114 protein-coding genes and 1 pseudogene are annotated in these 110,816 nt (G+C 71.6%); 74 read left to right on the top strand and 41 right to left on the bottom strand.

The window, feature by feature from the left end; all coding sequences use genetic code 11:
- Positions 1–195: 195 nt before the first annotated feature.
- Positions 196–930 carry a class I SAM-dependent methyltransferase gene (locus tag QRN30_RS02355; protein WP_284760329.1) on the bottom strand — a complete coding sequence of 245 codons (735 nt, stop codon included), beginning with the start codon at positions 928–930 and terminating at the stop codon, positions 196–198.
- A gap of 38 nt (positions 931–968) precedes the next feature.
- On the opposite strand from QRN30_RS02355, the gene QRN30_RS02350 reads away from it, so the two are divergent.
- Positions 969–1,172, top strand: a complete 204-nt coding sequence (locus QRN30_RS02350) for a hypothetical protein (protein WP_017887883.1) — start codon at positions 969–971, stop codon at positions 1,170–1,172.
- Positions 1,173–1,217: 45 nt separating this feature from the next.
- Here the strand turns inward: QRN30_RS02350 and QRN30_RS02345 are convergent, their stop codons facing one another.
- From QRN30_RS02345 to QRN30_RS02335, 3 genes are all read right to left on the bottom strand, one after another.
- Positions 1,218–2,123, bottom strand: coding sequence for a helix-turn-helix transcriptional regulator (locus QRN30_RS02345; protein WP_259576636.1), 906 nt, complete (start codon positions 2,121–2,123; stop codon positions 1,218–1,220).
- A 226-nt stretch (positions 2,124–2,349) separates the two neighbouring features.
- Positions 2,350–3,624, bottom strand: coding sequence for a hemolysin family protein (locus tag QRN30_RS02340; RefSeq protein WP_194589945.1), 1,275 nt, complete (start codon positions 3,622–3,624; stop codon positions 2,350–2,352).
- A gap of 146 nt (positions 3,625–3,770) precedes the next feature.
- On the bottom strand, positions 3,771–4,823 hold the full coding sequence (locus QRN30_RS02335) for a M23 family metallopeptidase (protein WP_017887886.1): 1,053 nt from the start codon (positions 4,821–4,823) through the stop codon (positions 3,771–3,773).
- A 162-nt stretch (positions 4,824–4,985) separates the two neighbouring features.
- Here QRN30_RS02335 and QRN30_RS02330 point away from each other — a divergent pair, with 162 nt between their 5' ends.
- Positions 4,986–5,480, top strand: coding sequence for a hypothetical protein (locus QRN30_RS02330; RefSeq protein WP_071250024.1), 495 nt, complete (start codon positions 4,986–4,988; stop codon positions 5,478–5,480).
- Positions 5,481–5,586: 106 nt separating this feature from the next.
- Positions 5,587–7,797, top strand: a complete 2,211-nt coding sequence (locus tag QRN30_RS02325; protein WP_140448590.1) for an NADP-dependent isocitrate dehydrogenase — start codon at positions 5,587–5,589, stop codon at positions 7,795–7,797.
- Between the two features lie 287 nt (positions 7,798–8,084).
- Here the strand turns inward: QRN30_RS02325 and QRN30_RS02320 are convergent, their stop codons facing one another.
- Both QRN30_RS02320 and QRN30_RS02315 read right to left on the bottom strand, forming a co-directional pair.
- Positions 8,085–8,540, bottom strand: coding sequence for a DUF3817 domain-containing protein (locus QRN30_RS02320; protein ID WP_017887889.1), 456 nt, complete (start codon positions 8,538–8,540; stop codon positions 8,085–8,087).
- A 79-nt stretch (positions 8,541–8,619) separates the two neighbouring features.
- Positions 8,620–10,059: a DUF4832 domain-containing protein gene (locus QRN30_RS02315; protein WP_259494661.1), complete on the bottom strand. Its 1,440-nt coding sequence runs from the start codon at positions 10,057–10,059 to the stop codon at positions 8,620–8,622.
- Positions 10,060–10,199: 140 nt separating this feature from the next.
- Here QRN30_RS02315 and QRN30_RS02310 point away from each other — a divergent pair, with 140 nt between their 5' ends.
- On the top strand, positions 10,200–10,976 hold the full coding sequence (locus QRN30_RS02310) for a ThuA domain-containing protein (RefSeq protein WP_235517678.1): 777 nt from the start codon (positions 10,200–10,202) through the stop codon (positions 10,974–10,976).
- Positions 10,973–12,130: a PP2C family protein-serine/threonine phosphatase gene (locus QRN30_RS02305; protein ID WP_214518535.1), complete on the top strand. Its 1,158-nt coding sequence runs from the start codon at positions 10,973–10,975 to the stop codon at positions 12,128–12,130. The genes QRN30_RS02310 and QRN30_RS02305 overlap by 4 nt, the downstream gene beginning before the upstream one ends.
- Positions 12,131–12,172: 42 nt before the next feature.
- On the opposite strand, the gene QRN30_RS02300 is transcribed toward QRN30_RS02305, so the two are convergent.
- Positions 12,173–12,616: a hypothetical protein gene (locus QRN30_RS02300; RefSeq protein ID WP_214518536.1), complete on the bottom strand. Its 444-nt coding sequence runs from the start codon at positions 12,614–12,616 to the stop codon at positions 12,173–12,175.
- A gap of 90 nt (positions 12,617–12,706) precedes the next feature.
- On the opposite strand from QRN30_RS02300, the gene QRN30_RS02295 reads away from it, so the two are divergent.
- The 8 genes from QRN30_RS02295 to QRN30_RS02260 all read left to right on the top strand — a co-directional run bounded on the left by QRN30_RS02295 (position 12,707) and on the right by QRN30_RS02260 (position 19,612).
- Entirely contained in the window at positions 12,707–13,357 is a 651-nt protein-coding gene (locus QRN30_RS02295) for a ScbR family autoregulator-binding transcription factor (RefSeq protein ID WP_017887894.1), read from the top strand.
- A 117-nt stretch (positions 13,358–13,474) separates the two neighbouring features.
- Positions 13,475–14,353 (top strand): aminoglycoside phosphotransferase family protein, encoded by an 879-nt coding sequence (locus tag QRN30_RS02290; protein ID WP_042537601.1) that lies wholly within the window; start codon positions 13,475–13,477, stop codon positions 14,351–14,353.
- Positions 14,354–14,411: 58 nt separating this feature from the next.
- Positions 14,412–15,014 (top strand): DUF6197 family protein, encoded by a 603-nt coding sequence (locus QRN30_RS02285; RefSeq protein ID WP_017887896.1) that lies wholly within the window; start codon positions 14,412–14,414, stop codon positions 15,012–15,014.
- A complete protein-coding gene (locus tag QRN30_RS02280; protein WP_017887897.1) occupies positions 15,011–15,715 on the top strand; it encodes a DinB family protein in 705 nt (234 codons plus the stop codon). Before QRN30_RS02285 ends, QRN30_RS02280 begins: the two co-directional genes overlap by 4 nt.
- Positions 15,716–15,923: 208 nt before the next feature.
- Positions 15,924–16,571 (top strand): ABC transporter permease, encoded by a 648-nt coding sequence (locus QRN30_RS02275; protein WP_017887898.1) that lies wholly within the window; start codon positions 15,924–15,926, stop codon positions 16,569–16,571.
- Positions 16,558–17,829 carry an ABC transporter ATP-binding protein gene (locus QRN30_RS02270; protein WP_042537597.1) on the top strand — a complete coding sequence of 424 codons (1,272 nt, stop codon included), beginning with the start codon at positions 16,558–16,560 and terminating at the stop codon, positions 17,827–17,829. Before QRN30_RS02275 ends, QRN30_RS02270 begins: the two co-directional genes overlap by 14 nt.
- Positions 17,826–18,590, top strand: a complete 765-nt coding sequence (locus QRN30_RS02265; RefSeq protein ID WP_042537595.1) for an ABC transporter permease — start codon at positions 17,826–17,828, stop codon at positions 18,588–18,590. The genes QRN30_RS02270 and QRN30_RS02265 overlap by 4 nt, the downstream gene beginning before the upstream one ends.
- Positions 18,587–19,612: a glycine betaine ABC transporter substrate-binding protein gene (locus tag QRN30_RS02260; protein ID WP_042537593.1), complete on the top strand. Its 1,026-nt coding sequence runs from the start codon at positions 18,587–18,589 to the stop codon at positions 19,610–19,612. Before QRN30_RS02265 ends, QRN30_RS02260 begins: the two co-directional genes overlap by 4 nt.
- Positions 19,613–19,693: 81 nt before the next feature.
- Here QRN30_RS02260 and QRN30_RS02255 read toward each other — a convergent pair whose 3' ends face one another.
- Positions 19,694–20,323 carry a TetR/AcrR family transcriptional regulator gene (locus tag QRN30_RS02255; protein WP_052481655.1) on the bottom strand — a complete coding sequence of 210 codons (630 nt, stop codon included), beginning with the start codon at positions 20,321–20,323 and terminating at the stop codon, positions 19,694–19,696.
- Positions 20,324–20,403: 80 nt separating this feature from the next.
- On the opposite strand from QRN30_RS02255, the gene QRN30_RS02250 reads away from it, so the two are divergent.
- Genes QRN30_RS02250 through QRN30_RS02225 form a run of 6 tightly spaced genes read left to right on the top strand, consistent with a single transcriptional unit; the run spans position 20,404 to position 25,618 of the window.
- A complete protein-coding gene (locus QRN30_RS02250; protein ID WP_031260145.1) occupies positions 20,404–21,132 on the top strand; it encodes an ABC transporter ATP-binding protein in 729 nt (242 codons plus the stop codon).
- Complete coding sequence (locus QRN30_RS02245) at positions 21,129–22,406, top strand: ABC transporter permease (RefSeq protein WP_159556153.1); 1,278 nt, start codon at positions 21,129–21,131, stop codon at positions 22,404–22,406. The genes QRN30_RS02250 and QRN30_RS02245 overlap by 4 nt, the downstream gene beginning before the upstream one ends.
- A gap of 27 nt (positions 22,407–22,433) precedes the next feature.
- Complete coding sequence (locus QRN30_RS02240; protein ID WP_284760313.1) at positions 22,434–22,961, top strand: GNAT family N-acetyltransferase; 528 nt, start codon at positions 22,434–22,436, stop codon at positions 22,959–22,961.
- A gap of 54 nt (positions 22,962–23,015) precedes the next feature.
- Positions 23,016–23,684, top strand: a complete 669-nt coding sequence (locus QRN30_RS02235) for a hypothetical protein (RefSeq protein ID WP_017887906.1) — start codon at positions 23,016–23,018, stop codon at positions 23,682–23,684.
- Positions 23,685–23,723: 39 nt separating this feature from the next.
- Positions 23,724–25,169, top strand: a complete 1,446-nt coding sequence (locus QRN30_RS02230; RefSeq protein WP_159556152.1) for a phytoene desaturase family protein — start codon at positions 23,724–23,726, stop codon at positions 25,167–25,169.
- Between the two features lie 5 nt (positions 25,170–25,174).
- On the top strand, positions 25,175–25,618 hold the full coding sequence (locus QRN30_RS02225) for an SRPBCC family protein (RefSeq protein WP_159556151.1): 444 nt from the start codon (positions 25,175–25,177) through the stop codon (positions 25,616–25,618).
- A 135-nt stretch (positions 25,619–25,753) separates the two neighbouring features.
- Here QRN30_RS02225 and QRN30_RS02220 read toward each other — a convergent pair whose 3' ends face one another.
- Positions 25,754–26,572: a shikimate 5-dehydrogenase gene (locus QRN30_RS02220; RefSeq protein ID WP_042537588.1), complete on the bottom strand. Its 819-nt coding sequence runs from the start codon at positions 26,570–26,572 to the stop codon at positions 25,754–25,756.
- A 103-nt stretch (positions 26,573–26,675) separates the two neighbouring features.
- On the opposite strand from QRN30_RS02220, the gene QRN30_RS02215 reads away from it, so the two are divergent.
- From QRN30_RS02215 to QRN30_RS02205, 3 genes are all read left to right on the top strand, one after another.
- Positions 26,676–27,602, top strand: coding sequence for an NADP-dependent oxidoreductase (locus QRN30_RS02215; protein WP_042537586.1), 927 nt, complete (start codon positions 26,676–26,678; stop codon positions 27,600–27,602).
- 93 nt (positions 27,603–27,695) lie between these two features.
- A complete protein-coding gene (locus tag QRN30_RS02210) occupies positions 27,696–27,890 on the top strand; it encodes a PspC domain-containing protein (protein ID WP_017887911.1) in 195 nt (64 codons plus the stop codon).
- A gap of 34 nt (positions 27,891–27,924) precedes the next feature.
- On the top strand, positions 27,925–29,331 hold the full coding sequence (locus QRN30_RS02205; RefSeq protein WP_284760308.1) for an L-serine ammonia-lyase: 1,407 nt from the start codon (positions 27,925–27,927) through the stop codon (positions 29,329–29,331).
- A gap of 39 nt (positions 29,332–29,370) precedes the next feature.
- On the opposite strand, the gene QRN30_RS02200 is transcribed toward QRN30_RS02205, so the two are convergent.
- Genes QRN30_RS02200 through QRN30_RS02180 form a run of 5 tightly spaced genes read right to left on the bottom strand, consistent with a single transcriptional unit; the run spans position 29,371 to position 34,124 of the window.
- Complete coding sequence (locus QRN30_RS02200) at positions 29,371–30,207, bottom strand: class II fructose-bisphosphate aldolase (protein ID WP_017887913.1); 837 nt, start codon at positions 30,205–30,207, stop codon at positions 29,371–29,373.
- Positions 30,204–31,223: a 1-phosphofructokinase family hexose kinase gene (locus QRN30_RS02195; protein ID WP_284760307.1), complete on the bottom strand. Its 1,020-nt coding sequence runs from the start codon at positions 31,221–31,223 to the stop codon at positions 30,204–30,206. The genes QRN30_RS02200 and QRN30_RS02195 overlap by 4 nt, the downstream gene beginning before the upstream one ends.
- On the bottom strand, positions 31,220–32,338 hold the full coding sequence (nagA, locus tag QRN30_RS02190) for an N-acetylglucosamine-6-phosphate deacetylase (RefSeq protein WP_284760305.1): 1,119 nt from the start codon (positions 32,336–32,338) through the stop codon (positions 31,220–31,222). Before nagA ends, QRN30_RS02195 begins: the two co-directional genes overlap by 4 nt.
- Positions 32,335–33,246 (bottom strand): ROK family protein, encoded by a 912-nt coding sequence (locus QRN30_RS02185; RefSeq protein ID WP_284760303.1) that lies wholly within the window; start codon positions 33,244–33,246, stop codon positions 32,335–32,337. Before QRN30_RS02185 ends, nagA begins: the two co-directional genes overlap by 4 nt.
- Positions 33,246–34,124 (bottom strand): SIS domain-containing protein, encoded by an 879-nt coding sequence (locus QRN30_RS02180; RefSeq protein ID WP_284760302.1) that lies wholly within the window; start codon positions 34,122–34,124, stop codon positions 33,246–33,248. Before QRN30_RS02180 ends, QRN30_RS02185 begins: the two co-directional genes overlap by 1 nt.
- A 133-nt stretch (positions 34,125–34,257) precedes the next feature.
- Between QRN30_RS02180 and QRN30_RS02175 the strand changes: the two genes are divergently transcribed.
- The 17 genes from QRN30_RS02175 to QRN30_RS02095 all read left to right on the top strand — a co-directional run bounded on the left by QRN30_RS02175 (position 34,258) and on the right by QRN30_RS02095 (position 51,432).
- Positions 34,258–35,046 carry a DeoR/GlpR family DNA-binding transcription regulator gene (locus QRN30_RS02175; RefSeq protein WP_031260150.1) on the top strand — a complete coding sequence of 263 codons (789 nt, stop codon included), beginning with the start codon at positions 34,258–34,260 and terminating at the stop codon, positions 35,044–35,046.
- A gap of 147 nt (positions 35,047–35,193) precedes the next feature.
- Positions 35,194–36,435, top strand: a complete 1,242-nt coding sequence (locus QRN30_RS02170) for a Gfo/Idh/MocA family protein (protein WP_284760299.1) — start codon at positions 35,194–35,196, stop codon at positions 36,433–36,435.
- 23 nt (positions 36,436–36,458) lie between these two features.
- A complete protein-coding gene (locus QRN30_RS02165; RefSeq protein ID WP_052481654.1) occupies positions 36,459–37,784 on the top strand; it encodes an ABC transporter substrate-binding protein in 1,326 nt (441 codons plus the stop codon).
- A gap of 9 nt (positions 37,785–37,793) precedes the next feature.
- Positions 37,794–38,771, top strand: coding sequence for a carbohydrate ABC transporter permease (locus QRN30_RS02160; RefSeq protein WP_071250059.1), 978 nt, complete (start codon positions 37,794–37,796; stop codon positions 38,769–38,771).
- Positions 38,768–39,628 (top strand): carbohydrate ABC transporter permease, encoded by an 861-nt coding sequence (locus QRN30_RS02155; protein ID WP_031260151.1) that lies wholly within the window; start codon positions 38,768–38,770, stop codon positions 39,626–39,628. Before QRN30_RS02160 ends, QRN30_RS02155 begins: the two co-directional genes overlap by 4 nt.
- The gene (locus QRN30_RS02150; protein WP_284760296.1) at positions 39,625–40,398 is read left to right on the top strand and encodes a hypothetical protein; all 774 of its coding nucleotides are present in this window, start codon (positions 39,625–39,627) and stop codon (positions 40,396–40,398) included. The genes QRN30_RS02155 and QRN30_RS02150 overlap by 4 nt, the downstream gene beginning before the upstream one ends.
- A gap of 34 nt (positions 40,399–40,432) precedes the next feature.
- On the top strand, positions 40,433–40,627 hold the full coding sequence (locus QRN30_RS02145) for a hypothetical protein (RefSeq protein ID WP_017887924.1): 195 nt from the start codon (positions 40,433–40,435) through the stop codon (positions 40,625–40,627).
- 54 nt (positions 40,628–40,681) lie between these two features.
- The gene (locus tag QRN30_RS02140; protein WP_284760295.1) at positions 40,682–42,367 is read left to right on the top strand and encodes a bifunctional 3'-5' exonuclease/DNA polymerase; all 1,686 of its coding nucleotides are present in this window, start codon (positions 40,682–40,684) and stop codon (positions 42,365–42,367) included.
- Between the two features lie 51 nt (positions 42,368–42,418).
- Positions 42,419–43,093, top strand: a complete 675-nt coding sequence (locus tag QRN30_RS02135) for a sporulation delaying protein family toxin (RefSeq protein ID WP_214532129.1) — start codon at positions 42,419–42,421, stop codon at positions 43,091–43,093.
- A gap of 6 nt (positions 43,094–43,099) precedes the next feature.
- Positions 43,100–43,630: an SdpA family antimicrobial peptide system protein gene (locus QRN30_RS02130; protein ID WP_140448577.1), complete on the top strand. Its 531-nt coding sequence runs from the start codon at positions 43,100–43,102 to the stop codon at positions 43,628–43,630.
- Complete coding sequence (locus QRN30_RS02125; protein WP_161598104.1) at positions 43,627–44,565, top strand: sporulation-delaying protein SdpB family protein; 939 nt, start codon at positions 43,627–43,629, stop codon at positions 44,563–44,565. Before QRN30_RS02130 ends, QRN30_RS02125 begins: the two co-directional genes overlap by 4 nt.
- Positions 44,565–45,026, top strand: coding sequence for a hypothetical protein (locus QRN30_RS02120; protein ID WP_140448575.1), 462 nt, complete (start codon positions 44,565–44,567; stop codon positions 45,024–45,026). The genes QRN30_RS02125 and QRN30_RS02120 overlap by 1 nt, the downstream gene beginning before the upstream one ends.
- Before the next feature lie 46 nt (positions 45,027–45,072).
- On the top strand, positions 45,073–45,891 hold the full coding sequence (locus QRN30_RS02115) for a phosphatase PAP2 family protein (RefSeq protein ID WP_284760289.1): 819 nt from the start codon (positions 45,073–45,075) through the stop codon (positions 45,889–45,891).
- Between the two features lie 147 nt (positions 45,892–46,038).
- On the top strand, positions 46,039–47,625 hold the full coding sequence (locus QRN30_RS02110) for a serine/threonine-protein kinase (protein WP_071250065.1): 1,587 nt from the start codon (positions 46,039–46,041) through the stop codon (positions 47,623–47,625).
- Between the two features lie 46 nt (positions 47,626–47,671).
- Entirely contained in the window at positions 47,672–50,884 is a 3,213-nt protein-coding gene (locus QRN30_RS02105; protein ID WP_284760286.1) for a GH92 family glycosyl hydrolase, read from the top strand.
- Positions 50,885–50,918: 34 nt separating this feature from the next.
- The gene (locus tag QRN30_RS02100; protein WP_111032194.1) at positions 50,919–51,155 is read left to right on the top strand and encodes a hypothetical protein; all 237 of its coding nucleotides are present in this window, start codon (positions 50,919–50,921) and stop codon (positions 51,153–51,155) included.
- 64 nt (positions 51,156–51,219) lie between these two features.
- A complete protein-coding gene (locus QRN30_RS02095) occupies positions 51,220–51,432 on the top strand; it encodes a hypothetical protein (protein WP_139179591.1) in 213 nt (70 codons plus the stop codon).
- Positions 51,433–51,580: 148 nt separating this feature from the next.
- Here the strand turns inward: QRN30_RS02095 and QRN30_RS02090 are convergent, their stop codons facing one another.
- The 3 genes from QRN30_RS02090 to QRN30_RS02080 are packed head-to-tail and all read right to left on the bottom strand — an operon-like array spanning position 51,581 to position 53,756.
- Positions 51,581–52,108 (bottom strand): GNAT family N-acetyltransferase, encoded by a 528-nt coding sequence (locus QRN30_RS02090; RefSeq protein ID WP_284760284.1) that lies wholly within the window; start codon positions 52,106–52,108, stop codon positions 51,581–51,583.
- Positions 52,109–52,145: 37 nt separating this feature from the next.
- Positions 52,146–53,084 carry an aldo/keto reductase gene (locus QRN30_RS02085; protein ID WP_284760283.1) on the bottom strand — a complete coding sequence of 313 codons (939 nt, stop codon included), beginning with the start codon at positions 53,082–53,084 and terminating at the stop codon, positions 52,146–52,148.
- A gap of 51 nt (positions 53,085–53,135) precedes the next feature.
- Positions 53,136–53,756 carry a CG0192-related protein gene (locus QRN30_RS02080; protein ID WP_017887934.1) on the bottom strand — a complete coding sequence of 207 codons (621 nt, stop codon included), beginning with the start codon at positions 53,754–53,756 and terminating at the stop codon, positions 53,136–53,138.
- A gap of 67 nt (positions 53,757–53,823) precedes the next feature.
- Here QRN30_RS02080 and QRN30_RS02075 point away from each other — a divergent pair, with 67 nt between their 5' ends.
- Positions 53,824–54,636, top strand: a complete 813-nt coding sequence (locus QRN30_RS02075) for a putative RNA methyltransferase (RefSeq protein ID WP_017887935.1) — start codon at positions 53,824–53,826, stop codon at positions 54,634–54,636.
- Between the two features lie 13 nt (positions 54,637–54,649).
- On the opposite strand, the gene QRN30_RS02070 is transcribed toward QRN30_RS02075, so the two are convergent.
- A complete protein-coding gene (locus tag QRN30_RS02070) occupies positions 54,650–55,183 on the bottom strand; it encodes a hypothetical protein (protein WP_017887936.1) in 534 nt (177 codons plus the stop codon).
- 96 nt (positions 55,184–55,279) lie between these two features.
- The gene (locus QRN30_RS02065) at positions 55,280–55,699 is read right to left on the bottom strand and encodes a VOC family protein (RefSeq protein ID WP_017887937.1); all 420 of its coding nucleotides are present in this window, start codon (positions 55,697–55,699) and stop codon (positions 55,280–55,282) included.
- A 62-nt stretch (positions 55,700–55,761) separates the two neighbouring features.
- Here QRN30_RS02065 and QRN30_RS02060 point away from each other — a divergent pair, with 62 nt between their 5' ends.
- Complete coding sequence (locus tag QRN30_RS02060; RefSeq protein WP_284760280.1) at positions 55,762–56,718, top strand: helix-turn-helix transcriptional regulator; 957 nt, start codon at positions 55,762–55,764, stop codon at positions 56,716–56,718.
- On the opposite strand, the gene QRN30_RS02055 is transcribed toward QRN30_RS02060, so the two are convergent.
- Positions 56,719–57,261: an Abi family protein gene (locus QRN30_RS02055; protein ID WP_284760524.1), complete on the bottom strand. Its 543-nt coding sequence runs from the start codon at positions 57,259–57,261 to the stop codon at positions 56,719–56,721.
- Positions 57,224–57,577, bottom strand: coding sequence for an Abi family protein (locus QRN30_RS02050; RefSeq protein ID WP_284760527.1), 354 nt, complete (start codon positions 57,575–57,577; stop codon positions 57,224–57,226). The genes QRN30_RS02055 and QRN30_RS02050 overlap by 38 nt, the downstream gene beginning before the upstream one ends.
- A gap of 344 nt (positions 57,578–57,921) precedes the next feature.
- Here QRN30_RS02050 and QRN30_RS02045 point away from each other — a divergent pair, with 344 nt between their 5' ends.
- The 6 genes from QRN30_RS02045 to QRN30_RS02020 all read left to right on the top strand — a co-directional run bounded on the left by QRN30_RS02045 (position 57,922) and on the right by QRN30_RS02020 (position 65,682).
- Positions 57,922–58,011, top strand: coding sequence for a potassium-transporting ATPase subunit F (locus QRN30_RS02045; protein ID WP_017887940.1), 90 nt, complete (start codon positions 57,922–57,924; stop codon positions 58,009–58,011).
- Complete coding sequence (kdpA, locus tag QRN30_RS02040; RefSeq protein ID WP_159556145.1) at positions 58,011–59,693, top strand: potassium-transporting ATPase subunit KdpA; 1,683 nt, start codon at positions 58,011–58,013, stop codon at positions 59,691–59,693. The genes QRN30_RS02045 and kdpA overlap by 1 nt, the downstream gene beginning before the upstream one ends.
- Positions 59,690–61,786, top strand: a complete 2,097-nt coding sequence (kdpB, locus tag QRN30_RS02035; protein ID WP_071250081.1) for a potassium-transporting ATPase subunit KdpB — start codon at positions 59,690–59,692, stop codon at positions 61,784–61,786. The genes kdpA and kdpB overlap by 4 nt, the downstream gene beginning before the upstream one ends.
- A 2-nt stretch (positions 61,787–61,788) precedes the next feature.
- On the top strand, positions 61,789–62,388 hold the full coding sequence (kdpC, locus tag QRN30_RS02030) for a K(+)-transporting ATPase subunit C (protein ID WP_284760274.1): 600 nt from the start codon (positions 61,789–61,791) through the stop codon (positions 62,386–62,388).
- A 121-nt stretch (positions 62,389–62,509) separates the two neighbouring features.
- Positions 62,510–65,002 carry an ATP-binding protein gene (locus QRN30_RS02025; protein ID WP_284760272.1) on the top strand — a complete coding sequence of 831 codons (2,493 nt, stop codon included), beginning with the start codon at positions 62,510–62,512 and terminating at the stop codon, positions 65,000–65,002.
- Positions 64,999–65,682, top strand: coding sequence for a response regulator (locus QRN30_RS02020; protein WP_017887945.1), 684 nt, complete (start codon positions 64,999–65,001; stop codon positions 65,680–65,682). Before QRN30_RS02025 ends, QRN30_RS02020 begins: the two co-directional genes overlap by 4 nt.
- Positions 65,683–65,712: 30 nt before the next feature.
- Here the strand turns inward: QRN30_RS02020 and QRN30_RS02015 are convergent, their stop codons facing one another.
- A complete protein-coding gene (locus tag QRN30_RS02015) occupies positions 65,713–66,558 on the bottom strand; it encodes a helix-turn-helix transcriptional regulator (protein ID WP_017887946.1) in 846 nt (281 codons plus the stop codon).
- Between the two features lie 110 nt (positions 66,559–66,668).
- Between QRN30_RS02015 and hxlB the strand changes: the two genes are divergently transcribed.
- The 4 genes from hxlB (at position 66,669) to QRN30_RS01995 (ending at position 69,244) form a co-directional block, all read left to right on the top strand.
- Complete coding sequence (hxlB, locus tag QRN30_RS02010; protein ID WP_194589968.1) at positions 66,669–67,232, top strand: 6-phospho-3-hexuloisomerase; 564 nt, start codon at positions 66,669–66,671, stop codon at positions 67,230–67,232.
- A gap of 11 nt (positions 67,233–67,243) precedes the next feature.
- Positions 67,244–67,870: a 3-hexulose-6-phosphate synthase gene (hxlA, locus tag QRN30_RS02005; protein WP_017887948.1), complete on the top strand. Its 627-nt coding sequence runs from the start codon at positions 67,244–67,246 to the stop codon at positions 67,868–67,870.
- Positions 67,871–68,018: 148 nt separating this feature from the next.
- Positions 68,019–68,525 (top strand): GNAT family N-acetyltransferase, encoded by a 507-nt coding sequence (locus tag QRN30_RS02000; protein ID WP_259553134.1) that lies wholly within the window; start codon positions 68,019–68,021, stop codon positions 68,523–68,525.
- Positions 68,522–69,244, top strand: coding sequence for an alpha/beta hydrolase (locus QRN30_RS01995; protein ID WP_017887950.1), 723 nt, complete (start codon positions 68,522–68,524; stop codon positions 69,242–69,244). Before QRN30_RS02000 ends, QRN30_RS01995 begins: the two co-directional genes overlap by 4 nt.
- Before the next feature lie 71 nt (positions 69,245–69,315).
- On the opposite strand, the gene QRN30_RS01990 is transcribed toward QRN30_RS01995, so the two are convergent.
- A complete protein-coding gene (locus QRN30_RS01990) occupies positions 69,316–70,671 on the bottom strand; it encodes an APC family permease (RefSeq protein ID WP_017887951.1) in 1,356 nt (451 codons plus the stop codon).
- Positions 70,672–70,872: 201 nt separating this feature from the next.
- On the opposite strand from QRN30_RS01990, the gene QRN30_RS01985 reads away from it, so the two are divergent.
- From QRN30_RS01985 to budC, 3 genes are all read left to right on the top strand, one after another.
- Positions 70,873–71,646: an HAD family hydrolase gene (locus QRN30_RS01985; RefSeq protein ID WP_017887952.1), complete on the top strand. Its 774-nt coding sequence runs from the start codon at positions 70,873–70,875 to the stop codon at positions 71,644–71,646.
- A 73-nt stretch (positions 71,647–71,719) separates the two neighbouring features.
- The gene (locus QRN30_RS01980; RefSeq protein ID WP_284760264.1) at positions 71,720–74,230 is read left to right on the top strand and encodes a glycoside hydrolase family 65 protein; all 2,511 of its coding nucleotides are present in this window, start codon (positions 71,720–71,722) and stop codon (positions 74,228–74,230) included.
- A gap of 187 nt (positions 74,231–74,417) precedes the next feature.
- Entirely contained in the window at positions 74,418–75,185 is a 768-nt protein-coding gene (gene budC, locus QRN30_RS01975; RefSeq protein WP_017887954.1) for a meso-2,3-butanediol dehydrogenase, read from the top strand.
- A gap of 24 nt (positions 75,186–75,209) precedes the next feature.
- Here the strand turns inward: budC and QRN30_RS01970 are convergent, their stop codons facing one another.
- From QRN30_RS01970 to QRN30_RS01960, 3 genes are read right to left on the bottom strand one after another with little or no spacing between them, the layout of a single operon-like run.
- Positions 75,210–75,572 carry a VOC family protein gene (locus QRN30_RS01970; protein ID WP_231564037.1) on the bottom strand — a complete coding sequence of 121 codons (363 nt, stop codon included), beginning with the start codon at positions 75,570–75,572 and terminating at the stop codon, positions 75,210–75,212.
- A 20-nt stretch (positions 75,573–75,592) separates the two neighbouring features.
- The gene (locus QRN30_RS01965; RefSeq protein ID WP_194589972.1) at positions 75,593–76,108 is read right to left on the bottom strand and encodes a DUF1697 domain-containing protein; all 516 of its coding nucleotides are present in this window, start codon (positions 76,106–76,108) and stop codon (positions 75,593–75,595) included.
- A gap of 26 nt (positions 76,109–76,134) precedes the next feature.
- Positions 76,135–76,401: a hypothetical protein gene (locus tag QRN30_RS01960; RefSeq protein WP_017887956.1), complete on the bottom strand. Its 267-nt coding sequence runs from the start codon at positions 76,399–76,401 to the stop codon at positions 76,135–76,137.
- 133 nt (positions 76,402–76,534) lie between these two features.
- On the opposite strand from QRN30_RS01960, the gene QRN30_RS01955 reads away from it, so the two are divergent.
- On the top strand, positions 76,535–76,987 hold the full coding sequence (locus QRN30_RS01955) for a hypothetical protein (RefSeq protein WP_284760258.1): 453 nt from the start codon (positions 76,535–76,537) through the stop codon (positions 76,985–76,987).
- 195 nt (positions 76,988–77,182) lie between these two features.
- Here QRN30_RS01955 and QRN30_RS01950 read toward each other — a convergent pair whose 3' ends face one another.
- Positions 77,183–78,658, bottom strand: a complete 1,476-nt coding sequence (locus QRN30_RS01950; RefSeq protein WP_042537544.1) for an NCS2 family permease — start codon at positions 78,656–78,658, stop codon at positions 77,183–77,185.
- Between the two features lie 157 nt (positions 78,659–78,815).
- Between QRN30_RS01950 and folE the strand changes: the two genes are divergently transcribed.
- From folE to QRN30_RS01925, 5 genes are all read left to right on the top strand, one after another.
- Positions 78,816–79,427, top strand: coding sequence for a GTP cyclohydrolase I (folE, locus tag QRN30_RS01945; RefSeq protein WP_042537542.1), 612 nt, complete (start codon positions 78,816–78,818; stop codon positions 79,425–79,427).
- Positions 79,424–80,374: a dihydropteroate synthase gene (gene folP, locus QRN30_RS01940; protein ID WP_017887960.1), complete on the top strand. Its 951-nt coding sequence runs from the start codon at positions 79,424–79,426 to the stop codon at positions 80,372–80,374. Before folE ends, folP begins: the two co-directional genes overlap by 4 nt.
- Positions 80,371–81,120 carry a pyrimidine reductase family protein gene (locus tag QRN30_RS01935; protein WP_231564036.1) on the top strand — a complete coding sequence of 250 codons (750 nt, stop codon included), beginning with the start codon at positions 80,371–80,373 and terminating at the stop codon, positions 81,118–81,120. Before folP ends, QRN30_RS01935 begins: the two co-directional genes overlap by 4 nt.
- A 24-nt stretch (positions 81,121–81,144) precedes the next feature.
- Complete coding sequence (locus QRN30_RS01930) at positions 81,145–81,798, top strand: HAD-IA family hydrolase (protein ID WP_071250096.1); 654 nt, start codon at positions 81,145–81,147, stop codon at positions 81,796–81,798.
- 450 nt (positions 81,799–82,248) lie between these two features.
- Positions 82,249–82,791, top strand: a complete 543-nt coding sequence (locus QRN30_RS01925) for a type 1 glutamine amidotransferase domain-containing protein (protein WP_159556139.1) — start codon at positions 82,249–82,251, stop codon at positions 82,789–82,791.
- A gap of 115 nt (positions 82,792–82,906) precedes the next feature.
- Here the strand turns inward: QRN30_RS01925 and QRN30_RS01920 are convergent, their stop codons facing one another.
- Positions 82,907–83,506, bottom strand: coding sequence for a molybdenum cofactor biosysynthesis protein (locus tag QRN30_RS01920; RefSeq protein WP_284760252.1), 600 nt, complete (start codon positions 83,504–83,506; stop codon positions 82,907–82,909).
- Positions 83,507–83,755: 249 nt separating this feature from the next.
- Between QRN30_RS01920 and QRN30_RS01915 the strand changes: the two genes are divergently transcribed.
- From QRN30_RS01915 to QRN30_RS01900, 4 genes are read left to right on the top strand one after another with little or no spacing between them, the layout of a single operon-like run.
- Positions 83,756–85,348, top strand: coding sequence for an AlkA N-terminal domain-containing protein (locus QRN30_RS01915; protein ID WP_194589974.1), 1,593 nt, complete (start codon positions 83,756–83,758; stop codon positions 85,346–85,348).
- Complete coding sequence (locus tag QRN30_RS01910) at positions 85,345–85,857, top strand: methylated-DNA--[protein]-cysteine S-methyltransferase (RefSeq protein WP_194589975.1); 513 nt, start codon at positions 85,345–85,347, stop codon at positions 85,855–85,857. Before QRN30_RS01915 ends, QRN30_RS01910 begins: the two co-directional genes overlap by 4 nt.
- Positions 85,858–85,885: 28 nt before the next feature.
- Positions 85,886–86,146, top strand: coding sequence for a type II toxin-antitoxin system Phd/YefM family antitoxin (locus tag QRN30_RS01905; RefSeq protein WP_284760249.1), 261 nt, complete (start codon positions 85,886–85,888; stop codon positions 86,144–86,146).
- Positions 86,143–86,403, top strand: a complete 261-nt coding sequence (locus QRN30_RS01900) for a type II toxin-antitoxin system RelE family toxin (protein WP_071250103.1) — start codon at positions 86,143–86,145, stop codon at positions 86,401–86,403. The genes QRN30_RS01905 and QRN30_RS01900 overlap by 4 nt, the downstream gene beginning before the upstream one ends.
- A gap of 4 nt (positions 86,404–86,407) precedes the next feature.
- On the opposite strand, the gene QRN30_RS01895 is transcribed toward QRN30_RS01900, so the two are convergent.
- Together QRN30_RS01895 and QRN30_RS01890 are read right to left on the bottom strand one after the other, a co-directional pair.
- The gene (locus QRN30_RS01895) at positions 86,408–87,001 is read right to left on the bottom strand and encodes a TetR/AcrR family transcriptional regulator (RefSeq protein ID WP_194589976.1); all 594 of its coding nucleotides are present in this window, start codon (positions 86,999–87,001) and stop codon (positions 86,408–86,410) included.
- A gap of 9 nt (positions 87,002–87,010) precedes the next feature.
- Entirely contained in the window at positions 87,011–87,577 is a 567-nt protein-coding gene (locus QRN30_RS01890) for a hypothetical protein (protein WP_284760246.1), read from the bottom strand.
- A gap of 211 nt (positions 87,578–87,788) precedes the next feature.
- Here QRN30_RS01890 and QRN30_RS01885 point away from each other — a divergent pair, with 211 nt between their 5' ends.
- The 3 genes from QRN30_RS01885 to QRN30_RS01875 all read left to right on the top strand — a co-directional run bounded on the left by QRN30_RS01885 (position 87,789) and on the right by QRN30_RS01875 (position 91,152).
- Positions 87,789–88,610 carry an alpha/beta fold hydrolase gene (locus QRN30_RS01885; protein WP_017885837.1) on the top strand — a complete coding sequence of 274 codons (822 nt, stop codon included), beginning with the start codon at positions 87,789–87,791 and terminating at the stop codon, positions 88,608–88,610.
- 18 nt (positions 88,611–88,628) lie between these two features.
- Positions 88,629–89,501: an HAD family hydrolase gene (locus QRN30_RS01880; RefSeq protein WP_284760245.1), complete on the top strand. Its 873-nt coding sequence runs from the start codon at positions 88,629–88,631 to the stop codon at positions 89,499–89,501.
- Between the two features lie 175 nt (positions 89,502–89,676).
- Complete coding sequence (locus QRN30_RS01875) at positions 89,677–91,152, top strand: APC family permease (RefSeq protein ID WP_017885839.1); 1,476 nt, start codon at positions 89,677–89,679, stop codon at positions 91,150–91,152.
- 104 nt (positions 91,153–91,256) lie between these two features.
- On the opposite strand, the gene QRN30_RS01870 is transcribed toward QRN30_RS01875, so the two are convergent.
- On the bottom strand, positions 91,257–92,018 hold the full coding sequence (locus QRN30_RS01870) for a LysE/ArgO family amino acid transporter (RefSeq protein ID WP_214563054.1): 762 nt from the start codon (positions 92,016–92,018) through the stop codon (positions 91,257–91,259).
- A 70-nt stretch (positions 92,019–92,088) separates the two neighbouring features.
- Here QRN30_RS01870 and QRN30_RS01865 point away from each other — a divergent pair, with 70 nt between their 5' ends.
- A complete protein-coding gene (locus tag QRN30_RS01865) occupies positions 92,089–93,003 on the top strand; it encodes a LysR family transcriptional regulator ArgP (protein ID WP_017885841.1) in 915 nt (304 codons plus the stop codon).
- Here QRN30_RS01865 and QRN30_RS01860 read toward each other — a convergent pair.
- Both QRN30_RS01860 and QRN30_RS01855 read right to left on the bottom strand, forming a co-directional pair.
- Positions 92,994–93,773 carry an Fpg/Nei family DNA glycosylase gene (locus QRN30_RS01860; RefSeq protein ID WP_017885842.1) on the bottom strand — a complete coding sequence of 260 codons (780 nt, stop codon included), beginning with the start codon at positions 93,771–93,773 and terminating at the stop codon, positions 92,994–92,996. The genes QRN30_RS01865 and QRN30_RS01860 overlap by 10 nt on opposite strands.
- A gap of 50 nt (positions 93,774–93,823) precedes the next feature.
- A complete protein-coding gene (locus QRN30_RS01855) occupies positions 93,824–98,602 on the bottom strand; it encodes an Lhr family ATP-dependent helicase (RefSeq protein ID WP_284760244.1) in 4,779 nt (1,592 codons plus the stop codon).
- A 160-nt stretch (positions 98,603–98,762) separates the two neighbouring features.
- Between QRN30_RS01855 and QRN30_RS01850 the strand changes: the two genes are divergently transcribed.
- Positions 98,763–99,437, top strand: a complete 675-nt coding sequence (locus QRN30_RS01850; protein WP_017885844.1) for a PadR family transcriptional regulator — start codon at positions 98,763–98,765, stop codon at positions 99,435–99,437.
- Positions 99,438–99,574: 137 nt separating this feature from the next.
- On the opposite strand, the gene QRN30_RS01845 is transcribed toward QRN30_RS01850, so the two are convergent.
- Entirely contained in the window at positions 99,575–100,195 is a 621-nt protein-coding gene (locus tag QRN30_RS01845; protein WP_140448565.1) for an alpha/beta hydrolase, read from the bottom strand.
- A 73-nt stretch (positions 100,196–100,268) separates the two neighbouring features.
- On the opposite strand from QRN30_RS01845, the gene QRN30_RS01840 reads away from it, so the two are divergent.
- Together QRN30_RS01840 and QRN30_RS01835 are read left to right on the top strand one after the other, a co-directional pair.
- Positions 100,269–100,811: an NUDIX hydrolase family protein gene (locus QRN30_RS01840; RefSeq protein WP_017885846.1), complete on the top strand. Its 543-nt coding sequence runs from the start codon at positions 100,269–100,271 to the stop codon at positions 100,809–100,811.
- 6 nt (positions 100,812–100,817) lie between these two features.
- Positions 100,818–102,119, top strand: a complete 1,302-nt coding sequence (locus tag QRN30_RS01835; protein ID WP_284760243.1) for a hypothetical protein — start codon at positions 100,818–100,820, stop codon at positions 102,117–102,119.
- A gap of 327 nt (positions 102,120–102,446) precedes the next feature.
- Here the strand turns inward: QRN30_RS01835 and QRN30_RS01830 are convergent, their stop codons facing one another.
- Together QRN30_RS01830 and QRN30_RS01825 are read right to left on the bottom strand one after the other, a co-directional pair.
- Positions 102,447–102,650 (bottom strand): CsbD family protein, encoded by a 204-nt coding sequence (locus tag QRN30_RS01830; protein ID WP_017885847.1) that lies wholly within the window; start codon positions 102,648–102,650, stop codon positions 102,447–102,449.
- A 251-nt stretch (positions 102,651–102,901) separates the two neighbouring features.
- Complete coding sequence (locus QRN30_RS01825) at positions 102,902–104,512, bottom strand: DEAD/DEAH box helicase (protein ID WP_017885848.1); 1,611 nt, start codon at positions 104,510–104,512, stop codon at positions 102,902–102,904.
- Positions 104,513–104,806: 294 nt separating this feature from the next.
- Here QRN30_RS01825 and QRN30_RS01820 point away from each other — a divergent pair, with 294 nt between their 5' ends.
- Positions 104,807–105,634, top strand: coding sequence for an endo alpha-1,4 polygalactosaminidase (locus tag QRN30_RS01820; RefSeq protein WP_236559495.1), 828 nt, complete (start codon positions 104,807–104,809; stop codon positions 105,632–105,634).
- A 139-nt stretch (positions 105,635–105,773) separates the two neighbouring features.
- Here the strand turns inward: QRN30_RS01820 and QRN30_RS01815 are convergent, their stop codons facing one another.
- The 4 genes from QRN30_RS01815 to QRN30_RS01800 all read right to left on the bottom strand — a co-directional run bounded on the left by QRN30_RS01815 (position 105,774) and on the right by QRN30_RS01800 (position 108,050).
- Positions 105,774–106,133 (bottom strand): GntR family transcriptional regulator, encoded by a 360-nt coding sequence (locus tag QRN30_RS01815; protein ID WP_031259158.1) that lies wholly within the window; start codon positions 106,131–106,133, stop codon positions 105,774–105,776.
- Positions 106,134–106,143: 10 nt separating this feature from the next.
- Positions 106,144–106,716 carry a DUF1684 domain-containing protein gene (locus QRN30_RS01810; protein ID WP_284760523.1) on the bottom strand — a complete coding sequence of 191 codons (573 nt, stop codon included), beginning with the start codon at positions 106,714–106,716 and terminating at the stop codon, positions 106,144–106,146.
- Between the two features lie 132 nt (positions 106,717–106,848).
- Positions 106,849–107,331: a hypothetical protein gene (locus QRN30_RS01805; RefSeq protein WP_159556132.1), complete on the bottom strand. Its 483-nt coding sequence runs from the start codon at positions 107,329–107,331 to the stop codon at positions 106,849–106,851.
- 80 nt (positions 107,332–107,411) lie between these two features.
- On the bottom strand, positions 107,412–108,050 hold the full coding sequence (locus tag QRN30_RS01800) for a GNAT family N-acetyltransferase (RefSeq protein ID WP_017885853.1): 639 nt from the start codon (positions 108,048–108,050) through the stop codon (positions 107,412–107,414).
- 91 nt (positions 108,051–108,141) lie between these two features.
- Here QRN30_RS01800 and QRN30_RS01795 point away from each other — a divergent pair, with 91 nt between their 5' ends.
- Both QRN30_RS01795 and QRN30_RS01790 read left to right on the top strand, forming a co-directional pair.
- Entirely contained in the window at positions 108,142–108,747 is a 606-nt protein-coding gene (locus tag QRN30_RS01795; protein WP_031259161.1) for a type 1 periplasmic-binding domain-containing protein, read from the top strand.
- 36 nt (positions 108,748–108,783) lie between these two features.
- Positions 108,784–109,092: pseudogene (locus QRN30_RS01790) on the top strand (DUF427 domain-containing protein); the annotation flags it as partial.
- Between the two features lie 27 nt (positions 109,093–109,119).
- Here the strand turns inward: QRN30_RS01790 and QRN30_RS01785 are convergent.
- Positions 109,120–110,379: an Nramp family divalent metal transporter gene (locus QRN30_RS01785; RefSeq protein ID WP_017885856.1), complete on the bottom strand. Its 1,260-nt coding sequence runs from the start codon at positions 110,377–110,379 to the stop codon at positions 109,120–109,122.
- Positions 110,380–110,816 lie beyond the last annotated feature (437 nt).

Below are 110,816 nucleotides of genomic sequence, written 5' to 3'. Positions count from 1 at the left end.
TGCGGGAGCACACCGCACCGGGCGGAGGAGGTCAGGGTTCGACGAGGACGGCCACGCCCGAGGGCACGACCGGGGGCCTCACGCCCTGATGCCGGCGATACGGGCGCCGACCACCTCCTGGAAGCTCACCCGACCAGCCTACGACCGGGTGTCAAGCCCGGGCCGGGCCGGTGCCGCCGCGTTGATCGTCCGCGGTCAGTTCGGCGTCGCCGTGACCAGGACGACGGAGCCCTCGTACGTCGGGCGGATCCGGAGCGACCCGTGCCGTCGGTCCCACTCCCCCGACTCCAGCGCGGTCCGGAGCGCAGCCACCGACCGCCGGACGGTGAACTCGTCGACCAGGTCCCATGCCGGGTCCGCGCGGCGCACGGCTGGGTCGAGCAGGCGTTCCGGGCGGGCGTAGTACGCCTCGGCGAACCCGTCGACGCACGTGAACGGGATCGGCAGCGGGGTGCTCGTCACGGTGTCGTTGCCGAGCGCGTCGGCGATCCGTGGCAGTGCCGGGTGGCGACGGGCCTCGGCCGCCAGCACCTCGGGGGCGTACTCGGCGAGCCAGGAGCGCTCGATGCGGTCGGGGTTGAACGTCACGATCACGATCGGCCCTCGGGTCACCCGACGCACCTCGGCGAGCCCGCGCTCGAGGTCGGCCCACCCATGCAGCGAGAAGGTCGACACCGCGGCGTCGAAGGTGTCGTCGGCGAAGGGAAGGTCCTCGGCGGCCTGCACCGCGGTCACGTCGCGGTCGGTCGGCGCGTAGGACCCGGCGGCACCGGCACCGGCACCGGCACCGGCACCGGCACCGGCACCGACGTCGAGCACGGTCCGGGCGTCGCCGATGGCCTTCGCGACCGCACGGGCGAACGCGGGCTCGGGCCGGCGGTGCTGCCGACGGTCCGCATCCCCTGCTGAGCCGTCCGTCGTCCTGGTCACGTCCCCACCCTACGAACCCGAGCTGCTATCTTCGGCAGATGCTCGCAGACAGTGGTCTCGGATTCGTCGTCGTCCTGTACGCCCTGTTCGTGCTGGCGCTCGCCGTGCTGGCCGTCGCCCTCATCGTGCTCGTGTTCGCCGCGATCCGCGTGCTGCGGTTGTCGGCGACGGAGCGTCAGCTGCGCATCGAGCGGATGCGCTCACCGGAGCTGTTCGACGGCGACGTCCCGCCCCAGGCCTGACGGTCCGATCGCGGCGCTGACGCACCTGCCCGTCGGCGGGCCGGGTCAGTCGACGGACTCGGACTCCGACTCGCGGACGGCCGCGTACTGCTCGGCCCGTTCCGTCGCGGCCCAGCTGCCGAGCAGCGCGAGCGACCGCTCGGAGTCGCTGCCCGGTTCGGCCGAGTACGAGAACAGCGTCAGACCGGGGTCGGCGACCAGGTCGAGCGCCTCGTAGGACAGTCGGAGCTCCCCCACGATCGGGTGGTCGATGCGCTTCTTGCCGGTCCGCTGCATCCGGACGTCGTGTGCGGCCCACCAGCCGCGGAACTCCTCGCTCCGGGTGGAGAGCTCACCGACGAGCGTGATGAGCCCCGGCTCGCAGGGGTTCGACACCGCGGCGGTCCGGAGCACGGCCACGGCGTCCTTCGCGGTCTGTGCCCAGTCCGGGAAGAAGTCGCGGGCCGCCGGGTCGAGGAACGTGAAGCGTGCGGTGTTGACCGGGCGCCCGGGGCCGGCGAAGAGCGGCGCGTACAGGGCACGGCCGAGTTCGTTCGTCGCGACGACGTCCCCGCGCTCGTTCCGCACCCAGGCCGGGGCGCCGGTGATCGCGTCGAGCAGGCGCTGGACGCCGGGGCGGACGCGGGTCGGCACGTTCCGGTGCATGACCTTCGCGCCGGAGTTCGCCAGGCGCGTCAGGTCCCACAGGTGCGCACGCTCGTCCTCGTCGAGCTGCAGGGCGCTCGCCAGACCCTCGAGCACACTGTCCGAGACGCCCTTGAGTGAGCCGCGCTCGAGCCGCGTGTAGTAGTCGACGCTGACGCCGGCGAGCATGGCGACCTCGTGCCGACGCAGCCCGGGGACCCGCCGCACCCCGCCGCCGAACGACGGCATGCCGACCTGCTCGGGGGTGAGCCGCGCCCGCCTGGAGGACAGGAAGTCGCGGATCTCGTTGCGCACGTCGATACCCATGCGACGAGCGTACGTGCCCGGGCCGTGCGGCACGCGGGCGGGAGAGCCGTGGCGGGGCCGCCGGCCGTCGCCGACTGGTCACGACACGTCGCGTGCTGCCCGCCGGGTGGTCGCGACCTGTCGGCTGGTGGCGCCGCAGGCGACGACCTGTGACCGCTCGCCGGCGCCCCGCGGGGTGTTACGACCGCCTGCCGCCACGGGCCTCCCGTCCGCCGTGGGGCCGCGATCAGGGCGCGGCGTCGGCCCCGATGCGCACGCGCGCGACCCGGTGACCGTCCATGGCGGTCACCTCGAGGCGATGGCCGCCGGCCACGACGACGTCGCCGACCTCGGGCACGCGGTCCAGCTGCACCTGCACGAGCCCGCCGACCGTCTCGTAGTCGCCGTCCGGCAGCACCGGTCCGCCGTCCGCTGCCAGGTCCTCGAGCACCGTGGCGCCGTCGACGCCGTCGTGCGCCAGCACGGACTCGTCGTGCTCGGCGGTGTCCCACTCGTCCCTGATCCGACCGACGAGGTCTTCGAGCAGCGCCTCGAGCGTGACCATGCCCGCGCTGCCGCCGTACTCGTCGACGACCAGGGCGATCTGGTGGCCGTCGGTGCGCATGTCCGCGATCGCACTCGACAGCGACTTCGTCTCGGGCAGGGCGAGCACCGGCCGGACGAGCGTGGCGACGGGGGCCGCGGGGTCGACCGGACGCAGCAGGTCACGGAGGTGCACGAAGCCCTGCACCTCGTCACGCCCGCCGGAGGTCACGAGGTACCGCGTGTGCCCGGCCGCGATGGCCTGGTCGGTGGCCTCGGCGACGGAGACGCCGGCGTCCAGCGTCGAGACGTCGTACCAGGGGCGCATGGACTCGCGCAGGATGCGGTCACCGGCGTCCAGGGCGCTGCGGGCGATCCGGCGTCCCTGCTCGTCGACGCCGGTGTGCTCGTCGACCAGGCCGCGGAGCTCCTCGGTGCTCATCGACTCGCTGCGGGCGTTCGGGTCGCCACCGAGCAGTCGCACGACGGTGTCGGTGGACTTCGAGAGCAGCCAGATCACCGGCCGCATCAGCACCGCGAAGCGCTCCAGGGTCGGGGCGACGGCCATCGAGAAGCCCTCGGCACGCTGCAGGGCGAGGCGTTTCGGCACGAGTTCGCCGAACACGAGCGACAGGTACGCGATGACCAGGGTCATGAGCACGAGGGCAACTGCCTCGGACGTGCCCCGCTCGAGCCCGAGTCCCTGGAAGAGCGGCGCGACGTCGGGCGCGATCGACGACGCTCCGTACGCGGCGGAGAAGAACCCGGCGACGGTCACACCGATCTGCACGGCGGACAGGAACCGGTTCGGGTCGCGGCCGAGCTCGGCGACCCGCACGCCCCGGGGGCCGCGGCGTTCGAGCTGCTGCAGCTGCGATTCACGCAGGGAGACGAGTGCGATCTCGGCGGCCGCGAAGACCCCGCCGACGAGCACGAAGAGGATGACGAGCCCGAAGGCGATCCAGGTGTCGGCGCCCATCAGCGGGCAGCTTCCTCGGATCGACGACGGGCGGGCGGTCTGTGGGGATCGTCCATGCCTGTGAGTCTGCACAGGACGACTGGGACATCACCGTGCTGGTGCTCGACAACGGCTGTGGATCGTCGCGCGGCGACGGGGCGTGGTCGCTACAGGGTGAGCGAGCGACCGATGCGGGCCTCGAGCCACGCCTTCGGGTCGATCGGCGTGACGCCGTCCATCAGGACCTCGAGGTGCAGGTGCGCGCCGGTCGAGACGCCGGAGGACCCGACGAGTCCGATGAACTGTCCGGCCGCGACGGTGTCGCCGACCTTGAGCGGCGACGACCCGGGGATCATGTGGCCGTACAGCGTGGACACCTGACGGCCGTCGACCACATGGTCGATGATGACCGCGTTGCCGTACGAGAAGTACGTGCCGGAGACCCGGACCTTGCCCGCGGCGACGGCACCGATCGGCGTCCCCATGCCCGGGGTGAAGTCGAGGCCCTGGTGCAGCGACGAGCACGCGCCGCACGGTGCCGAGCGGTAGCCGAAGCCGGAGCTCATCTGCACGGGGCCGGGGAACGGCGAGCGGACCGCGCCGCCGAACGACACGGCCCCACCGGCGGTGCCGGAGGACCCTGCCGTCTTCGTCGTGACGGTCGACCCGCCGCCGACGGTGAACCCGTCGCGGTCGGAGCCGGCGGCCGTGACCGCCTGGGTCACGGCGTAGTCCTGGGTGCGCACGATCGGCGCGATGGTCGAGGTGGCCATCGAGGTGCCGGCGCTGGCGTGTGCGGGCATCGCCGACGCGGCGAACATCGCGATGGCGGCGGCGGCGCTGGTGAGCGTGATGCGTCCGGCGCGGGCCGACCGGGAGGCCCTGGGTGCGGTCGCCGTGCGGGTTGCCCGGGGTGCGGGGCGGCGGACCACGCGCTGGATGCGGTCGTCGACGTGCTCGGTGGTGGCGCGCGCGGCTGCGGCGCGGCGGCCGGTCGGCTCGGTGGTGGCGAGGACGAGGGGCTTCGCTGGCTTGGCGGGTTTCGCGACCTTGGCCGGCTTGGCGACCTTGGCTGGGTTCGCGACCTTCGCCGCCGGAGCCGCCTTGCTGCGACGCTGCGGTCCGCGGGCGGCTGCGCGCTCGGCTTCGAGGGCGGCGCGACGGGACAGGTGCACCACCGGGGTCGCCGGGTGCTGTTCGGGTTCGGGTGCAGTCGTCATGGCCGCCAACCATTCTGCACGACTCTGTCGCTTTGTACAGGCCCTTCCGTGATCTTTTCGTTACCGAGTCGGCTGGGAGGGGCCTGATCACCCTGTGCTGCCGCGTCCCCCGGGCCGCCCCGATCAGTACGGTCGAGGGAAAGCGACGGAAGGACCCGCACCATGGCCCGAACGCCGCGCGAGCGGTACGGAACGGTCGACCTGTCGTCGGCCGACGTCGTGCTGGCCGGTACCCAGGAACTCCTGCCCGTGCTCCGGGCCGCGGCCGTGCGCGCCGGCATCGACGCCGCACGGATGCGGGTCATCGGGGTCGACGACCTGCCGGACCCCGAGGAGACCTGGGATGCCGCGCTCGCCGTCATCGCGATCCGTCGCCCCGGTGACGACCCCGCGTTCCACCGGGCCCAGGCGGCGGCCGAGCTCATCGCGCCGCTGCTCGCGCCGCACGCCGTGCGCATCGTCGTCACGGTGTCCGGGGTGACCCGCCTCGCACCGAATCTCGAGCGCACCCTGACGTCCGAGGTCCTGCACCAGATCGACGCGGCCTCGGCGTCGTCCGGGTTCCGACGCCCCTTCCGGCCCCTGCGCATGCGGCTCGGCCTCGCCGGGCTCCGTGCCGCGGGCGTCCGGGTGTTCCGCGTCTCGCTCGGCGACTGACGCGCTCACGCCCCACTCTGGGGGGCGATGTATCTTGATGTCGAGACATCCTGCGCCACGAGTACCGTGGACGTACCGACGGTCGAACAAGGGAGTACCCGCCAGCATGGCCAAGATCATCTACACCCTCACGGACGAGGCGCCGTTCCTCGCCACCCACTCCTTCCTCCCGGTCATCCAGGCCTTCGCCGGCACCGCGGGTGTCGACGTCGAGACCCGCGACATCTCGCTCGCCGGCCGGATCATCGCCCAGTTCCCGGAGCGGCTCACCGACGAGCAGCGCCTGGACGACGCCCTCGCCGAGCTCGGCGACCTGGCGAAGACCCCCGAGGCGAACATCATCAAGCTGCCGAACATCTCGGCGTCGATCCCCCAGCTCAAGGTCGCGATCAAGGAACTGCAGTCGCAGGGCTACGACCTGCCCGACTACCCGGACGAGGCCACGACCGACGAGCAGCGCGACGTCCGCGCCCGCTACGGCCGCGTCCAGGGCAGTGCCGTCAACCCGGTGCTGCGCGAGGGCAACTCCGACCGCCGCGCACCCCTGTCGGTCAAGAACTACGCCCGCAAGCACCCGCACCGCATGGGCGCCTGGTCGCGTGACTCGAAGACGAACGTCACCACCATGGGCGTCGACGACTTCCGGTCCAACGAGAAGTCCTGGATCGCCCCCGCCGACGACGTCCTGACGATCACCTTCGTGGCCGAGGACGGCACCGAGCAGGTCCTCAAGCAGTCGATCCCCGTGCTGCAGGGCGAGGTCGTCGACGGCACCGTGCTGCACGTCGCCGCCCTCGAGTCGTTCCTGCGGAAGCAGATCGAGCGTGCCGCGGCCGAGGACGTCCTGTTCTCCGTGCACCTCAAGGCCACGATGATGAAGATCTCCGACCCGATCATCTTCGGGCACGTCATCAAGGCGTTCTTCCCGTCGGTGTTCGAGCGCTACGGCGCCGACCTCGCCGCCGCCGGCCTCACCCCGAACGACGGCCTCGGCTCGATCCTCGCCGGCCTCGGTGCGCTGCCGAACGGCGCCGAGATCGAGCGCGCCTTCAAGCAGGGCATCGCCGACGGCCCCGAGCTCGCCATGGTCGACTCGGACAAGGGCATCACGAACCTGCACGTGCCGAGCGACGTCATCGTCGACGCCTCGATGCCCGCGATGATCCGCACCTCGGGGCACATGTGGGGTCCGGACGGCGACGAGCACGACACCCTCGCCGTCATCCCCGACTCGAGCTACGCCGGCATCTACCAGGCCGTGCTCGACGACTGCCGCGCCCACGGCGCCTTCGACCCGTCGACGATGGGCTCCGTGCCCAACGTCGGCCTGATGGCACAGAAGGCCGAGGAGTACGGCTCGCACGACAAGACCTTCGAGCTCCCCGGCGCCGGTGTCGTCCGCGTCACGACCGCCTCGGGCGACGTCGTCATCGAGCACGACGTCGAGCCCGGTGACATCTGGCGCGCCTGCCAGACCAAGGACGTCGCCATCCGCGACTGGGTGAAGCTCGCCGTCACCCGCGCCCGTGCCTCCTCGACGCCCGCCGTGTTCTGGCTCGACGAGACCCGCGCGCACGACGCCAACCTGATCGGGCTCGTCCGGAAGTACCTCGGCGAGCACGACACCGACGGCCTGCAGATCGAGATCCTCGCGCCCGAGGACGCCATGCGCTTCTCGCTCGAGCGGATCCGCCGCGGCGAGGACACCATCTCGGTCACCGGCAACGTCCTGCGCGACTACCTGACCGACCTGTTCCCGATCATGGAGCTCGGCACCTCGGCGAAGATGCTCTCCGTCGTCCCGCTGCTCGGCGGCGGCGGCCTGTTCGAGACCGGCGCCGGTGGTTCCGCGCCGAAGCACGTGCAGCAGCTCGTGCAGCAGAACTACCTGCGCTGGGACAGCCTGGGCGAGTTCCTGGCCCTGGCGGTCAGCCTCGAGCACCTGGCCGGTGTGACGGGCAACGAGCGGGCGAAGATCCTGGGCGAGACCCTCGACCGCGCCACCGGGACCTTCCTGGAGCAGGACAAGTCCCCTGGCCGCAAGCTCGGCTCAATCGACAACCGCGGCAGCCACTTCTACCTGGCGAAGTACTGGGCCGAAGAGCTCGCCGCGCAGACCCAGGACACCGAGCTCGCGGCGTCGTTCGCGGACCTCGCGGCGAAGCTCGGTGAGCAGGAGCGCACCATCGTCGACGAGCTCGTCTCGGTGCAGGGCCACCCGGCAGACATCGGTGGCTACTACCGCCCCGACGACGCCAAGACGAGCGCGGTCATGCGCCCGTCCGCCACGCTGAACGCGGCGCTGGCAGCGCTCTAGCAGCGCCCAGCCCACGGACGGGAGGCCCGGTGCCAGCTGGCACCGTCCCTCCAGGCTCGGCCGTCACCCCGCTGGCGCGGTGCGCCGGTACCGGCTGGTGGGGCCCACCTCCAGGCACGGCCGTCACCCCGCTGGCGCGGTGCGCCGGTACCGGCTGGTGGGGGCCACCTCCCGTCCGTCCGTGGTCGCGAACACGGCCGCGTCGAGTGAGCAGAAGACGTCGGGTCCCGCTTGCGAACCGGACGTCTTCTGCTCACTCGTTGATCAGCCGGGGGGCGCTCGTCGCCTCAGCCGCGCGACGGCACGGGCGGGCCGACGGCCAGCAGCCCGGTGAAGACCAGGGCGACGGCCACGACCCCGATGCCGGCGGCCACCGCGGGACGACGCACGACGAAGAACAGCAGGCGGTCCCAGAAGCCCGAGTGGGCGTCCGGCGAGCGGCGCCACGACCCCTCGAGCATGCCGCGGCGGGCGACCGCGACCTCGAACGGCACGGTGGCGTACGGCACGACGGCACTGACCCAGCCGAGCACGAGCGCCCCGAACGACCACCGCTGGTTCACGGCGACGACCGTCGTGACCACCAGGTACGCCAGGAACACGAAGCCGTGCACGCCGCCGCCGATGCGGACGCCCCAGTCGCCGGCGTCCAGCCCGTACTTGAGCACCATCCCGGCGATGAGCAGGGTCCAGGTCACGAGTTCGGCCACCGCGGCGGCGCGGAACAGGGAGCGCGGAGTCATGCCGTCAATCGTGGCGGACCCGGTTGACAGACAGCAGAACGCCCCGGATCGTCCGACCCGGGGCGCGCTGCAGGTCTGCTCAGTGCTGTACGACCACCGTCTGACCGAGGCGGTTCACGCCCGTGCTCGCGTCCCACGTGCCGGTGTTCGCCGTCTGGATCGCGAACGCGGGGTCCGCCGCCACCGAGGCCTCCGGTGCGGGCAGGGCCAGTGCGACGCTCCAGCGCCCGTTCGGCACGTCGGCGAGGGACGCCCGGACGGTCACGGTCCGTCCCGGCTGCCAGGACGACGCGTCGGCGGCCACGGGCACGGTCACCCGGCGGTCGCCGTCGGTCAGGACGAGCTGCACCGGGCGGCTGTTGTACGGCGCCGCCCAGCCGTCGTTCCGGATCGACACCGCCACCGACGCCTTCGCGCCCGAGGTGGCGGTGCTCGAGGTCATGGTGAAGCGGTAGCCGAGCTTCTTCGCGGCGTCGGTCATGCCGTCCGTGCCCCAGGTCGCCAGGACGTCCTTGTTGTAGTCCAGGTTGAGGTAGCTGTAGTGGTACTTCGCCATCTCGGCCGAGGCGGACGGGTAGTCGGTCCGCGGCGTGTTCACGGCGCAGGTCTCACCGCCGACGGGGACGTACCGCGACTCCGCCGCCAGGTAGTCCTGGTCGAGGGACAGCGGGTTGCTCAGGAACGTGCCGAAGTCGTCCGCCGAGGCGAGGAAGCAGTCGTTGTGGTGCCCGATCCGCGACGCCGGGGAACCGTCGTGCGCCTGCTCCGGGGTGAGCGCCCCGGCCGTGCCGGACGGGGTGCGGAGCGCGTCCTGCTTCATCTGCATGGTGCGGACCTGGACCGATCGGCTGGACGGCAGGGCGGCGAGCTCGGCCTGCAGGACCTGGCGTCTGGCGTCCTTGTCGGCCTCGGTCAGCACCCCCGGGTTCGCCGGGTCGCTGGCGAAGTGGTCGGTGTAGTAGCCCTCGCCCCAGAGCCCGATGAAGCCCCCCTGCAGGGTCGGGATGACGTCGGCGTTCCGGCGGAGCGTCGGGGTGAGCTGCTCGATGTGCGCGAGCACGGTCGGCAGGTCGGCGTCCCCGTAGGGCGCCGAGTACGGGTACGAGCCGCCCTGGACGTACGCGAACCGGGTGATCACACCCACGCCGGCTGCACGTGCGGTGTCGTAGTCGTGCTGCACGAGCGCGAGCCAGGCCGGGCTGAGCTGCCGCTGCTGGACGAACGCCTCCATGTAGAACACCCGGACGACCTGCGTGACGCCCTCGGCCCGGTAGCCCCGGAGCGTCGCGGCGTCGAGCGGCGTGTACCCGGTGCCGTCGGCGCGGTAGTGCGTCTCGGTGGTGTGGTCGAACCCGCGCGAGGGGTTCGGGATGACCGCGTCGCTCGCCGTGTAGGTCACGGTCGAGGTGGTCGCGGTCCGCTGCTGGTGGTGACCGGTGGGCGATGCCCACGCGGCGGTCGGTACGGCGAGTGCGAGCACCGCCGCGAGCGCGACGATGGTGATGGTTCGGTGCTGCATCGGACGAGCCCCTGTCCTCGGCGCGGACGGGGATCGGTACCCCCTGGTACCGCCGTCTGCGCGTTTGTGATCCGAAGCTAGGCGAAACGATCAGAAAACGCCAGTGTCTGCGCAATCCGATCACGGGTAGCGTTGGTCCCATGTCGCCGTCGACCGAGAACCGTCCCCTGAACATCGTCGTCTGGAACGAGAACGTGCACGAGACCCGCGGTGACGCGACGGTCACCGGGCACTACCCCGACGGCATGCACACCGTGATCGCCGAGGCACTCCGGCGGTCGCAGCCCGGGGCCGACGTCTCCACCGCCACCCTGCAGGAACCCGACCACGGCATCACCGCCGAACGACTGGCCACCACGGACGTGCTGTTCTGGTGGGGGCACGTCGCCCACGACGAGGTGCGCGACGCCGTCGTCGACCTGGTCGTCGACGCCGTGCACGCCGGCATGGGGCTGGTGGTGCTGCACTCCGGCCACTACTCCAAGCCGTTCAAGCGCCTGATGGGCACGACCTGCTCGCTGAAGTGGCGGAACGACGGCGAGCGTGAACTCGTCTGGACGGTCGCGCCCGAGCACCCGATCGCCGCCGGGGTCCCGCACCCGATCGTCATCGACCGGCAGGAGATGTACGGCGAGTACTTCGACATCCCGCGCCCCGACGAAGAGGTCTTCCTGTCGACCTTCGCGGGCGGCGAGGTCTTCCGCTCCGGCGTCGCGTACCGCCGTGGTCTCGGCCGGGTCTTCTACTTCTCGCCGGGCGACCAGGAGTACCCCGTGTACCACCACCCGGACATCCAGCGCGTGCTGTCGAACGCCGCCGCCTGGGCTGCACCGGTTTCCGAGCGCCGCGCGCTGACCGCCGACCCCCACCCGAGGGACTGGTTCCTGGCGGACGATGCGGGTAGACAGGCCGGGTGACCAACCATCTCGCCGATGCGGACCGCCGCACCGCGGTGATCGAGGCGCTCGCCATCTTGGGATCAGGACCCGAGGAGCGCTTCGACCGCATCACCCGCATGGCCCACGAGGCGTTCGACGTCCCGTTGACCTTCCTCAACCTCGTCCACCACGACCTCGTCACCACCCAGTCGACCTTCGGCTGGCACCAGGGCTCGAGCGTCCCCGCGAGCGAGCAGTTCTGCGCGACGACCGTCCTCTCCCGCGAACCGATGGTGATCCCGGATGCGTCGCTCGACGCCCGCTTCGCCGACACGGCCGCGGTGGCGGAGCACGGCATCCGGTTCTACGCCGGCGCACCACTGACCATGATCGACGGCACCCGGGTGGGCACGCTGTGCCTGATGGACGCGGTGCCGCGCACGTTCTCCCCCGAGGACGTCGCCCTGCTGCGTGACCTCGCCCGGTGGACCGAGCGGGAACTCGGCGTCGCCATCGACCTGGGACGGGTCCGTCGGGTGCTCGACGGGCTGGTGCCGGACCCGGTCGCGGTGCCGGGGTACGCCCTCGACGTCCTGGTCGCCCAGCACGACGGTGGCGGGGGTGACGTCGCCGACTGGCGCCTCGCCCCGGACGACGCCCTGCACGTCACCGTCGGCCGGGTGAGCGCCGCCGGACCGGCGTCCGGCCTGCTCGCCGCGGTGGTCCGCGGCGCCGTGGTGGCGCGGACCGGTGCCGAGGTGCAGGACACGATCGTCGGCCTGGAGGCCCAGGTCACCGCCGACCTGTCGGCCGCGGACGCCGTCGGCTCGCTCTTCCACCTGCGGCTCGACCCGATGTCGGGGCACGTCGACTTCGGCGACGCCGGCCACGGGCTCGCGGTGCTCGTCCCCGCGGACGGGCCCGCTCGGGTGCTGCGCCCGGTCGACCTGCCGCTCGGGTTGCAGCCGGTGTCGATCCCCCGGTCGTCCGGCTCGCTCGACCTGGCACCCGGCGACCGGTTGGCGATCTGCACGCAGGGTGTCCTGACGCTGGACGGGACCCGCCGCCTGGACGACCTCGCCGCGCTGGTGCGGTCCGCTCCGGACGGGGCGGGCGTGATCGAGCGGGTGCGCACGGCGGTCACCGTGGACGCCGAGGTCGACGTCACGCTGGTGGTGCTCACCCGACTCTGAGCGCGGAGCACGTCCGGGCGCCGAGCGTTGCCACGGGGGCGGTCAGGAGCGGAAGCGGTCCTGCCGGGGGCGTGGCGTGCCGGTCAGCGAGACCACGAGCAGGGTGGCGAGCAGGCCGAACCCGGCGAGCTCGATGCCCAGGCCGGCGAGCTGCCAGTAAGCACTGCCGACGGTCTGCGGCTGCGTGATCGACTCCGGCCACCACGACGCGATGAGCGGGAACGAGCCCGGGAACGGGTCGAGGCCGAACACCACCAGGCCGCCGAGCAGCAGCACGACCCCGAGGGCGGCCATGGCCCCACGGGCCCGACCGAGCATGTGCACCACCAGGGCCGCTGCCATGCCGGCGAGCCCGACGACGGCGATCAGGAACGCGAGCACCACGATGGTCTGCGGCGCGAGCGCGACCCAGTCGAGCACCGCGATCGGCAGCAGCAGCCACCGGCCCGTCCGTGCCCAGCGCGCAGGGTTCCGCCATCCGTCCATGGCGACCGACCGTAGGGCACGCGGCCGAACGCCTGCCGAATGCGGCCAGGGCTCCCCGGCGATCGCGTGCGCTGACTACGATCGGACCCCATGGCGCAGGACCGACCGACCCGGCAGCAGCGGTCGCTCGCGACCCGCACCGCGATCATCGAGGGCGCGGCCGCGGAGTTCGACGAACGCGGGTACGTCGGAGCCTCGATGGACGGCATCGCCGAACGCATCGGGATGACCAAGGGTGCGCTGTACTTCCACTTCACGTCGAAGGCCGACATGGCGGGGGCCGTCGTCGCCGAGCAGCACGCGATCTCGCGCCGGTACGGCGAGGCCGCGGTGGCGCGGGGCACCACTCCGCTCGAGTCGATCATGTGGCTGTGCCAGGGGCTCGCCGTGCAGATGACCACCGAGGTCGTCGTGAGCGCCGGGGTGCGCCTGTCGACCGACGTGGCGGCGAGCGACGTGGACCGGCGGGACCCGTACACCGACTGGGCCGCGGTGGTCGCCGGGTTCGCGCGGCAGGCCGTCGACGCGGGAGAGCTCGATCCGCGGTGGGACCCGGAGCTCGTCGGCCGGGTCGTCGTCCGTGCCTACACGGGCGTGCAGACCGTCTCGGACGTGATGACGCGGCGGGCCGACCTGTTCGCGGGCCTGCGGGAACTCTGGACGGTCCTGCTGGACGCGTTCGTCACCGAACGGCTGCGTCCGGAGATCCCGCGACTCGTCGCGCTCATCGCTCCGGAGTGACGCGGGTCCCCCCAGGGAAACACCCACGTCACCTCGCCTCTGAGACTACCGAGAAGCCGGTCGCGCCACCGGCCCCAGTTCGCGGGCATGTGTCCGGCGGCCCACTAGCCTGACGCGGTGCCCACACCCGCTGCCGAGGTCGACGTCGACGTCCCGCTCGTCCGCTCCCTGCTGCGTGACCAGCACCCCGACCTGGCCGGGCTGTCGCTCGAGGTCGTCGCGAACGGGTGGGACAACGTCGTCCTGCGTCTCGGTGACGACCTGGCCGTGCGGGTCCCCCGCCGGCAGCTGGCCGCACGCCTCGTCGAGCACGAACAGCGCTGGCTGCCGGACATAGCCGCCCGGGTCGGGTCGGTCGTCCCGGTGCCGGCTCCGGTGCGGACCGGCCGACCCGCCCTCGGGTACCCGTGGTCGTGGAGCATCGTGCCGTGGCTCCCCGGCACCCCGATCGGCGCACGCGCGGCCGGGGTCCCCGTGGCCGAGGCGCTCGCCGCGTTCGTCGGGCTCCTGCACGTGGCGGCCCCGGCCGGTGCCCCGGCGAACCCGTTCCGTGCGGTGCCGCTCGCGTCGCGGAGCGACGCGGTGCTGGCGCGACTCGATGGCCACGACGTGCACCGGGCCGGCGAGCTGGCCGCGCTCTGGCGGGCCGCAGCCGCGGCGCCGGCGCACGCCGGGCCTCCTGTCTGGGTGCACGGCGACCTGCACCCCTTCAACCTGCTCGTCGACTCGTCATCCGCAGGCGTCGACCACCTGTCAGCCGTGATCGACTTCGGGGACGTCACCGCGGGCGATCCCGCCGTCGACCTCGCGACCGCCTGGTTGACGTTCGACCAGCCTGGGCGACGCGCGTTCCGTGCCCGCGTCGCAGCCTCGGACGCCACCTGGCAGCGCGCTCGCGGGTGGGTGGTGGCGCTCGCATCCGCCCTGGCGACCGCCGACGAACGCGCCTTCCGGAGCGTCGCCCGACGGAGCATCGACGCGGTGCTGGACGACTGAGTCTCCCCGGGGCTATCGTGACCGCACCATCCGTGCACAGTCGATCGGAGGGGCCGCCATGACCCTCGAGCTCCGCGTCCAGCACGACGTCGCCACCGACGCCTCCCCCGCCCCCGTCCGACGCGGTCTCCGCGGCTTGGTCGACCGACTCGCGGACCGCCGCGCCACCGCACGCGCGCGACGGGTCGACGACCGGGTGCGCGAACTCGGCGAACTCGTCCACCTGCTCTCCGACGCCCGCGCCGTCGTCGAGCGCGGCTGGGTGCAGCACGCCTGGTTCGCCTACCTCGACGAGCACGGCCACGAGCGGAAGGCCTCCAGTGCCGCCGCGATGGACGTGCAGGGCCGACCGCTCGTCGGCGCGTGCCTGGTCGGTGCGGTCGTGTCCGCAGCCGGTGGGCCGCTCGCGGTGCACGCACCGCGGGTCCAGCACGCGCTCGACGTCGTCTGGCACGCCCTGGCCCGCGACGAGGGCGAGCCCGTGCTGTGGTGCCCCGCGCCGGACATCCGGATGGGGCGCGTGCGCGACCTGACGAGCTGGAACGACGCCCCGGCACGCTCCGGTGCCGAGGTCGCGGGTCTGCTGCTGACGGCCGAACGGGTCGCGGTGCAGGAATCGACACGCCTGCAGGAGCTCCGGGTGGCACGATCGGGGGCATGAGCGACGTCGAAGCGGTCCCCGAGGTGCACCCCGCGAGCACCAGCACACTGGCGGCCAGCGGCAACGCGCTGCTGTCGGACGAGGGGTCCGCGCCGACCCCCGACCAGGCGGCTGCCGACGCCGCGGTGAAGCAGACGCTGCACCGGTACCTGCAGAAGCACCGAGCAGCACTGCTGGCCAAGCTCGACGGGCTGGCGGAGCGACAGGCACGCTGGCCGGTGACGCCGACGGGCACGAACGTCCTCGGGCTGGTGAAGCACGTCGCGGGCGTGCAGGCCGGCTACTTCGGCGAGGTGTTCGGGCGCCCGCTGCCGGACCCGCCCGCGTGGCTCGAGTCGGAGGACGGCGACGACATGTTCGCCCCGCTGGACGAGACGATGGCGGACGTCGTGGCCTTCCACCACCGGAGTGCCGCCCACGCCGACGCGACCATCGAGGCGCTCGACCTCACCGCGACCGGCACCGTGTCGTGGTGGCCTGAGGAGCACCGGCACGTCACGCTGCACCGGATCCTGGTGCACATGGCCTACGAGACCGCGCGGCACGCCGGGCACGCCGACATCGTGCGCGAGATGCTCGACGGCCTGGCCGGTGACGGCGACGGCAACCTGGCCGACAAGACGCCGGACGAATGGGTCCGGTGGCGCGAGCAGCTCGTCGACATCGCGGAGCGCGCCGGGTTGCGTGACCTGAGCGCATAGCCGGGCACCCAGCCCGATCGTTACCGTTCTCCCAGGCTTGCCCTGGTGTTCCCCCTCTGACCAGGGGTTGTCCTCATCGCAACTGCGAGGGAAACTGCCGCCTCGGCAGGGTTGCGTTGTACAACCGGTCCAGGTGCTGCGTAGCTTTGGCCGAGCTCGTGCCCCGATCTGTGGGCAGTTCAGCCGACCGGAAGGGGAGCGCCCACCCGTGTTCCAGTACGTCGTGGAGCGATGGAACCAGATCTGGTTCGCATCGTGGCAGCACTTCTCACTGGTCGTCCAGTGCGTCGTCCTCGCCACGGTCATCGCCGTGGTGCTCGCCACACTCGTCTACCGCAGCCCGCGCTTGACCGCGTTCGCGAACGGGGTGTCGGCCATCGGCCTCACCCTGCCGTCGTTCGCCGTCATCGGCCTGCTCATCGTCCCGCTCGGCTTCGGCGTCCTGCCGTCGGTCGTCACGGTCGTCTTCTTCGCCGCACTGCCGATCCTGCGCAACGCGGTCGTCGGTCTCGCCGAGATCCCGCCCACCGTCGTCGAGTCGGCGCGCGGCGTCGGCATGAGCCGGTTCCGCACCCTGCTGCAGATCGAACTGCCGATGGCGTGGCCGATCATCCTGAGCGGCGTCCGCGTCTCCGCACAGATGGTGATGGGCATCGCCGCCATCGCCGCCTACGCGCTCGGCCCCGGACTCGGCGGCTTCATCTTCTCCGGGCTGTCCCGCCTCGGCGGCGCCAACGCCCTGTCCTCCGTCGTGGTCGGGGTGGTCGGCGTCGTCCTGCTCGCCCTCGTCCTCGACCTGCTCCTCATCGGCCTCGGCCGCCTGACCATCTCGAGAGGTATCCGTGTCCAGCACTGACTCCGCCACCACCACCGCGCCCGACGGGGACGTCACCGGGCGCAGCATCCTGCTCGACGAGGTCACCAAGCGGTACCCCGGGCAGTCGAAGCCCGCCGTCGACGGCATCACGCTCGAGATCCCGGCTGGCAAGATCGTCATGCTCGTCGGCCCGTCCGGCTGCGGCAAGACGACGACGCTGAAGATGATCAACCGCCTGATCGAGCCCACCCAGGGCCGGATCGTCGTCGGCGACGACGACGTCACCGGCATCGACGGCGACGAACTCCGCCGCCGCATGGGCTACGTGATCCAGGCCGGCGGTCTCTTCCCGCACATGACCGTCGCGGCGAACATCGCGATCGTGCCGAAGATGCTCGGCTGGTCGAAGGAGAAGATCGCGGCGCGCGTCGACGAGCTGCTCGACCTGGTCTCGCTCGACCCCGACACCTACCGGGACCGGTTCCCCCGCGAACTCTCCGGCGGCCAGCAGCAGCGCGTCGGCGTGGCCCGTGCGCTCGCCGCGGACCCGCCCGTCCTGCTCATGGACGAGCCGTTCGGCGCGGTCGACCCGATCACCCGCCAGCGCCTGCAGGACGAGCTCCTGCGTATCCAGGAGGAACTGCACAAGACGATCGTCATCGTCACGCACGACTTCGACGAGGCCGTGAAGCTCGGCGACTGGATCGTCATCTTCACCGAGGGTGCGCACATCGTGCAGTACGACACCCCGGAGCGGATCCTGGCGGAGCCGGCGAACGAGTTCGTCGAGAACTTCATCGGCTCCGGCGCCGGTCTGAAGCAGCTCACGCTGAACCGCGTGCGCGACGTCGAGGTCGAGTCGGCCGTGACGTGCTCGCCCGGCGAAGAGGTCAAGGCCGTGCTGCAGCGGATGCACGAGGCCGGTGGGCACCAGCACGCCGTCGTCGTCGACCACCGCCAGCGGCCGATCGGGTGGCCGTCGCGCCGCCAGCTCGAGCGCCTCGACCGCATCCCCGACGGCGTCGAGCCCGGCCTGCCCGTCGTGGGCGAGGCCGCGACCCTCAACGACGCGCTCGACACCATGCTCGTCTCGAGCGCGGGTGCCGCACTGGTCACCGGTCGTCGCGACGCGTTCCGCGGGGTCATCACCGTCGAGACCGTGATGGAGGCGATCACCCGCTCCCGCGCGACCGCCGCCGGCGACCAGGCCTACACGCCCGTCGGCACGAACACGAACCCGATCGAGACCATGCCGTCGTCGCCGGTGTCGGCGATGCCCACCGGAGAAGACCTGTGAGCGCAGTCGCCGTCGCCGGTCCCGCCACCGGTGCGAGCACCTCGTGGAAGGGCCTGCTGTTCCAGCCGATCGCGATCCTGGTCGTCCTGGCCGGCTTCGCGGTGTGGCTCGCGACGGCGGACCTGACCCCGACCGAGCGCACGACGCTCAACCCGGCGGACATCCTCTCCCTGACCGGCCAGCACCTCGTCCTGACCCTGCAGTCGACGGTGCTCGTGCTCGTGATCGGGATCCCGCTGGGCGTCCTGCTCACCCGCGGCGCGCTGCGCCGGGCGAGCCCGTACGTGCTCGCCGTCGCGAACTTCGGGCAGGCTGCACCGGCCGTCGGCCTCATCGTGCTGCTCGCCGCCTGGCTCGGCCTGAACACGCGGTCGGCCGTCATCGCGCTCGTCCTCTACGCGATCCTGCCGGTGCTCCGGAACACCATGATCGGCGTGCAGAGCGTCGACGCCCGACTGGTCGAGGCCGGTCGCGGCATGGGCATGAGCGCCTTCAGCGTGCTGATGCGCGTCGAACTGCCGCTCGCGGTGCCGGTCATGCTCTCCGGCATCCGGACCGCGCTCGTGCTGCTCGTCGGCACGGCGAGCCTGGCCACCTTCGTCGGTGCGGGCGGACTCGGTCTGCTCATCACCACGGGTGTGACCCTGTTCCTGCCGAAGGTGCTCGTCTCGGGTGCCCTGCTGGTCGCCCTGCTCGCCCTCTCCATCGACTGGCTCGGCCGCGTGGTCGAGACGGTCGCACGACCGAAGGGACTCCGATGACCCGCAGCACCCGCCGCACCCGCCGCACCCGCACCCGGGTCGGAGCCGCCGCGTTCGTCGCCGGTGCCACCGCCCTCGTCCTGACCGGCTGCGGCCTGCAGCCCGCCACCTCGTTCGTGCCCGAGGCCGGTGCCGGCTCCATCCAGCGCATCGACGACCTGCCGGCCGGCGCCCACATCACCGTGACGTCGAAGAACTTCACCGAGCAGCTCGTGCTCGGCAAGATCGCCGTGCTCGCCGCCAAGGCCGCCGGGTTCGACGTCACCGACGAGACGAACGTGCCCGGCAGTGTCGCGGTCCGTGAGCTGATGACCTCGCACGCGGCCGACTTCACGTACGAGTACACGGGCACCGCCTGGCTGACCTTCATGGGCCACGCGAAGGGGATCCCGGACAAGACCGAGCAGTGGACGGCGGTGAAGAAGGAGGACGCCGGCAACGGGCTGACCTGGCTCAACCCGGCGCCGATGAACAACACATACGCCTTCGCCGTCCGTGACGAAGCGGTCAAGGAGCTCGGGAACGTCAAGACGCTCTCCGACATCACGAAGCTGCCGGTCGACCAGCGCACGTTCTGCGTCGAGTCGGAGTTCAACTCGCGTGCCGACGGCTTCAAGCCGATGCTCAAGAAGTACGGCTTGGAGCTCGGTGGCTCGGGGGCGAACGGCGTGCCGAGCAGCAACGTCAGCATCCTCGACACCGGCACGGTCTACACGGCCACCGACCGCGGCAAGTGCAACTTCGGTGAGGTGTTCACCACCGACGGCCGCATCAAGTCGCTCGGTCTGACGGTGCTCGAGGACGACAAGGGCTTCTTCCCGGCGTACAACGTCGCGCCCGTCATCGACTCGAAGACGCTCAAGGAGTACCCGCAGCTCGAGGGGATCTACGACCAGATCTCGCCGAAGCTCACCGACGCGGTGCTGCAGGAGCTGAACCGTCAGGTCGACGTCGAGGGGCGCGAGCCGGCCGACGTCGCCTTCGACTGGATGGTGAAGGAGGGCTTCATCACGAAGCCCTGACCGTTCTCGACGCATCCACGTCACGGACGGGAGGCACGGTGCCAGCTGGCACCGTGCCTCCCGTGCGTTCGTGGTCGCGTCTCAGGCCGCGGCGATGCGCGCCGCCGTGTCGCGGATCGCCGCGACCACTGCCGCCCGCACCTGTTCGGGGTCGGAGCCCTCGTGCCGAGCGGCACTGCGCAAGCCCGTCATGCACATGCCGAGGAGCATCTCGGCCGCCTGCGGGGTCGCGGCGTCCGGCCCCCAGGCCGGGTCGCGTTCGAGGATCGTGCGCACCGCGCCGGTCATCGCCTCGGCGACCGTGGTCATCCGCGCGACCTGCCGACGCATCAACTGCGGGAACCGCACGATGACGGCCTTGCGCTCGAGCCGCTCGTGCTCGTCGCCGAACGACGACCCGAACACCAGGAACGCCAGGTCGACGACCGCCTGCGCTGCCGGCTCCCCCGAGACGGATTCCAGGTGTGCCTGGAGGGTGGCGGGTTCGAGGTCGAGTTCGGTGTGCCCGAGGACCGCGTCCTCCTTGCTCTCGAAGTAGTTGAAGAACGTCCGCGGGGACACGTCGGCGCGGGCGGCGACCTGCTCGATCGTGGTGCCGTCGACGCCCTGCTCGAGCACCAGGGACCGAGCGGCCTCGGCGATGCGGTTGCGGGTCTCGATGCGCTTGCGGTCACGGAGACCGAGTTCTGACGGCGTCGCGGAGTCGGGCATGGCCCGACTGTAACCGGAACGTCACATGATCTACAGCAAACGCAAACTTGCAGTCGTGCACCGGACACTACGGTGAACCCATGACCACTCCCGTGCTCGAGGCCCGTGACCTCGCCAGGACCTACGGCCGCGGCGCGACGCGGTTCGACGCGCTCAAGGGGGTGTCGCTGGCGGTGCACCAGGGCGAGAGCCTGGCGATCGTCGGCAAGTCCGGCTCCGGCAAGTCGACGCTCATGCACCTGCTCGCGCTGCTCGACAAGCCGTCGGCCGGACAGGTGCTGCTCGACGGCACCGACGCCGCGACGCTCGGTGCCCGCCAGGTCAACCGCACCCGGAACAGCACGTTCGGCTTCGTGTTCCAGCAGTTCTTCCTGACACCGAAGACCTCGGTGCTCGACAACGTCGTGCTCCCGCTCAAGATCGCCGGCGTCTCCGGGGCCGAGCGGAAGCGACGGGGCATGGCGGCGCTCGACGCCCTCGGGCTGGCCGACAAGGCGAAGAACGACGCCAACGACCTGTCCGGCGGCCAGAAGCAACGCGTGGTCATCGCCCGCGCGCTGGTCGGTGAGCCGAGCGTGATCTTCGCCGACGAGCCCACCGGCAACCTCGACACGAACACCGGACAGGTGGTCGAGGACATGCTGTTCGGGCTGCAGCGCGAGCGGGGGATCACGCTCGTCGTGGTCACGCACGACGAAGAGCTCGCCGCGCGCTGCGACCGCAGCGTCAACGTCCGCGACGGCCTGATCGTCGGCGGACCCGATGACGCGGTCGACGCGTCCGCCACGCACGGAAGGCACTCCGCATGAACTTCCTCGACCTCCTGCGCACCGCGGTCTCGAACACCTTCCGCTCGAAGCTGCGCACGACCCTGACCGTCATCGCGATCTTCATCGGCGCCTTCACGATCACGCTCACCTCGGCCATCGGCACGGGCGTCAGCAACTACATCGACACCCAGGTCTCGTCGATCGGCGACACCGGTTCCCTGACCATCACGAAGGCGGTCGACACCAGTTCGACCGACAGCGGACCGGCGAAGTACGACCCCGAGGCCTCTGGTCAGAGCGTCGACCGTGGCCCGGCGTCGTTCTCGTACCTGTCGCAGTCCGACGTCGACGCGATCGAGAAGACCGACGGCATCAAGAGCCTCCGCCCCGCGGTCGCCCTCGCGCCGAAGTACGCCGAGTACGGCGACCACGGCAAGTACGTCGTCTCGCTCACGGCCAACGCCGGCGAGCTCGACGCCGACCTGGCGAGCGGCAAGCAGCTCGACGACCAGACCGACGCCAACCAGGTGATGCTGCCGACCGACTACCTGAAGAACATGGGCCTCGGCAGCGCCTCCGCCGCCGTCGGCAAGGAACTCACGATCGCCGTCGACGACTACCAGGGCAAGGCGCACACGCTCACCGCCACGGTCGTGGGCGTGCAGAACGAGTCGCTGTTCGGCAGTGGGGCCGGGGCGAACGCCGCGCTGACCGACGCCATGCAGGCCGCGCAGGAGATCGGCAAGCCCGACTCGATCGCGACCTCCTACGCCAGCGCCACCGCGACGCTCGATCCCGACGCCTCCGTCACCACGGTCAAGAAGTCCCTGGCCGACGACGGGTTCCTCGGCCAGACCATCCAGGACCAGCTCGGTCAGTTCCAGACCGTCATCAGCGGCATCGTCGGGGTCCTGAACGCCTTCGCCGTGATCGCGCTCATCGCCGCCGGCTTCGGCATCATCAACACCCTGCTCATGAGCGTGCAGGAGCGCACCCGCGAGATCGGCCTGATGAAGGCGATGGGCATGGGCGGCGGCAAGGTCTACACGCTGTTCTCGCTCGAGGCGGTCTTCATCGGGTTCCTCGGCAGCGCCATCGGCGCCGGGGTCGCGATCGCGCTCGGCACCGGGATCTCGAACGTCCTGGCCGGCACGCTCCTCAAGGACCTGCCGGGGCTGCAGATCATGCAGTTCGCGCCCGGGTCCGTCGCCACGATCATCCTCGTCGTGATGTTCATCGCGTTCCTGGCGGGCACCCTGCCGGCACGACGAGCCGCACGGCAGAACCCGATCGAGGCGCTCCGGTACGAGTGACAGGCAGGGCTGCCTAGTGTCGGAGCGGTGACGACGTTCGGACGCGACCTCGGTGACGGCTCCACGCTGACGCTGCGCGACCTGACGACGGTCGACCAGGTGCTCGCACTCGTGCACGCCAACACCGATCGTCTGCGGGCCGCCGAGCCCTGGGCGTGGGACCCGCAGACACGCGAGGCCATCGCCCTGCACACCGAGCGGCTGCTCGGGCAGTACGCGATGGACCGCTCGCTGCCCTGCGTCATCCGCCACGACGACCGCGTGGTCGGGGTGGCCTCGCTGACGTTCGACCCGTACCTGGGGCAGGCGTCGCTCGGCTACTGGGTGGACGCCGGACAGGAGGGCCGTGGTGTCGCCCGGCGGGCCGCCACCGTGCTGATCGGCGTTGCCCGGGCCCGCGGCGTGGCCCGGGTGGAGATCCGGACGGCGGTCGACAACGTGCGGAGCCGGCGGCTCGCCGAGCGGCTCGGCCTCACCCACGAGGGCACCCTGCGTGGCGCCTTGCCGCTCGGCCCCGAGCGGGTCGACGTCGCGGTCTACGGCCTGCTCCTCTGAGGTCCGCCGCCCCCGTGCAGACGGACCGACACCGGTCGCCGGTATCGTCGGAGCATGGCCTTGTTCGGACGACGCAACCACGACGTGCGCGATCGACCCATCAGCCAGGTCGAACTGAAGCGTGCGGTCGACGAGGGCTTCCTCATCGCGAAGGCCGCCGTCACCATCGCGGTGGCCAACCGCATCATCACGAACGCCCTGCGTGACCAGGGGTACTTCGACCACGCACTCATCGCCGAGGCCACGCGCGAGGAACTCCACCGCATGGCCGAGGAACAACGGGGTGACGCCGCACGGATGCGCGACATCCGTTCCACCTCGAGCAAGCAGAAGGGCCGTTCCCGCCACCAGCACGACTACCGGCGCGGCGACGACCTGAAGCTCCGGATGCGCGAGGCCACGTACGAGCAACTCGCCGCCATGCTCGACAAGCGACGCGACGACCAGCACTTCGTCGACGGGATCGTCCTCGCCGCGCGGGCCCGCGCCTGGGACGACATCGGCACCACCGTCGTCGGACGCCTCGGCTGGGCACAGCGCCCGGCGGACGACTACGAGATCGGCCGCGACGACCGGTTGCAGCAGATGCTCGACGAGGACTTCGCCGAGTTGCTCGCCGAGCACCCCGTCGGATCGACTCCGGTCGACGCCGACGAACCGGACGACGCCGACGGTGACCAGGACGAGTCCGACCCGGCCGACCCCGACACCTCGCGCACCTGACCGACACCACACGCAGTCACGAGTCCCTAGGCTCGGGGCATGGTGGATGCGGTGGTCGTCGGAGCGGGACCGAACGGACTCGCGGCGGCGGTGACCCTGGCCCGCGCGGGCCTGTCGGTCGAGGTCGTCGAACGGAACGACACGATCGGCGGCGGTGCCCGCACGGCCGAGCTCACCCTGCCCGGGTTCCTGCACGACGTCTGCTCCGCAGTGCACCCGATGGCCCTGCAGTCCGAGTTCTTCCGGCGCTTCCGCATGGAGGACCGCATCGAGCTCCGCCTGCCCGAGGTGCAGTACGGCCACCCGCTCGACCACGGTCGCGCCGGCATCGCGTACCAGGACCTCGACCGCACCGCCGCCGAGCTCGGGGTGGACGGACCGGCCTTCCGGCAGCTGATGGCGCCGCTGGCGGAGAACGCCGACCAGGTCGCGGACTTCGCGACCGACGCACTGCTGCACGTGCCGCGGCACCCCCTGACCGTCCTGCGGTTCGGGCTGCGGGCGCTCGAGCAGGGCACCGCCGCGTGGAACCTGCGCTTCCGCGGCGAGGCCGCCCCGGCGATGGTGTCCGGCGTCGCGGCGCACTCGATCCAGCACCTGCCGTCCCTGTCCACCGCGGCGGCGGCACTGTCGCTCGGCTCGTACGCGCACGCCCGCGGCTGGCCGGTGCCGATCGGTGGCAGCCAGGCGATCGTCGACGCGCTCGCCGCCGACCTCGTCGCGCACGGCGGCCGCATCGTCACCGGACACGAGGTCCGGTCGCTCGGTGACCTCACCCCGGCGAAGGCGGTGCTGTTCGACACGAGCGTGCCGGGCATGCTCCGGATCGCGGGCAAGCAGATCCCGACCCCGAAGCGCGGCGCGCTGCGTCGCTTCCGGTTCGGCAACGCGGCGGCGAAGGTCGACTTCGCGCTGTCCGACCCGGTGCCGTGGACCAACGAGTCGCTGCGGAAGGCCGGGACCGTGCACATCGGCGGGACCCGCCAGGAGATCGCGGCGGCGGAACGGGCGGTGGCGCACGGGCAGCACGCCGAGCGCCCGTACGTGCTCGGGGCGGAGCCGACCGTGGTGGACCCGACCCGGGCCCCGGCCGGCAAGCACGTCTTCTGGGCCTACGCGCACGTCCCCGCGGGCTCGGACGTCGACCCGACCGAGGCCGTCACCCGTCAGATCGAGCGCTTCGCGCCGGGGTTCCGCGACACGATCCTGTCGTCGAGCTCCCGCACCGCCGTGCAGATGGGCGAGTACAACCCGAACTACGTCGGTGGCGACATCGCCGCCGGTGCCGCGAGCTTCTGGCAGCTCGTCAAGCGCCCCGTCCTGTCGAGCGACCCGTGGCGGATGGGCGGCGGCATGTACCTGTGCTCCGAGTCCGCGGCACCCGGCCCCGGCGTGCACGGCATGGCCGGCTGGCACGCGGCGAAGAGCGCGCTCCGGCACACCTTCGGACTGCCGGAGGACGTCGACCTCACCCCGGAAGGCTGAACACCATGGCGAAGAGCGTCCGCATCCTGCACTGCCGTCCCGAAGCCGTCTTCGACGTGCTCGGCGACGGGTGGCTCTACACGACCTGGGTGGTCGGGGCGTCGCGCATGCGCAAGGAGGAATCCGGGTGGCCGCAGGTCGGCACGCGGCTGCACCACTCGTTCGGCGCCTGGCCGATCGTCATCGACGACGTCACGACGTCGCTGGTCTGGGAGCCGCCACACCGCATGGTCATCCAGCCCAAGGGCTGGCCCATCGGCGAGGCCCGCGTCGAGCTGACGGTCGAACCGCACCGGCACGGCAGCAAGGTCACGATCACCGAGAACGCGGTGGCCGGGCCGGGGTCGCACGTGCCGGACTTCCTCATGCAGCCGCTCATCTGGATCCGCAACCGCGAGACGCTCCGCCGCCTCGAGTGGGTGGCCGTCGGGCGCGCGGCGACCGCCTGAGACGTCCCCGCGAACGGACGGGAGGCCCGTGGCGGCGCCGCCACGGGCCTCCCGTCACGGCCGTCGTGCCGCTGGCGCGTCACGCCGGAACCGGCGGGTGGGGCCCACCTCCCGTCCGCCCTGTGGGTGCGTCGACTACTCGGCGCGCGAGAACTCGCTGGCCCGCGCCACCTGGTCGTCGGTCAGGGCGACGCCCGTGTACCGCTCGAACTGACGGGCTGCCTGCAGGGCGATGACCTCGGCGCCGGTGATGACGTGCTTGCCGGCGTCGCGGCCCGCCCGCACGAGCGGGGTCTCCGACGGGAACGCGACCACGTCGAAGACGGTGTGGGCAGCCTCGATCCGCTCCGGCGCGAAGGCGAGTGCGTCCTGCTGGTCGCCGCGCATGCCGAGCGGGGTGACGTTGACGACCAGGTCGGTCTCCCCCGCCTCACGCTCGTCGGCGACCCACTCGTAGCCGTACTGCGTCGCCAGGGCCGGGCCGGTCTGCTCGTTGCGGGCGACGACCGTCAACCGGTCGAAGCCGGCGCCTCGGAACGCCGCCGTGACGGCCTTGGCCATGCCGCCGGAGCCGCGGAGCAGCACGCGCGAAGCCGGGTCGACGCGGTGCGACCCGAGCAGTGCGGCGATCGCTTCGTAGTCGGTGTTCGACGCGGTGAGCACGCCGTCGTCGTTCACGACCGTGTTGACCGACTGGATCGCGGCGGCGGAGTCCTCGATGTGGTCGACGAGCGGGATGATCGCCTCCTTGAAGGGCATCGACACCGAGCAGCCGCGGATGCCGAGCGCGCGGATGCCGGCGACGGCGCCGGGCAGATCCGTCGTGGTGAAGGCCTTGTACAGGAACTCGAGACCGAGCTCGTCGTACAGGAAGTTGTGGAAGCGGGTGCCGATGTTGCTCGGTCGCGCGGCCAGCGACATGCAGACCTGCATGTCCTTGTTCAGGATGGGCATGCTCTCAGTCTCGCACTGTCGCACGCCCGCACTCTCCTGCTCTTGCACGGATGGAGCGGTCCACGCAGGCCGGGTGCGGCGCTCCGGGGTAGCGTCGGTCCCGATGACTGAGATCCCGGAGACCATGCGCGCTGTCCGCTTCGACGAGTGGGGTGACCGATCGGTCCTGCACGTCGCCGAGGTGCCCGTGCCCGACGTGACCGCCGGGCGGGTGCTCGTCCGCGTGCGTGCCGCCGGGATCAACCCCGGTGAGTCGGCGATCCGCCAGGGCGCGTTCGGCGGCGACCTGCCGTCCGGGCAGGGCACCGACTTCGCCGGCATCGTCGTCGCCGTCGGGGCCGAGGTCGACGGCGTCGACGAGGGCGAAGAGGTCATCGGCTGGTCGTGGGACCGCGCGAGCCAGGCCGAGTACGTCTCGGTGCCGGCCGTGCAGGTCGTCCAGAAGCCACGCCTGCTCGACTGGACGGTGGCGGGTGGTCTCGACGTCATCGCGACCACCGCGGCGGCGGCCGTCCGCGCGGTCGACCCGCGTGCCGGTGAGACCGTCGTGGTGTCCGGTGCCGCGGGCGGGGTCGGCGGCTTCGTCACCCAGCTGCTCGCGAACGAGGGCATCGACGTCATCGCCGTCGCGTCCGAGGCGAACCACGAGTGGCTCCGCTCCAAGCGCGCACGACCCGTCGCGTACGGCGACGGCCTGCAGGAGCGCATCACCGAACTCGCGACGAACGGTGTCGACGCCGTGATCGACACCCACGGCGCCGAGTACGTCCGGCTCGGCATCGCGCTCGGGGTGCCGGTCGACCGCATCGAGACGATCATCGCGTTCGACGAGGCCGCCGAGGTCGGGGCGAAGACCTCGGGCAGTGCGGACACGGCCGATCCGGAGATCCTCGGCGCGCTCGCACTCGAGGTCGCGAACGGCGCGATCGAGGTGCCCGTCGCCGCGACCTACCCGCTCGACCGCGTGCAGGACGCCTTCGAGGAGCTCGAGCACGGCCACACGCGCGGCAAGATCGTCCTCATCCCCTGACCCCTCGACCACGCGGGTCCGGGGGTTTCCCCCACCACGCTCGGGGTGCGTCCCGGATGCGCCGGCCCGGCGGCGTTGCGTAGCGTCGTCGGTATGAGCACACTCTCCCGTCCCCGCAACGGTCGTCTGCTGGCCGGTGTCTGCGCCGGTCTCGCCGACCGCTTCACCCTGTCCCGCACCCTGGTCCGGGTGATCTGGGTCATCCTGAGCCTGTTCCCCGGGCCGCTGTGGATCGCCTACGTCGTGCTGTGGTTCGTGATGCCGCCCGAGGGTGGTCGGCGGCGCTGAGCACCGGTCCGTCCGGACGGGTTAGTGTGGCGGCGTGCCGGTCTCCGTCTTCGATCTGTTCAGCGTCGGTGTCGGCCCCTCGAGCTCGCACACCGTCGGCCCGATGCGGGCCGGTGCCGAGTTCGCGAGCCTGGTGCGTGGCCTGCCCGTCGCCTCCGTGGTGGTCGACCTGTACGGGTCCCTCGCATCGACCGGGCAGGGCCACGGCACGCTCGGCGCCGTCGTCGCGGGGCTCATGGGTTCGCACCCCGAGACCGTCGACCCGGATGCCATGGCCCGCGCACTCGAGGCGCTGGAACGCGACGGCGTCCTGCGGCTCGACGGCGGAGCGAGCGTGCCGTTCCGCCTCGCCGACATCGTCCTGCACCCCCTGACGATGCTGCCCCGCCACCCGAACGCCATGCGGCTGCGAGCCCGTGACGCCGCGGGTGTCGACCTGGCCGACGAGACCTACTACTCGATCGGCGGCGGGTTCATCGCGCGGGACGACGAGGCCGAACCCGCCGTGGACGCACTGGCTGCTGTCGCCGGTGCCGCGATCCCGGTCGACGACGCCGTGCCGTACCCGTTCTCGAGCGGTGCCGAGCTGCTCGTCGCCTGCGCGGATTCGGGCCTGCCGATCAGCGGCGTCGCCCTGGCGAACGAAGCCGTCGCCCGGACGGACACCGAGGTCCGCTCGGGGCTGCTCGGGATCCACGGCGTGATGGAGTCGTGCGTCGACCGATCCGTCCGCCGGGGCGGGTGCCTGCCCGGCGGGCTCGACGTCCGTCGTCGCGCGGCCACCTGGCACGAGCAGCTCACCCGCGAGGACCCCGACCACGACCCGCTCTTCGCGATGGAGTGGGTGAACCTCGTCGCCATGGCGGTCAACGAGGAGAACGCCACCGGTGGCCGCGTCGTCACCGCCCCGACGAACGGTGCCGCCGGCATCATCCCCGCGGTGCTGTACTACGCGCGCACCTACGTCCCCACGGTCGCCGACGCCTCCGCGGACGAACGGGACGACGCCGTCGTGCGATTCCTGCTGACCGCCGGGGCGATCGGGTCGATCTACAAGGAACGGGCGTCGATCTCCGGCGCCGAGGTCGGCTGCCAGGGCGAGGTCGGTTCGGCAGCGTCGATGGCGGCTGCGGGGCTCGCCGAGGTCCTCGGGGGCACGCCGGAGCAGGTCGAGAACGCCGCCGAGATCGCGATGGAGCACAACCTCGGGCTGACCTGTGACCCGATCGGCGGGCTGGTGCAGATCCCGTGCATCGAGCGGAACGCGATCGCGGCGAACAAGGCGATCAACGCCGCCCGGATGGCCCTGCGTGGCGACGGGGTGCACCACGTGTCGCTCGACCAGGTCGTCGAGACGATGCGGCAGACCGGGGCGGACATGTCCTCGAAGTACAAGGAGACCGCGATGGGCGGGCTCGCGGTGAACGTCCCGCTCTGCTGAGCGTCGCGGTCGCGCGTGCTCGTCTGCTCTGCTCGCTCGTCAGGCGTGCAGGAGCGTCAGCAGCCGCGCCGTCTCGGTGGCGATGGCGTCCCGGCCCGCTGCGACGTACTTGCGCGGGTCGACGACGTCCGGCCGCTCGTCGAGCACGGTGCGGAGCGCACGGGTGAACAGGCCGTTCAGGTGCGTCGAGATGTTGATCTTCGTCATCCCCGCGTGCACGGCGCCGCGGAGTTCGTCGTCGGACAGGCCCGAGGAGCCGTGCAGCACGAGCGGCACCGGCACCGCGGCACGCAGGCGCTCGACCAGGTCGCGGTCCACCGACGCCTCGCGGGTCTGCATCGCGTGCGACGTCCCCACCGCGACCGCCAGGGCATCGACGCCGGTGTCGGCCACGAACGCGGCGGCGTCGGTCGGATCGGTGCGGACGCCGGGCGCGTGCACGCCGTCCTTGCCACCGACCTCGCCGAGCTCGGCCTCGATCGCGACCCCCGCGGCGTGACACCGAGCAGCGAGTTCCCGCGTTGCAGCCACGTTCGCGGCGAAGTCCAGGTGCGAGCCGTCGTACATGACCGAGTCGACGCCCAGGTCGACGCCGGCCGCCACCAGCTCGGGGTCCTCGATGTGGTCGAGGTGCACGAGGACCTCGACGTCGGCCGCACGTGCGACGGCCTGGGTCGCGGTCGTGATCGGTGCGAGGCCGCCGTGGTACCGGACGCAGTTCTCGCTGATCTGCAGGATCACCGGCAGCCCCGCCAGCTCGGCACCGGAGACGATCGCCTCGGCGTGCTCGAGCAGCACCACGTTGAACGCGCCGACCCCGCGGCGTGCCGTGCGGGCGGTGTCGAGCAGGCCGGTGAGGGCGAGGTCGGTGATCATGCGGAGGTCCTCGTTCGGTCGTGTGCGGGAGCAGGAGCGGGCGGGGTGGACAGGAAGCGGTCGACGTCAGCCGGGTCGACCGTGCCGGCCACCGGCTGCAGGACGGCGGCAGCCCCGTGTGCGGCGGCGGACCGCAGCGCGCGGAGCAGGGTGGCGTCGTCGGGGGCGCTGACACTGCCCTCGGGCGTGGGGAGGCCGGCAGCGACGAGCGCACCGACGAGTCCGGCGGTGGCTGCGTCGCCGGCGCCGGTGGGGTTGCCCGAGACCCCGGGGACCGCAGGCACTTCGAGCACGTGGTCGGCGGTGTGGGCGGCGATGCCCTCGGAACCCCGGGAGACCACGACGACCGCGGCGCCGAGCCCGAGGAGTCGGAGCGCCCCCGACCGCTCGTCGTCGGCGCCGGTGGCCTCGACCAGTTCCTCGCGGTTGGGCTTGCAGACCGTCGCCCCGGCCGAAGCGGCAGCCAGCAGCGCGGTGCCCGAGCAGTCGACCACGGAGAGCACACCGCGGCGGCGGGCGGCGGTGACCCAGCGGGCGACGACCGCGGGGTCGGTGTCGCGGGGCAGGGAGCCCGACACGACCAGGGCCGCGGCGTGCGGGGCATCAGCGGCACCGTCGGCACCGCCGACATCGCCGTCGAGCAGTGTCTCGACCGCGGTGGTGACGGTGTCCCACTCGCCGGGGCTGAGCACGGGCCCGGGCTCCCCGAACATCGTCGGGTGCGCGGTGTCGTCCACCACCGTCACGGTCGTGCGGGTCTCGCCACGGACAGCGACGTCGGTGTGGACGAGCCCGAGGCCGTCGAGGGCGTCGGCGATCCAGTGCCCGCCGTCGCCGCCGAGGGGTAGCACGGCATGGGTCGGGACACCGGTGGCGGCGAGGACCCGGCCGACGTTCAGGCCCTTGCCGCCGGGGCGTCGCTCGACCCCGAGCACGCGCTGGGTCTCGCCGATGCGCTGTTCGGCGACCCGGTAGGTCACGTCGACGGCGGGGTTCGGGGTGACGACGAGGATCACGCGACCACCGCCGTCGGCAGGGCTCGGACGCTGCCGTGCGCCGGGTCGAGCACGAGCAGATCGGCGGGGGCGCCCACGCCCAGGGGCGCCGGTGCCCCGAGCAGGCGTGCCGCACGCGCCGCGGAAGCAGCGACGACCTCGGGCAGGTCGGTCCCCGCGTCGAGCAGGCGGCGGACGGCGTCGGCGACCGTGATCGTGCTGCCCGCCAGCGACGAACCGTCAGCGAGCACGGCGAGCCCGTCGCGGACGGTCACGGCCGATCCGGCCACCGTGTACGCCCCGTCGGGGCAACCGGTCGCGGCCATGGCGTCGGAGACCAGGACCATCCGGCCCGGTGCGCTGCGCTGGACGACGTCGACGGTGACCGGGTCGAGGTGGTGGCCGTCGACGATGCACTCGAGCAGCACCCGGTCGTCGGTGAGCGCGACCCCGACCGGCCCGGGCGCGCGGTGGTGCAGCGGTGGCATCCCGTTGAACAGGTGGGTGACGAGCGAGGCGCCGGCGTCGACCGCGCGGCGGGTCTGCTCGGCGGTGGCGTCGGTGTGGCCGATGGCGACGACGACCCCGGCTCCGACGAAGCGGGCAACGGCGTCGAGGGCACCGGGCAGCTCCGGCGCGAGCGTGACGATGCGCAGGGCGCCACCCGCGGCGTCGCAGTAGGCGTCGACCTCGGCGGGGTCCGGGGCGTGCAGCAGGTCGACGCGGTGCGCCCCGCGACGGGCGGGCGCGAGCCACGGCCCCTCCAGGTGGAGCCCGGCGAGCGTGCCGTCCGCGACGAGCGGTCGGAGCCGGGTGAGGGCCGCCACGGTGTCCGTGCGCTCACCCGTGGCGATGGACCCGACCAGGGTGGTCGTGCCCCGTGACCGGTGGTGCCCAGCGGCGGCGCGGGCGTCCTCGGCGGAGCACCCGGCGAAGTCGTGCCCGAGTGCGCCGTGGGCGTGCAGGTCGACGAACCCGGGCACGATCGCACCGTCGACGGTGACGGCGGTGTCCGTGCGCATCGGGGATCCGGTGCCGGTCGCCAGCACGGTGTCGTCATCGCCGATGACGAGCCAGCCGTCGTGCAGGTCTGACTGGGCCGTGACGATGCGATGGGCCCGGACGAGTGTGGTCACAGCAGGACCCCGGTCTCGGTTCCGACCAGCTCGCGTGCGAGGATCCCCGCACCGATGGCGCCGGCTGCGTCGCCGTGCCGGGCGGGGACGATGACGGGGACACGGACGCCCTGCAAGCGCTCCGTGACGGCAGCGCGCAGCGGGTCGAGCAGCAGCGGTCCGGACTCGGCGAGTCCCCCGCCGACGATGATCGTGTGGTTCCCGGCGACCGCGGTGGTCCAGGCGAGCGCATCGGCCAGGACCGCGACGCAGTCGTCCCAGACCGCACGGGCGGCTGGGTCGTCCTGGCGGACCAGGAGCATTGCGGCGTGTGCGGACGGAGCAGCGGCACGACGTGCGACTCCCCCGGCGGACGCGATCTCCTCGACGCGGTGACCCGCGTGCGGGCCGGTCTGGATCCGGACCTGCCCGATCTCCCCCGCCCAGCCACCACCGGACACGACGACACCGTCGACCACCAGGGCGCTCGCGAGCCCGGTGCCGACCGGCACGAACGAGACCGACCCCCGAGACAGTGCCGGGTCGCCGGCCCGGACCTCGGCCAGGGCACCGGCGCGGACGTCGTGGCCGAAGGCGAGCGGGACGTCGATCGCCTGTCGCAGGAGCTCGGCGCGGACGAGGTCACGCACCGGGACGTCACGCCATCCCAGGTTGACGGACAGGTCGACGGTGCCGCGGGTCTCGTCGACGACGCCGGGGGTCACCAGCCCGATCGCTCCGAGCGGCGCCCGTCGCATGGCCTGGGCAGCCAGTCCGGCGACGGCCAGGGCGAGGCGCTCGGCGTCCGGGTCGTCACGCGGCGTCGGTACCCGGGTCTCGTCGAGGACGAGTCCGTCGGCGGTCGTCAGACGGGTCTTGATGCCCGTGCCGCCGACGTCGACCCCGAGCACCGCGCCTGCGCCACCCATCAGGTGAGGATGACCGACCGGGTGAGCGACCGGGGGTTGTCCGGGTCGAGCCCGCGTCCCTCGGCCAGGGCGACGGCGAACCGGTGCACGACGACGAGTCCGGCGAGCGGGTCGAGGTCGTGCTGGACGAACCGGGCACCGGTGGCGGCGACCTCGGCGGCCAGGCCCTCGGGTGCCGCGCCGAGCGACCAGACGAGTCGGCCGGGCTGCGCGATCGCGATGGGGCCGTGCCGGTAGTCCATCGCCGGGTAGGACTCGGCCCAGAACTGCGCGGCCTCGCGCGTCTTGAGCGCGGCTTCGAACGTCAGACCCACGGCGGGCCCACGACCGACGAACGAGACCTGCTCGGCGTCGAGCAGGTCGTCGATCGGCACCGTCAGTGCGGTCTCGGCCTGGGCTGCGAGCGCGTCGACGTCGTCGCCGATGGACGCTCGCAGCAGTGCGAGCGTCGTGGTGGCGAAGCGGGTCTGGACGACCGAGCGCTCGTCGGCGAAGGGCAGTGCGACCACCTGGTCGGCGACGGCCGCGGCGGGGCTGCCGGCGACGGCGGTGACCAGCACGGTCCGCTGGGACGGCAAGGCCTGCAGCAGGTCGACGATCTCGGTCGTCGTGCCCGAGCGGCTGATCATGAGCACGCGGTCGTACTCGCGTGACGCGGGGTACTCGGACCCGGCGAAGGCGTCTGTCACGCCGAGGCCCGCCTGCTCACGGGCGACGGCGTAGCTCATGGCGATGAACCAGCTCGTCCCGCAGCCGATCACGGCCACGCGTTCGCCCGGCTGGGGGAGCGCGTCGGCGAAGGTCGGCAGGAGCGCGGCGGCTGCACGCCAGGTCTCCGGCTGCGAGGCCAGTTCAGCGCTCACGAAGGTGTCGGTCATGGGAGCCTTCCGGGTCCGGATCGATCCGGGTGATCGATGATCAGGAAGCGTAGCGAGCGATCGTGCGCAAGGGAAGGGCAAAACGTCATTTCCGATCACCGAGGGACGGCGGCGACGCCGTAGGATGACCGTCATGACCCCCCAACAGCGGCTGAACGCCCTGCTCGAACTGGTGAGCGAACGCGGCAACGTGTCGATCGCCGAGATCGGGGAGCTGCTGGGGATATCCGCCGCGACTGCCCGCCGTGACCTCGCCATGCTGGCCGACCAGCGACTCGTCACCCGCACGCACGGGGGAGCGGCCGCACTCGGTGCCGGCTACGAGCTGCCGCTGCAGTACAAGATCGCCCGGCAGGCCGAGGCCAAGACCGCGATCGCCCGTGCCGCCGCCCGGCTCGTGCAGCCCGGCGAGACCGTCGGGCTCAACGGCGGGACGACCACGACCGAGGTCGCGCGCGAACTCGGCAAGAGCGAACGGTTCATCCGCGCCGACGGCGAGTTCGGCATCACGATCGTGACGAACGCCCTGAACGTCGGGTACGAGCTGTCCGTCCGTGCCAACGTGAAGATCGTGGTCACCGGCGGCGTGGCCCGGCGCCAGTCCTACGAGCTGGTCGGGCCGCTCGTCCGGGACACCCTGGACGAGTTCGCCCTCGACCTGGTGGTGCTCGGCGTCGACGGACTCACCGGGCAGTACGGCGCGACGACCATGCACGAGGGCGAGGCCGAGGTCAGCAGGCACTTCGCCTCGGTCGGTCGACGGGTCGTCGTGGTCGCCGACTCCACCAAGATCGAACGCTCCACCTTCGCCCGGATCTGCCCACTCGACCGCATCGACGTCCTGGTCACCGACCAGCCCGTGCCGGCCTCGTTCGCCGCCGACCTGGCCAGCGCCGGCGTGGAGCTCGTCGTCGCCGACTGAGCCCTCCGTGCGTCCGGCCCCGGGTGGGCCGGACGTTTCGATCGTGTAAAACCCGTCCCTGCGCGGATGCGTGAGCGATCCGTGAGCGCCTATTGTGCATTCATGAGCGATTCGGCATCATGGACGTCACATTCACGCAAGGGAGCGATGAGCATGGGCGTTGACGACGCAGGACTCCGCGTCGCGGTGATCGGGATGGGCCAGCGGTCCGCCATCGCGCGCCACGTGGCCGAGGCCACCGCCGCCGACGCGTCGCTGCAGGCCCGGGTCGTGGCCGTCGCGGACGTCACGGCGGCGGGCCGCCAGCGCGGACGCGACGAGTACCCGGATGCCCTGGTGGTCGAACACCACCTGGACCTCACCGGGCACGTCGACGCCGCCATCGTCACCACGCCGGACTGGACCCACGCCGAGATCGCGATCGACCTGCTCCGCGCGGGCATCGCCGTCTACCTCGAGAAGCCGCTCGCCATCACGGTCGAGGACGCCGACGCGGTGCTGAACACCGCGGCCCGGACCGGCACCCCGCTGTACGTCGGACACAACTTCCGGCACGCCGCCGTCGTCCGCCTGATGCGCGAGATCATCGGCCGTGGCGAGATCGGCCAGGTCAAGGCCGTCTGGTGCCGGCACTTCGTCGGCAACGGCGGTGACTACTACTTCAAGGACTGGCACGCCGACCGCAGCAAGGTGAACTCGCTCCTGCTGCAGAAGGCGAGCCACGACCTCGACGTCATCCACGCGCTCGGCGGGGGCGACACCGCCCGGGTCGTCGGGATGGGCTCGCTGTCGGTCTACGGCGACGTCACCGACCGCCGCGACCGCAGCGGTGAACTGATGGGGGACTGGTTCTCCCACGACAACTGGCCGCCGCTCGCCCAGACCGGGCTGAACCCCGTCGTCGACGTCGAGGACGTCTCGATGGTGATGATGACGCTCGACAACGGCGTGCAGGCCAGCTACGAGCAGTGCCACTTCACGCCGGACTACTGGCGGAACTACACCGTCATCGGCACCGAGGGGCGCCTCGAGAACATCGGTGACACCGGTGGGGGCGCCGTGAAGGTCTGGACGCACCGCCGGGGCTGGGACACCGCGGGGGATCGCGAGTACCCGATCGACGGCGTCGAGGACGGCCACGCCGATGCCGACCTGCTCACCATGACCGAGTTCCTGCGGTCCGTCGCCCTCGGCGAACCGTCGGAGCTCTCCCCGATCGCGGCCCGCGCCGCCGTCGCCGCGGGCGCGCTGGCCACGCGCTCGCTCCGCAACGGGTCCGTCCCCATCGACGTCCCGCCCCTGCCGGCCGAGACCATCGCGCACTTCACGTCGAACGCCCTGCACTCCACCCCCTCCACCCCGCATCCCGCCCAGACCGTCGGCTCCTGACGGCCGTGCGAAAGGACACCCCGATGACCGCACACATCCCCACCCGAGGAACCGGCGTGCGCCGCGTCCTCCTCGGCGCCGTCGCCGCCCTCGGCGCGGCCGCACTCCTGGCCGGCTGCTCCTCGTCGTCCGGAGCGTCCGGCTCCGGCGGCGACTACGAAGCCGCGCCGAAGGACACCAAGGCGTCCCTGACCTACGCCGTCTGGGACGAGAACCAGGTGAAGGCGATCAAGGCCAACCTGAAGGGCTTCAACGAGGAGTACCCGGACATCAAGGTGAGCGTCGACGTCACGCCGTTCGCCAACTACTGGACGAAGCTGCAGACCCAGGGGTCGAGCAACACACTGCCCGACCTGTTCTGGATGAACGGCCCGAACTTCCAGCTGTACGCGGCCAACGGCAAGCTCGCGCCGATCACCGGCGAGGTCGAGTCCGGGGACATCGACGCGTCGAAGTACTCGAGCGCCCTCAACGACCTGTACACGTACGACGACACCCAGTACGGCGTGCCGAAGGACTTCGACACCATCGGGGTCTGGCTCAACAAGTCGCTGTTCGAGCAGGCCGGCATGGACCTGCCGTCCAAGGACTGGACCTGGGACGACTTCCAGCAGACCGGCGCCGAGCTGTCCGAGAAGCTCGAGTCGAAGGGCGCCTACGGAGCGGCCGGCGGCATGGACGGCCAGACGACCTACTACAACACGATCCTGCAGGCCGGGGGATCGGTCCTGAACGCTGACGGCACCGAGTCCGAGTACGCCACGAAGGCGTCCGAGGACGGCCTGCGGTTCTGGACCGACCTGATCGACTCGGGGGCATCGCCCTCGATCAAGCAGCTCACCGACACCACGGCCGACCAGTGGTTCACCTCGGGCAAGCTCGCGATGTACCAGGGCGGCAGCTGGTTCCGCTCCGCGCTGACCGGCACCGAGCTCGAGAAGGACGTCGTCGCCTACCCGCTGCCGAAGGGCAAGGAGCAGGCGACCGTCATCCACGGCGTCTCGAACGTCGTGTCCGAGGCCAGCAAGGACAAGGCCGCCGCCCAGGCGCTGCAGGTCTACCTCGCGGGCAAGACGGCCCAGCAGCAGCAGGGCGACATGGGCGCGGTCATCCCGGCGTACGAGGGCACGCAGGGCGCCTTCACGAAGACGATGCCCGACGCCGACCTGCAGGTGTTCCTCGACGCGGTGGACTACGCGAAGCCGCTGCCGGTGTCGAAGAACACCGCGGCCTGGAACACCCTCGAGACCACCCTGCTGCCGAGCGCGTTCGACGGGTCGAAGCCCGTCGACCAGGTGGCCGAGGACCTCGCACAGAAGATGGACGCCGCCCTCGCCAAGGAAGAGTAGGACCCGCGCGTGACGATCAACACTGAGCGGCCCCCGGCCGCAGCCGCCCCCGCCCGGACGACACGTTCGCCCGGGCGGGGTGCCCCGGCTCCGCGAGGCGGCGGCGGCCGAGCACCACGACGGACCGACGGCTGGTGGCCGTGGCTCTTCGTGCTCCCGATGCTCGTCGGCGTCGGCACCTTCTACATCTGGCCGATCATCCAGACGTTCTGGTACTCGTTCACCAGCTGGGGCGTCTTCGGCGGTGCGACCTTCACCGGCGTCGCGAACTACGTCCGGCTCGTCGGTGACCCGCAGCTGTACCAGTCGCTGCTCAACACGGTGATCTACACGGCCGTCGTCCTGGCCGGGATCCCGATCGCGGTGTGGCTGGCCAGTCTGCTGAACACCCCGGGGCTGCGGTTCGCGCAGTTCTACCGGGTGCTCTTCTTCCTGCCGTACGTCGCCATGCCCGCGGCGATCGCGCTGGTCTGGCGCATCATGTACAACGGCGACTACGGCATCGTGAACTGGTTCCTCGGGAACGTCGGCATCGACGGCCCGTACTGGATCTCGACGCCCGGCTTCGCGCTGGTCGCGGTGAGCCTGGTCGGCCTCTGGTCGTCCCTCGGCTTCTCGATGATCATCCTCGGCGCCGGGCTCAAGGACATCCCGCCGGAGCTCTACGAGGCCGCCGAACTCGACGGCGCGAGCCGGTGGCGGCAGTTCCGCTCGGTGACCGTGCCGTTGCTCAGTCCGAGCATCTTCTTCGTGGTGATCGTGACGACGATCTCGAGCTTCCAGCTGTTCGACCTGCTGTACGCGATCCTCGGCAGCACCAACCCGGTGATCCCGAGGACGATGTCGCTCGTCTTCTACTTCTACAACGCCGGGTTCATCGACAACGACAAGGGCTTCGCGGCTGCGATCGCGATGGTGATCTTCCTGCTCATCGGCATCGTCACGCTCGTGCAGTTCCGCGTCCAACGGAAGTGGGTGCAGGGATGACCGCCACCGTCACACCACCCCGGGCAGCACGCCGGCCCGGCCGTCGAGGCGGCAGCCACTGGTGGATCCACGTCGTGCTGGGCATCGGCGGCTTCGCGATGGCGTTCCCGTTCCTGTGGCAGATCATCATGTCGCTGTCGACGAACGCGCAGGTGCAGTCCGTCACGCCGGTCTTCTGGCCGGGGGAGCTGCAGTGGCAGAACTACGCGCAGGTCTTCGAACGCCTGCCGTTCCTCAGCCAGCTCGGCACGTCGGTGTCCGTCACGATCATCCGCACGATCGCGCAGATCGTCCTGTGCACGCTCGCCGGGTACGCCTTCGCCCGGATGCGGTTCCGCGGCCGGGCGGCGCTGCTCGCGATCGTGCTCTCGATCCTGCTCGTGCCCTCGCAGGTCTACCTGATCTCGCAGTACCAGATCGTGCAGGGCCTCGGCTGGCTCGACACCCTGATGGGGATCGTCGCACCCGGGCTGTTCAGCGCCTTCGGCACGTTCCTGATGCGGACCGCGTTCCTGAACATGCCGCCCGAGCTCGAAGAGGCCGCGCGGATGGACGGCGCGAACCCGTTCCAGACGTTCTGGCGGATCATGCTGCCCCTGGCCCGTCCGTCGATCAGCGTGCTCGCGATCACGACCGTGCTGTGGTCGTGGAACGAGCTGCTCTGGCCGCTCGTGGTCTCCACCCGCGCCGAGGACATGCCGCTCGCCGCCGGCCTCGCGACGCTGTCGAGCGACCGCACGATCGACTACCCGGTGCTGATGGCCGCGAGCCTGATGGCGATGGCGCCGGTGCTCATCATGTTCGTCGTGCTGCAGCGTCGGGTGATGGACGGGCTCGCCTCGTCCGGTCTGAAGTGACCACCGCGACCCCCGGCCTGGAGGCCCGTCCCGCGTCCGTCGCGGTCCTCGCCGCCGCCGTGGGGTCACCGGACGACTCCGCGACGGTGGCGGCCGCAGTGGCCGCCACCGTCGCCGACGCCGGACCCGCGGAGCGGGACGCACTGCTGGTGGCAGCGCTCCGCGCCGCGGTGCCGGACACCGCCGATGCCCTCGCGGGGCGTGGGCTCCCGCGCGCGCTCGCCGAGGCATCCGTCGCCGACGTCGACCGCAAGCTCGCGCGCTACGGGCTGCACGGCACCGGGGTGGAGTGGCTCGTCGCCGTGGTGACCGGGCGCGTGGTGGCCGTGGGGCGCCTCCAGTTCGAACTCGGCGACCACCTGGCGGACGGCACGTCGGCCTGGGGTGTGCACGTGCCGGAGACGGGGCCGCTCGACCCGGTGGCCTGCGACCGCTCGTTCGCCGACGCACCCGAGGTCCTGCGCGGCTTCGCGGGGCACCTCGCTGCGGACCGGTGGCAGTGCCGCTCCTGGATGCTCGACCCGGGGCTGCCCGCCGCGCTCGGTCCCGATGCCAACCTCGTGCGGTTCGCCCGGCGCTTCAGGCTCGTCCCGCCGGGGGAGCACGATGCGACCGAGGGGGACGCCAGCGTCGCGAAGTTCGTCTTCGGGGTGCCGTTGGCGACCGCTCGCTCCGCGGCGCCGTCCGGGCGGTTGCGTGCGGCCGTGCTCGACCGGTGGGCGAGCGGTGGGCACTGGACCGAGCGGACCGGAACGGCGCCGGTCGCGTGACCGCCCGCAGCCGCGGCCGCGTAGCGTGCACGGCATGACGAAGCCCGACCACGACCACCTCGACGACGGCGTCGACATGACGTTCGAGGAACGCCGACAGGACACGTTCCGTCGCATGTCCGGATCCGACGAGCACGACGCCGATCCGCGGGTCGAGGTCTCCCGTGCCGAGGACGGCGACGTCCGCATCGACGTCGCCGACACCGCGGCGGTCCGACCCGGCGAGTGACGCCCGTTCCGGCCCTGGTCCGCCGGGGTCGGTGGGGCACGGCATGATCGTGTCGTGCACCTCGTCCTCCGCCGCGTCGACGGCGGCGTCCTCGCGACGCCCCTGACCGACGCGGGGACCGCCGGGGGTGAGCCGGTCCGCCTGGACGAGCCGGGCCTCCCGGCCTTCGTCGCGGTCCACGACGCACCGGGCGTGCGCTGGGTGTGGGACGACACCGCGCGCTGGTACCCGGCCGTGCTCGCCGCCGGGGGTCGGGTCGGTCGCTGCGTCGACCTGCGCCTCGGTCGTCGGGTGCTGCGGGCCGCGCTCGCTGCTCGGGGATCCGTGCTCGCCGCTGCGCCGGCCGACGGCCTGGACGCCCCGGTCGCCGAAGCCCGCGTGGTCCGCCCGACGCAGGCCCAGCTCTTCGACGACGCGTTGTTCACCGCCGCCGTGCCCGACGACGAGGTCGACCCGGTGGCAGAGTTCCGCGCGCAGCTCGCCGCCGTTGCGGGGTCGAGCGCGCCCGGCGCCCTGCGCCTGCTGCTCACCGCGGAGTCAGCCGGTGCGCTCGTGGCGGCCGAGATGCTGCACGCCGGGCTGCCGTGGCGGGCCGACGTGCACGAGCGCCTGCTCGAGGACGCCCTCGGGCCGCGCGTGCCCTACGGCGTGCGGCCGCGACGGCTCGAGGAGATCGCCGCCGTCGTGCGGGAACGCCTCGACGATCCCGGTCTCAACCCGGACTCGCCCGCCGACGTGCTGAAGGCGCTCCGCCGCGTCGGCCTGATGGTCACCAGTACCCGGAAGTGGGAGCTGCAGGAGATCGAGCACCCCGTCATCGAGCCGCTGCTCGAGTACAAGCGCCTGGCGCGACTGCTCACCGCCAACGGCTGGACGTGGCTCGACGACTGGATCCGCGACGGCCGGTTCCACCCGAAGTACGTCGTCGGCGGTGTCGTCACCGGTCGTTGGGCGGCCGACGGCGGGGGAGCGATGCAGCTGCCGAAGGGCATCCGCGGAGCCGTCATCGCCGACCCCGGGTGGAAGCTCGTCGTGGCCGACGCCGCACAGCTGGAGCCCCGGGTGCTCGCCGCGATGTCCGGCGACCGGGCGATGGCCGCGGCCGGCGACGGACGCGACCTGTACGACGGCGTGGTGGCCTCGGGCGCGGTCGAGACCCGGCAGCAGGCCAAGGTGGCGATGCTCGGCGCGATGTACGGGGCGACCCAGGGCGAGGGCGGTCGGCTCGTGCCGCGCCTGGTCCGGGCGTTCCCGCAGGCGCTCGCCATGGTGGAGCGCGCGGCCCGTGCGGGGGAGCGCGGCGAACCGGTGACGACGCTGCTCGGGCGGACGTCACCGGTGCCCGAGGACTCGTGGTTCGAGGCCCGGAACCAGGCCTACACGGTCGAGGGGACCCCGGCCATGCAGCGTGCCGTCGAGTCCCGCGCCCGGAGCTGGGGGCGGTTCACCCGGAACTTCGTGGTGCAGGGGACCGCGGCGGAGTGGGCGCTCGCGTGGATGGGGTCCCTGCGATCGCGGCTCCTCGCGCGGTTCCCCGGTGCCGTGACGGACGGGCCGCACCTGGTGTTCTTCGTGCACGACGAGATCGTGGTGCACGCCCCGGCGGAGCATGCGGACTGGGTGGCACAGCAGATCCGGGAGGCCGCCGTCGACGCCGGACGGCTGCTGTTCCAGGACTTCCCGGTGACGTTCCCGCTGTCGGTCGCGGTGGTGGGGGCGTACTCGGAGGCGAAGGACTGAGGTGGCAGCCAAGGGAAGAACTGACTGCTCCTGACGTTGTGCCGTTGAAACATGTATGCCAGTGTTTCAGAGAACGACGAAAGGCATGCATTGAAGCACTCACTTACCGCCCTTGCTGCACCGGTCCTCCTTGTGGCGGGTCTCCTCGGCACGAGCCCTTCGAACGCGGCACACGCAGCTACGGCGGGTGGTCCTTCCGACGCAGCAATCGTCGAAGCCCTCGCCTACGGTGCGGGAGACCTCGCCCACCAGCTGGGCACGGAGGTCGGAGTCGACGTGCTCGTGTCTGATGGCTTCGACGTCGGCGGATACCGAGAGAAGGCTCGCGCGGCCAGTACCGAGGTGCTGGCCGCCGAACAGGACCGCCTTGAGCCGGTTCTGCAGGATGTCCGGAGCGGCGACGTCTACCGTGCCCAGGCCGCGTCTGCTGAGCTCGGTGAGATCGTCGTCGACCACACCCGCCAGAGGATGGACGCTGAGGGTGTCGTCCCTGCAGACCTTCCGTCCGCGGAAGGAAGCGGCCGATGCGGTGCGGCCGTGGTGTGCGTTGCATACGCGGCTGTCGGGGTGCACAACGCAGCGGTGGCAACCGCTGCTGTTGCGGTCGTGGTGACCGCGGCACTGTGGTGCGGTGCCTGGACGTGGTGCGGCAAAGCGGCGACGGGTGCGGAGAGCGTGGCAGCACGAGAGCGTCTCGCCGCACAGATCGTCTCGACCATCCGGTAGTCGTCGATGACGAGCTCACGAATCCACGCGCTCGCCCTTTGTGGGACCGTCGTCTGCATCACCGTGACCGGTGTCGCGGCGATGTCCTTGCCGGCGGCCGACCATCTCGGGCCAGGCGCAAAGCGTGCAGCGAATGTGACGCGGGAACTTCTGCCCGAGGGATGGTCCTTCTTCACGAAGTCACCTCGAGATTCGTTCGTGGTCGCGTATGACGAAGCCGGTGATGAGATGGGCACGGGAGCGAACATGCAGCTCAAGTGGGCGTTCGGCTTGAACCGCGCCTCGCGGTTGGGCGGGATCGACGTGGACCGAGTCATGGAGCAGCTGGACCGTGCGGCGTGGCGAGGCTGCAAAGTGGGCACGAGCGTTTCTGAGTGCGTCAACGGGCTGAAGAGCCGGCACGTACGGATCAAGAACGACGTGCACTCGCTGTGCGGTGAGATCACACTCGTGCGGAAGAGACCCACTCCTTGGGCGTTCCGCGGAACTGATTCGCGCCCGGAGGAAGTCGCAGCCGTGAAAGTGCGATGCACGTGAGTCTCGCAACGTTGGTGCGCGGCGCGCGCACCGAGACCAAAGCCTTCACTGAGAACATTCGGCCACTCCTCGCCGCCGCCGTTCGTTGCATCGACGACGTTTCGACGTACAACTCGTCATTGGCCCTCGCGCGGACTTTCCTTGCGCTGTCCACCCTCTTGACCGTGCTGATGACGCCGGCTGGCGTGCTCTTCCTGACGAGTCCGGCCGATCCCGTCGGGGTCGTGTGCGAAGCGTTCACCTCGCGCTGGTCACTGTTCTGCATGGCTGGTGGGGCTACGCCGACCAGCATCATCATCACGCTCGCGGTCACGCTCGCGGTGATCAGCGGCTACCTCCCGGCTGTCACCGCAATCCCTCACTGGTGGGTGGCGTGGAGTCTGAACATCGGTTCCCCGATCCGAGACGGTGGGGACCAGGTCGCAGCAGTACTTACCCTGCTCTTGGTTCCGCTGCTGCTCCTCGACCGTCGTCGCAACCACTGGTCGGTGGACAGGCGCTGGAGTTCGCGATCGTGGGTTGTGCGCGGAGCAGCCTGGGCCGTGCTCGTGGTCGTCTGGGTCCAGACGTCGGTGCTGTACGCCAATGCGGCGATCGCCAAGTTCGCGGTGGCCGAGTGGGCCAATGGAACAGCGCTTTGGTACTGGATCCAAGAGCCTAGTTTTCGTCCTCCCGCCGCGTTTCTCTGGCTTGCGGAAGTCGTTCAAGGCTCCCTTGCCGGTGCCCTCATCGTGAACTACGGCGTTCTGGCGGTCGAACTGCTGGCCGCGGGACTCGTGCTGGTACGACCAGCGAATCGCAGGATTGCACTCCCGCTCATGCTTGCCTTCCACCTCTCCATCGCCGTGATGTTCGGGCTCTGGTCGTTCTTCCTCTCCATGGCAGCTCTTCTGGTGCTCTACCTCCGAGTACCGCGAAACGATCGGCCAGATTGATGCGTGTCCTCTCGTGGCAGCGGTTCGACATCGGGCTGCGGCTCATCCTCTGCAGTGGCCCTGCGCTGATCTGCGTGTTCTCCCTGGCCGAGTTCCCGGAAGTGAGCGGCTGGTGGATGCTGGGCATCGGGACCGCGTCGATCGTGCTGATGCTCAGCACCCCGGCAGTCGGCGTCATCGCGACCCGTAACGCCCTCTGGCTCGTCGCGACGCCGTTCTGGGGCGTCCGGGTCAAGGTCGGCGACATCGCCTCCGTAGCGAGCGTGGACGTGCGACCGATGGAGGACTTCGGTGGGTGGGGCGTCAAGGGCAGGAGCCGCCGCGGTGGTCTGCTCCTGGCAGCGGACGGCCAGCGCGCCGTACGCATCGCTCGACTGAACGGACAGGTCTTCCTCGCCACCTCGGATGATGCCGATGATGTGGCCAGCGCGATCGGTCGCATGGTCGCTCGGCGCTCGTAGCCAGTCGGCCGGGGCGGCTCCCGGCGGCTTCGGGCAGGGTGGACGGATGCACACTGAACGCGGGGACGCCGCCGACCGCACCGTCGGCGAAGTCGACCTGACCCGCTGGCGCTCCCGGGTCGGCCGCGGTGTCGCCGGTGCGTGGACCGCACTCGGCAAGCGCTTCGGTGCCATGCCCGTGCTGCTGCTGACCCTCGCCGTGGGTCTCGGTGTCGCCGTCCTCGCCACGTGGATCGCCTCCGAGGTCTACGACGCCGTCCGTGAAGCCGACGACGTCGCGGTGCTCGACCGGCCCGTCCTCGACTGGGCCCTCACGCTCCGATCTCCAACGGCCGACACGGTCGTCACCTGGTGGACCGACATCGCGGGCACGATCGGGATGCCGATCGTCGGGCTCGGGTTCCTGGTCGGCTTCACGATCCAGCGCCGTGCGTGGACGCCACTGGTGCTCCTCGTCGCCGCGAGCGGTGGTTCGCTGCTCATGACGATCGCGGGCAAGGACCTGATCGGTCGGGCGCGTCCGCCGCTGTCCGACGCGGTGCCGCCGTACGAGACGTCGCCGTCGTTCCCGTCGGGGCACACGCTCAACTCCACGGTGATCGTGGGCACCATCGTGTACCTGCTGCTCCTGAGGCAGTCGCGCGTCGTCACCCGGGTGCTGACGATCGTCGTGGGCACCCTCTTCGTGCTGTCGGTCGGTGCGTCGCGCGTGTTCCTCGGGCACCACTGGCTCACCGACGTGCTGGCGGCGTGGGCGCTCGGGCTGGCGTGGCTCGCGCTCGTGATCACGGCGCACCGGCTGTACCTGACGGCGATCCACCACGGTGCCGAGCCCGCGCCGGACGTGGACCGCGTCATCCACTGAGCAGAAGAAGTCGGGTGGCCGCGAGCGACCCGACATCTTCTGCTCACTCGACGGCCGCCCGGGCCGCCCGGGCCCGCGCCGCCCGCGCCGCCCGCGCCGCCGCGCTCCGGCAGAGCGCCGTCAGCCGCGACCGGTAGGTTGCCGGGCATGGAAGAACGGGTCTTCGGCGGCAGGTACCGCGTCACGGGCACGCTCGGACACGGTGGCATGGCGTCCGTGTACCGGGCGGTCGACGAGCAACTCGGTCGCGAGGTCGCGGTCAAGGTGTTCCGCATCGGCCCCGTCGACCGTGGTGAGCGCGCCCGCGCCGAGGCGGAGATCCAGACCCTCGCGACGCTCCGTGCCCCCGAGCTCGTCACGCTCTACGACGCCGCCCTCGACGACGTCGACGGCGACTCGTACCTCGTCATGGAACTCGTGCCGGGCAGCGACCTGGCGACGCGTCTGCGCGAGGGGCCGCTCGACCCCGCGACCGCCGCCCGCCTGGGTGCGCAGGTCGCCGACGGCCTGGCTGCCGTGCACGCGCAGGGGATCGTCCACCGTGACGTGAAGCCCGCGAACGTGCTGCTCGAGAGCGACGGCCGGCACGTCAAGCTCGCCGACTTCGGGATCGCCCTGCTCCGCGACGCCTCGCGCGTGACGGGGACGGGCACCGTGATGGGCACGGCCGCGTACCTGGCACCGGAGCAGGTCCTGGCGCAGGAGATCACCGGCAAGGCCGACGTCTACTCGCTCGGACTCGTGCTGCTCGAGTGCCTGACCGGCCGCCAGCCGTTCCCGGGCAGCGCCGTCGAGTCCGCCACCGCCCGGCTCACCCGCTCGCCCGAGATCGACCGCCAGCTGCCGACGGCCTGGCGGACCCTCCTGCACGTGATGACGGCGCAGGACCCGGCGGAGCGCCCGACCGCCGCCGAGGCTGCCGAGCGCCTGCGTGCCCTGGGCCGCGACGAGCCCACCAACGCCACGCAGCTCCTGCCCGGTGCGCCCGGTGCGGTGACGGCCGCGGCCGCCGGCGCGGCTGGTGCCGCAGTCGGCGCCGCCGCAGCGGCGAACGCCGACGACCGGACGCGGGCGATGCCGGCGAGCGAACTACCGAACGGTGGCGCGCAGCCAGGTGACGACGCCACGCGCGTCCTCGACACCCACCGTCCGAACGCCGCTGACGACGTCTCGACGACCGTCCTCGGCGCCCAGGCGAACGGCCGCGGTGCATCGGGTCCGAGCGGGCCGACCCCGCCGCCGGTCGCGCCCCGCCCGGTCCGGGGCGACCAGCCGGAGGACCAGCCGGCGAAGAAGAAGCGCGGGCCCCTCATCGCCGCGATCATCGTGATCGTCCTGGTGCTCATCGGCATCGGTGTGGCCGTGTTCGCCCTGAACGGTGACGGTGACGGCACGCCGGCTCCGACGGACACCACCTCGACGGCTCCGACGGAGCAGCAACCGACCGAGGACCCGGGGCAGGAACAGCAGCCGAGCGAGCCAGCGGAGCAGCAGCCGTCCCAGGAGCAGCAGCCGTCGCAGCCGGCCGAGGAGCCCAGCGAGCAGCCGAGCGAACCGACCGAGCCGGAGCAGCCCACGCAGGACCCGCCCGTCGGCCCGGAGCCGAGCACCCCCGCCTCGAACCCGGTGCAGGCGCCCCAGGACGGCACCGGCGCGGTCGACACCTCGTCGGACAAGGGCCCCGGTGCCGGCCCCGGCAAGTCCGGCAGCGCCCCCGGGCAGAACAGGGACTGACACGCCGGGGTTTTCGTCCAGTTCCTGGAGCAAATAGGCTCGCACGGTGCGAGAACTGCAACGGAGCGGTGGTCCGACGACGGCCGTGGCCGCTCGGAACGGTGTCGGCTTCGGTTCCGCGGAGGGCTGGCTCGTCGAACGACCAGCGGGCGCGTCGGTGGCCGAGGCGATCGTCCCCGGCCTCACCGGACGTACCATCGCCCCCGGCGACGAGCTGTCCTGGGTCTGGTTCCCCGAGCGGACCCTTCCCGACGGGGCGACGGAGCCGACGGAAGCAGACCTGCCGCACTTCTGGGACGCCACGGCCTTCGCCGTCGACGTCGTCTTCACCGACGGCTCGCGGCTGCGTGAGCACGCGGGGGCCCGCGACCAGTACGGCGACGTGGTCACCCCGGGCGCGCAGGAAACCGCACGCAAGCAGTGGGTGGACCAGTGGAACCGCCGAGCGGTCGACCTCACGCCGTTCGCGGGGCTGGTCGTCGACCGTCTGGAGGCCCGGCTCGGCTCCGACACGTCGGCTGCGGTCACCGACGGCGAGCGTCCGGCACTGCGCGGCTGGCTCGACGCCGTCCGGATCGGTCCCGCGCGCCCGACCCCGACGACCGCGCTCGGCCACGTCCGGACGACCCGCGGCACCCAGGCGTCGTCCCGGTTCTCCCGCGGCAACAACGCGCCGCTCGTCGGCGTCCCGCACGGCGGCGTGTTCGGCCTGCCGATGACGGACGCCTCGAGCAACCGCTGGCCGTACGCCTACCAGGAGCACGACCGGCTCGACGACCAGGGACGACTCCGTCCGGCGATCCAGGCCTTCGCGACGAGCCACATCCCGTCGCCGTGGATGGGCGACCGCGGGGTGTTCCAGGTGATGCCCTCGCCGCTCGACACCCCCGACGTCGACCGGGCCGCCCGCGCGCTCGGGTTCGACCACGAGGACGAGCAGGACGGCCCGCACCGCTACCGGGTCGCGCTCGACCACGGTGTGACGGCCGAGCTGACCGCAGGGGAGTTCGCCCTCGGGTTCCGGTTCACCGGTACCCGCAGCGTCGTGCTCGACCACCACGGCCGGGTGTCCGACGTCTCCGTGACGGTCACCGACGGCACCGCCGTGGTCGAGGCTCTGCTCGACGACCGCCCCGGCACCCCGCCGCACCACGTGCACCTGCGGGTCGCCGGGGTCACCGCCGACCACACGACGATCGGCGAGCACGAGCTGCGCGGCTGGCTGTCCGTGGGGGAGCCCGGCGGCACCGGCGGCCCGGTCGACGTCCTGCTCGGCATCTCGACCGTCTCGATCGAGGACGCCCGCGCGAACCTCGACGACGCCGGCTCGTTCGACGCCATGTGCTCCCGTGCCGAGGCGCTGTGGACCGAGAAGCTCGCGACGCTGTCCTTCGACGGCGCGAGCCCCGACCAGCTGACGAGCCTGTACTCGGGTCTGTACCGGCTGTTCCTCTACCCGAACCGTGCCGGGGAGACCGCCTTGACCGGCGCCCCGCGGCACCGTTCTCCGTACGGCGACGTGCTGGCGGACCCGATCCGCGACGAGCCCGGGCCGGAGATCGTCGACGGCCCGTTCACCACCACGAACGGCTTCTGGGACACCTACCGCACCGCCTGGCCGCTCCTCGGACTCCTGACCCCCGACACCGCGGGCGAGCTGGCCCAGGGCTTCGTCGAGCACCACCACGACGGCGGGTGGACCCCGCGCTGGAGCGCGCCCGGCGCCGAGGACTGCATGACCGGCACCACGAGCGACACCGTCTTCGCCGACCTCGCGGTGAAGGGCGTGCGCGGCTTCGACCTGGCCGAGGCGTACCGGAGCGCGGTGCGGAACGCGACCGTTCCGCCGCGTGACGAGCGCGTCGGACGCAAGGGGAGCCTCCCGGGCGCCTTCCGCGGCCACGTCGACACGGCGACCCACGAGGGGATGTCGTGGACCCTGGACGCGGCCATCAACGACTGGGGTCTGGCCGTCATGGCGGGCCTGCTCGCGTCACGGGCGCGGACGCCCGCCGACCTGTCCCGCTACGAAGCCGAGGCCGAGTGGTTCGCCCGCCGGTCGCTGCAGTACCGGCACGTGTTCGACTCCGAGCGCGGGTTCTTCATCGGCCGCGACCCGGACGGCTCGTGGCGGGTCGGCACCGAGTTCGACCCGCGCGACTGGGGCGACGACTACACGGAGACGAACGCGTGGGGCACCGCGTTCACGGCGCCGCACGACGGCGCCGGCATCGTCGACCTGCACGGCGGGCCGGAGCGGTTCGATGCCGCTCTCGACGCGTTCTTCGCCACCCCCGAGACCGGTGCGCTGGCGCGGTCCGGCTCGTACGGGTTCCCGATCCACGAGATGACCGAGGCCCGCGACGTCCGGATGGGCATGCTCGGGCTGTCGAACCAGCCCGCGCACCACATCCCCTTCTTCCCGATGTTCACCGGGCGCCACGATGACGCGCACCGCATCGTCCGCGAATCGCTCGAGCGTCTGTTCGTCGGGTCCGACCTCGGCCAGGGCTACCCCGGCGACGAGGACAACGGCGAGATGAGCGCCTGGTACGTCTTCGCGACCATCGGCCTGTACCCGCTGGCGCCGTCGACCGGCACCTACGTGCTCGTACCGCCGTCGGTCCGCAGGACGGTGCTGCGACAGCCTGGGCCCACGCCGCCGGATCCTGACCGACGCGCCAGCGGCGGGCAGGCCGTGCCGGTGGGGAGAGGAACGGAGACGGTCATCGAGATCGCCGCCGGCTCCGCAGGCCGGTACGTGGCGTCGGTGACGGTCGACGGCTCGCCCTGGACCTCGGTCACCATCCCGCACAGCGTGGTCGTGGCCGCGTCGCGGATCGAGTTCACCCTGTCCGACGAACCGCAGGGCTGGGCGTCGGACACCCGCCCCGTCTCGGCCTCCGACGTGCACGGCTACCGGGACGCCCCGGTGGACGTCCTGCCCGTCGGGGCATCGGCGCTCACCGACGACACCGGCCGCTCCGTCACGGCGCTCGCCGCGGGGGAGTCCGTGTCCTTCGACGTGTCGTGCCCCGCCGCCTCGCTGTACACGGTGACGGTGGCATCGCCGGGGTCCTACTCGTGGCGGGTCGGCCTCGACGACGCCGTCACCGCGGTCGACGGCGCCGAGTTCTCGTGGGCCGGGCAGACCCGGGTGTTCCGGATCCTCGGCGGTGGGTCGTCGTTCACGTTCACCGCCGGCACCGACCTGCCGCTGACGCAGCTCGAGCTCATCGCGGCCGACGGACAGCGTTGATCCGGCGTTCACCGAGCGGGAGCATGCTCGCCGCATGTCGATGAGCGCACCGTTCGATCCCGAACAGCAGGGCCGGTCCATCCCCGTGGACGGCAGTGACGAGTCCGAACTCGAGATGGAGGAGGACCGCGGCGCCGACGTCGGCGACGACTCCGCCGACCCGAGCGTCTCGCCCGTCAGCCATCACGACGAGGACGAAGCCGGCGGCGGCCCGGTGTTCCGGCGTCCGCACGCCGGCGATCGGCTGCACCCGGACGACCTCGCCGGCTGAGCGGTCCGGGGGTCCTCAGAGGTTTCTTGGGCGATTGCCAAGCGGCTCGGGCATGCTCGTGCGCATGTCGATCGCGAACTCGTGGGACCCGTCCGGTGGCCGTGCGATCCCGGAGGACCAGGTCCGCCAGGACGGGCTCGAACTCGACGAGGACCCGGCGATGCTGGGGATCTCGTTCGACGTCGTGGGTGGCGCCTCCGCCGATCCCGCCGGGGTGTCCCCGGTCGACGTGAACGTTCCGACGCCGAGGTCTGCTGGTTCCGCCTCCGACGACTAGCGCGCCTGGTCGAATCGGGCGTACCTGGTCGAATCGGGCATACCTGGTCGAATCGCGCATACCTGGTCGAATCGCGCATACCTGGTCGGAAATTTCGACCAGGTACGCCCGAAAGCACCTTGCATCGCACGCGTTCTGGGAAAGAACGTCAGCGCGCCGAAGGGTCGGGGACCCGGTACTTGAACCCGACGTGCGAGCCGGTGAAGCCGAGACGCTCGTAGAACCGGTGCGCATCGGTCCGTGCAGCGTCCGACGTGAGCTGCACGAGCGGGGTCCCGAGCTCCGGCGCTGCGACGTCGGTCACCCAGCGCATCAGGGCACTCCCGATGCCGCCGGAGCGCAGCGCACTGCTGACCCGCACCGCCTCGACGAGCAGTCGGGTGGCACCACGACGAGCCATGCCGGGGATCCGGGTGAGCTGCAGCGTCCCGACGAGCTGCCCGTCGGGGTCCTCGGCGACGAGCAGCGCGTTCGCCGGGTCGTCCACGATCGACCGGAGTGCCTCGGCGTACTGCGGGCGGTCCTCCGGCGCGGCGACGTCACCACGTGCGGCGCTGATCGGGTCGTCGGACAACAGCGCCATGAGCGCGTCGAGATCGGCTTCCGTGGCGTTCCGGAGGGTCACCTCGCCACTGCGGGCGGGCAGACGAACGGGCAGGGCGAGGTCGTGGAGCACGACCCCACCCTGCCCGACCCGACCGGGCCGTTCCAGCTCAGGGAACGGTGTGTCCGGCCGCGGTGAAGATCCGGTACCACTCCTCGCGCGACAGCTCGACGTCCGAGCCTGCTGCCGAGTCCCGCACGCGCTGCGGGTTCGTGGTGCCGAGGACGACCTGGAAGTGCGCGGGGTGGCGGGTGATCCACGCGACCGCGATGCCGGTCGGGGTGACCCCGTGTTGGGCGGCGATCTCCTGGAGCACGTCGTTCAGCTCGGCGTACTGCTCACGGTCGCCCAGGAAGACACCGTCGAAGAAGCCCTTCTGGAACGGCGACCAGGCCTGCAGCGTGATGTCGTTGATGCGCGAGTGGTTGAGGATGTCGTTGTCGCGGGAGATCGACTGGTCGAGGCCGCCCATGTTCGCGGTCAGGCCCTGCGAGATCACGTTGGCGTGCGTGATGCTCAGCTGCACCTGGTTGAACGCGAGCGGCTGGCGGACGTGCTTCTTGAGCAGGTCGACCTGGCCGGGGGTGTGGTTCGAGACGCCGAAGTGGTGCACCTTGCCGGCGGCGTGCAGCTCGTCGAATGCCTTCGCGACCTCTTCCGGCTCGACCAGGGCGTCGGGGCGGTGCAGCAGCAGCACGTCGACGTACTCGGTCTGCAGTGCCTCGAGCGACTCGTGCACGGACTCGAGGATGTGCTCGTACGAGAAGTCGAAGTACGCGCCCTTCGGCGTCGGCCGGATGCCGACCTTGGTCTGCAGCACGATCTCGGCGCGTTCCGCGGGCGTCAGCGTGACGGCGGCGCCGAACCGCTCCTCGCAGCCGTGCCACTCGCCGTAGACCGCGGCGTGGTCGAACATGTTCACGCCCGCATCGCGCGAGGCGCTGTAGAGCGAACGGATGCCCTCGTCGCTCATGTCGTTGATCCGCATCAGTCCGACGACGACGTCGGAGGCGGTGAGGTCTGTCTGTGGCAACTCCAGTGTCTTCACGTCGTCGATCCTGCCAGCCGGTCCCCGGCACAGGCAGGCCCTGCCAGTACCTCAGGCGCGTTCGGGCAGCAGGACGGCGAGCACCTCGGAGCCGTCCGTCCACGTCCCGGTCAGCGTCTCGCCCTCGGGCAGGGCCGTACCGACGACCCGAGCGACGACGATCGTGCCGTGGTCGGTCGCGATCGACGTCACCGCACCCGTCGTCGTCGCGTGCAACGAGGTGATCGTGGGGGAGTCGGGTTCGGAGCCGCTGCCGCTGGCCCAGGCGTCCTTCGGCCGCTGTCCGGCACCGTTGGCCAACTCGAGCTCCGCTTCGTGCCCGCCGGTGACGATCGCCCGGCGCAGCACGTCGGCGTGCACGGGATCGCCCACCGCGTCGTACACCCACCGTCGTCCGAGCACGGAGTGGTCCATTTCGGTCACCAGGAACGCGTCGGCACCCGGCAGCGGTGCGTCCCGGTAGGTCAGTGGCGCCTGCAGGACCCGGCCGCCGTCGGTGCGGACGAGCAGCACTTCGATGCCGACCTCGCCAGCGGGGTCGTCGAACCGGAACTGCCCGACGACCTCGAGCGGCGCTCCCGCGACGACGCCGCTCCACGCCTGGTCGGGGAGCCAGGCGGCGAGCGCCTCGGCCTTGGAGGGGCGGAGCGTTGCCTGCTCGATGACTGCCATGTCCTGACCGTACTGCCGCGCAGCACCGACATCCGGTCAGGGGGAGCCAGGCCCGTACGCTGGGCCGGTGCGTGACGACCTGCTGCCGATGCTCGCCTGCCCCGTGTGCGCCGAGCCCCTCGGCCGCGTCGACGGCGGCCAGGTCGGCTGCCCGAACGGTCACCGGTTCGACGAGGCGAAGCAGGGCCACCTGACCCTCCTGCCCGCGAAGCGCCGCGCACTCACCGCGGACACCCCGGAGATGGTGGACGCGCGGCTGCGGTTCCTGGGGCGCGGCCACTACGCGCCCGTCGAGCGGGCGCTCGCCGCGATCGTCGCGGACGCCACCGCGCCCGGCATCGTGCTCGACGTCGGTTCCGGCCCGGGGACCTACCTGGCGCATGCGCTGCGCGCGGCGGACGGGAGGCTCGGGGTCGCGCTCGACCTGTCGGCCGTCGCGATCCGGCGTGCGGCACGCGCCCACGAGCGCGCGGGGGCCGTCGTCGGTGACGTGACCGAGCGCCTCCCGGTCGTCGACGGCGCTGCCGCCGTCCTGCTCGACGTCTTCGCACCCCGCAACCAGACCGAGTACGCCCGCGTCCTGCACGCCGACGGCGTGCTCGTGGTGGTGACCCCGCGGACCGGCCACCTGGCGGAGCTCGCCGAGGCGACGATCAGCGTGGACCCGGAGAAGGAGCGCCGACTGCACGACTCCCTGACGCCGTCGTTCGCGCTGCGGTCCTCCGAGGACCTGATGTGGTCCATGGAGCTGTCGGCGGAGGACGTCCACGACGTCGTGCACATGGGGCCGAGCCACCACCACGTCTCGGCGGAGCAGGTGTTCGCGCCGACGAGCGTGACCGCGACCGTGACGGTCAGCACCTGGAGCCGCTCGGGCTGATCCTCCGACCGGGTCAGCGCTCGCCCACGTCCCGCGGACTGTCCTGTTCGGCCCGCCGACGGGCGGTGTGGGCTCGCCCGCGCACACGGTCGACGGCCATCCCGATCCGGGCGAGCAGGAGGACGACGCCCAGGCTCCCGGCTCCGATCGGCGTCACGAACAGCCCGAGGTCGATGCCGGGCATCCGCCACCAGTCGATCGACCACGCGGCGACGAGCGCGAACCCGAGCAGGAGCGCGCCCGTCCACCACCACCGCCCGGGGACCCGGACGGTGCCGAGACCGGCGAGCACGAGGAGCGCCCAGCACCCCTCCGGCGCGAAGGACCGCGGGTCGCTCGTGCCGCAGGTGGACACCGCGCACTCCCACTCGACCTGGTCGGCCACGCCCGCGTACCAGTGGAACAGCAGCGCGGCAGCGACGACGGCGACGAGTGCGACCGGCGGCCCGATCCAGCGCCACACGCTGCCGAACCGGGAGCGGCGTCGGCGGGCGGCCACCCATCCGTGGCCGAGCTCGTAACCGGGCATCGGGCGGAACTCGGGCATGCCAGCACGCTATCGGCGGCTGGATTCCGTGGGGAAGTGGTTCACAAACGTCCGAGCGTCGGTGCGGGGCGGGACCATCCGGGCCGCACCGCCGCGTCACTCGGTCGGGGCCGCGACGTCGAGCTGCCAGACCACGCCGAAGCGGTCGCGCAGCTGCCCGGCCAACGGTGCCCAGGCCGAGGGTTCCAGGGGCTGCCGTACTTCGGCGCCCTCGGACAGTGCCGCCCAGTACCGCTCGATCTCGGCCGTGTCGTCGCCGTGCACGAACACGTAGAAGGCGTTCGATCCCTGGTCGTAGGGCTGCCCGGGCCAGACGTCGAAGGCCATGACGCGGAAGCCGGCGGCCGTGGAGACCTGCCCGAAGACGATGCGGTCCGCCCAGTCCGGGTCGTCCAGGGCGCCCATCTGGCCGTAGGTGGCGGCGGTGACCTCGCCGCCGAAGACCGATGCGTAGAAGTCGAGCGCCGCGCGGGCGTCGCCGTCGAAGTTGAGGTGGGTTGTCGTTTCGATGCTCATGGGACGAGGATCTCGGGCAATGCGGTCAGATCCTGTCCGCTTCTCGGACGAAGATGGACGCCATGGCCGGACCCTCCGCACGGATGCTCACGCTGCTCTCCCTGCTCCAGGTGCACCGCGACTGGCCGGGGGACGAGCTGGCCGGGCGGCTCGAGGTCAGTCCCCGTACGGTCCGCCGCGACGTCGATCGACTCCGTGGGCTCGGGTACCGGGTGGAGGCGCTCCGTGGCCCGGCCGGCGGCTACCGGCTTGAGGCCGGCTCCGACCTGCCCCCGCTGCTCTTCGACGACGACCAGGCGGTGGCGATCGCCCTGGCGCTCGCCGTGGCACCGGCATCGGGGGCGGACGTCGCCGAGTCGGCGGCCCGCGCCCTGGCGACCGTCCGGCAGGTGATGCCCGCGCGGCTGCGGTCCCGGGTCGACGCGGTGCAGGCCGTGACCGCGACGAGCCGGACCACCACCGACCCGGAGGTCCTGGTGGCGGTGAGCGAGGCCGTCCACCTGCACGAGGTCTTCCGCTTCGGGTACGGAGAGGACGAGACTCCGCACCGGGTGGAACCGCACGCCGTCGTCGCCCGGAACGGTCGCTGGTACCTGCTCGACTGGGATGCCGACCGCGACGACTGGCGCACGCATCGCATCGACCGGATCACGCCGCGGATGCGCACCCGCGTCCCCTTCACGCCGCGACCGATCCCCGGTGGCGATGCGGCCGCGTTCGTGTCCGCGCGGTTCAAGGGGGCGGCGGTCGACGACGTGTGGCCGTGCACCGGGTCGGTGACCACGACGGCGGGCGATGCGCGGCGGATCGCGCCGTACCTGCCCGAGGACGCCGTGGTCGAGCAGCTCGAGGGCGACCGGGCACGCGTCACCCTCGGATCGTGGTCGTGGGACGGGCTCGCGGGCGTGGTGTCAGGATTTGCGGTCGACTTCGTCGTCGCGGGTCCGGAGGAGCTCGTCGAGGCCGTGGCAGACCTCGCTGACCGGTTGCGCACGGCCGGCACGCGTCGCCCAGCGTGATCAGTGGGGACCTGTCCAGAGCGCGTGGTCCAGCCAACCGCCGCCGACACCCATCGACGAGAGATCGAGGTGTTCGTTGCTCGGGAAGGCCCCGAGGAGAGCGGCCACGCGCTCGGCCCAGTCGTGGTCGGACGGGACCGACCTGAGCAGGTACGCCATCGCCGCCAAGGTGTTGTAGACACCGAACTGCTTCGGCGCATCGGTTCCCGAGAGATGTGCGAGGAGCGGTACCGCACCGGACCTCGGCCGTTTCGGGACCACGACCAACTTCCGGTTGAACAGACGCGCATGGTGTGCTGCGACGTTCCGGACGTAGTTGACCGAGGCGAGCCAGCTCAGCATCGTCTTCTTGGTCGGGACGCCGGACTCTCGGGCGATCCGGGTGTCGACGTCGTTCCGGAGACCGCCGTACAGCCGAGCGAGGTGTCCCAGTTCGAGGATTTCGGTGAGTGCCCAGATGGGCATCCGGTCGTCGTACTTGTCGCGGAAGTGGGCAACGAACGATTCATCCGAGGAATCCGGCCGTTCGCGGACGCGCTGCAGCCACGCCGTGTGTGCGCTGGAGCCATCCGGTGGGTCGGGCCGAGGTGCAGTGAACGCTCCGGTGTCCGGCTGCTGCGAACTCCGTCCCTGCTCGGTACCGGTCGTGGACCTCGCCGTGTCGGCGGCCGACCTCATCGGTGACCGATGACGATTCACGGAAGGGATAACGGAAGGGATAGAGGTATCCGGTGCGGCGGTAGTAGCCGACTTCGCGCAGTACCGATCCCGCGACGCCCCGATCACCGATGCGGACTCCCTTGGAAGCCAGCTTCTCGATCTGCTCACCGATCGAGAGCCACGGTTTCACGTACTCCATGCGCCCCCCCCGAGACAAGAAAATCGGCCCGAGCCGTGAGGCGAGCGGGCCGATCGTGATGCTGAAACCCTACCAGGATCCGCGTCACGGGATCGAGCGCTCTCCACAGGCGTTAGGAGCGTGCATGCGTCCGCCAGGGCGGCGTCAGGGATCCGTTAGGAGCGGACTGGAGGCCCGGCGCAGGATCCAGCATCGGTTCGGCACCACAAGTGGTGCCGGTCCGCGTCACCCGGCGCGGACACCGCAGACCTTCTGGAGTCCCTCGTGTTCGACGTGTTCGTCGTCGCCGGTGTCCTCGCCGTGTTCGGCGTGGTGGCACTGATCGCCAAGGGGGTGGAACGGCTGTGATCGGCATCACCATCGCGGCCGCCGTCCTCGGCATCGCCGCTGTCGTGTACCTCGTCTGGGCGCTCGTGCGTCCGGAGCGCTTCTAGTGGGCGCCGCGGACCTCTGGGCGGGCATCGCCCAGGTCGCCACCCTCGTCCTGCTGCTCGTCGTCGCGTACCGCCCGCTCGGCGACTGGATGGCGAAGGTCTTCACACCCGTCCGGCACAACCGGGTCGAGCGCGGGGTCTACCGGCTGATCGGCGTCGACCCGGACGCCGAGCAGTCCTGGCCCGTGTACCTGCGCGGCGTGCTGCTCTTCAGCGTCGCCGGGCTCCTGCTCGTCTACCTGCTGCAGCGCATCCAGGTCGTCCTGCCCGGCGACCTCGGACTGCCCGGTGTCGGACCCTCGCTCGCGTTCAACACCGCGGCGTCGTTCGTGTCGAACACGAACTGGCAGTCGTACTCGCCCGAGGTCACCCTCGGCTACACCGTGCAGATGGCCGGCCTCGCGGTGCAGAACTTCCTGTCCGCAGCCGTCGGCCTGGCGGTCGCCGTGGCGCTGGTGCGCGGGTTCGCCCGTCGCAAGTCCGGCACCCTCGGCAACGTGTGGGTGGACATCGTCCGCGGGCTCGGCCGGCTGCTGCTGCCCGGGGCGTTCGTCTTCGCGATCGTGCTCGTCGCCGGCGGGGTCGTCCAGTCGTGGGGGAGCGGCACCGACGTCACCACGCTCATCGGTGGCACGCAGCACATCCCCGGCGGGTTCGTCGCCTCGCAGGAGGCGATCAAGGAACTCGGCACGAACGGTGGCGGCTACTTCAACGCGAACTCGGCGCACCCGTTCGAGAACCCGCAGGCGTGGACGAACCTCGTCGAGATCTTCCTCATGCTCGTCATCCCGTTCTCGCTCCCGCGCACGTTCGGGCGGCTCGTCGGGGACGACCGCCAGGGCTACGCGATCCTCGCCGTGATGAGCGCGATCTTCCTCGTCTCGCTGTCGGTCATGTCGATCGCCGAGCTCGGCGGCGGCGGGATCGCCACACACGCCGCCGGGGCCGCGATGGAAGGCAAGGAGAGCCGCTTCGGCATCCTCGGTTCGACGCTCTTCTCGACCGCGACCACCTCGACGTCCACCGGCGCCGTCAACGCGATGCACGACAGCTACACCCCGATCGGCGGGATGATGGCGCTCGTCAACATGATGCTCGGCGAGGTCACCCCCGGCGGCGTCGGCTCCGGCCTGTACGGCATGCTCGTGCTCGCCGTCATCACGGTGTTCATCGGCGGCCTGCTCGTCGGCCGAACCCCGGAGTACCTCGGCAAGAAGATCCGCGCCAAGGAGATGACCTTCGCGGCGCTGTACATCCTCGTCACGCCGACGCTCGTGCTCCTGGCCACCGGGCTCTCGCTCGTGATCCCCGGGGTCCGCGAACAGGTGCTCGGGACGTCGATCTTCAACCCCGGCAACCACGGGCTGACCGAGCTGCTCTACGCCTTCACCTCGGGCGCGAACAACAACGGCTCGGCCTTCGGCGGACTCACCGCGAACACCACGTGGATGAACTCCTCGCTCGGCGTCGTGATGCTGCTCGGCCGCTTCGTGCCGATGGTGTTCGTCCTGGCGCTCGCCGGGTCCCTCGCGGCGCAGGACCGGGTGCCGGAGACCGCCGGCACGCTGCCCACCCATCGCCCGCTCTTCATCGTGCTGCTCGGCGGCGTCGCCGTCATCGTCACCGCACTCACCTACTTCCCGGTGCTCGCACTGGGTCCGCTCGCAGAAGGACTGTCATGACCACCGTGACCTCCGAGCACGAGGCGACCACCGCCTCCAGGCCGGCCATCCGCTCGTCCGCATTCGGACCCCGCCAGCTGGTGGCGGGCCTCCCGGGCGCCCTGCGGAAACTCGATCCGCGACTCATGTGGCGGAACCCCGTCATGTTCATCGTCGAGGTCGGCGCGGCGCTGACGACGGCAGCCGCCGTCGTCGAGCCGTCCGCCTTCACGATCGCCATCGCCGTCTGGCTCTGGCTCACCGTCGTCTTCGCCAACCTGGCGGAGTCGGTGGCCGAGGGCCGCGGCAAGGCCCAGGCCGACACCCTGCGGAAGACCCGCTCGACCACGAGTGCCCGCCGGGTGCTCGGGTACGCGACGTCCGACGCGGCCGCGACCGGCAACGCGACCGAGGAGGTCGCTTCCGTCGACCTGGCCAAGGGCGACGTGGTCCTGGTCGTCGCGGGCGAGGTCATCCCGGGCGACGGTGACGTCATCGACGGCATCGCGTCGGTCGACGAGTCGGCCGTCACGGGTGAGTCGGCACCGGTCATCCGCGAGTCCGGCGGCGACCGCAGCGCCGTCACCGGCGGCACCCGCGTGCTGTCCGACCGGATCGTGGTGCGCATCACCTCGACCCCGGGCGAGACCTTCATCGACCGGATGATCCGTCTGGTCGAGGGTGCGGCACGGCAGAAGACGCCGAACGAGATCGCGCTGAACATCCTGCTCGCCTCGCTGTCGATCGTCTTCGTGATCGTCTGCCTGACGATGCAGCCCATCGCGGGGCTCGTCGGTGCGACGGTCAGCGTGCCGGTGCTCATCGCCCTGCTCGTCTGCCTCATCCCGACCACCATCGGGGCCCTGCTCTCCGCGATCGGCATCGCCGGCATGGACCGACTCGTGCAGCACAACGTGCTCGCGATGTCGGGCCGCGCGGTCGAGGCCGCCGGTGACATCACGACGCTGCTGCTCGACAAGACCGGCACGATCACCTACGGCAACCGCCGGGCATCCCGCGTGGTGCCCGTGCCGGGCGTGACGACCGCCGACCTGCTCGAAGCCGCAGCGCTGTCGAGTGCCGCGGACAGCACCCCGGAAGGTCGCTCGATCGTCGACCTGGCGCGCGAGGACGGCGCCGCCGTGGGCCTGCCGGACGGGGCCGTCGAGGTGCCGTTCACGGCGCAGACGCGCATGTCCGGTCTCGACCTGCCCGACGGATCGCAGATCCGGAAGGGCGCCGCTGCGGCTGTGCTCGCCTGGGCGGACACCACCGAAGCCGGTGTCGTTTCGGCCATCGACGCGACCGTCGCGGAGATCTCCGACCAGGGCGGCACACCGCTCGTCGTCGGCCGTCGGTCGTCGACCGGTGCGGTCACGCTGCTCGGCGTCGTGCACCTGAAGGACGTCGTCAAGGACGGCATGGCATCACGGTTCGCCGAGCTCCGGTCGATGGGCATCCGCACGGTGATGATCACCGGTGACAACCCCCGCACCGCGGCAGCCATCGCCCACGAGGCCGGCGTCGACGACTTCCTGGCCGAGGCCACCCCGGAGGACAAGCTCGCCTACATCAAGCGCGAGCAGGAGGGCGGCAACCTCGTCGCCATGACCGGTGACGGCACCAACGACGCCCCGGCCCTGGCCCAGGCGGACGTCGGCGTCGCGATGAACACCGGTACGACGGCGGCGAAGGAGGCGGGCAACATGGTCGACCTCGACTCCGACCCGACCAAGCTCATCGACGTCGTCCGCATCGGCAAGCAGCTGCTCATCACCCGCGGTGCCCTGACCACCTTCTCCATCGCCAACGACGTCGCGAAGTACTTCGCGATCATCCCGGCGATGTTCCAGGCCGCGTTCCCGGGCCTCGCGGCGCTCAACATCATGGGGCTGCACAGCCCGTCGTCCGCGATCCTGTCGGCGGTCGTCTTCAACGCGCTGGTCATCGTTGCGCTCATCCCGCTGTCCCTGCGTGGCGTCAAGTACCGCGCAGCCGCAGCGTCGTCGATCCTCGGCCGCAACCTGCTCGTCTACGGGCTGGGCGGCGTGGTCGTCCCCTTCATCGGCATCAAACTGATCGACCTCGTGGTCGGTCTCATCCCGGGGTTCTAGTCATGGCATCTGCACGTTCCACCTTCCGTTCCGCCGGTGTGGCGATCCGCCTCACCCTCGTCGCCACCGTCGTCCTCGGCGTCGGGTACCCGCTCGCCGTCTGGGGCGTCGGCCAGGCGGCGTTCCACGACCAGGCCAACGGCTCGATGGTCACGGACTCGTCCGGCAAGGTCGTCGGTTCCTCGTTGATCGGGCAGTCGTTCACCGGGAAGCAGGCCGACCGCTGGTTCCAGTCGCGGCCGTCCGCCGCCGGGGACGGCTACGACGCGGGGGCGTCCTCCGGCTCGAACCTCGGGCCGAACAACGCCGACCTGCTCAAGGCCGTCGAGGAGCGTCGTGCCGCCCTGGCGAAGGCCGACGGGGTCCCCGCCGCACAGGTGCCGGCCGACGCCGTGACCGCCTCGGGCTCGGGGCTCGACCCGGACATCAGCCCGGAGTACGCACGCCAGCAGGTGGCGCGCGTGGCATCGGCACGGGGGTTGTCCGTCGCCACCGTGCGGCAGCTCGTGCAGTCGCACACCGAGTCGCGGCAGCTCGGGTTCCTCGGTGAGCCCGTGGTGAACGTGCTCGCGCTGAACCTGGCGCTGGCGAAGGCGTCCTGAGCGTGGGCGACCCCTCCGCAAGACACCGGTGCTCGCGCGTCGAACACTCGCAGACCGCGGTGCGACAGGTGAACACCGGTGTTTTGCGGAGACCGACCCCCGCACGCGAGAGGATGAGCACGTGAAGCGCGGGAAGCTGCGGGTCCTGCTCGGTGCAGCGCCCGGTGTCGGCAAGACCTACACGATGCTCGAAGAGGGGCGTCGGCTGCTCGACGAGGGTCGCGACGTGGTCGTCGCCGTCGTCGAGACGCACGAGCGCGCCGCCACCGCGGCCCTGGTGAACGGGCTCGAGGTGGTGCCCCGCCGCACCGTCTCGCACCGCGGCGTCGACCTGGACGACCTCGACCTCGACGCTGTCATCGCCCGGGCACCCGAGGTCGCGCTCGTCGACGAACTCGCCCACACGAACGCCCCCGGCAGCCCGAACGAGAAGCGCTGGCAGGACGTCGAAGCGCTGCGGGACGCCGGCATCGACGTCATCTCGACGGTCAACGTGCAGCACATGCAGTCCCTCGGCGACGTGGTCCGCGAGATCACCGGCACCGTGCAGCGCGAGACCGTCCCCGACGCCGTGGTGCGCGCGGCCGACCAGATCGAGGTCGTCGACCTGGCCCCGGCAGCGCTGCGCGAACGGCTCTCCGACGGGCTCGTCTACCCGGCGGCCCGGATCGACGCCGCGCTGTCGAACTACTTCCGCCTCGGCAACCTCACCGCCCTGCGCGAGATCGCCCTGCTCTGGCTCGCGGACGAGGTCGACGACGCGCTCAAGGCCTACCGCGCCGAGCACGGCATCGAACACCGCTGGGAGACCCGGGAGCGCGTGCTCGTCGCCCTGACCGGCGGCCCCGAGGGCGAGACCCTGCTGCGCCGCGGCGCCCGCATCGCCGCCCGCAGCGCCGGCGGCGAGCTCGCCGCCGTCCACGTGACCACGAACGACGGCCTGCGCGTGCGGCACCCCGGCGCGCTCGGCAAGCAGCGGACCCTGCTCGAGCAGCTCGGTGGGACGTACCACCAGGTCGTCGGCGACGACGTACCGAGCACCCTGGTGCGGTTCGCACGGTCGATCGACGCCACCCAGATCGTGATCGGGGTCAGCCGCCGCAGCCGGCTCGCGGCCGCCATGACCGGTCCGGGCATCGGCAACACCGTCATCCGGGAGTCCGGCGACATCGACGTGCACGTCGTCACGCACGAGCGGGCCGGCGGCGGGATCACCCTGCCGAAGCTCGGGGGCAGTCTGTCCCGCGGACGCGTGATCGCCGGGTTCGTGCTGTCGGTCCTGGTCGGCCCGCTGCTCACCTGGGTGCTGTCGATCGGCAGCGACCCGGACGCCATCACCGTCGACGTGCTGGCGTACCAGCTGCTCGTGCTCGTCGTGGCGCTCGTGGGCGGGATGTGGCCGGCGGTGTTCGCGGCCGTGCTGTCCGGGCTGAGTCTCGACTACTTCTTCGTGCAACCCCTCTACATGGTGACCGTCCAGCAGCCGTGGCACCTGTTCGCGCTGGTCATGTACGTCATCAGCGCGGTGCTGGTCAGCTTCGTGGTCGACCGGTCCGCCCGCCGGTCACGTGCCGCCCGTCGGGCCTCGGCCGAGTCCGGGCTCCTGATGGGCATCGCCGGCAGTGTGCTCCGTGGTGACGACGCCCTGCAGGCGCTGCTCGACCGCACCCGTGAGGCCTTCGGCTTCGCCGGCGTCCGGATCCGCCAGGGCGACGAGGTGCCGGCGACCTCCGGCGAGTTCGGCACGACGCCGGACGCGTCGACGACGCTCGCTTCCGGCGCCGTGCTCGAGTTCGCCGGCGCGCCCGACGACCCGACCCAGCGCCGACTGCTGCGGGTCGTCGAGCAGCAGCTCGACGCCGCCGTCGAGCACCGCGAGCTGACCCGCACTGCCGTCGGCGCCGAACGCATCGCCGCCGCCGACCGGGTTCGCAGCGCACTGCTCGCGGCCGTCGGCCACGACGTGCGCCGACCGATCGCAGCGGCCTCCGCCGCCGTGCAGACGCTGCGTGCGCCCGACATCGACCTGTCCGGACCCGACCGGGAGGCGCTGCTCGCGACCGCTGACGAGAGCCTCGGTCAGCTGGCGGTGCTGTTGGCAGACCTGCTGGACGTCAGCCGCGTGCAGGCCGGTGTCCTCGCGGTCACCCCGGCGTCGATCGCACTCGAGACGGTGGTCGCCCCCGCACTCGACGAGCTCGAGCTCGGCCCCGACGACGTCGACCTCGACCTGCCCGCCGACCTGCCCCCGGTGCTCGCCGACCCCGTCCTGCTGCAGCGCGTCGTCGTGAACCTGCTCGCCAACGCCGCCCGGTACGCCCCGGAGGGCACCCACGTCCGGGTCGCCGCCAGCGCCTTCGCCGGCGTGGTCGAACTCCGCGTCGCCGACCACGGCCCCGGGATCCCCGCGGACCGCCGCGACGAGGTGTTCCAGCCGTTCCAGCGGCTCGGCGACACCGACAACGAGACCGGCCTCGGGCTCGGCCTGGCTCTGGCGCGCGGGTTCACCGAGGGCATGGGCGGCACGATCGAGGTCGACGACACCCCGGGCGGTGGCCTCACCGTCGTGGTGCGGCTGCCGATCGCCGGGCACGTGGGAGTGGAGATCCGATGAAGGTCCTGATCGCTGACGACGACGCGCAGCTCGTCCGTGCGCTGTCGGTGACGCTCTCGGCGCGAGGGTACGACGTCGTCACGGCTCGGGACGGGCGCGAGGCGATCGACGCCGTCATCACCGAGCGCCCCGACCTGGTGCTCCTCGACCTCGGCATGCCCCGACTCGACGGCATCGGGGTGCTCGAGGGCGTCCGGGCCTGGTCGCAGGTGCCCGTCCTGGTGCTCTCCGGCCGGACCGACTCGTCCGACAAGGTCGACGCGCTCGACGCCGGTGCCGACGACTACGTGACGAAGCCGTTCCAGATGGACGAGCTCCTCGCCCGGCTGCGGGCACTCGGACGACGCCGGGTGGTGGCGACGGAGGAGACCCCGACGATCGCGATCGGACCGCTGCTCGTGGACCTCGTCGCGAAGCAGGTCACCCCGGCCGAGGGTCCGGCGATCCGCCTGACGCCCACCGAGTGGCGCCTGCTCGAGGTCCTGGTCACGAACCCCGACCGCCTGATGACCCGCGAGATGCTGTTGACCGAGGTCTGGGGGCCGACGCACGGCAACGACTCCGGGTACCTGCGCCTCTACATGGCCCAGCTGCGGCGGAAGCTCGAGCCCGACCCCGCGCACCCGCGCTTCCTGGTGACGGAGTCCGGCATGGGCTACCGCTTCGCCCCCGGGGCGTAGGAACCCGGTACGCGTCGCGGTCCCGTCGGTTCACGCCCGGGAGCTGAACGCCGCGAGCTCCGCCCGGGTCCGGGCGCCGTGCTTCCGGAGCAGGTTCGCCACGTGGTACTTCACGGTGTTGACACTGATGCCGAGCCCCTCGGCGATCTCCCGGTTGCCGACACCGGTCGCCACGAGCCGCAGCACGTCGCGCTCCCGCGGGGTCAGATCGCCGTCGTCGACCGCGTCCACCTCGGTCGGCCGTGGGTCGAGCGGCAGGGAGATGTCGAGCACCGATCCCCACCCCGGGGTGCTCGCGACCTGCACCCGCCCGTCGAGCGTGACGACCCGCTCGGCGATCGGTCGCATGGCGTCGTCCTGCACGTCGAGCGTGCCGGAGCCGTCGTCGCGGAGCTGCATGAGCAGGTTCCGGCCGTCGCAGTCCCACTGGATGCGCACCCGCTTCGCCGCACCGTCGTCGACCAGGGCGAGCACCGCGGTCCGGACGATCGCCCGGGCCGCGTGGGCGACGTCACCCGGGAGCGCACGGCCGGTGGCCGGCGGCTCGACGAACTGCACGTCGAGGTCCCCGAAGCGCACGAGCGGTCGCAGGTCGGCGCGCAGCCGTGAGAACGCCCCGGTGACGGGTTCGAGCAGGGTGCTCCGCTGCTGATCGGTCACGGTGCGCAGGTCGACGAGGGCGGCCGAGGCGATCTCGACGGCCTCGGCCCGGGCGGCTGCGTCGGTGACCCGCGACGACCGGAGCACGGCGAGGACGGACTCGAGGGTCAGCGCGTGCCGGTCCGCCTGCTCGGCGACGGTGCGGGCGTGCTCGGCGGCCGCGAGCCGGATGGCGGAGCCGCCCCGGGCCTCCAGTGTGTCGACCGATGCGTCCATGGAGGCGACCGTACCCGTCCCACCCGAGCGGACGGGCCCACCCGATGGGATGGGACCCCTGCCGGGGCGGGTAGCGGCGCGCAGGGTCCGCTGACGGAAGGATCGTCGTCATGGCAGCAACCACCGTCTCCGCAGCGCTCGACCTGGTCGTCCGCGAGGTCGGCGACCTGGCGGCCCGCCTCGAGGACGCTCCCGCACAGCGTGCACTCGACCTGATCGAGGGCGCCGACCGGGTGTTCGTCCACGGCGCCGGTCGCTCCGGCCTCGCCCTCCGCATGACCGCAATGCGCCTCATGCACCTGGGGCTCGACGCGCACGTCGTGGGCGAGGTCACCACCCCGGCCATCCGGCAGGGTGACCTGCTCCTCGTCGCGAGCGGTTCCGGGACGACCACCGGCATCGTGCAGGCCGCGCGCACCGCGCACGAGGTCGGGGCATCCGTCGTGGCGCTCTCGACCACCGACGACTCCCCGCTCTCCGAGCTGGCGGACGTCACGATCGTGCTGCCCGCCGCGACGAAGACCGACCGCTCCGGCACCGCCTCGGCCCAGTACGCCGGTGGCCTCTTCGAACAGGCGGTCGCCCTGGTGGGCGACGCCGTGTTCCACGCCCTGTGGGCCCGAGGCGGGCAGTCCGCCGACGACCTCTGGCCCCGTCACGCCAACCTCGAATGAAAGGCACACCCATGCAGCTCCAGTTCGCCATGGACACCCTGACCACCGAAGCCGCCCTCGAGCTCGCCGCCGCGGCCGCGCCGCACGTCGACGTCCTCGAGCTCGGCACGCCCCTGATCAAGAGCGCCGGCCTGTCCGCCGTCACCGCGATCAAGGAAGCGCACCCCGACAAGATCGTGTTCGCCGACCTCAAGACCATGGACGCCGGTGAGCTCGAGGCCGACATCGCCTTCTCGGCGGGTGCCGACCTGGTCACCGTCCTCGGTGTCGCCGGCGACTCGACGATCGTCGGCGCCGTCAAGGCCGCGAAGAAGCACGGCAAGGGCATCGTCGTCGACCTGATCGGCGTCTCCGACAAGGCCGCCCGCGCCCGCGAGGTCGTCGCACTCGGCGCCGAGTTCGTCGAGGTCCACGCCGGGCTCGACGAGCAGGCAGAAGAGGGCTTCACCTTCTCGACCCTGCTCGACGCCGGCAAGGACTCGGGCGTCCCGTTCTCGATCGCGGGCGGCGTGAACGCGTCCTCGGTCGCCTCGGTTCAGGATGCCGGTGCCCGCATCGCCGTCGCCGGCAGCGCGATCTACAGCGCCTCGGACGTCGGCGCAGCAGCCGCCGAGATCCGCGCCGCCATCAAGGCGTAGTCCCGGTCGCCCTTCCCGGGCGACGGCCAACGAGTGAGCAGAAGACGTCGGGTGCGACCACCGCACCCGACGTCTTCTGCGCACTGGATGCGGGACCCTGCCGGTCCCGCCCTGCCGGTCGCACCCCGCTCCGCGGTACCGTCGGGACGTGGGGATCGAACTGCGCCGCGTGACCGCCGACGACTGGGAAGCGTGGCGACCCGTGCGCCTCCGCGCCCTCGCCGACGCCCCGGACGCCTTCGGCTCGACGCTGCAGGACTGGGTGGACGCCCCCGAGCACCGGTGGCGCACCCGCCTGTCGATCCCGGGAGCGCTCGACCTGCTCGCGGTCGACACCGATGCCGACGGACCCGGCGCGGTCGTCGGGATGGCGAGCGGCGTCCCGTCCACCGACCCGGACGGCCCCGCCGAGCTCATCTCGATGTGGGTCGACCCGGCAGCGCGCGGCCGCGGCATCGCCCGTGCACTCATCGACGCGATCGCCACGTGGGCGGCTGCTACCGGAGCCACCGAACTCGAACTCTCGGTGCTGCCCGACAACGCCGTCGCCCGTCGCGCCTACGAGCACGTCGGCTTCAGCGCACGCGACGAACCCGGCGATCCGTTGCCGGACGGCCGGACCGAGGTCCTGATGCGCCGTACGGTGGCCACATGAACCGAGCGCTGCGCTGGACCACCTGGATCGTCGCCGTCGTCGTCCTGCTCGCGGTGGTGTTCCTCGTGTGGGCGCACATCGTCATGCAGGGCACGCGCAGTGCCGCCCTGCAGGTCTGGCGTGACGACCGGATCGCGGTGCGGGACGCCGGTGACTCGGTGGTGATGACCCCGACCGGCCAGGCCGACGGGGTCGGGATCGTGTTCATCCCCGGTGCGAAGGTGGATCCCTACGCCTACATGGCGACGTTCCGGCAGGTGGTCGCCAACGGCACGACGGTCGTCATCACGAAGCCGACGCTCAACCTGGCGTTCTTCGACACCCGGCCGCTCGCCACGTTCGAGGCCCACGCCCCCTCGGTCACGCGCTGGGCCGTCGGCGGGCACTCCCTCGGCGGGGTCCGTGCGTGCCAGCTCGCCCAGGACGCCGACGGTCTGCTGCTCTTCGGCAGCTACTGCGCGAACGACATCAGCCGCTCGTACATCGACGTGCTGAGCGTCTCCGGTTCGCGTGACGGCCTGTCGACGCCGGCCAAGGTCGACGCCGCGCGGGACAAGCTGCCGTCGACCGCCACCATGACCGAGATCCAGGGGTCGAACCACGCCGACTTCGGTGCCTACGGCGACCAGCCGGGCGACCGGACGGCGACCATCAGCCGTGCTGATGCCCGGCAGCAGATCTCGGACGCGGTCGAGGCCTGGGTGCGCGACCTGCGCTGACTCCGCGCGCCGACCGGCGGACGCACCACGGGCCTCCAGACGGTCTGCCTGGAGGCCCGTGGTGCGCGACGTCAGTGGATCACGCCCGCCTCGTGGTCGCGTCCGGAACGGCGCCCGGTGAACCGGGCGATGAAGTAGAGCACCACGCCGACGGCGAGCAGGATCGCGGCGTAGAGCCAGACCTGGCCGCTCTGCTGCGTGAGCAGCAGGACGCACGACAGCACCCCGAGCACCGGGACGAAGGTCCAGACCCGGAAGTGGTCGTGCTCGACGTGGTCGCGGCGGAGCACCAGGACGGCGACGTTCGTGCTGATGAACACGAAGAGCAGCAGGAGCACGACGGTCTCGGCCAGCACGCCCACGTCACCCACCAGGGTCAGGAGCATCGCGACGACCGTCGTGGCGACGATCGCGGTCCACGGGGTCTTCCGGTTCGGCAGGACCTTCGCGAGCAGGGCGGGCAGGAGCCGCTGCTCGGCCATGCCGTAGGTCACGCGGCTCGCCATGATCATCGTGAGCAGCGCGCCGTTCGCGACGGCGACCAGGGCGATGAGGCTGAAGACCCAGTCGGGGATCGGGACGCCGGTGGCGGAGACGACCGCGAGCAGCGGGCCGCTGGACTCGGACAGCTCGGACGCGGGCAGGGCGATCGCGCTGGCGAGGGCGACGAGGACGTAGACGACGCCGGCCGTGGCGAGGGCGCCGAACAGGGCCTTCGGGTAGACGCGGCGGGGGTCGCGGACCTCTTCGGCGATGTTGGCGGACGTCTCGAAGCCGACGAACGAGTAGTAGGCGACGATCGCGGCGCTCAGCGTCGCCAGGGCCGGGTTCGCCTCGGACGGGAACGCGCCGATGCGCGAGACGTCGCCGCCGCCCCCGCCGATCATCACGGCCACGACGACGACCACGATGACGAGGCCGGAGACCTCGATGACCGTCATCACGACGTTGCTCCTGAGCGAGTCGGAGATGCCGCGGGCGTTCAGGCAGGCGATCAGGGCGAGGAAGACGATCGCGGTGGGCACCGGAGGCAGGTCGACGAAGGTGCCGAGGTAGTCGCCGGCGAAGGCGAGCGACAACCCGGCGGCGCTCGTGACACCGGCGGCGAGCATGCTGAAGCCGACCAGGAACGAGACGATCGGCGTCTTGTAGGCCCGTTCGGCGAAGACCGCGGCACCGCCCGCCTTCGGGTACTTCGTCACGAGTTCGGCGTACGACCCCGCGGTGAGCAGGGCCAGCAGGAGCGCGAGCACCAACGGTGCCCAGAGCGCTCCGCCGACGTCCTCCGCCAGGGTCCCCATCAACGCGTAGATGCCGGCGCCGAGCACGTCGCCCAGGATGAAGAGGAACAGCAGCGGGCCGGTGATCGCCTGGCGGAGCTTCGACTGCGAGCCGTCGTGGGGTGCGGCGGTGGTGTCGCTGGTCATGGAGGTGCCTTTCGTCCGGGTCAGCGTGCCGGGGTGTGTCTCGGAGGCTTCACAGGTGCGCCGCGGAGGGGGTTCCCCCTGCACAGTGCAGCCCCTGGTGAACTCTCTCCACAGCGTGCGGCGCGTCGGGACCCGGCACCTGGAGCGGTCCTAGACTCGTCGGGAGCCACACGTCCACCACCAGTCCCCGGAGGACCGCAGATGACGACGCAGGACCAGCGCACGCCCGCTCGACTCAGTGACCAGCGAGCGCTCCTGTTCGACCTCGACGGCGTGCTCACCCCCACCGCCGACGTGCACATGCGGGCCTGGAGCCGGCTCTTCACGCCGTACCTCGAAGCGCACGGGGTCGCGCCGTACACCGAGCAGGACTACTTCACGTACATCGACGGCAAGCCCCGGTACGACGGCGTGCGCTCGCTGCTCGAGTCGCGTGGCATCGACCTGCCGCAGGGCACCCCGGACGAAGCGCCCGACACCGACACGGTGTGCGGGCTCGGCAACCGGAAGAACGCGGAGTTCACGGCCGAGCTCGACGAGCACGGTGTCGAGCCCTACCCGGGCTCGCTGCGGTTCCTGACCGCCGCGATCGACGCCGGTCTGTCCGTCGCGGTCGTCTCGAGCTCGGCGAACGCCACCTCGGTGCTCCGGACGGCGGGCATCCTCGACCGGTTCCCTGTGGTCGTCGACGGGCTCGTCGCGCGCCAGGACGGCCTGACCGGCAAGCCGGCGCCCGACACCTACCTCGACGCGGCAACGCGGTTCGGGCTCACCGCCGCCGAGTGCGTCGTGGTGGAAGACGCGACGAGCGGGGTCGAAGCCGGCCGCAACGGTTCGTTCGGTCTGGTCATCGGTGTCGACCGCGGTGCCGGGGCGGACGCCCTGCGCGAGCACGGTGCCGACGTCGTGGTGTCCGACCTCGCCGAACTCCTCGACGACCTGCCCGCACCGGTCGCCAGCACCAGCACGACGTAGGCCACCCGGCCGGGCGCTCCCTGCCTGCCCGCCGCACCGACGTACCCATCTCCCTCCCTTCCCACGGAGCAGCATGAACCCCATCACCTCGGACCCCCTCGACCGCGTCCGCTACCCGATCGACGAGTGGGCCCTCGTCGAGACCGAGTACACCCCCGACGAGCAGGGCGTCGCCGAGACGAACTTCGCTGTCGGCAACGGGTACCTCGGCCTGCGCGGCAACCTCGACGAAGGCCGTGGCGGCGTGCAGTACGGCACGTACGTCAACGGCTTCCACGAGACCTGGCCGATCCGGCACGCGGAAGACGCCTTCGGCTTCGCGAAGACCGGGCAGACGATCATCAACGCGCCCGACGCCAAGGTCATCCGCCTCTACGTCGACGACGAGCCCCTGGTGCTGGCCGAGGCCGACATCCTGCGGCACACCCGCCGGTTGGAGTTCCGTGGCGGGTACCTGTTCCGCGAGACCGAGTGGTCGACGCCGTCCGGCAAGCGGGTCCTCATCCGGTCGCGCCGGCTCGTGTCGTTCACCGACCGGCACCTCGCCGTCATCGACTACGAGGTCACCGTGCTCGACGCAGACGCCTCGATCCTGCTGTCCAGCCAGATCCTCAACCGCCAGGACGTGCAGGACGAGTACCACGCCGGCATGCGGGCCGCGGCGAACGCCTTCGACCCCCGCAAGGCCGAGTCGTTCACCGAGCGGGTGCTCGTGCCGAAGGTCAAGCGCAGCACCGGTGACCGTTCGGTCCTCGGGTACCAGGCGTCCAGCTCCGGCATGACGATCTGCGTCGGCGTCGAGCACCACATCGAGACCGAGAACAGCTGGGACGAGTCGTCGTCGATCGAGGACGACCTGGCGAAGCACGTCTACCGGGTGCAGGCCCGCGCCGGTCAGCCCATCCGCCTCGTGAAGCACGTGGTCTACCACACCTCGCGCGGCGTGCCCGTGCGTGAGCTCGCCGACCGGTGCGAGCGCACGCTCGACCGCGCACACGCCGAGAACGTCGACGAGACCTTCGCGAAGCAGCGCGAGTGGCTCGACGACTACTGGGCACGCAGCGACGTCGAGATCACCGGCCAGCCCGCGATCCAGCAGGCCGTGCGGTGGAACCTCTTCCAGCTCGCGCAGGCCACGGCCCGCACCGACGGCCACGGCATCGCCGCGAAGGGCGTCACCGGCTCCGGCTACGGCGGCCACTACTTCTGGGACATGGAGATCTACGTCCTGCCGTTCCTGTCGTACACGGCGCCGATCGTTGCCCGGAACGCCCTGCGCTTCCGCTACAACATGCTCGACGCGGCACGGGCGCGAGCCCGCGAGCTGAACCAGCGCGGGGCGCTGTTCCCGTGGCGGACCATCAACGGCGAGGAGTCCAGCGCGTACTACGCCGCCGGCACCGCGCAGTACCACATCGACGCCGACATCGCCCATGCACTCATGCAGTACGTGCGGGCATCGGGCGACCGTGAGTTCCTGAAGCGCGGCGCCATCGACGTGCTCGTGGAGACCGCCCGACTCTGGGCCGACCTCGGGTTCTGGCGGTCCAACGGCGACAAGAAGTTCCACATCGACGGCGTCACCGGACCGGACGAGTACACGACCGTCGTCGACGACAACCTCTACACGAACGTGATGGCGCGTGCGAACCTGTGGTTCGCCGTCAACGCCTGCCGCGAGCTCGCCGCCGACGACGCCGAAGAGTACGACCGCATGGTGCGCCGGACCGGCCTGCGCCCCGACGAGCTCGTCGAGTGGGAGCACGCCGCCGAGTCGATGGAGATCCCCTTCGACCCGCACCGCGGCATCCACCCGCAGGACGCCCAGTTCCTCGACAAGGAACTCTGGGACCTCGAGAACACCCCCGACTCCAAGCGCCCGCTGCTGCTCCACTACCACCCGTTGGTGATCTACCGGTTCCAGGTGCTCAAGCAGGCCGACGTCGTGCTCGCACTGTTCCTGCAGGGGCACGAGTTCACGGCGGCCGAGAAGCGTCGCGACTTCGACTACTACGACGCACTCACCACCGGTGACTCCACGCTGTCGGCGGTCGTGCAGTCGATCATGGCGGCCGAGGTCGGCTACCACGACCTCGCCGACCAGTACTTCCAGACCGCGCTCTACGTCGACCTGGCGGACCTGCACGGCAACACCTCGGACGGCGTGCACATCGCGTCGACCGGTGGCATCTGGGGTGCGCTGGTCAACGGCTTCGGCGGCATGCGCGACCACGGTGGCCGGATGACCTTCAACCCGCGGCTGCCGAAGCACTGGGACCGTCTGTCCTACCGCCTGACGGTGCGCGGCTCGCGGGTGCGGATCGACCTGGAGCAGGACACCATGACGCTCACGGTCGAGACCGGTGAGGGCTTCACCGTGTGGGTGCACAACCAGCAGTGGGACATCGAGGCGGGGGAGCCCACCGTGGTGCCGCTGCCGCACCACGGGCCGCGGATGTCCGGGCACGCTCCGACCACGAGCGACATCCAGGGCACGCTGCGGGCGGACGGCTCGGTGATCACCGCGTCGATCCCGACGATCTCGCTCGAGCGCGACTTCGACCTGGACGAGACGACCGCCTGACACCGGTTCCTCCGCCCGCGGTCACACGTCGCCCCGGTCCCGCCTCGCGGTGCCGGGGTGACGTGCACCGCGGGGTGCTCCCGGCACCTCCGAACGCGTTCAGTCGCCCCCGGGCACCGTGGTCTGCCGTGCCCTTCGGGTCGATGGCGTCTCCCCGGGCACGGTTCGTGCAACGAGAGGAGACATCATGGGCAACCGGTTCGAGGGCAAGGTCGCGATCGTCACGGGCGCGGGTTCGGGCATCGGCGCAGCGACGGCGCGCGCGTTCGTCGACGAGGGTGCGTCCGTCGTGCTGACCGACAGCGTCGAGGAGAAGGTCCGCACGGTGGGAGACTCCCTGCCGACCGACCGTGTCGTCTCCCTGCACGCCGACGTGGCGAGCCCGGAGGACTGGGAGACCGTCGTCTCCGCGGCGATCGACCGCTTCGACCGGCTCGACGTCCTGGTGAACAACGCCGGGACCTTCAGCTCGGGCGACATCACCGACATCAGCACGGCCGAGTGGCGCCGCGTCATCGAGACCGACCTGTCCGGGGTGTTCTACGGCACCCGGGCAGCGTTGCCGTTCCTGCGCGAGACGAAGGGTTCGATCGTCAACACGTCGTCGGTCTCCGGTGAGGACGCCGACTGGCGGATGAGCCCGTACAACGCGGCGAAGGGCGGCGTCACGAACTTCACGAAGGCGGCCGCGCTCGACAACGGGCAGTTCGGCGTCCGCGTGAACGCCGTCGCTCCGGGACTCATCTGGACCGACCTGACCCAGGAGCAGGCCGAGGACGAGGCCCTGCAGTCGAAGTTCGAGGAGCGGATCGCGCTCGGCCGTGGGGGTCGCTCCGCCGAGGTCGCCGAGGCGATCCTGTTCCTGGCCAGCGACGCTGCGTCGTTCATCACGGGCGCGGTCCTGCCGGTGGACGGCGGCACCATGGCGAGCAACGGGCAGCCTCCGCAGGCCTGAGTCTCCGCCGCGTCGGCGGCACCGTCAGCTGGCGACGAGCTCGACCTTGAACCGCTCGGCGTCCTCGAGGAAGGCCGCGTGGTGCCCCGGACCGCCGGCGAACGGGTGCCGGTCTTCGTACAGGCGCGCCCAGCCGTGTTCGGGAGCCTCGGCCCAGAGCCGCTCCACCGCCTCGGCGTCGCCCGCGTGGAACGCCAGGTGGCTGAGCCCCGGTCGACGGCGGTCGTGCTCGCCGTCCAGCGGCGCCGATTCGAGCACGACGTACAACGCGCCGAGCCGCCAGCTCCGGCCGTGCTCCCAGCGCTGGAAGGGTTCGTAGCCGAGTTCACCGAGCAGCCAGCCCCAGGCAGCTGCGGCGGTGTCGAGGTCGGCGGTGCGGAGTTCCACGTGGTGCAACGTGCCCCGGGTCACAGGAGCTTCCGCAGGGTGTTCGTGTTGCGGGTCGTCGTCGTGCGCTTGAAGCGTGCGGCGCCGGCCCGCTTGGCGAACACCGTGTCGGTGCTCGACCCCTTCGGGCACGACCAGTAGACGACGCCGTTCCCACGGGCGACCTGCTCGACCGCGTCGTCGAGCTCGAGGTCGGCCACCAGGGCGTCGAGCGCTGCATCCTCGGACCCGAACACGACGTAGTCGTGCCGATCGTCGTCACGCGCGAAGGGGAACCCGTCGACGACAGCGGCGAGGTCGTCGTGCCGGACGAGCACGATCCATGCGTCGTACCCGAACCGGTCGCGCAGCCCCTGCTCGATCGACGTCTTGAGCCGTCCGGCGGGCACGTCGGCTGCGAACACGACGTTGCCCGAGGCGAGCACGGTGCGCACGTCGTCGAACCCGAGCCCCCGGAAGAGTTCCGCGAGTTCGGCGCTCCGGATCGTGACGCCGTTCACGTTGACCCCGCGCAGCAGCGCCACCCACCTGTCCATGTCCGGACGGTAGCGGTCCGAGCTGCTCACGTCCACGTCCGGGCCACGCCCCAACCAGAGCCCTGCGGAACGATGTCGACCACCAGTGCCTCACCGTCGTCGTCGCTGGTCGCCTGGAACCGCCAGCCCACGGTGCGCTCGGGTGCGTGCGTGATCGCTGTCGGCAGTTCGGCGCGCGTCACGGTCAGCCGCGTGGGGGTGTCGCTCACCCGCCAACGCCGTCCGGCCCACACCAGCCGGGTCGGCGTGCCCTCGGACCACCACACCGTGGCGGCCGTTTCGGTGATCATCATCGGGTCTCCTCGTTCGAACGTGTGTTCGAATGGTAGGTGTCGACCTCTGACGTCGCAACCACCGGCAGTGGACCTCGGCGGGTCGTGGACGAACCCCTCGAACGACGCAGCAACCCTCGTGTAGACGGGACCCATGACGAACGACGCACAAGGCCCCGACGCACAGCACCAGGTTCCCGAGGGGGTGTCCGAGGCCACGGTCGAGGCGCTCGGCAGCCTGTCCGCCGCGGTCGAGGTCATCGAGCACGCCCGTGGCCTGCTCTACGGGTTCCACCGCCTGACCGGCACCGCCGACCTGAACCTCGGTGAAGCGGTCGAGCAGCTCCGGAAGGCCGGGCACACCGAACTCGCCGAGCGCATCGACACCGAACTCGTGGGCCGCAACGTCATCGCGGGCCGCTGGACGTTCCAGATCGTCGAGGACTACGACGACGGCTACTACGCCCTCGCCAAGGAGCTCGAGCGCACCGCGCGGGACGAGCTCGTGCAGGGCCGCCGCCACCTGTTCGAGGCGGGCATGAAGGAAGACCGACGCACCCAGGACCAGCGCCACCACGAGGCGACGCTGAGCGACCTGCCGGACTGAGCACGGGCCTCCAGGCCGACGCGGCCGACGCGGCCGACGGAAGACGCCGGCGTCTTGCGGAAGACGCCGGCGTCATCCGGACACGCCCCGGAAACGTCGAGACGCCGCCGGATTCGGCGGCGTCCCGATGACACGACGGCGTCTTGCGCCGGACCCCGATCAGCAAGGCCCAGCAGCAAGGCCCAGCAGCAAGCCTCAACCGACGCCGAGCATCGTCTCCAGCGGCCCCCGCGCGAAGTACAGCAGGAAGCCCGCGGCGACGACGTAGAGCAGCCACGAGACCTCGCGGCCACGGCCGGACAGCAGCTTGATGAGCACCCAGCTGATGAAGCCGGCGCCGATGCCGTTCGCGATCGAGTAGGTCAGCGGCATGACGACGATCGTCAGGAACGCCGGCAGGGCCGAGCCGAAGTCCGACCACGAGATGTCCGCGACCTGCGCGACCATGAGCGCACCGACGACGACGAGCCCGGCGGCGGCGACCTCGAGCGGGACGACCTGGGTGAGCGGCGTCAGGAACATCGACGCCAGGAACAGCAGCCCGGTGACGACCGAGGCCATGCCCGTGCGGGCACCCTCGCCGATGCCGGAGGCCGAGTCGATGAAGACGGTGTTCGACGACACCGACGCGCCACCACCGGCGATCGCGCCGACGCCCTCGACGACGAGCGCCGACTTCAGGCGGGGGAACGTGCCGTCCGGCTTTGCGACACCGGCGGCCTTGGCCAGCCCCGTCATGGTGCCCATCGCGTCGAAGAAGTTCGTGAACACGAGGGTGAAGACGAGCATCGACGCGGCGAGCGGGCCGATGCGGGTGAAGGCGCCGACGACGTCGGCGTGGCCGACGAGCGACAGGTCCGGCACGGCGAACAGTGCGCTCGGCAGACCGGGGGCGTTGAGGTTCCAGCCGGTCTTCGAGTCGACCGAGGTCGGCACCTGGAAGATCGCCTGCAGGATGATCGCGATGATCGTGGTCGCGACGATGCCGATGAGCAGCGCACCCTTGACCCGGCGGGCCATGAGCGTGCCGATGATGATCAGGCCGATCAGGAACACGACGGTCGGCAGGGCGCCGACGGAACCGTCCTCACCGAGCTGCAGCGGCGGCGACGGGTTCCCGGAGGACCGCACGAAGCCGGAGTCGACGAGCCCGATGAACGCGATGAACAGGCCGATGCCGACGGTGATCGCGGCTTTCAGCTGAGCCGGGACGGCGGTGAAGATCATCGTCCGGATGCCCGTCAACGCGAGGATCACGATGATCACGCCGTTGATGACGACCAGGCCCATCGCCTCGGCCCAGGTGACCTGGTGCACGACGCTGACGGCGAGGAACGAGTTGATCCCGAGCCCCGCGGCGATGCCGAACGGCAGGTTCGCGATGATGCCCATCGCGATGGTCATGACGCCGGCGACGAGGCCGGTCGCCGCGGCCACCTGAGCGTTCTCGAGCCACCCGCCGTTGACGTCCTTCGCGGCCTGGTCGGCGCTGAAACCACCGAGGATGAGGGGGTTCAGGATCACGATGTACGCCATCGTGACGAACGAGACGAGGCCACCGCGGACCTCGCGGGGGATCGACGATCCGCGTTGCGTGATGGAGAAGAATCGATCGAGGCCGGTCGCGAAGCGGTTCCGGGGCGTGGTGTCGGTCTGCGGGGCGCTCACCACGAGAGTTTAAAGGATGCTGGGTTTCGGGCGTGTCACACCGGTCTCACAGGTTCCGGCGGCCGGGAGGCCCGTCCCACGCGGGTCGCGCACGTCGCGCTGGGCGTCTGCCCGCGTTCTCCGGCCAGGGCTGGTGTTGGATGAGCGGGTGACGTCACACATGGACCGCGCCCGTGTGGAGGCCGCCGTCCGCGAGCTGCTGCTCGCCATCGGCGAGGACCCTGACCGCCCGGAACTCACCCGCACCCCCGCCCGGGTCGCCGACTCGTACTCCGAGTTCTTCTCCGGGATCGGCACCGATGCGGTCGCGATCGCCCGGGACGGCACCGTGCACGCCGAGGACGGCGAACGCGGTCGGCTCGTCATCGTCCGCGACGTGAAGTTCCGATCCGTCTGCGAGCACCACCTGCTGCCGTTCCTCGGGGTCGCGCACCTGGCGTACGCCCCGGGGGAACGGCTCATCGGCCTCGGCACGCTGGCACGGGTGCTCGACGCGGTGGCCTCCCGCCCGCAGCTGCAGGAGCGGCTCGGTGAACAGGTCACCGCGACCATCGCCGAGGGCCTCGGCGCCGAGGGTGTCCTGGTGGTCCTCGACGCGCAGCACCAGTGCGTGACGACGCGTGGGGAGCGCCAGACCGGTTCGACGACGGTGACGGTCGCGGCGACCGGCTCGCTGGCCGACACCGCGGGACGGGCCGAGGCGATCGCGCTCATCGGCGCGGGGCGTGGGACCGATGCCGCGGGTGCGGCGACTGCCGAGGCGGGCGCATGACCGGCCTCCCGCACGTCTCGGGCGAACACGCCGCGGCCGGATCCGACGCGGCCGGACCCGGCTGGGTCGTGCCGGACCTGCGGCACCCGGTCCGGACGTTCGGACGCCGCACCATCGACTTCGACCACCGCATCGCCGTGATGGCGATCGTGAACCGCACCCCGGACTCGTTCCACGACCGCGGCGCCACCTTCGAGCTCGACCGGGCCGTCGCCGCCTCGGTCCGCGCAGCCGAGCAGGGTGCCGACTGGGTCGACATCGGCGGCGTGAAGTTCGCACCCGGCCCGGAGCTGCCCGCGTCCGACGAGATCGACCGGGTCGTCCCCGTCGTCGAGCAGCTCGCCCAGCAGTCCGACGTCGTCATCAGCGTCGACACCTTCCGACCCGAGGTCGCCGCGGCGGCGATCGCAGCCGGCGCGACCGTCGTCAACGACACCACCGGCCTGTCCGACCCGCGGATGGCCGCCGTGGTCGCCGACTCCGAGGCCACCGTCGTCATCACGCACTCGCTCGCCGAACCCCGTCGTCCCCTGCCGGCCCCACCGCAGTACGCCGACATCGCGGGCGAGGTCGTCGCGTTCCTGCGCGAACGGGTCGACCGGGCGCTCGCGGCGGGCATCCCGGAGTCGCGGATCATCGTCGACCCGGGCCACGACCTGCACAAGAACACCGTGCACACCCTCGAGATCACCCGGCGCCTGCCCGAGGTCGTCGCCCTCGGCTACCCGGTGCTCGCCGCGGTGTCGAACAAGGACTTCGTCGGGGAGTCGCTCGGCCGCCCCCGCGGGGAACGGCTCTCCGGATCGCTCGCCGTCGCGACCGTGAGCGCGATGCTCGGCGCCCGGATCGTCCGCATGCACGACGTCGCCGAGAGCGTCGACGCGATGCGCATGGTCGAGGCCACCCTCGGATGGCGCACCCCCGTGGAATCGAGGCACAACACGTGACCGTCCTGCCCCCGTCGATCGCGGACCTGTCCGACGACGACCTGCTCGAGCTCTACACCGCCGACGTCGGGGACCCCTGGCTCCGCGTGAACTTCGTCGCGACGCTGGACGGCTCGGCCTCGGCCGCCGGGGTGTCCGGGTCGCTCGGCGGCGACGACGACCTGCGGGTCTTCGACCTGCTCCGCCGCGTGGCCGACGTCGTGCTCGTCGCCGCCGGCACCGTCCGTGACGAGGGCTACGGGCCGATGGTCCTGCACGACGCCGACGTTGCCTGGCGTCGGGCCCACGGCATGCCGGACCACCCCGTGTTCGCGATCGTCACCGGGTCGCTGTCGCTCGACCCGGCGTCGCGGGTCTTCACCGAGGCGCCGGTGCGGCCGATCGTCCTGACCTCGGCGACGGCGGCTGCCTCGGCGACGGCCCGGGCGCTCGCCGAGGTGGCCGACGTCGTGCCCTGCAGCGCGGACGACGCCCCCGACTCGGTGGACGCCGGACGGATCCGCGGTGTGCTGGCCGATCGTGGCCTCGGGACGATCCACTGCGAGGGTGGTCCGTCGTTCCTCGGGGCGCTCGTCGCCGCGGACGCCGTCGACGAGCTGACCCTGACGATCGACCCGTCGCTCGAGGGCGGGGAGGGGCCGCGCATCGCCCGCGGGTCGTCCCCGGAGCTCCGGCGGATGCGACCGGCGCACGTGCTGCTCGGCGCCGGCGACGTGCTGCTCACGCGGTACGTCCGGGCGCGCTGACCCCCTTGGGCTAGGGTCGGGCGCGTGATCGACATCGTGGCGTCCGGGGTCCTCTTCGACATGGACGGGACCCTCGTCGACTCGACCGCGGTGGTCGAGGCGACCTGGACCCGGTTCGGCCACGCGAACGGCATCGACCCCGACGAGATCCTCGCGTTCTCGCACGGACGGCAGGCGATCGACACCCTCCGGCGCTTCCTGCCCGACCTGCCCCTGGCCGAGCAGCAGCGGATCGCGGCGGAGCTCGTCGCCGAGGAGACCGCGAGCACCGAGGGCATCCTCGAGATCCCCGGCGCCGTCGCCTTCGTGCAGCGCCTCGTCGACCTCGGCGTCCCGGTCGCCCTCGTGACGAGCGCGCCCCGTGACCTCGCCGCGGGCCGGATGGCGGCCGCCGGGTTCGCCGTGCCCGAGGCCTTCGTCCCCTCGGAGGACGTCGAGCACGGCAAGCCCCACCCCGACGGCTACCTGCGCGGCGCCGCCCTGCTCGGTGTCGACCCCGCCGACTGCGTGGCGTTCGAGGACGCCCCCGCCGGCCTGGAGTCCGCCATCGCCTCCGGCGCGACCACGGTCGTCGTCGGTCCCCTCGAACACCCCGTGACCGCCGGGCTGCACCGGGTGCACGGGTACGACGGGCTGACCGTGGAGCGCGACGGCGTCGCCTTCCGCATCCGGGGCTGAGCCCCGGCCGGTCAGGACACCCCGCCCGCCCTGCGCCGAGTGGTCGCGAACCGTCGGCTGCGCCGTCGCCAGCCGACACTTCGTGGCCACCGCGCGGACGTGAGCGGGGAGTTGCGACCGGTCGCGCTGTCGGCCTGGAGGCCCGTGGCGGGCCCGCACCGTGCCTCCCGTGCGACCGTGGGCGCGTCCACGGCACCCCGCCCGGCGTGCGCCGAGTGGTCGCGACCCGTCGGCTGCGCCGCCGCCAGCCGACACTTCGTGACCGTCCGGCGGACCTGAGCGGGGAGTTGCGACCGGCCGCCGGGCGACATGTCGTGACCGCCGGGCGGACCTGGGCGGGGTGTCATGACCAGTCAGCCGGGCGCCGGACCGCTCCTGGAGGACTGCCCAGCCGAGCCCGACGACCCTCGGGTGTGCGGCCGGAACGACCGGGCCGCGGAAGGAGCGATCATGGCAACCCTCGACGGCAAGAAGATCCTCGTCATCACGACGAACTACGGCGTGGAGCAGGACGAGATCGTCGTCCCCACCGAGCAGCTGCGCGAGCGCGGTGCCTCGGTGACCGTGGCGGCCAAGGAGACCGGCACGATCCAGACCCTGGTCGGCGACAAGGACCCGGGGCAGACCCTCGAGCCCGACACCACCCTCGCCGGTGTCGACGCGAACGACTTCGATGCCCTCGTCATCCCCGGTGGCACGATCAACGCCGACACGCTGCGCCAGGAGTCCCGCGCGGCGACGCTCGTGCAGGCCTTCGCCGAGGCGAGCAAGCCAGTCGCGGCGATCTGCCACGGCCCGTGGACCCTCGTCGAGGCGGGCGTGCTGTCCGGCAAGACCGTCACCTCGTTCCCGTCGCTGCAGACCGACCTGCGCAACGCCGGTGCCGAGTGGGTCGACCAGGAGGTCCAGGTCGACGGCGGCTTCATCACGTCCCGCACCCCGGACGACCTGCCGGCGTTCGTCGACGCGATCGAGAGCGCCCTCACCGCCTGAGCGCCTCGTCGCCGAGCCGAGTCTCGGCCGACCGGACACCGTGCGCCTCCGGCTGTCGACGAAGTGTCCGCCGAGCCGAGTCTCGGGTACGCCCGGGCGCCCGACGTCGCCGGCGTCAGCCGAGCGGCACGGGGCGTGCCGTGCGGAGCACCGCCGGACCGAGGGCGAGCACACCGTCGGACTCCGGATCGCACCGCACGCCGCCCCGGCCGCGCATCGCCCGGAACGCACCGGGGGCCACCTCGTGGTCCATCCAGGCGCAGGGGTTCGCCGCACGGTAGCCACGGAACCGGACGGCATGACCGAGGTCGCCGCTGCCGTCGCCACCGGGGAGCAGGCTCTCCAACGAGAACGGCTGGCCCCGCAGCGCTTCGACGTCGGCGCCGCGCAGGAACACGTTCCGCCGGGTCGCGACGGGGTCGACGGTGGTGCCGATCGCCTGACCGACCGCCTCGAGCCCCTCGAGGCCGATCACGGTGACCGAGGCGTGCACGTGTGCCCGCGCGGCGAAGTAGCGGTCGCCGACGATCCCGAGCCCGGCCCGCAGCTCGATCCGGTCGCGCCGTTCGTCCGGGTCCGTCGACCGGGGTGGCAGCGCGCCGTCGGCCGGGCGCCCCTCGTACCGGTGCCGCGGTGAGACGAGCAGCAGCGCGATCTCGACCTCGGTCCGGAACGGCAGGTCGTCGAGCCCGGCCACGTCGTCTGCTGGGGTCACGCTGCCAACGCTAGCCGGGCCTCCCGGCCGTGCGCTGCCATTTCTGCCTGCTGTGACACGCCGTCGTGGCGCCGGGACGCAGGCTTCTTCGCGAGACGACGCGTTCTCCGCGAGACGCCGCGGATTCCGGCGGCGTCTCACGCGGTCGGCGGCGTCTCGACGAGACGGCGGCGTCATGGCCACCTGGCCCTGCGCTGCTCCGTCCGATTCCCGCCAGTCGACGTCGGCGGCGCATGTCAGGCTGAGCCCATGACCACCCCGGACACCGACGCGCAGCCCGACGCGCTGCACGCCGAGCGGCACCGCGCCGTCGCCTCGCGCGACGCGCGTTTCGACGGCCAGTTCGTCACCGCCGTGCACTCCACCGGCATCTACTGCCGGCCCAGCTGCCCGGCCCGCACGCCGAAGGTCTCGGGCGTCACCTTCTACCGCACGAGCGCCGCAGCGCACCTGGCCGGCTTCCGCGCCTGCAAGCGCTGCCTGCCCGAGGCGACCCCCGGCAGCCCCGAGTGGGACCTGCGCGAGGACGTCGCCGGCCGGGCGATGCGACTCGTCCTCGACGGTGTCGTCGAGCGCGACGGCGTCCCCGGGCTCGCCGCGCGTGTGGGCTACTCGGAGCGGCAGCTCAACCGCATCATGACGGCCGAGCTGGGCGCCGGGCCGAAGGCGCTCAGCCGGGCGCACCGGGCGCAGACCGCGCGGACCCTGCTCACCTCGTCCGACCTGCCCGTCGCCGACGTCGCGTTCGCCGCGGGGTTCGCCAGCGTCCGACAGTTCAACGACACCGTGCGCGAGGTCTTCGCCGTCACCCCGACGGAGCTCCGCGCACGCCGGTCCGGGCGAGGCGACGGCGCCAGGGACGGCGGCGACGGCGCACTGCACGTCCACCTGCCGGCCCGGGCACCCTTCGACGCGCAGGGCCTGCTCGACTGGCACGCGCTGCACGCCCTGCCGGGCACGGAGCAGGTGGACACCGACCCTGTCGGTCGGGTGACGTCGTACGGGCGGCTGGTCGACCTGCCTGGAGGCCCGGGCTGGTTCAGCGCGTCGGCCGCCGTCCCCGACGTGGCCGGTCGGGGCACCGGGATCGACCTGCGCGTGCGGGTCGCCGACCTCTCCGACCTGCCGGCCCTCGTGGCGCGTGTCCGGGCACTGTTCGACCTCGACGCCGACCCGGTCGCCGTCGACGCCGTCCTCGGAGCCGTGCCCGGGCTCGCCGGACCCGTCGCCCGGGTGCCCGGTCTCCGGCTCCCCGGCGCGGTGGACGCGCACGAGATCGTGTTCCGCACCCTGATCGGGCAGCAGGTCTCGGTGGCCGCGGCGCGCACCGCGCAGACCCGGCTCGTGGCCGCACTCGGAGCGACGGTGCCGGACGCCATCCGGCCCCGCGGGCTGCTGTTCCCGGCCGCAGCGATGATCGCCGAACGCGGGCACGAGGTGCTGCGCGGCCCCGCCGCCCGCGTCGACACGATCCTGCGGGTGGCTGCGGCGCTCGCCGACGGGTCCCTGGTGGTGGACGGTGGGCAGTCCCTCGGTGACCTGCGCGACGGACTCCTCGCGGTGAAGGGCATCGGACCGTGGACCGCCGACTACGTCGCGCTGCGGGTCCGGCACCACCCCGACATCTTCCTCCACAGCGACCTCGCCGTGCGGAACGGTGCACAGGAACTCGGGCTGCCCGGAACGGCGCGCGAGCTCTCCCTATGGTCGGAGCAGGTGGCCCCCTGGCGGAGCTACCTCACGATGCACTGCTGGCGACCGATCATCGACCGCGCGATGACCACGACCGCCGGTGCCCGTGCAGCCCGTGCCTCAGAGGACCCCCGGAAGGACGACCGATGACCGACGCAACCATCCAGACCCTGGACACCCCCGACGGGGCGTTCACCGTGCTCGAAGACGCCGAGGGCAGGGTCCTCGCGTCCGGGTGGACCGACTCCGTCGAGCGGATCCTCGCCCGTCTGGCCGACCGCCACCGCCCCGATCGGGTGCTCGACGGCGTGGTCGCCTCGGCCGCCGCGGTCGACGCCTTCTACTCGGGCGAGGTCGAGCACGCCATGCAGGTGCCCGTGCGCCAGTTCGGTACGGAGCTGTTCACCGAGGGGTGGCGCCAGCTCCGCCGGATCCCCGCCGGCGGCACCCTGACCTACACCGGTTTCGCGGCGGCGATGGGCCGGCCCGACGCCGTGCGGGCGGCGGCGAGCGTGTGCGCCCGGAACGCCCCGGCGCTCTTCGTCCCATGCCACCGGGTGTTGCGCTCGGACGGCACGCTCGGCGGCTTCGCGTGGGGGCTCGACGTCAAGCGGTCCCTGCTCGAACGGGAGTCTGTGGGCACCACGGCACTCGTCTGAGTTGTACAAAACGCTCTAGAATGTACAGGTGCGCGAAGTGTCGATCTCCGAAGCCCGTGCCCGCCTGGCGTCGATCATCGATGATGCCCGGCACGAACCCGTCTACCTGACCCGGCGCAACAAGCGCGTCGCGGCGGTGGTGGACGCGGCCGTCCTCGACCGGTTGCTCGAGGCGGCGGAGGACCTGGACGACCTGAAGGCGGTGGAAGAGGCCCGACTCGAGAACGAGCGCATCGGCGGCGAGAACGTCAAGTGGGAGGACCTCAGGCGCGAACTCGGTCTGGGATGACCTACGACATCGAGTTCGAGCCGAGTGCGGGGCGTGCCATCCGCAAACTTCCGCCACATGCCCGACGACTCGTCGAAGGGGTTCTCGCGATCCTGGCTGACGAGCCACGTCCACCCGCGGCTCGTCGACTCGTCAACAGCCCGGAATGGCGTGTCCGGGTCGGTGACTACCGCGTGATCTACCTGATCGACGACGGGCGGCTCGTGGTCGTCGTCGTGCGCGCCGGGCACCGGCGCGAGGTCTACCGGGGTCGCTGAGACGTCAGGCGATCGCGCAGCGCAGGCTTTCCACGTGCAGTTCGACGAGCGCCAGGACCCGCTCGGGCGCCCGTGCCGCGGGATCCCACGTGTGCTCGACCGCCAGCCCGTCGATCAGCGCGTGCAGCCGGTCGGCCTCGTCGGTCAGGTCGCGACCGTCGCCGAAGCCGCCGTCCTCGCGCAGGATCTCCAGCGCCCGGGTGCACACCCGGCGGACCCCGTCGTTGAGGCGTCGGGCACTCGCAGCCAGGTGTTCGTCGGTGCGCGCGAGCACGCCGAGCTGCACCTGCGCCAGAATCTCGGTCGTGCGCTCGGCATCGAGCGGCAGCACCTGGGCGAGGACGTCCAGTGCGAGCGCACGACCCGTCGAACGCAGAGCGGCGAGCCGAGCGGTGACCCGTTCCTCGATGATCGTCAGACAGTGCTCGCGCAGGGCGTCCTGCGTGGGGAACACGCGGCGGAGTGATGCCGGAGCGATGCCGGCCTCGTCCGCGACGTTCCGCACCGACAGTGCGCTCAGGCCGTCCCGCTCCAGGATCCGCAGGCAGGCCGCGGCCACCAGGGATCCCCGTTCCTCGAGGTCGACACGGCGGGGCACCGGGTCAGCCTACGGCTGGCTCGATGCTCCGGCCGGGTCCGCGGCTGCGGTGGTGACTCGGCGCGGCCAGATCGTGTAACTGATCGCCCACAGCAGTTCGATGCCCAGGACCACCCCGAGCAGTGCGACCGTGCCCTGCAGCTCGTCCGTGCGCTCCGGGTCGCCGACGACGAGGACGAGCGCACCGATGATCCCGCCGGCGATCAGCACGGCGAGCGCGGTCCGCAGCACGTCGCCCCAGCACCGGGCCGTGTACCGCCGTCCACTCAGGCGTTCCGGTGCGGGACCCCCGGCGAACCGGTGCGTGAACCGGACGTCCGCCCACGCGATCATCCGGTGCCCGTACGCGACCGAGAAGCCGATGTAGATCGCCGCGAGTCCGTGGTGCCACGACGCGGTTCCGCCACCGAGCAGGTCGACCGTGACGACGGCGAGCAGGACGACGTCGATCACGGGGGCCGCGACGAGCATCGCCGCACCCGTGCGCGGCCGTCGCAGCAGGTACCGGGTGGTCAGGCCGCCGAGGATCGCGACCCAGAAGGCGATCTCGCAGGCGACGATGGCGATGAGTGTCATGGGATCCCCGATGCAGTGGTGTTGATTGCTGAGTACAGGTGTACTCAAACAGCATGACACGGTGACCACCACGGCGTCGAGCGGCGGTGTTCTGCCCCTGGAAGCGGGGGGAGACACGGGCTCCCACGCCTGCGACACTCGGAGCACCGGTAATCCGCACGGTCCCCTCCGAGGCCCGACGCATCGCCGTCGACAGCCCGCAAAGGACCCCATGCTCCCTCCCGTCGACCGAACGGTCGTCTCCTCCGACGGCACCACCATCGCCGTGTCCGAGGCAGGGGACGGACCGGCGGTCGTCGTCGTGGGCGGTGCCTTCGACCACCGGGGGACCCCGTACCTCGACCGCGTGGTCGCCGAGCTCGCTCCCACCCATCGTGTCGTCACCTACGACCGACGCGGTCGCGGTGCCAGCGGCGACTCGGCGTCGTGGGCGATCGAGCGCGAGGTCGACGACCTCCGCGCCGTCGTCGAGAGCGTCGGCGTCCCCACGACCGCCGTCGGCATCTGCGTCGGTGCCGGTGTCGTCCTGCACGGCCTCGCCACCGGCCTGCCCGTCGACGGTGCCGTCCTGTGGGAACCGCCGTACCGCGCCTCGGTCGACCCGCACGCCGACGACGTCGTCTTCGCCGACCTGCTCGACGAGCACGTGGTCGCCGGCCGCCGCACCCAGGCCGTCCGCGGCTTCCTGACCCAGGTGCTCGGGCTCCCGATGGGCCAGGTCACGGCGCTCCGACTCAAGGGCTCGCTCTGGCGCTCCCTGGTCGTCGACGCCCACGTGCTCAGCCGCGAGGTCCGGGTGCTGAACGGCCTCGCCGTGCCCGAGCGGGTCGCCGCAGCCGTCGGCGTGCCGGTGCTCGTCGGCGCCGGCGGTGACGGTCTCGAGTGGATGCGTCGTGCGGCCCGCGCCGTCGTGGACGCGGTGCCGGGGTCGGAGTACGCGGAGGTACCCGGGCAGGGACACGTCCCCGCCCCCGCCGCCCTCGGAGCACTGATCGACCGCGTCCGGAGCCGGATCGTCTCGCCCAGCAGCTGACTGCGAGAGGATGGGCTGGTGAACGCACCCCACCTCGGTCTCCTGCTCGACGTCGACGGGCCCATCGCCAGCCCGGTCTCCCGCACCATCGCGATCCCGAGCATCGTCGCGGACCTCGTCGCGCTCGCTGCCGAGGGCATCCCGATCGTCTTCAACACCGGCCGCAGCGATGCCTTCATCCGCTCCGAGGTCGTCGGTCCGCTGCTCGCCGGTGGCCTCGCCGAGGGCGGCCGGGTGCACGCGGTCTGCGAGAAGGGTGCCGTGTGGTGCTCGATCGGCCCGCAGTACGACGGCGGCATGGGTGAGCTGACCGTCGCCGAGGACCTCGCGCTGCCGCGGGACTACGCCGACGAGATGCGCGAGCTGGTCCGCGCCGAGTACGCCGACCTGGTGTTCTTCGACGAGACGAAGCGCGCGATGGTGTCGATCGAGCAGCGCGTCGAGGTGCCGAACGCCACGTACCTCGCCCGCCAGCCGGAGTTCGACGCGAAGGCGATGGCCGCGCTCGAGCGTCGTGGCCTCGGTGTCCGCCGCCTCGACGATGTCCGACCCGACGCCGACGGTGCCGTGCAGTGGCGCATCGACCCGACCATCATCTCCACCGACGTCGAGTCCGACCGCAGCGGCAAGGACCTGGGTGCCGAGCGGTCGCTCGAACTCCTCGGGCAGGACGGCGAGCTCCCGATCACCTGGCGCACCGTGGGCGACTCCCGCAGCGACTACGCCATGGCGGACTGGCTGCACGCCAACGGGTACGAGGTCGCGCACGTCGACGTCCGTCCTGCCGACGGTGTGCCGGCCACGCCGTACCCGGTGCTCACCGCGCCCGACGGCGTCATCCACGACGAGGCCGGCGCCCGGTTCCTGGCGGACTGGCGCGCCGCGCGCTGACGCGACCGCGGCCTTGGACGCACCCGTCCGCCGACCGAGCGGTGCGCGCCGGACGGCCACCGCGCCTCCCGTCCGTCCCCGGACCGGCCCACCGTCCGGCCGGACGCTTTGCGTGACACAGTGGTACACCAGTACCCTTCCGAGGTCCGCCGCCAGCCGATGACGGGATCCACCCATGGCAACGAAGATCCGCATCAAGTCGATCGAGGCCTCCCTGGCCGACTCCGAGGAGCAGGGCAGGTCCCTGAAACGCTCCTTGAAGACGTTCGACATCGCCGCGATGGGCATCGCGGTCGCCGTCGGCGCCGGCATCTTCTCGGTCGGCGCGAACGCCGCCGCGAACTTCGCCGGGCCCGGCGTGATCGTCTCCTTCCTGCTCGCAGCCGTCACGTGCGGCCTGGCGATCATGTGCTACGCCGAGTTCGCGTCGACGATCCCCGTCGCCGGCTCCGCGTACACGTTCACGTACGCCACGATGGGTGAGCTGCTCGCCTGGATCGTGGGCTGGGACCTCATCCTCGAGACCCTCACGGCCAGTGCCGTGATCGCGAAGTACTGGGGCATCTACCTCAGCACCGCGTTCGACGTCTTCGGCGTGACCCTGCCCAGCACGATCCAGCTCGGTCCGATCCCGTTCACCTGGGGTCCGGTGCTCATCGTCGGGATCTTCACGGTGCTCCTCGCCTTCGGCACCCGCCTGTCCTCGCGGGTGTCGGCGGTCATCACCGTCATCAAGGTCGCCATCGTCGTGTTCGTCATCGTCGCCGGTGCGTTCTTCGTCAAGGCCGCGAACTTCACACCGTTCATCCCGCCGGCCGAGCCCGCCAAGGGTGCCGAGGGCAGCGTCTGGACCCAGTCGCTCGTGTCCTGGTTCACCGGTGCGGAGCCCGCCCAGTACGGCGTCTTCGGCCTGCTCGCCGCCGCGTCCCTGGTGTTCTTCGCCTTCATCGGCTTCGACGTCGTCGCCACGAGCGCCGAGGAGACCGAGAACCCGCAGAAGACCCTGCCCCGCGGCATCTTCATCGGCCTCGGCATCGTGACGCTGCTCTACGTCGGCGTCAGCATCGTCATCACCGGCATGGTCTCGTACCAGCGCCTGGCGGAGGAGAAGGCACCGTCGCTGGCCTCGGCGTTCGACATCGTCGGGCTGCCGTGGGCCGCCGGCATCATCGCCATCGGCTCGCTGATCGGTCTGACCACCGTCGTCATGGTGCTGCTGCTCGGCCTGTCCCGCATCGTCTTCTCGATGAGCCGCGACGGCCTGCTGCCCCGCTGGTTCTCCAAGACCAACCCGAAGACGCAGACGCCGGTCCGCGTGCAGGTCGTCGCCGGTGTCGTCGTTGCGCTGCTGGCCGGGTTCACCGCGGTCGACAAGCTCGAGGGCATGATCAACATCGGCACGCTGTCGGCGTTCGTCCTGGTGTCGATCGGCATCGTCGTGCTGCGTCGTTCGCGGCCGGACGCCCCGCGGGCCTTCCGGGTGCCGTGGTCGCCCGTGCTGCCGATCATCTCGGCGGTGCTGTGCTTCTGGCTGATGCTGAACCTCGAGGTCGAGACCTGGCTCCGGTTCGTCGTCTGGCTGGTCATCGGCTTCGTCATCTACTTCGGCTACAGCCGCCGCCACAGCCGCGTCGGCCAGGGCATGCAGTAGGGCCGTCCCGCAAAACACCGGTGTTCGCACGTTGCACACCCGCACACCGCGGTTCGACGTGTGGACACCGGTGTTTTGCAGACCGCCGGTTCGCGCCGCAGCCGCTACGCGCCGACGAGCAGCAGCCCGCCGAACGCGAGCATCACGACGGCGACCAGACCGTCGAACACCCGCCACGTGAGCGGCTTCTCGAACAGCGGCCGCAGCAGCCGACCGCCGAACCCGAGCGCACCGAACCACAGGCAGCTCGCCGCGACGGCACCGATCGTCCAGAGCCACCGGTCGTCCGCACCCTGCTGGTTCGCCACCGACCCGAGGAACACCAGCGTGTCCAGGTACACGTGCGGGTTCGCCCACGTGAAGACGAGCATGGTCAGCACCGCCGTCCGCATGGTCACCCCCTGGCCGGGAGGCACGGTGCGCGTCCGCCCCGCCGCCACCGTCGAACGCCCGGTCGCGTCGATCCCCGGACCGGCGCCCGCGCCCGTGTCGACCCCCGCGCCTGCGCCCGCACCGGCGCCCACGACCCCGTCGTCGGCCGCCTCGTCGGCGACCCGCATCGCGTCCCCCGACGGTCGCAGCGCACGCCGCGCCGCGAGCACCCCGTAGGTGAGCAGGAACGCGGCACCGACGAACCGGACAACCAGGAGCGCCACGGGGAACCGCTCGACCACGGCGCCGACCCCGAGCACCCCGGCGACGATGAGCAGCGCATCCGAGACCGCGCACACCACGACCGCCGCGGCCACCACCCGGAGTCCTGCGCTGACCGCGAGCCGGAGCAGGTACGTGTTCTGCACACCGATCGCGACGATCAGTGCGAGTCCCGTGCCGAGTCCGGAGAGCAGGGGCAGGAGCGTGGTCACGGATCCGACGCTAGAGTAGCGCCCCGCTGCAGTACAGCTCACGTTCCTGCAGCGCCGTAAGCTCAGCTGCATGTCCCGCTTCCAGCGCGAACACCTCGAGACGCTGCTCGCCGCCGTCGACCACGGCACCCTGGACGCCGCGGCCCGTGCGCTGGCCATCACCCCGTCGGCGGTCTCGCAGCGGATCAAGTCGATGGAGCAGCAGGTCGGTCGGGTCCTGCTCCAGCGCACCACCCCGGTGCGCCCGACCGCGGACGGCGAGGTGGTGCTCCGGCACGCGCGGCAGGTCCGGCTGCTCGACGAGGAGACCTCCCGTGCACTCGGCGGTGGCTCCTCGGTGGTGCCGTCGATCCCGCTGGCCGTCAACGCCGACTCGCTCGGCACCTGGTTCCTCGACGCCCTCGCCCTCGTCCGGGCCGACACCGAGGTGGTCTTCGACCTGCACCGCGAAGACCAGGACCGCACCGCCGAGCTGCTCCGCGCCGGCACCGTGATGGGCGCGGTGACGGCCGAGGCGGACCCCGTGCAGGGCTGCTCGTCGGTGCCGCTCGGCATCGATCGGTACCGGGCCGTGGCGTCACCGGCGTTCGTCGCCCGGTACCTCGGCGACACCGGCACCGAGCGGCGGATGCTCCGGCGGCTCGACGAGGTCCCGCTCGTCGACTACGACCGCGACGACGACCTGCAGCAGGGGTACCTGCGCCAGGTCCTGGGGCACGCTCCCGGCGGCCCGCGCCACTTCGTCCCGACCTCTGCCGACTTCGCCCGCGCCGTCACGCTCGGGTTCGGGTGGGGGCTGCTGCCCGAGGCGCAGTGCCTCGACGCGATCGACCGCGGTGTCCTGGTCGAGCTGGCCCCGGGTCGGCACGCCGACGTCGCGCTGTGGTGGCAGCGCTGGAACCTGGCGTCACCGCTCCTCGAACGGGTCACCGACGCGGTCCGGGTGACCGCCGCGGAGCGCCTGCACCCCGTGCGTCAGGTCTGACAGCGCGGACACCAGTAGGTGTCGCGCAGGGTGAGCTCCGAGTCGCCGAGTTCGCCGTGCCGGATCGGGGTCCCGCAGCGCAGACACGGCTTGCCGGCGCGACCGTAGACCCAGAACCGTCGACCGGGGCGGTCGACACCGGTGGTCACGCGGGCGCTGCGGTCGCGGTTCGCCAGGATCAGTCGGCTGGCGAGCGTGATCGTGCGCGCCGGGTCGGGGACCTGGCCGGCCGGACGCGTCGGCAGCACCCCGCGCAGGAAGCAGAGTTCGTTCCGGTACACGTTGCCGAGCCCGGCGAGCACCCGTTGGTCGAGCAGCGCCAACCCGACCGGCCGTTCGGGGTCCTCCGTCAGGTTGGCGAGGGCCAGGTCGGCGTCCCAGTCGGGGCCGAGCAGGTCGGGCCCCAGGTGTCCGACGACCTCGGACTCCTGGTCGCGCGGGACGACCTCGAGCACCCCGAGCGCGAAGCCGACGGTGGAGACTCCTTCGGCGTCCAGGATCGCCCGGGCTTGGTGCGCCGGACGTCGCCAGCGGTCACCGGGCGCGTAGACGTCCCACCGGCCCTCCATCTTCAGGTGCGAGTGCACGGTCAGGTCGCCGATCCGGTGCAGCAGGTGCTTGCCGCGGGGGACGACCTCGTCGACGGTGCGCCCCACCAGGTCGAGGGTGGCGAAGGCCGGGACCCGGAAGTCGCTCTTCGTCAGGACCTTGCCCGCCAGCGCGGTGTGCAGGCGGCGTGCCGCACGGTAGACGGTGTCGCCTTCAGGCACGGGGCACCTCCGGCATGTGGTCACCGCACGGCCGGGAGGCGCGGCTCGCCTCACACACGGAGCCGCAGCCCCTGCGGGGTCGCCGTGAACCCCGCCTGACGGAGCGCGCCGCCGAGCGGCGTCTCGAGCACGAAGTCCCCGTCGACCCGCTCGACCGAGAGTTTCCGCAGCCCGGTCCGGACGATCGAGGCGATCGAGGTGGCGGCAGCGGCGAGGTCGGCCGCGTCGTCGGTGAACGTGAGCACGGACTTGCCGCCCCGCTCGACGTACACGGTGAGCTTGCCGTCGACGGTCGTCACGAGGGCGCCTGCCTTGCGCCCGGGCCGGTGACCGCGGGTGGCCTTCGCACCGCTCGCAACGCCGCTCGCCGCATCGTTCGCGCCGGTGCTCGCCCCACCGGCTGCGACGGCATCGTCCGCGACTCCGGGGTCGACGTCGCCCGTGGGCCACGGCAACGAGGCCCCGTACGGGTTCGCCGGGTCGGTCGCCGCGAGCGTCAGGGCCTCGCGCTTGCGGTCCGGATCGCCACGCTCGTCGTCGCCGAGCTCGCGGGCGTAGGTGCGCAGCCGGTCGACGGTCGGGCCGGTGGCGAACTGGGCGGCACCGAGCCCCTCGACGAAGTACCCGCGACGAGCCCGGCCGGACTCCTCGAACCGCGAGAGCACCCGGTACACCCCCGCGAAGCCGCCGCGGACACCCTCGACCTGCACGGCGCCGCGGGTCACGACGCCGTAGCGTTCGAGCAGCTGTTCGGCGGTCGCCGCGGCCCGCACGGTCGAGTCGGACTCGGCCAGCGGCAGGAGCGACCAGCGACCCCCGACGGACGGCGGCCCGGACTGCGTCGGCATGGTCGGCCGCCGACGGCCGCGGTAGGCCCGGGCCCGTGGAGCGCTCGAGCTCTTCGCCTTGCCGCCGAGCATCGACCGCAGCGGGGCGAACGTGTCGTTCGTGATCTGCCCGGCCCAGACCAGGTCCCACAGCGCGGTCGTGAGCGCCTGGTCGTCGCTGCTGCCCACGGCCTGGCCCAGCTGCCGGAAGAAGTAGGCGCCGCCACCGGCCAGCGCACCGAGCACGTCGCGCTGCAGCTCGGTCGTCTCGTCACCGGAGGGCTCGGCGAGCGTCGTCGCCGCGGTGTCGGCCAGGTGCAGACGCACCCAGCCGTCGTTGCCGGGCAGTGTGCCGCCGCCGGACCACAGGACCTCGCCCGTGGCGGTCAGTTCGTCGAGCATGCTCGTCGAGTAGTCGGTGACGCGCGACGGCAGCACCAGGGTCTCCCACGCGCTGGCGGGCAGGGCCACCCCGGCGAGCTGGTCGATCACCTGCAGCACGCCGTCGACGCCACGGAGGCCACCGCGGGTCCCGGGGGTCTGCACGTGCTGCCAGGCCGGCAGGAAGCGGGCGAGGGTGTCCGGCGAGACCGGTTCGACCTCATGCCGCAGGGCCGCGAGGGACTTCGTGCGGATCCGTCGCAGGACCTCGGCATCGCACCATTCGGCACCCTGGCGATCGGGTCGGAACTCGCCCTCCACCACACGGCGGTCGGCGACGAGTCGGCGCAGGGTGTCCTGCACGACGGCGATCCCCAGGCCGAGGCGACCGGCGGCCTCCTGTGCGGAGAACGGTCCGTGCGACCTCGCGTAGCGGCCGATCAGGTCGCCCAGGGGATCCGCCACGGGCTCGATGAACGCCGTGGGCACACCGATCGGCAGCGGGACCCCGAGGGCGTCACGCAGACGGGCGGCGTCCTCGATCACGGCCCAGCGCGTCGCCCCGGCGTGCGAGAACGAGAGCACCCGGCGATCACGTTCCAGGGCGTGGAGCGTGCTGCGCAGTTCGGCGATGGCCCCGGCCCGGTCGGCGGTGTCGGCGAGCCAGCTCCGGTCGACCGCTTCGTCCAGGTCGAGCGCGCCGACCAGCCGCAGGACGTCGACGACCCCCTCGGCGTCACGGGCACGGCGGTCCGGCGAGAGCCTCTGCAGGTCGCGTTCCACCGACGTGATGACCGCGGGATCGAGCAGCTCGCGCAGCTCCGCACGACCGAGCAGTTCGCCGAGCAGCGTCGAGTCGAGCGACAGCGCCGCTGCCCGGCGTTCGGCGAGCGGGGTGTCGCCCTCGTACATGAAGGCCGCGACGTACCCGAACAGGATCGACCGGGCGAACGGCGACGGCTGCTCGGTCTCGGTCTCGACCAACCGGATCCGGCGCCCGGCGATGTCGTCGGCGATCCCGAGCAGGGCGGGCACGTCGTAGACGTCCTGCAGCACCTCGCGCACGGTCTCGAGCACGATCGGGAACGTCGGGTACTTCTGCGCGACCTCGAGCAGCTGCGAGGCCCGCTGCCGCTGCTGCCAGAGCGGCGACCGCTGCCCGGGGTTCCGTCGGGGCAGCAGCAGGGCGCGCGCCGCACACTCGCGGAACCGCGCGGCGAAGAGCGCCGAGCCGCCGACCTCGTCGGTGACCAGGGCCTCGAGGTCGTCGCGCTCGAACACGAACAGGTCGGCACCCGGCGGCTCGGCGTCGGTCTCCGGGATGCGCACGACGATCCCGTCGTCGGCCGCCATCGCGTCGCCGTCGATGCCGTGCCGTTCGCGCAGCCGCGCGGCGACGGCCAGGGCCCACGGCGCGTGCACCTGCATGCCGTAGGGCGAGTGCAGGATGAGCCGCCAGTCCCCGAGCTCGTCGCGGAACCGCTCGACGACGAGCGTGGTGTCGTTCGGCACGTGGCCGGTGGCCGCGCGCTGGTCGCGCAGGAACGTCAGCAGGTTGGTGACGGCACGCTCGTCCAGTCCGCCGGCGGCGACCCGGGCGCGGGCGTCGTCGTCCGATGCGCCCTCGACCTCGCGCACGAACGCACCGGTGGCCCGGCCGAGCTCGGCGGGTCGGCCGATGCCGTCGCCCTTCCAGAACGGCACGCGACCGGGCTGCCCGAACGCCGGGCTCACGACGACGCGGTCGTGGGTGATCTCCTCGATCCGCCAGCTCGTGGCACCGAGGGCGAAGACGTCCCCCACGCGTGATTCGTAGACCATCTCCTCGTCGAGCTCGCCGACGCGGGACGCCTTCTCGCCGACCATGAACACGCCGAACATGCCACGGTCGGGGATCGTCCCGCCGCTCGTCACCGCGAGCCGCTGCGCACCGGGCCGCCCGGTCAGGGTGCCGTGCACGCGGTCCCAGACCAGCCGTGGCCGGAGTTCGGCGAACTCGTCGCTCGGGTACCGACCCGTGACCAGGTCGAGCGTCGCCTCGAACGCCGACCGGGGCAGGCCGCTGAACGGGGCGCTCCGCCGCACGAGTTCGAACCAGTGCTCGACGTCGAGGGTGTCGATGGACCCGGCCGCCACGGTGTGCTGCGCCAGGACGTCGAGCGGGTTCGCCGGCACCGAGATCGACTCGATCTGGCCCGAGACCATCCGCTCGACCGTGACCGCGCTGTTGACCAGGTCGGCCCGGTGCTTCGGGAACAGCACCCCGCGCGAGATCTCGCCCACCTGGTGTCCGGCACGACCGACGCGCTGCAGCCCGCTCGCGACCGAGGGCGGCGCCTCGACCTGGACGACCAGGTCGACCTCGCCCATGTCGATACCGAGTTCGAGCGAGCTCGTCGCGACGACGCACCGCAGCCGACCGGACTTCAGGTCGTCCTCGATGATCGCGCGCTGGTCCTTCGACACCGAGCCGTGGTGTGCGCGGGCGAGCACCGGGACGGAGGCGTCCGAGCCCCCGCCGGCGGTCTGCCCGGATCCCCCGATGAGCTGCGCCGGCGGCCGTTTGGCCCCCTGGGGCGCGACCGCGTGCGCCGAGGTGCGCGCCGGAGACTGCGGCCGCCCCCGTGCCACGGGCAGGCCGTCGTCGTCCGGGGACGCCCCCGCCGGCACCAGGGCGCCGTCGCCGGCGGCGGCGAGCACGCGTTCCTCGTGGATCTCGTTGAGCCGTGCCGTCAGCCGCTCGGCCAGCCGCCGCGAGTTCGCGAACACGATGGTCGAGCGGTGTTCCTCGATCAGGTCGACGACGCGCTCTTCGACGTGCGGCCAGATCGACCCGTTCGTCGGCGACTCGGACGCGTCCGCACCGACCGGCGGCGCCCCGAGCTCGGTCATGTCGTCGACGGGCACGACGACCCGCAGGTCGAAGGTCTTCTGCGCCGGCGGCGCGATGATCGTCACCGGGGCGCGGCCGCCCAGGAACCGCGCGACCTCTTCCGGCGGACGGACGGTCGCGGACAACCCGATGCGCTGCACGGGCTTGTCGAGCAGGTCGTCGAGGCGTTCGAGCGACACGGCCAGGTGTGCGCCGCGCTTGCTCGAGGCGACCGCGTGGACCTCGTCCACGATGACGGTGTCGACGTTCACCAGGGTCTCGCGTGCCTGCGAGGTGAGCATCAGGTAGAGCGACTCGGGCGTGGTGATGAGGATGTCCGGCGGCTGGCGCAGGAGCTTCTGCCGGTCGGACGAGGGGGTGTCACCGCTGCGCACACCCACCGTGACGTCCGGTGGTTCGGTACCGAGACGGCGTGCGGTCTGGGTGATGCCGACGAGCGGGCTCCGCAGGTTGCGCTCGACGTCGACGCCCAGGGCCTTGAGCGGCGAGACGTAGAGCACCCGCGTGCGCTGCTTCGCCGGCGGCCGGTCGGTCGCGCTGATGAGCCGGTCGATCGACCACAGGAACGAGGCCAGGGTCTTGCCGGAACCGGTCGGGGCGATCACGAGCGCGTGCTGCCCGGTCGAGATGGCGTCCCACGCCCCGGCCTGTGCGGGGGTCGGTGCGTCGAAGGCGCCGCGGAACCACTCGGTGGTGGCGGGGGAGAAGCGCTCGAAGACGTCCGTCATGGTCCGTCCCATCCTGCCCGTCGCCACCGACAGCAGGCCGAGCGGACGTCGCTCTTGACAGAGCGATAGTTACCGATCTATCGTAAACACATCGCGATACGACGAAGACGATCAGGTCAGACCGGTCGCGAGCCGACTCAGCACGACGAAAGGACTCCTCATGCGCCCCTCGTATGACGACAACAGCAACACGTCCCCCCGCGACCAGCGCGGGTTCGGCCCGCGCGGCCCCCGCTTCGGCGGCGCGCGGCAGCACCACGGCGCCGGCTTCCCCGGCCGCGACCGCGGTGACCACGACCACGGCGGCCGGGGCTTCGGTGGCCGCGGGTTCGGCCCCGGCTTCGGCCCGGGCATGGGCTTCGGTCCCGGATTCGGCGGCCCCGGCTTCGGTCGCGAACGCCGTCGCCGCGGCGACGTCCGACTCGCGATCCTCGGCCTGCTGGCCGAGGGCCCGCAGAACGGCTACGCCGTGATCAAGACCATCGCCGAGCGCACCGGCGGCGCCTGGAAGCCGAGCCCCGGCTCGGTCTACCCGACGCTCCAGCAGCTCGTCGACGAAGACCTTGTGGTCTCGTCCGGCGACGGTCGCAAGACGCTCTTCGAACTCACCGACGCCGGCAAGGCCGAGACCGAGGCCAAGGCCGACGAGATCGCCGCGGCACTCGACGGGGCCCCTGGCATCCCGGACGCCCAGCGCGAGTTCTTCGAGGCGCTCCGGAAGACCATGGGCGTCCTGCACATGTACCGCAGCACCGCGACCGAGGAACAGGCCAAGGCGGCCACGGCCAAGGTGGACCAGCTCCGCAAGGACCTGCTCCAGATCCTCGCCGACTGACGGACGTCACCCACGACGGACAGGAGGCCCGGTGCCAGCTGGCACCGGGCCTCCTGTCTGCCTGCACTTCGTGAGCAGCTGTGGTCGGGTCCGCGCGTCGGACCCGACCATTCGTGCTCACGAAGCGCGCGCAGCGCCTACCCGGCGTCGACGAAGGCCGCCACGTCCGCAAGCTCCGCCGTCGACACCGCGTGCGGCAGGCCCGCGTAGGTCCGGTCGGTCACGTCGGTGTGCGCCGCGGCCCACGCCTGTGTCCGAACGGTGGCCTCGGGCGGGATCACCGGGTCGAGGTCGCCGTGCCCCAGGAAGACCCTCGGCCGCACAGCCGAGACGGCCTCGTCACGCGAATCCGTGACGCCCGGCACCACGAACCCCGACAGCGACACCGCGAACGCGAAGGCCGCGGGCCGTGCCCGCAGGAGCTGGAGCGCCATCGAGCCGCCCTGCGAGAACCCGAGCAGTCCGATGCGCGTGTGGTCGGCGGCGACGGAGTCGATCCAGTCGAGCACCTCGTCGACCGCGGCGTCGACCGCCTCGGGCGCGGGGGAGCCGGGGGTGCCGAGCGGGTACCAGCTGAAGCCGGGCCCCCACGGCATCGTTGCCCGGAGCGAGGCGACGGTCCACGCGGGCGGCAGCGCGGGGGCGAGTCCGAGCAGGTCGTGCTCGTTCGACCCCACCCCGTGCATCGCGACGAGCAGGGGTGTGCCCCGCCGGTCCGAGGCACTCCGTGTCCACTGCACCAGGTCCGCATCGATCATGTGGACAACGCTAACCATCCCCAACTCCCGCGCCTTCCGCCGAACTCGCTGCCGTCCCTGGTAGACACGGTGCATGTCCTCGCTGCGCACCCCCGATCCCGACTCCGGCTGGCTGTCCGACGAGGAGCTCGCGAACGTCCGCCGTCGTCTGCCGATCTGCTACGTCGAAGCGGTCCCCGTCCGCACCGACGGCCTCGGTGTCGTGACCGAGGTCGGGGTGCTGCTGCGGGTCTCCCCGAGCGGTTCGATCGCCCGCACCCTGGTGTCCGGTCGCGTGATGTTCGGCGAGTCGATCCGCACCGCACTGTTCCGCCACCTGGAGAAGGACCTCGGGCCGATGGCGTTCCCGCAGCTGCCCTCGAGCCCGGCGCCGTTCACCGTGGCCGAGTACTTCCCGCTGCCCGGTGCGTCGGTGTACACCGACGAGCGGCAGCACGCGATCTCGCTGGCCTACGTCGTCCCGGTCACGGGGACGTGCGAGCCCCGGCAGGACGCTCTCGAACTCACGTGGATGAGCCCGATGGAAGCCGCGTCCGACGCCGTCGCCGACGAGATGGAAGGCGGCCGCGGCGCCCTGCTCCGGGCCGGTCTCGCGTCGGTCGGCGCCCTGCACTAGGCGTCCATGAAAGCCGTCGGCAGCTGGAGCATTCGAGACAGCGTAGGTCAGGCACTCTTTCTGCTCCTGTCCGACTCTGAGGCATGGCACCACCGAAAGATCGAGAGCTACCGACTGTTAGACGGGCCTCGTAGTCGCCGTCAGGTCTCCATTGATCTGACCGTACCGAACGACGAGCGCCTTCTCATCAGATCTGATTTTGCGGACGAAACCAATCAGATCCTCGTTCCCCTGGCGTTGGTGAAGAAGGCAACACTTCAGGACTTCGACGCCACCGCCGGCACGTCTCCAATGCTGATCGCTGACACGGCACTCAACGGCGCCGCTTCGTTAGAGCTCCTTCGTACGTCTTGGAGCTTTGATCTGGGACGGTCCCTAACAGAACGCGAGAACACCTTCCTCGACTCAGTCGTGTTCAGCTCTGGTGATGCTGAGCGATCGATGGTCGATATCTTCCTGGATGAGTGGATGCATCGAGATCCCGAAGGTGCCGCTGCGCTGTCGGATGAGACGCGGGCGCTGATGGGTTCGCTAGAGCGATGCTTCTTGCTGATCGGCTTGCTCCCAGCAGACCACGCTGGGACTCACATACTCGTCAAGTACTCGGAGCATTGGGAACTTGTGGCTGCCGAACGCACGAGCGGTTTCACGGTCTGGAGATGGCTCCTAGCTTCGACAGGCTGGGCCAGCGTGGCGCTCGAAATCGACTTGAATGACGCCGGCCTACGTCCGAACTCGTATCACGTTGAGGTTCACGCCCCGACAGGACTGCTCAACGAAGGGCTGACGGTAGAACGCCTTATCGAGGAGACGGATTCATCAGAAGGCCCCTTGGCAGAGGACTCCCGGCACACATCCATCAGCCACGTCGCAGTTCGAGGTATTGAGGTTCCGCAGCACGCTTACGTGGACTTGGGCGTTGCAACTCACGGGTTGCTTGCGCGGGCTGCGATTGCTTATGGCGCGAGTGCGGGTCTCTTTGTCGCCTCGTGTTTCCCGGCCGTCGCCGGCGCGATATTCGACCCAGATGCTCGCGCTGCCACGTCCTTGTTCCTCGCTGTGATTGCCGTACTGCTCGGATCTCTCACACGCGAGGCAGAGAACCCGATCTCGTCTCGCTTCTTGCTCCCATTGCGCATCGCGCTGATTGTGCTCGCCGCTCTCTACTTCGTTGTTGCTGCTTTTGTGGCAGTAGGGTCCGGGTTCGATCTTGGAGTGGCGGCACTGCGAGGTGGGCTCGGTTTGACCGGTATCGGGGCTGTTCTTGTGGTCGGAGGGTACTTCGAATGTCGGAGGAGACAGGTATGACTGGCGTGAACTGGTAACAAGATCTGGGTTCAACGGGCGAGGGGTAGGGTGAGCGAATGGCTGACAAGAAGACGAGCGGAAGCGCAAGGAACGTCCTCGGCCGAGTGACGAGCAGCGAGGGTCGCGCTCCATCGTCCGTCCAGGTGAGGGCGGATCAACTCCGGTCTCGGGCGCAGCGAGTCAACGAGCAGTACCAGCCGAGCAAAGCCAACCGAATACGTTAACGCGGGCAGACAGTTGAAGTGTGGCTGGCCCTAGCCCCGCGCACGACGAAGCCCCCGGATCCGATCGGATCCGGGGGCTTCGCAGCGCGGTCGCGAACCGGCTTCAGTGCTTGTCGTTCTTGAAGCTGTCGGCGACGCCGTGCGCGGCGTCCTTGACGTCGGTGACGCCCTGCTTCGCCGAGGCCTTGCCCTGGTCGGTCTGGCCTTCGGCCTTCAGGCGGTCGTTGTCGGTCGCGTTCCCGACGGCTTCCTTGACCTTGCCTGCCGCCTTCTCAGCGGCGTTCTTGATGTCATCGATGCCAGCCATAGGCACTCCTTCCAGAAGCGGACGTGTTCCCCGTCAGCCGCTTGCGCGGCATCCGGTGAAGCAGACCGTACGCCCGCCGGGGTACCCCACCCCCAGCCCCCGCCAAGGTTCCGCCCCCGCCTTCACGCAAAACACCGGTGTTCGCGGATCACACCCCTGGATGCGGGGGTGCGAAACGAGAACACCGGTGTCTTGCGAGCACCGCCGGGCTCAGACCAACGGGCTCAGACCACGCGGGTCGAGCGGGTGGTTCAGTGGCGGTCCGCAGCGCCGGCCGGACGGGAGGCGCGGCGCGAGCCACCACGACGGTTGCCGCCCGACTCGTTGCCGGACCGACCCGCGGCGTAGCCGCCCTCGGACGACCAGACAGCCGACGAGCCGCCGCGCACGACGTCACCGCTGCCGGAGCGGCGGTTGCCGCCGCTGCGGCGACCACCGGTCGAACCGGCGGCCGCGGCGCCGGAGCGCCCGGCGCCCTCGGAACGCGCGCCACGGGCCGGACGGCCCTGACGGCCCCCGGCCGAACCGGCGGACTCGCCAGCGGAACCGGAGCGTGCGGGCTGCGCCGCGCCTCCCGACCGACCGCCGCGACCACGGCGACGACCGCCACCGTCACCGGCGGACTCGGCAGAGCGCTGCTTGGGCTGACGCTGCTGGGTGGGCTGCTCCTCGGCGACGTGGCGGATCGGGGCGACCTCGCCGACGAGCGCGGTGACCGCGGCGGAGGTCGAGGTGACGTGCTGCGGGGTGACCTTGATCGCGGCCGCACGCATCATCTGCGCGACGTCGCGACGCTCGGCGGGCATCGTCACCGTGACGACGTCACCGGACGAACCGGCGCGCGCCGTGCGACCCGAGCGGTGCAGGTACGCCTTGTGCTCGGTGGGCGGGTCGACGTGCACGACGAGCTCGACGTTGTCGACGTGCACGCCACGGGCGGCGACGTCGGTGGCGACGAGCACGAGGGCCTCACCGGAGGAGAACTTCGCGAGGTTGCGCTCACGGGCGCCCTGCGACAGGTTGCCCTGCAGGTCGACGGCCGGGATCCCCTGGCTGCTGAGCTGCTTGGCGAGGCGCTTGGCGTGGTGCTTCGTGCGCATGAAGAGGATGCGGCGACCGTTGCCCGAGGCGAGGGCGCTCACGAGGTGCTTCTTCGCGTCGGCGTCGGCGACCTCGAACAGGTGGTGGGTCATCGCCTCGACGGGGCTGTTCGCCTCGTCGACGGAGTGCATCACCGGGTTGTGCAGGAACTTCTTGACGAGCTTGTCCACACCGTTGTCGAGCGTGGCGGAGAACAGCAGACGCTGTCCCTTCTCGGGGGTCGCCTGCATGATCTTGGTGACACCGGGCAGGAAGCCCATGTCGGCCATGTGGTCGGCCTCGTCGAGGACGGTGACCTCGATGTCGCCCAGGTTCACGTGGCCCTGCTGCATGAGGTCGGCGAGGCGACCCGGGCAGGCGACCACGACGTCGACGCCGCCGCGCAGGGCGTCGACCTGACGACCCTGACCGACGCCACCGAAGATGGTCGTGGTGTTGAGGCCCATGGCCTTGGCGAGCGGGGCGAGCGCGACGTCGATCTGCGTCGCGAGCTCACGGGTCGGGGCGAGCACCAGCGCGCGGGGGCGACCGGCGCGGCGCTTGCGGCCACTGGCGGCGAGGCGGGCGACCAGCGGGATCGCGAACGCGATGGTCTTGCCGGAGCCGGTGCGGCCGCGGCCCAGGACGTCCTTGCCCTGCAGGGAGTCCGGGAGCGTGTCCGCCTGGATGGGGAACGCCATGTCCTTGCCCTGGTCGGCGAGGACGGAGACCATCGGCGCGGGGACGCCGAGGTCGGAGAAACGGATGTCTTCGGTGGTCATGGTGACCTTTCGAGCCGGAGCGAGCCGGCTGTGGGCGCACTTGCGAGGCAGCGCGCGGGCGGGATGCGCGCCAACGATGTGGCTGGCGCAGTCGCCGCAGCAGAGAAGCCTGGGCACCTTCGTGAGGTGCTCGATCATCGACCGGAGTCCGGAGACAGGTGGTCGGGAGTTCGGGGCGTCCGTACGACGCACGAGGCGATCGGCGCCTCGAGTACGACCAGCATAGCGTGCACATGCCCGGATCAGCGAGGGCCGGGTGGTTCTCCCCGCGCATGCGAGGATTCCGGGGTGCGCATGCGAACCGTCCTGTTGACCACCGCGATGGCCCTGGTGGCCGTCCTCGGCACCGCCGGCTGCGCCGAGGCCGCGACGACGAGCGCGGCCGCCAGCTACCGGAACCTGCCGACCTCGGGCCGTGTGGACTACCAGCTCGGCGGCGGCTACACCCCGCCGTCCGGCGTCACGATCGTCGAGCGCGACAGCACCGACCGCCCGGCCAAGGGCAAGTACAACATCTGCTACGTCAACGGGTTCCAGACGCAGCCCGAGGCCGCCCGCACGTGGAAGAAGTCCTACCCGTCGGCGATCCTCCGCGACCGCGCGGGCAAGCCGGTCTCGGACCCGGGGTGGCCCGACGAGATGCTCCTCGACACCCGGACGGCGGCCAAGCGTGCCCTGATCACGAAGGTGCTCGCGAAGACCGTTGCCCGCTGCGCTGACCGCGGGTTCGACGCGGTCGAGTTCGACAACCTCGACTCCTGGACCCGCAGTGGCAAGCGGCTCACCCGGTCCGGCAACCTGGCGCTCGCGAAGTCGCTCGTCGCCAAGGGACACCGGCACGGCCTGGCCGTCGGGCAGAAGAACACACCGCAGCTCGGGGCGTCCGGCCGGAAGCAGACCGGGTTCGACTTCGTCGTCGCCGAGGAGTGCGTGCAGTACCGGGAGTGCGCGGCGTACACGAAGGCCTACGGCGGGCGGGTCATCGACGTGGAGTACTCGGACACCCTCAAGCGCTCGTGGGGGTCGGTGTGCACGCTGAAGAGCCGTCCGGCCATGACGATCCTGCGCGACCGCGACCTGGTGACCCCGAAGGACGACGCGTACGTCTACAAGCGCTGCTGATCGCTCGGGCGTTCCTTCCCAGAACGCGTGCGATGCCTGGTCGAATCGGGCGGAGCGGGTCGGAACTTCCGACCGGGTACGCCCGGAACGACCGGGTACGCCCGGAAGCGCCAGCCAGCCGGGCCAGCCCCGCGCAGCCCTACGCCGGCCAGGCCTCGCGCAACGCGGTCGCGGCCTGGTCCGCCGACAGCCCCGCCGAGCGCGCCGCGCCGGCCAGGGCACGAGCGGCCTCGGCCACGGCGTCGGGGACCGCCGCCGGCCGCACCACCCGGGTGCCGGCGCCCCGTGCGGTGTGCACGAGCCCGGCTTCCTCGAGCAGCTGGTAGGCCTTCGCGACGGTGCCGGCGGCGAGGCCGAGCTCGTCCGCCAGCCCCCGCACGCTCGGCAGCCGTTCGCCGTCCACCAGGTACCCGGCGGCGATCTGCGCGGCGATCTGCGATCGGACCTGCTCGAACGGGGGCACGCGGCCGCCGACGTCGAGGGCGACGAGTCCTGTCATGCGTTCCACCCTAGAAGTCGTACTGCTCGCCGACGGGGATCGGGACCGGCACGGTGTTGCCCGGAGGCGCGAGCGGGCACGCCCACGCCGGGTCGTACGCGCACGACGGGTTGTAGGCGAAGTTGAAGTCGAGCACGAGCGACCCGAGGTCGTCGCCGCCCAGGTCCGAGCCCTTGATGGTGTCGAGCAGGTAGCGGCCGCCGCCGTAGGTGCCGCGGGCCTTGCCGGCGCTGGCGTCCTTGACGGGCACGAACACCCCGCCCGCGTAGCCGCCGTGCTTCCAGACGTCGAGGGTGCCGACACCGGGGACCCGCACCAGGCCGAGGCGGTCGAAGTGGACGACGCCGTCGGTGCCGGTCTCGAAGTCGAAGTCGGCGGGCTCCGTGGCCTCGATGCGGACCTGGAAGCGCCAGGCGGGGTCGTAGTCCGGCACCGGCAGGGACTCGAAGCCGCGGGCGTCCTCGTCGAGCAGCGGCGACGCCGGGTGCTCCGCGAACATCGCGTCGCGGGTCTCCCGCCAGAGCGCGTGCGCCGTCTGGGGGTCCGGCGTCGCGCGGACACGGCGGTACAGGTCGAACGTCATCCGCCGCCAATCCGTCGTCGCCAGCGTGCTGCGCACACGGTCGTCGGTCGTCGGCTCCTGGGGGCGCGTCTGGCTCACGTGGACGAGGCTACGCCCGCTGCGCGGTGGACGGGAGGCCCGACCCGCGTCGCGTCACGCGCCGTCGGTCCGCCAGGTGGGCGCGAGGGCACGCATCCGGAACGCCCGCCACTGCCAGATGACCCACATGCCGGGCCACAGGGCGAGGCCGAGGGCGGCCGGTCGCATGCGGTAGGTCAGGCGGTCGAGCAGCAGGGTCCGGCCACCCGGTGCGGGGAGGACGGCCATCCGGTGCGACATCGTCATCCGGCCGAACAGCCCGGACGTGCCACCGCCGTTGTCGCGCTGCACGGGGACCCCCTGCACCTCGTACAGGTCGAGGTCGACGTGCGTGTCGCCGCTCGGCACCAGGCCGAAGGCGTCCGCGGTGATCGGGTGCGGGTGACCGGGTTCCCACCGCTCGGGGAACCCCTGCGGATCGCGGGAGCGGTAGGCCAGGAAGGGCTTCGTCACCGCCACCATCACGGACGGGGACAGCAGGGCGTCGCGCACGGCCTCGACCGGCGCGTCGAGGACGATCCGGAGGCCGACGTGCATGCCGGTGACGCTACGCCCGCGGGCTGGGCGCTGCTCCGTGCGTCGCCCATGCGGGCATCGCACCCGTCGCGGCGCGGGGATCAGGCGTGCCGGGCCGACCGGCGGCGGGACCCCTCGGCGCGGTCGTGCCGGCGGAGCCGCTCGGCCAGTCCGAGCCGGACGGCCGGCCACTCCGACGCGATGACCGAGAAGACCACGGTGTCGCGCAGGGTGCCGTCTCGGCCGATCGCGTGGTTCCGGAGCACGCCGTCCTGCTTGGCGCCGAGGCCCGCGATGGCCGCGCGCGACTGCAGGTTGTGCCAGTGGGTGCGGAACTCGACCGCGATGCACTGCCACGCCTCGAACGCGTGCGAGAGCATGAGCAGCTTCGACTCGGTGTTGATCCCCGAGCGCTGGGCAGACTTCGCCAGGAACGTGCTGCCGATCTCGACGTGACGGTTGCCCGTGTCGATGTTCATGAAGGTCGTCGCGCCCACCACCCGCCCGGTCGGGCGGTCCCGCACGGCGAAGGGCACCATGCGGCCGGCCTCGTGCTCGGCGAGCCGCCGGTCGATCTCGGCCTCGACCTGTGCCGGAGCGGGCACCGAGGTGTACCAGGTGCGCCACAGATCGCCGTCCGCGACCGCCGCCCGCAGGTCTTCCGCGTGCTCCTGCCCGAGGGGCTCGAGGGTCACACGGTCGCCGGTCAGGGTGGGCACGGGGGCGATCTCCATGACCATGCATCCTACGGTCGCCGACCCTGGCGGAACCCGGTCGGACGGCGACCCTGTGGAGAGGGACAGCATCGCCCGGACAGCTATCGTGACGGACGTGGCAGAACGCACCCAGGAGAAGTACCAGGTCCGGTTCGCGTGGGGTCCCGGAGGCGCGGCACGCATCGCCCACGGCACCCACCTGCTCGTCTGGGTCGACGCCCTGCCGCCGAGCCCCGACGCCGCCGCGCAGCGGCGCGCGCTCCGGAACGTGAGCGCCCAGCTGCCGGAGGGTCCGGAGGTCGTGCTCGGCCACCTCGGCAACGCGGCGGCTGTCGCGGAACGGGTGACGGGCCTCCAGGCCGCACGTGGTGACCGCTGCGTCGTCGCGATCGTGGCCGCCGGGCTGCACCACACCGCGACCCTCGACGACGCGGCCGAGGCGGCGGGGGAGTCCGTCGACGTCGCCGACGCACCCGACTTCGCCGTCGAGGACCTGCTCGCCGCCGGAGCCGTCGTCGACGCACTCACCGAGGTCGGCATCGACCACACCTCACCCGAGGCCGCTGCGGCCTGCGCGGCGTACACGGGGCTGCGCCGTGCCGTGCGGCACCTGGTCAGCGCGTCCGAGGGAGCCGCCGTCCTGAGCCGGGACGACGTGCACGCGGCGCTCGCCGCAGGCCCCGACCTGCCCGTCCTGCGGGAATCGGGGGAGCGCGCGTAGCGTTCGCCCCGTCACGGAACCAGCGAGCGAAGGAGCAACGCCATGAAGGCAGTCGTCGGCGACACGGTGATCGCGGAGGCCCCGGAAGAGGACCTCATCAAGATCGAGGGCAACTGGTACTTCCCGCCGTCGAGCGTGCACACCGAGCTCTTCACCGAGAGCCCCACCCAGTACCACTGCCCGTGGAAGGGCGACACCCAGTACTTCACGGTGAACGTGGACGGCCAGGCGCTGCAGGACCGCGCGTGGTCGTACCCGACGCCGATCCCGTCGTCGTTCGAGCGTGTCGGCAAGGACTACTCGGGCTACGTCGCGTTCTGGAAGGACGTCCAGGTCGTCGCGTGACGACCGCCGCGCCCTGAACGGTGTGCCTCAGCCGGTCAGGGTGAGCACCACCAGCGCGATGTTGAGCGCCACGATGACCGCCGCGATCACCCACGCCACCACGCGGGTGATCGCGGCGTTCACGTCGGTGCCCATCACGCTCCGCCGTGACGTGTAGACCACGAGCGGCACGATCGCGAAGGCGATCCCGAAGCTCAGCACCACCTGGCTGACGACGAGCAGCATCGTCGCGTCGATGTGCAGCGCGAGCAGCACGATCGCGGGCACCAGGGTGATCGCCCGCCGGGCCACCAGCGGGATCCGCACGTGCAGCAGCCCCTGCATGATCTCCGCTCCGGCCATGCAGCCCACCGAGGTCGAGGCCAGTCCGGACGCCAGCAGTCCGACGGCGAAGAGGACCCCGACGACCGGGCCCACGTTCTCGGCGATGGCCCGCTGCGCCCCGGGGATCGAGTCGGTGCCCGCGACGCCCGGCAGGGTGGCCGCGGCGAGGACGAGCATCGCGATGTTCACCCCACCCGCGACGATCAGGGCGAGCCCGACGTCCCACCGGGTCGCGACGAGCACCCGGCGACGCTCCGGCCCGGCGGGGACGTCCCCGTGACGGTCCCGGGCGAGCGCCGAGTGCAGGTACACGGCGTGCGGCATCACGGTCGCGCCGAGCATCGAGGCCGCGAGCAGCACCGACCCGGCGCCCTCGAACCGCGGCACGAGCCCGGCGACCAGGTCGGCCGGTGTGACCCGGGCGAACAGCAGCCCGGCGCAGAAGCCCACCGTCAGGATCGCGAGCATCGCCGTCACCACGGTCTCGAACAGGCGCGTGCCCCGGCGGCTGTGCAGGGTCAGCAGCAGCATCGAGACGAGCCCGGTGATGATGCCGCCGACCACGAGTGGCAGGTCGAAGAGCAGGTAGAGCGCCAGCGCGCCGCCGATCACCTCGGCGATGTCGGTCGCTGCCGCCACGATCTCGGCCTGGCCCCAGAACAGCAGGCGCGGCGCGCGCCGCATCCGCAGGCCCAGGTGTTCGGGCAGCGACTTGCCCGTCACCACCCCGAGCTTGGCGGACAGGTACTGCACCACCACGGCGCTGGCGTTCGCTGCCACGAGCACCCAGAGCAGCAGGTAGCCGTACTCGGCCCCGGCGGTCAGGTTGGCGGCGACGTTGCCCGGGTCGACGTAGGCGATGGCTGCGACGAAGGCCGGTCCGAGCAGGGTGAGGCCGGCTGCACGACGACGCGGGGCGCCGGGTGGGCGCTCGTCGAGCCGGGTGCTGGCAGTGTCGGTCATGCACCGATCCTGCCAGAGGATTCGGCATGCCGAATCTTTTTCTTCGCCGATGCTGCGTTCGGTGGCCACCACGCCCGTGTGCGTGCCGTGCGCGGTCGCGATCCGTCGGCTGCGAGGCCGTCGGGCGACGGTTGGTGACCGCTCGGCGGAGGCGAGCGGGGTGTCGTGACCGCTCGCCGAAGGCGGACGGGAGGCCCGTGGCGGCGCTGCCACGCGCCTCCCGGCCGGTGGCTGGTCGCGACTCGTCGCGTGCGTTGCGTCGAGTGGTCGCGAACCGTCGGCTGCGAGGCCGTCGGGCGACGGTTGGTGACCGCTCGGCAGAGGCGAGCGGGGTGTCGTGACCGCTCGCGGAGGGCCGGTGGCTGGTCGCGAACGGCGGACTGGAGGCCCGTGGCGGCGCTGCCACGCGCCTCCCGGCCGGTGGCTGGTCGCGACTC

Source organism: Curtobacterium sp. MEB011 (assembly GCF_030209655.1).
Classification (GTDB): domain Bacteria; phylum Actinomycetota; class Actinomycetes; order Actinomycetales; family Microbacteriaceae; genus Curtobacterium; species Curtobacterium poinsettiae.
This window is presented reverse-complemented; position numbering and strand designations above follow the sequence as displayed.

Excerpts from the sequence above, each read along its gene's own strand:
- QRN30_RS02350 (WP_017887883.1), top strand. The coding sequence starts at position 969 with ATGCTCGCAGACAGTGGTCTCGGATTCGTCGTCGTCCTGTACGCCCTG.
- QRN30_RS02345 (WP_259576636.1), bottom strand. The coding sequence starts at position 2,123 with ATGGGTATCGACGTGCGCAACGAGATCCGCGACTTCCTGTCCTCCAGG.
- QRN30_RS02340 (WP_194589945.1), bottom strand. The coding sequence starts at position 3,624 with ATGGGCGCCGACACCTGGATCGCCTTCGGGCTCGTCATCCTCTTCGTG.
- QRN30_RS02335 (WP_017887886.1), bottom strand. The coding sequence starts at position 4,823 with ATGACGACTGCACCCGAACCCGAACAGCACCCGGCGACCCCGGTGGTG.
- QRN30_RS02330 (WP_071250024.1), top strand. The coding sequence starts at position 4,986 with ATGGCCCGAACGCCGCGCGAGCGGTACGGAACGGTCGACCTGTCGTCG.
- QRN30_RS02325 (WP_140448590.1), top strand. The coding sequence starts at position 5,587 with ATGGCCAAGATCATCTACACCCTCACGGACGAGGCGCCGTTCCTCGCC.
- QRN30_RS02320 (WP_017887889.1), bottom strand. The coding sequence starts at position 8,540 with ATGACTCCGCGCTCCCTGTTCCGCGCCGCCGCGGTGGCCGAACTCGTG.
- QRN30_RS02315 (WP_259494661.1), bottom strand. The coding sequence starts at position 10,059 with ATGCAGCACCGAACCATCACCATCGTCGCGCTCGCGGCGGTGCTCGCA.
- QRN30_RS02310 (WP_235517678.1), top strand. The coding sequence starts at position 10,200 with ATGTCGCCGTCGACCGAGAACCGTCCCCTGAACATCGTCGTCTGGAAC.
- QRN30_RS02300 (WP_214518536.1), bottom strand. The coding sequence starts at position 12,616 with ATGGACGGATGGCGGAACCCTGCGCGCTGGGCACGGACGGGCCGGTGG.
- QRN30_RS02295 (WP_017887894.1), top strand. The coding sequence starts at position 12,707 with ATGGCGCAGGACCGACCGACCCGGCAGCAGCGGTCGCTCGCGACCCGC.
- QRN30_RS02285 (WP_017887896.1), top strand. The coding sequence starts at position 14,412 with ATGACCCTCGAGCTCCGCGTCCAGCACGACGTCGCCACCGACGCCTCC.
- QRN30_RS02280 (WP_017887897.1), top strand. The coding sequence starts at position 15,011 with ATGAGCGACGTCGAAGCGGTCCCCGAGGTGCACCCCGCGAGCACCAGC.
- QRN30_RS02260 (WP_042537593.1), top strand. The coding sequence starts at position 18,587 with ATGACCCGCAGCACCCGCCGCACCCGCCGCACCCGCACCCGGGTCGGA.
- QRN30_RS02255 (WP_052481655.1), bottom strand. The coding sequence starts at position 20,323 with ATGCCCGACTCCGCGACGCCGTCAGAACTCGGTCTCCGTGACCGCAAG.
- QRN30_RS02250 (WP_031260145.1), top strand. The coding sequence starts at position 20,404 with ATGACCACTCCCGTGCTCGAGGCCCGTGACCTCGCCAGGACCTACGGC.
- QRN30_RS02245 (WP_159556153.1), top strand. The coding sequence starts at position 21,129 with ATGAACTTCCTCGACCTCCTGCGCACCGCGGTCTCGAACACCTTCCGC.
- QRN30_RS02235 (WP_017887906.1), top strand. The coding sequence starts at position 23,016 with ATGGCCTTGTTCGGACGACGCAACCACGACGTGCGCGATCGACCCATC.
- QRN30_RS02230 (WP_159556152.1), top strand. The coding sequence starts at position 23,724 with ATGGTGGATGCGGTGGTCGTCGGAGCGGGACCGAACGGACTCGCGGCG.
- QRN30_RS02225 (WP_159556151.1), top strand. The coding sequence starts at position 25,175 with ATGGCGAAGAGCGTCCGCATCCTGCACTGCCGTCCCGAAGCCGTCTTC.
- QRN30_RS02220 (WP_042537588.1), bottom strand. The coding sequence starts at position 26,572 with ATGCCCATCCTGAACAAGGACATGCAGGTCTGCATGTCGCTGGCCGCG.
- QRN30_RS02215 (WP_042537586.1), top strand. The coding sequence starts at position 26,676 with ATGACTGAGATCCCGGAGACCATGCGCGCTGTCCGCTTCGACGAGTGG.
- QRN30_RS02210 (WP_017887911.1), top strand. The coding sequence starts at position 27,696 with ATGAGCACACTCTCCCGTCCCCGCAACGGTCGTCTGCTGGCCGGTGTC.
- QRN30_RS02200 (WP_017887913.1), bottom strand. The coding sequence starts at position 30,207 with ATGATCACCGACCTCGCCCTCACCGGCCTGCTCGACACCGCCCGCACG.
- QRN30_RS02185 (WP_284760303.1), bottom strand. The coding sequence starts at position 33,246 with ATGGGTGGCGCAGGCGCGGTGCTCGGGGTCGACGTCGGCGGCACGGGC.
- QRN30_RS02180 (WP_284760302.1), bottom strand. The coding sequence starts at position 34,124 with ATGACCGACACCTTCGTGAGCGCTGAACTGGCCTCGCAGCCGGAGACC.
- QRN30_RS02175 (WP_031260150.1), top strand. The coding sequence starts at position 34,258 with ATGACCCCCCAACAGCGGCTGAACGCCCTGCTCGAACTGGTGAGCGAA.
- QRN30_RS02170 (WP_284760299.1), top strand. The coding sequence starts at position 35,194 with ATGAGCATGGGCGTTGACGACGCAGGACTCCGCGTCGCGGTGATCGGG.
- QRN30_RS02165 (WP_052481654.1), top strand. The coding sequence starts at position 36,459 with ATGACCGCACACATCCCCACCCGAGGAACCGGCGTGCGCCGCGTCCTC.
- QRN30_RS02155 (WP_031260151.1), top strand. The coding sequence starts at position 38,768 with ATGACCGCCACCGTCACACCACCCCGGGCAGCACGCCGGCCCGGCCGT.
- QRN30_RS02145 (WP_017887924.1), top strand. The coding sequence starts at position 40,433 with ATGACGAAGCCCGACCACGACCACCTCGACGACGGCGTCGACATGACG.
- QRN30_RS02135 (WP_214532129.1), top strand. The coding sequence starts at position 42,419 with ATGTATGCCAGTGTTTCAGAGAACGACGAAAGGCATGCATTGAAGCAC.
- QRN30_RS02130 (WP_140448577.1), top strand. The coding sequence starts at position 43,100 with ATGACGAGCTCACGAATCCACGCGCTCGCCCTTTGTGGGACCGTCGTC.
- QRN30_RS02120 (WP_140448575.1), top strand. The coding sequence starts at position 44,565 with ATGCGTGTCCTCTCGTGGCAGCGGTTCGACATCGGGCTGCGGCTCATC.
- QRN30_RS02115 (WP_284760289.1), top strand. The coding sequence starts at position 45,073 with ATGCACACTGAACGCGGGGACGCCGCCGACCGCACCGTCGGCGAAGTC.
- QRN30_RS02110 (WP_071250065.1), top strand. The coding sequence starts at position 46,039 with ATGGAAGAACGGGTCTTCGGCGGCAGGTACCGCGTCACGGGCACGCTC.
- QRN30_RS02100 (WP_111032194.1), top strand. The coding sequence starts at position 50,919 with ATGTCGATGAGCGCACCGTTCGATCCCGAACAGCAGGGCCGGTCCATC.
- QRN30_RS02095 (WP_139179591.1), top strand. The coding sequence starts at position 51,220 with ATGTCGATCGCGAACTCGTGGGACCCGTCCGGTGGCCGTGCGATCCCG.
- QRN30_RS02080 (WP_017887934.1), bottom strand. The coding sequence starts at position 53,756 with ATGGCAGTCATCGAGCAGGCAACGCTCCGCCCCTCCAAGGCCGAGGCG.
- QRN30_RS02070 (WP_017887936.1), bottom strand. The coding sequence starts at position 55,183 with ATGCCCGAGTTCCGCCCGATGCCCGGTTACGAGCTCGGCCACGGATGG.
- QRN30_RS02065 (WP_017887937.1), bottom strand. The coding sequence starts at position 55,699 with ATGAGCATCGAAACGACAACCCACCTCAACTTCGACGGCGACGCCCGC.
- QRN30_RS02060 (WP_284760280.1), top strand. The coding sequence starts at position 55,762 with ATGGCCGGACCCTCCGCACGGATGCTCACGCTGCTCTCCCTGCTCCAG.
- QRN30_RS02050 (WP_284760527.1), bottom strand. The coding sequence starts at position 57,577 with ATGGAGTACGTGAAACCGTGGCTCTCGATCGGTGAGCAGATCGAGAAG.
- kdpB (WP_071250081.1), top strand. The coding sequence starts at position 59,690 with ATGACCACCGTGACCTCCGAGCACGAGGCGACCACCGCCTCCAGGCCG.
- kdpC (WP_284760274.1), top strand. The coding sequence starts at position 61,789 with ATGGCATCTGCACGTTCCACCTTCCGTTCCGCCGGTGTGGCGATCCGC.
- QRN30_RS02020 (WP_017887945.1), top strand. The coding sequence starts at position 64,999 with ATGAAGGTCCTGATCGCTGACGACGACGCGCAGCTCGTCCGTGCGCTG.
- QRN30_RS02015 (WP_017887946.1), bottom strand. The coding sequence starts at position 66,558 with ATGGACGCATCGGTCGACACACTGGAGGCCCGGGGCGGCTCCGCCATC.
- hxlB (WP_194589968.1), top strand. The coding sequence starts at position 66,669 with ATGGCAGCAACCACCGTCTCCGCAGCGCTCGACCTGGTCGTCCGCGAG.
- hxlA (WP_017887948.1), top strand. The coding sequence starts at position 67,244 with ATGCAGCTCCAGTTCGCCATGGACACCCTGACCACCGAAGCCGCCCTC.
- QRN30_RS01995 (WP_017887950.1), top strand. The coding sequence starts at position 68,522 with ATGAACCGAGCGCTGCGCTGGACCACCTGGATCGTCGCCGTCGTCGTC.
- QRN30_RS01990 (WP_017887951.1), bottom strand. The coding sequence starts at position 70,671 with ATGACCAGCGACACCACCGCCGCACCCCACGACGGCTCGCAGTCGAAG.
- QRN30_RS01985 (WP_017887952.1), top strand. The coding sequence starts at position 70,873 with ATGACGACGCAGGACCAGCGCACGCCCGCTCGACTCAGTGACCAGCGA.
- QRN30_RS01980 (WP_284760264.1), top strand. The coding sequence starts at position 71,720 with ATGAACCCCATCACCTCGGACCCCCTCGACCGCGTCCGCTACCCGATC.
- budC (WP_017887954.1), top strand. The coding sequence starts at position 74,418 with ATGGGCAACCGGTTCGAGGGCAAGGTCGCGATCGTCACGGGCGCGGGT.
- QRN30_RS01965 (WP_194589972.1), bottom strand. The coding sequence starts at position 76,108 with ATGGACAGGTGGGTGGCGCTGCTGCGCGGGGTCAACGTGAACGGCGTC.
- QRN30_RS01960 (WP_017887956.1), bottom strand. The coding sequence starts at position 76,401 with ATGATGATCACCGAAACGGCCGCCACGGTGTGGTGGTCCGAGGGCACG.
- QRN30_RS01955 (WP_284760258.1), top strand. The coding sequence starts at position 76,535 with ATGACGAACGACGCACAAGGCCCCGACGCACAGCACCAGGTTCCCGAG.
- folE (WP_042537542.1), top strand. The coding sequence starts at position 78,816 with ATGGACCGCGCCCGTGTGGAGGCCGCCGTCCGCGAGCTGCTGCTCGCC.
- folP (WP_017887960.1), top strand. The coding sequence starts at position 79,424 with ATGACCGGCCTCCCGCACGTCTCGGGCGAACACGCCGCGGCCGGATCC.
- QRN30_RS01925 (WP_159556139.1), top strand. The coding sequence starts at position 82,249 with ATGGCAACCCTCGACGGCAAGAAGATCCTCGTCATCACGACGAACTAC.
- QRN30_RS01915 (WP_194589974.1), top strand. The coding sequence starts at position 83,756 with ATGACCACCCCGGACACCGACGCGCAGCCCGACGCGCTGCACGCCGAG.
- QRN30_RS01910 (WP_194589975.1), top strand. The coding sequence starts at position 85,345 with ATGACCGACGCAACCATCCAGACCCTGGACACCCCCGACGGGGCGTTC.
- QRN30_RS01900 (WP_071250103.1), top strand. The coding sequence starts at position 86,143 with ATGACCTACGACATCGAGTTCGAGCCGAGTGCGGGGCGTGCCATCCGC.
- QRN30_RS01890 (WP_284760246.1), bottom strand. The coding sequence starts at position 87,577 with ATGACACTCATCGCCATCGTCGCCTGCGAGATCGCCTTCTGGGTCGCG.
- QRN30_RS01885 (WP_017885837.1), top strand. The coding sequence starts at position 87,789 with ATGCTCCCTCCCGTCGACCGAACGGTCGTCTCCTCCGACGGCACCACC.
- QRN30_RS01875 (WP_017885839.1), top strand. The coding sequence starts at position 89,677 with ATGGCAACGAAGATCCGCATCAAGTCGATCGAGGCCTCCCTGGCCGAC.
- QRN30_RS01865 (WP_017885841.1), top strand. The coding sequence starts at position 92,089 with ATGTCCCGCTTCCAGCGCGAACACCTCGAGACGCTGCTCGCCGCCGTC.
- QRN30_RS01855 (WP_284760244.1), bottom strand. The coding sequence starts at position 98,602 with ATGACGGACGTCTTCGAGCGCTTCTCCCCCGCCACCACCGAGTGGTTC.
- QRN30_RS01850 (WP_017885844.1), top strand. The coding sequence starts at position 98,763 with ATGCGCCCCTCGTATGACGACAACAGCAACACGTCCCCCCGCGACCAG.
- QRN30_RS01845 (WP_140448565.1), bottom strand. The coding sequence starts at position 100,195 with ATGATCGATGCGGACCTGGTGCAGTGGACACGGAGTGCCTCGGACCGG.
- QRN30_RS01840 (WP_017885846.1), top strand. The coding sequence starts at position 100,269 with ATGTCCTCGCTGCGCACCCCCGATCCCGACTCCGGCTGGCTGTCCGAC.
- QRN30_RS01835 (WP_284760243.1), top strand. The coding sequence starts at position 100,818 with ATGAAAGCCGTCGGCAGCTGGAGCATTCGAGACAGCGTAGGTCAGGCA.
- QRN30_RS01830 (WP_017885847.1), bottom strand. The coding sequence starts at position 102,650 with ATGGCTGGCATCGATGACATCAAGAACGCCGCTGAGAAGGCGGCAGGC.
- QRN30_RS01825 (WP_017885848.1), bottom strand. The coding sequence starts at position 104,512 with ATGACCACCGAAGACATCCGTTTCTCCGACCTCGGCGTCCCCGCGCCG.
- QRN30_RS01820 (WP_236559495.1), top strand. The coding sequence starts at position 104,807 with ATGCGAACCGTCCTGTTGACCACCGCGATGGCCCTGGTGGCCGTCCTC.
- QRN30_RS01815 (WP_031259158.1), bottom strand. The coding sequence starts at position 106,133 with ATGACAGGACTCGTCGCCCTCGACGTCGGCGGCCGCGTGCCCCCGTTC.
- QRN30_RS01810 (WP_284760523.1), bottom strand. The coding sequence starts at position 106,716 with ATGACGTTCGACCTGTACCGCCGTGTCCGCGCGACGCCGGACCCCCAG.
- QRN30_RS01805 (WP_159556132.1), bottom strand. The coding sequence starts at position 107,331 with ATGCACGTCGGCCTCCGGATCGTCCTCGACGCGCCGGTCGAGGCCGTG.
- QRN30_RS01800 (WP_017885853.1), bottom strand. The coding sequence starts at position 108,050 with ATGGTCATGGAGATCGCCCCCGTGCCCACCCTGACCGGCGACCGTGTG.
- QRN30_RS01785 (WP_017885856.1), bottom strand. The coding sequence starts at position 110,379 with ATGACCGACACTGCCAGCACCCGGCTCGACGAGCGCCCACCCGGCGCC.